Source organism: Paraprevotella xylaniphila YIT 11841 (assembly GCF_900683745.1).
GTDB lineage: Bacteria > Bacteroidota > Bacteroidia > Bacteroidales > Bacteroidaceae > Paraprevotella > Paraprevotella xylaniphila.
The window spans coordinates 228,726-344,068 of sequence record NZ_LR215980.1 but is presented as its reverse complement, the minus strand read 5'-3'; the positions used below and the strand labels follow the sequence as shown (position 1 = coordinate 344,068).

76 protein-coding genes and 7 tRNA genes (2 of these 83 cut by a window edge) are annotated in these 115,343 nt (G+C 47.8%); 45 read left to right on the top strand and 38 right to left on the bottom strand.

Going from position 1 to position 115,343, the window contains the following annotated elements:
* The 19 genes from E0E47_RS01415 to E0E47_RS01325 all read right to left on the bottom strand — a co-directional run.
* Positions 1-1,318: the beginning of an ATP-binding protein gene (locus E0E47_RS01415; protein ID WP_232038288.1), read on the bottom strand. The gene continues 2,723 nt to the left of window position 1, outside the view; only the first 1,318 of its 4,041 coding nucleotides appear in the window; the start codon lies at positions 1,316-1,318; its stop codon lies off the left edge, out of view.
* 967 nt (positions 1,319-2,285) lie between these two features.
* Positions 2,286-4,244: a right-handed parallel beta-helix repeat-containing protein gene (locus tag E0E47_RS01410; protein WP_130892669.1), complete on the bottom strand. Its 1,959-nt coding sequence runs from the start codon at positions 4,242-4,244 to the stop codon at positions 2,286-2,288.
* A gap of 105 nt (positions 4,245-4,349) precedes the next feature.
* Positions 4,350-7,985 (bottom strand): hypothetical protein, encoded by a 3,636-nt coding sequence (locus tag E0E47_RS01405; RefSeq protein WP_130892668.1) that lies wholly within the window; start codon positions 7,983-7,985, stop codon positions 4,350-4,352.
* A gap of 175 nt (positions 7,986-8,160) precedes the next feature.
* Positions 8,161-9,852, bottom strand: a complete 1,692-nt coding sequence (locus tag E0E47_RS01400; RefSeq protein ID WP_130892667.1) for a RagB/SusD family nutrient uptake outer membrane protein — start codon at positions 9,850-9,852, stop codon at positions 8,161-8,163.
* A 19-nt stretch (positions 9,853-9,871) separates the two neighbouring features.
* Positions 9,872-13,108 carry a SusC/RagA family TonB-linked outer membrane protein gene (locus E0E47_RS01395; protein WP_232038287.1) on the bottom strand — a complete coding sequence of 1,079 codons (3,237 nt, stop codon included), beginning with the start codon at positions 13,106-13,108 and terminating at the stop codon, positions 9,872-9,874.
* A 4-nt stretch (positions 13,109-13,112) separates the two neighbouring features.
* On the bottom strand, positions 13,113-14,723 hold the full coding sequence (locus E0E47_RS01390; protein ID WP_130892666.1) for a hypothetical protein: 1,611 nt from the start codon (positions 14,721-14,723) through the stop codon (positions 13,113-13,115).
* Between the two features lie 36 nt (positions 14,724-14,759).
* Positions 14,760-16,688 (bottom strand): fasciclin domain-containing protein, encoded by a 1,929-nt coding sequence (locus E0E47_RS01385; RefSeq protein WP_130892665.1) that lies wholly within the window; start codon positions 16,686-16,688, stop codon positions 14,760-14,762.
* A gap of 5 nt (positions 16,689-16,693) precedes the next feature.
* Entirely contained in the window at positions 16,694-18,409 is a 1,716-nt protein-coding gene (locus E0E47_RS01380; protein WP_130892664.1) for a RagB/SusD family nutrient uptake outer membrane protein, read from the bottom strand.
* Between the two features lie 19 nt (positions 18,410-18,428).
* Entirely contained in the window at positions 18,429-21,728 is a 3,300-nt protein-coding gene (locus tag E0E47_RS01375; RefSeq protein ID WP_130892663.1) for a SusC/RagA family TonB-linked outer membrane protein, read from the bottom strand.
* Between the two features lie 29 nt (positions 21,729-21,757).
* The gene (locus tag E0E47_RS01370) at positions 21,758-24,316 is read right to left on the bottom strand and encodes a fasciclin domain-containing protein (RefSeq protein ID WP_232038286.1); all 2,559 of its coding nucleotides are present in this window, start codon (positions 24,314-24,316) and stop codon (positions 21,758-21,760) included.
* A 248-nt stretch (positions 24,317-24,564) separates the two neighbouring features.
* Positions 24,565-26,619 carry an alpha-glucuronidase gene (locus E0E47_RS01365; protein ID WP_172604625.1) on the bottom strand — a complete coding sequence of 685 codons (2,055 nt, stop codon included), beginning with the start codon at positions 26,617-26,619 and terminating at the stop codon, positions 24,565-24,567.
* A gap of 13 nt (positions 26,620-26,632) precedes the next feature.
* Complete coding sequence (locus E0E47_RS01360) at positions 26,633-27,604, bottom strand: glycoside hydrolase family 43 protein (protein ID WP_008626255.1); 972 nt, start codon at positions 27,602-27,604, stop codon at positions 26,633-26,635.
* Between the two features lie 72 nt (positions 27,605-27,676).
* Positions 27,677-28,795, bottom strand: coding sequence for an endo-1,4-beta-xylanase (locus tag E0E47_RS01355; protein ID WP_130892661.1), 1,119 nt, complete (start codon positions 28,793-28,795; stop codon positions 27,677-27,679).
* 30 nt (positions 28,796-28,825) lie between these two features.
* Complete coding sequence (locus E0E47_RS01350; RefSeq protein ID WP_130892660.1) at positions 28,826-30,349, bottom strand: MFS transporter; 1,524 nt, start codon at positions 30,347-30,349, stop codon at positions 28,826-28,828.
* 207 nt (positions 30,350-30,556) lie between these two features.
* A complete protein-coding gene (locus E0E47_RS01345) occupies positions 30,557-31,900 on the bottom strand; it encodes a sensor histidine kinase (RefSeq protein ID WP_130892659.1) in 1,344 nt (447 codons plus the stop codon).
* Positions 31,901-31,918: 18 nt separating this feature from the next.
* Positions 31,919-32,596 (bottom strand): response regulator transcription factor, encoded by a 678-nt coding sequence (locus tag E0E47_RS01340; protein ID WP_172604624.1) that lies wholly within the window; start codon positions 32,594-32,596, stop codon positions 31,919-31,921.
* 49 nt (positions 32,597-32,645) lie between these two features.
* Positions 32,646-35,771, bottom strand: a complete 3,126-nt coding sequence (locus E0E47_RS01335) for an efflux RND transporter permease subunit (RefSeq protein WP_130892658.1) — start codon at positions 35,769-35,771, stop codon at positions 32,646-32,648.
* Positions 35,772-35,786: 15 nt separating this feature from the next.
* Entirely contained in the window at positions 35,787-36,875 is a 1,089-nt protein-coding gene (locus tag E0E47_RS01330) for an efflux RND transporter periplasmic adaptor subunit (RefSeq protein ID WP_130892657.1), read from the bottom strand.
* A gap of 5 nt (positions 36,876-36,880) precedes the next feature.
* Positions 36,881-38,143, bottom strand: a complete 1,263-nt coding sequence (locus tag E0E47_RS01325) for a TolC family protein (protein WP_130892656.1) — start codon at positions 38,141-38,143, stop codon at positions 36,881-36,883.
* 370 nt (positions 38,144-38,513) lie between these two features.
* On the opposite strand from E0E47_RS01325, the gene E0E47_RS01320 reads away from it, so the two are divergent.
* Together E0E47_RS01320 and E0E47_RS01310 are read left to right on the top strand one after the other, a co-directional pair.
* Positions 38,514-39,485: a FimB/Mfa2 family fimbrial subunit gene (locus E0E47_RS01320; RefSeq protein ID WP_008626241.1), complete on the top strand. Its 972-nt coding sequence runs from the start codon at positions 38,514-38,516 to the stop codon at positions 39,483-39,485.
* Between the two features lie 370 nt (positions 39,486-39,855).
* Positions 39,856-40,260 (top strand): hypothetical protein, encoded by a 405-nt coding sequence (locus E0E47_RS01310; protein ID WP_130892655.1) that lies wholly within the window; start codon positions 39,856-39,858, stop codon positions 40,258-40,260.
* A gap of 351 nt (positions 40,261-40,611) precedes the next feature.
* Here the strand turns inward: E0E47_RS01310 and E0E47_RS01305 are convergent.
* The 5 genes from E0E47_RS01305 to recR all read right to left on the bottom strand — a co-directional run bounded on the left by E0E47_RS01305 (position 40,612) and on the right by recR (position 43,651).
* Positions 40,612-40,685 (bottom strand) — tRNA-Asp (locus tag E0E47_RS01305).
* 137 nt (positions 40,686-40,822) lie between these two features.
* Positions 40,823-41,344, bottom strand: a complete 522-nt coding sequence (locus E0E47_RS01300; RefSeq protein ID WP_130892654.1) for a GNAT family N-acetyltransferase — start codon at positions 41,342-41,344, stop codon at positions 40,823-40,825.
* Positions 41,345-41,357: 13 nt separating this feature from the next.
* Positions 41,358-42,545 carry a glycosyltransferase family 2 protein gene (locus E0E47_RS01295; protein WP_008626233.1) on the bottom strand — a complete coding sequence of 396 codons (1,188 nt, stop codon included), beginning with the start codon at positions 42,543-42,545 and terminating at the stop codon, positions 41,358-41,360.
* Complete coding sequence (locus E0E47_RS01290; protein WP_130892653.1) at positions 42,542-43,021, bottom strand: hypothetical protein; 480 nt, start codon at positions 43,019-43,021, stop codon at positions 42,542-42,544. The genes E0E47_RS01295 and E0E47_RS01290 overlap by 4 nt, the downstream gene beginning before the upstream one ends.
* A gap of 12 nt (positions 43,022-43,033) precedes the next feature.
* On the bottom strand, positions 43,034-43,651 hold the full coding sequence (gene recR / locus E0E47_RS01285; RefSeq protein ID WP_130892652.1) for a recombination mediator RecR: 618 nt from the start codon (positions 43,649-43,651) through the stop codon (positions 43,034-43,036).
* Between the two features lie 87 nt (positions 43,652-43,738).
* On the opposite strand from recR, the gene yihA reads away from it, so the two are divergent.
* From yihA to E0E47_RS17475, 3 genes are all read left to right on the top strand, one after another.
* Positions 43,739-44,335: a ribosome biogenesis GTP-binding protein YihA/YsxC gene (yihA, locus tag E0E47_RS01280; protein ID WP_130892651.1), complete on the top strand. Its 597-nt coding sequence runs from the start codon at positions 43,739-43,741 to the stop codon at positions 44,333-44,335.
* A 36-nt stretch (positions 44,336-44,371) separates the two neighbouring features.
* Positions 44,372-45,055, top strand: coding sequence for a DUF4468 domain-containing protein (locus E0E47_RS01275; protein ID WP_130892650.1), 684 nt, complete (start codon positions 44,372-44,374; stop codon positions 45,053-45,055).
* A gap of 177 nt (positions 45,056-45,232) precedes the next feature.
* The gene (locus tag E0E47_RS17475; protein ID WP_338045584.1) at positions 45,233-45,406 is read left to right on the top strand and encodes a transposase; all 174 of its coding nucleotides are present in this window, start codon (positions 45,233-45,235) and stop codon (positions 45,404-45,406) included.
* Between the two features lie 124 nt (positions 45,407-45,530).
* Here the strand turns inward: E0E47_RS17475 and E0E47_RS01265 are convergent, their stop codons facing one another.
* On the bottom strand, positions 45,531-46,877 hold the full coding sequence (locus tag E0E47_RS01265; protein ID WP_008626223.1) for a DUF3078 domain-containing protein: 1,347 nt from the start codon (positions 46,875-46,877) through the stop codon (positions 45,531-45,533).
* Between the two features lie 133 nt (positions 46,878-47,010).
* On the opposite strand from E0E47_RS01265, the gene E0E47_RS01260 reads away from it, so the two are divergent.
* From E0E47_RS01260 to E0E47_RS01230, 7 genes are all read left to right on the top strand, one after another.
* Positions 47,011-48,642, top strand: a complete 1,632-nt coding sequence (locus E0E47_RS01260; protein ID WP_008626221.1) for a CTP synthase — start codon at positions 47,011-47,013, stop codon at positions 48,640-48,642.
* 8 nt (positions 48,643-48,650) lie between these two features.
* Positions 48,651-50,540, top strand: a complete 1,890-nt coding sequence (gene yidC / locus E0E47_RS01255; RefSeq protein ID WP_130892649.1) for a membrane protein insertase YidC — start codon at positions 48,651-48,653, stop codon at positions 50,538-50,540.
* A 76-nt stretch (positions 50,541-50,616) separates the two neighbouring features.
* Positions 50,617-52,821: a dipeptidyl-peptidase Dpp5 gene (dpp5, locus tag E0E47_RS01250; RefSeq protein ID WP_130892648.1), complete on the top strand. Its 2,205-nt coding sequence runs from the start codon at positions 50,617-50,619 to the stop codon at positions 52,819-52,821.
* Between the two features lie 17 nt (positions 52,822-52,838).
* A complete protein-coding gene (locus tag E0E47_RS01245) occupies positions 52,839-54,209 on the top strand; it encodes an MFS transporter (protein WP_130892647.1) in 1,371 nt (456 codons plus the stop codon).
* Positions 54,210-54,710: 501 nt separating this feature from the next.
* On the top strand, positions 54,711-56,048 hold the full coding sequence (locus E0E47_RS01240; RefSeq protein ID WP_232038285.1) for a hypothetical protein: 1,338 nt from the start codon (positions 54,711-54,713) through the stop codon (positions 56,046-56,048).
* Positions 56,049-56,144: 96 nt separating this feature from the next.
* On the top strand, positions 56,145-58,172 hold the full coding sequence (locus tag E0E47_RS01235; RefSeq protein ID WP_130892646.1) for a TonB-dependent receptor plug domain-containing protein: 2,028 nt from the start codon (positions 56,145-56,147) through the stop codon (positions 58,170-58,172).
* A 3-nt stretch (positions 58,173-58,175) separates the two neighbouring features.
* The gene (locus E0E47_RS01230) at positions 58,176-59,024 is read left to right on the top strand and encodes a DUF4249 domain-containing protein (protein ID WP_172604623.1); all 849 of its coding nucleotides are present in this window, start codon (positions 58,176-58,178) and stop codon (positions 59,022-59,024) included.
* Between the two features lie 6 nt (positions 59,025-59,030).
* Here E0E47_RS01230 and ybaK read toward each other — a convergent pair whose 3' ends face one another.
* The 3 genes from ybaK to E0E47_RS01215 are packed head-to-tail and all read right to left on the bottom strand — an operon-like array spanning position 59,031 to position 63,067.
* Positions 59,031-59,519, bottom strand: a complete 489-nt coding sequence (gene ybaK / locus E0E47_RS01225; protein ID WP_008626211.1) for a Cys-tRNA(Pro) deacylase — start codon at positions 59,517-59,519, stop codon at positions 59,031-59,033.
* Complete coding sequence (gene uvrA / locus E0E47_RS01220; RefSeq protein WP_232038510.1) at positions 59,500-62,340, bottom strand: excinuclease ABC subunit UvrA; 2,841 nt, start codon at positions 62,338-62,340, stop codon at positions 59,500-59,502. The genes ybaK and uvrA overlap by 20 nt, the downstream gene beginning before the upstream one ends.
* A gap of 7 nt (positions 62,341-62,347) precedes the next feature.
* Complete coding sequence (locus tag E0E47_RS01215; RefSeq protein ID WP_008626209.1) at positions 62,348-63,067, bottom strand: T9SS type B sorting domain-containing protein; 720 nt, start codon at positions 63,065-63,067, stop codon at positions 62,348-62,350.
* Between the two features lie 87 nt (positions 63,068-63,154).
* Between E0E47_RS01215 and E0E47_RS01210 the strand changes: the two genes are divergently transcribed.
* Together E0E47_RS01210 and E0E47_RS01205 are read left to right on the top strand one after the other, a co-directional pair.
* A complete protein-coding gene (locus E0E47_RS01210) occupies positions 63,155-64,906 on the top strand; it encodes an amino acid ABC transporter substrate-binding protein (RefSeq protein ID WP_130892644.1) in 1,752 nt (583 codons plus the stop codon).
* Positions 64,903-65,625 carry a porin family protein gene (locus E0E47_RS01205; RefSeq protein WP_008626207.1) on the top strand — a complete coding sequence of 241 codons (723 nt, stop codon included), beginning with the start codon at positions 64,903-64,905 and terminating at the stop codon, positions 65,623-65,625. Before E0E47_RS01210 ends, E0E47_RS01205 begins: the two co-directional genes overlap by 4 nt.
* Positions 65,626-65,696: 71 nt before the next feature.
* On the opposite strand, the gene E0E47_RS01200 is transcribed toward E0E47_RS01205, so the two are convergent.
* The 3 genes from E0E47_RS01200 to E0E47_RS01190 are packed head-to-tail and all read right to left on the bottom strand — an operon-like array spanning position 65,697 to position 67,390.
* Positions 65,697-66,152, bottom strand: coding sequence for a DUF4293 domain-containing protein (locus E0E47_RS01200; protein ID WP_130892643.1), 456 nt, complete (start codon positions 66,150-66,152; stop codon positions 65,697-65,699).
* A 34-nt stretch (positions 66,153-66,186) separates the two neighbouring features.
* Entirely contained in the window at positions 66,187-66,522 is a 336-nt protein-coding gene (locus tag E0E47_RS01195; protein WP_008620281.1) for a DNA-directed RNA polymerase subunit omega, read from the bottom strand.
* 34 nt (positions 66,523-66,556) lie between these two features.
* Positions 66,557-67,390, bottom strand: coding sequence for an outer membrane protein assembly factor BamD (locus tag E0E47_RS01190; protein ID WP_232038284.1), 834 nt, complete (start codon positions 67,388-67,390; stop codon positions 66,557-66,559).
* A gap of 152 nt (positions 67,391-67,542) precedes the next feature.
* Here E0E47_RS01190 and uvrB point away from each other — a divergent pair, with 152 nt between their 5' ends.
* Positions 67,543-69,564, top strand: a complete 2,022-nt coding sequence (gene uvrB, locus E0E47_RS01185) for an excinuclease ABC subunit UvrB (RefSeq protein ID WP_008626203.1) — start codon at positions 67,543-67,545, stop codon at positions 69,562-69,564.
* Positions 69,565-69,675: 111 nt separating this feature from the next.
* Here the strand turns inward: uvrB and E0E47_RS01180 are convergent, their stop codons facing one another.
* Complete coding sequence (locus E0E47_RS01180; protein WP_008626202.1) at positions 69,676-70,413, bottom strand: nucleoside-specific channel-forming Tsx family protein; 738 nt, start codon at positions 70,411-70,413, stop codon at positions 69,676-69,678.
* Positions 70,414-70,712: 299 nt separating this feature from the next.
* On the opposite strand from E0E47_RS01180, the gene E0E47_RS01175 reads away from it, so the two are divergent.
* The 12 genes from E0E47_RS01175 to cysQ all read left to right on the top strand — a co-directional run bounded on the left by E0E47_RS01175 (position 70,713) and on the right by cysQ (position 80,355).
* Positions 70,713-70,790, top strand: a tRNA-Val gene (locus E0E47_RS01175).
* A gap of 8 nt (positions 70,791-70,798) precedes the next feature.
* A tRNA-Arg gene (locus E0E47_RS01170) sits at positions 70,799-70,875 on the top strand.
* Between the two features lie 5 nt (positions 70,876-70,880).
* A tRNA-Tyr gene (locus tag E0E47_RS01165) sits at positions 70,881-70,963 on the top strand.
* Between the two features lie 13 nt (positions 70,964-70,976).
* Positions 70,977-71,049: transfer RNA gene (locus E0E47_RS01160), tRNA-Gly, on the top strand.
* 6 nt (positions 71,050-71,055) lie between these two features.
* A tRNA-Asp gene (locus E0E47_RS01155) sits at positions 71,056-71,129 on the top strand.
* Between the two features lie 364 nt (positions 71,130-71,493).
* Positions 71,494-72,576, top strand: a complete 1,083-nt coding sequence (locus tag E0E47_RS01150) for an efflux RND transporter periplasmic adaptor subunit (protein ID WP_008627332.1) — start codon at positions 71,494-71,496, stop codon at positions 72,574-72,576.
* A 16-nt stretch (positions 72,577-72,592) separates the two neighbouring features.
* Entirely contained in the window at positions 72,593-75,634 is a 3,042-nt protein-coding gene (locus E0E47_RS01145; RefSeq protein WP_008627330.1) for an efflux RND transporter permease subunit, read from the top strand.
* Positions 75,624-76,964 (top strand): TolC family protein, encoded by a 1,341-nt coding sequence (locus E0E47_RS01140; protein WP_130892642.1) that lies wholly within the window; start codon positions 75,624-75,626, stop codon positions 76,962-76,964. Before E0E47_RS01145 ends, E0E47_RS01140 begins: the two co-directional genes overlap by 11 nt.
* Positions 76,965-77,131: 167 nt before the next feature.
* Positions 77,132-77,205, top strand: a tRNA-Asp gene (locus tag E0E47_RS01135).
* Positions 77,206-77,326: 121 nt separating this feature from the next.
* Positions 77,327-77,815 (top strand): GNAT family N-acetyltransferase, encoded by a 489-nt coding sequence (locus tag E0E47_RS01130; RefSeq protein WP_008627324.1) that lies wholly within the window; start codon positions 77,327-77,329, stop codon positions 77,813-77,815.
* A 53-nt stretch (positions 77,816-77,868) separates the two neighbouring features.
* A complete protein-coding gene (locus E0E47_RS01125) occupies positions 77,869-79,383 on the top strand; it encodes a TrkH family potassium uptake protein (protein ID WP_008627322.1) in 1,515 nt (504 codons plus the stop codon).
* 162 nt (positions 79,384-79,545) lie between these two features.
* Positions 79,546-80,355 carry a 3'(2'),5'-bisphosphate nucleotidase CysQ gene (gene cysQ, locus E0E47_RS01120; RefSeq protein ID WP_008627320.1) on the top strand — a complete coding sequence of 270 codons (810 nt, stop codon included), beginning with the start codon at positions 79,546-79,548 and terminating at the stop codon, positions 80,353-80,355.
* A gap of 59 nt (positions 80,356-80,414) precedes the next feature.
* Here the strand turns inward: cysQ and E0E47_RS01115 are convergent, their stop codons facing one another.
* Positions 80,415-81,281 (bottom strand): helix-turn-helix domain-containing protein, encoded by an 867-nt coding sequence (locus E0E47_RS01115; RefSeq protein WP_130892641.1) that lies wholly within the window; start codon positions 81,279-81,281, stop codon positions 80,415-80,417.
* 171 nt (positions 81,282-81,452) lie between these two features.
* Between E0E47_RS01115 and E0E47_RS01105 the strand changes: the two genes are divergently transcribed.
* The 4 genes from E0E47_RS01105 to E0E47_RS01090 are packed head-to-tail and all read left to right on the top strand — an operon-like array spanning position 81,453 to position 87,236.
* A complete protein-coding gene (locus tag E0E47_RS01105; protein WP_130892639.1) occupies positions 81,453-82,520 on the top strand; it encodes an efflux RND transporter periplasmic adaptor subunit in 1,068 nt (355 codons plus the stop codon).
* On the top strand, positions 82,517-85,651 hold the full coding sequence (locus E0E47_RS01100; protein ID WP_008627306.1) for an efflux RND transporter permease subunit: 3,135 nt from the start codon (positions 82,517-82,519) through the stop codon (positions 85,649-85,651). Before E0E47_RS01105 ends, E0E47_RS01100 begins: the two co-directional genes overlap by 4 nt.
* On the top strand, positions 85,648-86,997 hold the full coding sequence (locus tag E0E47_RS01095; protein WP_008627297.1) for a TolC family protein: 1,350 nt from the start codon (positions 85,648-85,650) through the stop codon (positions 86,995-86,997). Before E0E47_RS01100 ends, E0E47_RS01095 begins: the two co-directional genes overlap by 4 nt.
* Positions 86,998-87,008: 11 nt before the next feature.
* A complete protein-coding gene (locus E0E47_RS01090) occupies positions 87,009-87,236 on the top strand; it encodes a winged helix-turn-helix domain-containing protein (RefSeq protein ID WP_130892638.1) in 228 nt (75 codons plus the stop codon).
* A 298-nt stretch (positions 87,237-87,534) separates the two neighbouring features.
* Here the strand turns inward: E0E47_RS01090 and E0E47_RS01080 are convergent, their stop codons facing one another.
* Both E0E47_RS01080 and E0E47_RS01075 read right to left on the bottom strand, forming a co-directional pair.
* Positions 87,535-88,188, bottom strand: a complete 654-nt coding sequence (locus E0E47_RS01080; RefSeq protein ID WP_130892637.1) for a hypothetical protein — start codon at positions 88,186-88,188, stop codon at positions 87,535-87,537.
* Between the two features lie 44 nt (positions 88,189-88,232).
* On the bottom strand, positions 88,233-88,850 hold the full coding sequence (locus E0E47_RS01075; RefSeq protein ID WP_130892636.1) for a hypothetical protein: 618 nt from the start codon (positions 88,848-88,850) through the stop codon (positions 88,233-88,235).
* A gap of 690 nt (positions 88,851-89,540) precedes the next feature.
* Here E0E47_RS01075 and E0E47_RS01065 point away from each other — a divergent pair.
* Positions 89,541-90,884, top strand: coding sequence for a VapE domain-containing protein (locus tag E0E47_RS01065; protein WP_130892635.1), 1,344 nt, complete (start codon positions 89,541-89,543; stop codon positions 90,882-90,884).
* Positions 90,885-90,998: 114 nt separating this feature from the next.
* Entirely contained in the window at positions 90,999-92,051 is a 1,053-nt protein-coding gene (locus E0E47_RS01060; RefSeq protein ID WP_130892634.1) for a YeiH family protein, read from the top strand.
* Positions 92,052-92,122: 71 nt separating this feature from the next.
* Here E0E47_RS01060 and E0E47_RS01055 read toward each other — a convergent pair whose 3' ends face one another.
* Complete coding sequence (locus E0E47_RS01055; RefSeq protein ID WP_130892633.1) at positions 92,123-92,479, bottom strand: winged helix DNA-binding protein; 357 nt, start codon at positions 92,477-92,479, stop codon at positions 92,123-92,125.
* 7 nt (positions 92,480-92,486) lie between these two features.
* On the bottom strand, positions 92,487-94,949 hold the full coding sequence (locus E0E47_RS01050) for a DsrE/DsrF/DrsH-like family protein (protein ID WP_130892632.1): 2,463 nt from the start codon (positions 94,947-94,949) through the stop codon (positions 92,487-92,489).
* Between the two features lie 205 nt (positions 94,950-95,154).
* On the opposite strand from E0E47_RS01050, the gene E0E47_RS01045 reads away from it, so the two are divergent.
* Both E0E47_RS01045 and E0E47_RS01040 read left to right on the top strand, forming a co-directional pair.
* Positions 95,155-96,195 carry an asparaginase gene (locus tag E0E47_RS01045; protein WP_008624892.1) on the top strand — a complete coding sequence of 347 codons (1,041 nt, stop codon included), beginning with the start codon at positions 95,155-95,157 and terminating at the stop codon, positions 96,193-96,195.
* 18 nt (positions 96,196-96,213) lie between these two features.
* A complete protein-coding gene (locus E0E47_RS01040; protein ID WP_008624891.1) occupies positions 96,214-96,993 on the top strand; it encodes a ZIP family metal transporter in 780 nt (259 codons plus the stop codon).
* On the opposite strand, the gene E0E47_RS01035 is transcribed toward E0E47_RS01040, so the two are convergent.
* Positions 96,985-97,863: a helix-turn-helix domain-containing protein gene (locus E0E47_RS01035; RefSeq protein ID WP_130892631.1), complete on the bottom strand. Its 879-nt coding sequence runs from the start codon at positions 97,861-97,863 to the stop codon at positions 96,985-96,987. The two genes, E0E47_RS01040 and E0E47_RS01035, sit on opposite strands and share 9 nt — an antisense overlap.
* 269 nt (positions 97,864-98,132) lie before the next feature.
* Here E0E47_RS01035 and E0E47_RS01030 point away from each other — a divergent pair, with 269 nt between their 5' ends.
* From E0E47_RS01030 to E0E47_RS00985, 10 genes are all read left to right on the top strand, one after another.
* The gene (locus E0E47_RS01030; RefSeq protein WP_130892630.1) at positions 98,133-100,700 is read left to right on the top strand and encodes an endonuclease MutS2; all 2,568 of its coding nucleotides are present in this window, start codon (positions 98,133-98,135) and stop codon (positions 100,698-100,700) included.
* Positions 100,701-100,841: 141 nt separating this feature from the next.
* Positions 100,842-102,503: an AMP-binding protein gene (locus E0E47_RS01025; protein ID WP_130892629.1), complete on the top strand. Its 1,662-nt coding sequence runs from the start codon at positions 100,842-100,844 to the stop codon at positions 102,501-102,503.
* A 41-nt stretch (positions 102,504-102,544) separates the two neighbouring features.
* A complete protein-coding gene (locus E0E47_RS01020; RefSeq protein WP_130892628.1) occupies positions 102,545-105,364 on the top strand; it encodes a M16 family metallopeptidase in 2,820 nt (939 codons plus the stop codon).
* Between the two features lie 906 nt (positions 105,365-106,270).
* Entirely contained in the window at positions 106,271-107,518 is a 1,248-nt protein-coding gene (locus tag E0E47_RS01015) for a DUF3575 domain-containing protein (protein WP_232038283.1), read from the top strand.
* The gene (locus E0E47_RS01010) at positions 107,515-108,717 is read left to right on the top strand and encodes a hypothetical protein (protein ID WP_130892626.1); all 1,203 of its coding nucleotides are present in this window, start codon (positions 107,515-107,517) and stop codon (positions 108,715-108,717) included. The genes E0E47_RS01015 and E0E47_RS01010 overlap by 4 nt, the downstream gene beginning before the upstream one ends.
* Positions 108,718-108,749: 32 nt before the next feature.
* Positions 108,750-110,057 (top strand): hypothetical protein, encoded by a 1,308-nt coding sequence (locus E0E47_RS01005; protein ID WP_232038282.1) that lies wholly within the window; start codon positions 108,750-108,752, stop codon positions 110,055-110,057.
* A gap of 57 nt (positions 110,058-110,114) precedes the next feature.
* Complete coding sequence (locus tag E0E47_RS01000) at positions 110,115-111,518, top strand: fimbrillin family protein (protein WP_130892624.1); 1,404 nt, start codon at positions 110,115-110,117, stop codon at positions 111,516-111,518.
* A gap of 18 nt (positions 111,519-111,536) precedes the next feature.
* Positions 111,537-112,754: a fimbrillin family protein gene (locus E0E47_RS00995; protein ID WP_130892623.1), complete on the top strand. Its 1,218-nt coding sequence runs from the start codon at positions 111,537-111,539 to the stop codon at positions 112,752-112,754.
* Between the two features lie 117 nt (positions 112,755-112,871).
* Positions 112,872-113,405, top strand: a complete 534-nt coding sequence (locus E0E47_RS00990; RefSeq protein WP_130892622.1) for a DUF3575 domain-containing protein — start codon at positions 112,872-112,874, stop codon at positions 113,403-113,405.
* A gap of 21 nt (positions 113,406-113,426) precedes the next feature.
* Positions 113,427-115,343: the 5' portion of a hypothetical protein gene (locus E0E47_RS00985; RefSeq protein WP_130892621.1), read on the top strand. It continues 774 nt past the right edge of the window; only the first 1,917 of its 2,691 coding nucleotides appear in the window; its start codon is at positions 113,427-113,429; the stop codon falls past the right edge of the window.

Sequence of the window (115,343 nt, the reverse complement as noted above, 5' to 3'; positions counted from 1 at the left end):
CGTCACCGTTCGTGCCTATCCAAATGTTACCGGCCCCGTCCTCCACCATGGCATACGCATTGGGGATTTTCTCCCCACCCTTTACCCATGCCCCGATACGGGTACATTCCCCCGTTTCCGGATTCATTTTCGATACACCCGACCACGTGGAACCAAGCCATACACCTCCTTCCGAGTCCACCAGGATGCTCACCACCGTAGAAGGCATGGTCTTCACCACTCCGGGCTTGAAATGCACGCTGCTGCTCCCGTCCGCTTTCAGATGGTACACCCCGCAATGGTCGGCTGCCAACCATAAGTCGCCCCTGCCGTCTCCGACTATGGCGGTCACGCAGTTCGTGCCGATGGTGTTTTTCTGTACCGATCGCCGCCCTACATAGTCGAAGCCCGTAGCCATGTCCGGCATAACCCATACGCCTTTCCAATACACACCTACCCATGTATTCCCGTCACTGTCCACAATGGCTTCTTTCACATTGGAGGTAGCCAGATTGTACTCATACGTACGGATAGGACTTTGGGTGATTCGTCCCGTAGACTCGTCATACACCCGTAAGCCTCCCCCATCGGTGGCAATCAGGACCTGCCCGTCCGTTCCGGGATTGATGGAAGCGATGACTCCACTTTCATGCCCGGAAGAAACCCGGTAGAAACTACGGTCCTTTTCGGAATAACACAGAAGCCCGTCATTCTGCATAGCCAAATAAACACGTCCGGACGAACTTTGGCAAAAATCCACGGCACCCGGTCGCCGGGCTAACCTATGCACCTTCCCTTCCGCACGACAGTATATGCAACCATCCGCCCCCAACATCCACAAACGCCTTTTTTTATCTTCAAACAGTTGCAAAAGAGGAGAGCCACTTTGCATTTCTTTCGTTTCCTTCAAATACATTTTGCCCTTGTCCCCTTTACACAACAGGTATAATCCATATCCTGCCGTACAGACGTATACGTCTCCCCCGGAAAGCTTGGCCATCGAAACGATATGGGCAGAAAGCGTATCGCCTCCTTCTGCCAACAGAGGTACATCGGTAAACTTATCCGTATCGTAAGAATAAACCTGCACCCCGGACTCCATGCCTACCAACACACACCCGGGTTCTACTTCCAAGACGCAAGTGACGATATCATGCCCCAAGGTTCCCGACATCCCGTCCTGATGCCGGTAAACATTCATTTTCACCCCATCGTAACGGTTCAGGCCACTTTGGGTACAAATCCAAACGTTTTTCCGACTGTCCTCCGTTATGGAACGGATACGTGTATTCGACAATCCTTGATCGGACGTAAAAGAAATTGGCGACTGTGCTTTCATTGCGATAACACACACAGTCCAAAATAAACTTAAAAAATACTTTCTACCGTTCATGGTTTTAGATAAAATATCAATTCAATAGATTCTTTCTTCTATATCTCCGTTAAATCCCCCCCTGTCTTTGAACGCCCAAACGGTCTATCTCTTAACAAGAGAGCGACTGGCATACAAAATTAAAGGAAAAAACTGATTTTTAAACGCTATTTAGAGAATATTTTTGGGAAATGCCAATATAAAGTGATTATTCCGTTTTTGTTCTTATTTCCATTCATCTATATATAAATTTGATATTCAACGCGTAACGTATGCCAGTCGCTCTCTTGTTAAGAGATAGACTTTTATTCCACCTGAAAATCAATCTGAAAACAGATATTCGGTTTATAGCTCCAAATAGAAAAATGATATGTTTTGAATAGTCCTGGTAACAGAATGCAATTACCATGCCATTTTTCCGGCAAAGAAAAGTCCGTTTCAAGTGTATTCCACAGATTTTTTCGCCCGAAACATTCACACGATTTCACACTACAAGCTCGTTTTTATACTTTCATAACCAAAAATAAGACCCAATCTCAGCCGAATGATTTTTCATCTGGCTGAAAAAACATTTTTTTTCTCCGCATGGCATACCGGCCTGTTCCGCAAATCCGTCCAAAAACGTCTTGAAGGCCATTCAAAATCGTGCCGTACAGGCTTGTTTTTTCTCTAATTGCCCCCCTCCTGCCATCCAAAAAAGGAAGCAGGCATGTCAGGCAAATCCCACTTCCGGCTTTCACGCTCCATTGCAGCATACGCCCGACACGCCCTCCTTACTTTCTATTTGCGAACAAAAACATTACCATACCGACAAAAAGTCATCCCACCAACGTACGAGATTCGTTTATTTCCGGACACGCCCTGCAACGGGCACAAATAACAGATTCTCATAAGCCGTGAATTGACTTTTTGACAAACTGACAAATCCACAGGCTTACTCTTTCGCGACAATCTTCGATGCCTGCCCATCGGAGCTTTGCACCCTGACTATGTAGAACCCGCGTGGCATCCCACCCATGTCGTAGTTGTAACTGCCGCCTGTGGCACGGGCTTGATGCACCATCTGCCCGTCGTGGCTGTATATGCAAACCGCAGCCTCGCCGTCCTGCCATCCCACGGCCAACGTCCCTCTTCCACTATCGTAAACTATCCTGCAGTCCCCGGCATCCCGAAGGTTTCCGGCCACCGACTCCGGCTCCCCCTCCGTGTTCTTGCGGATTTGCACCACGACATATCCGCAAGACGCACCGGCTTCGCCGACATTCGGCACGAGACGCAAAGCCAACAGCTCGTCATACGGCGAAAGCCCCATGCCTGCCATCGTGAAACGCTTCACGGTCTCGCCGGGCGCAAACACCAATTCGCCCGTCGAAAGAAGGAAATCTTCCCCTTCCCTAGCCTCTCCCGCCACAGGTTGCAAGGCCAAGCCTAATTCTTCCGCGCACGGACGCGAAAGACGTACGGTGAAAGCCACTTCCGCATCGCGGTCCATCCGCACGACATAGCGGTCGAAACCGGCTTGCACGGGCACCGGTACATCCTGTCCGGCAGCCCCGACCGGTCCGGGTCCATAGACGGGATACGCCCCAACGTCCACCCCGCCATATCCCATGCCTTTGGCCCGGCTGTTTTCCCTCAACGTGAAGTCCTCTTCTCCATAGGCCGTCGACACGAATCCGGGTGAGCCTTCCAAGTTGCCCTCGCCGTCCAAACGGGATTGGAACGTGCGCAACATCACTTCCCGGCCACACAACACGACCGATTTCGTATTCCCCGGCGTGTACACGATGTTGTCTACGAACAAATGGGGGCCGGCACCGTATGCGGAATCGGAGAACTCGATGTTGTATCCCGAACAATCGTAAACGATGTTGCCGCGCATGCGGTCGCGCCGCGACTTGTGGACAAAGAAACCGGTCTCGCAACGGTAAGCCACATTGTTTGTCCATTGCGCGTCTTCCGTCCATCCCGTGGCATAACGCGCCGTCTGGTAGCCTATCCCCTCCAAGTTGCCCCCGATGTTTTCAGCCACCACGTTGCCGGCACACCTCGATTCATTGAAAACAAAATCACCGCAATCGTGCGCACGGTTCCTCAATATGACATTACGGCTACCATCGCGGTCGAGCCAAATGCAAGTGCGTACCTCCGAAAAATAGTTGGAAACGACGAGGTTATCCCCGTCTGACATGTCCTGCACGTCGACGCACCGCGTATAAAGGTTCTCTCCGCCCCAGGAACGTTTCTTGCCGCTGAAACGGAAAAACGAATTGTGTGCCACCATGTTGCCGGTACATTCCTGGCCGTTGAGGGAAACCCCGTCGCCTATGATGTCCTCAAAAACATTGTCCACCACCGCATTCCTCCGGGCATTCCCCATCCAAATGACGGAGTTGGCATTCCATGCCGACACCTCGGGATGCCCCAACTGCTCAAACCTGCAACGGGACACCACGCAACCTTCGCTCCCGTTCATCGCCACAGCGCACCGTGCATACTTGAAACCTCGGAACGTGAAGCCTTCCAACCAGACGTATCGCATTCCGGAGAGATCGAACACCGCGCTGTAGCCACCGGGTGACGTGTCGGGATGCTGCAGTACGGCCTCTCCCGTGCCAGGCTGCGCCTGAAACACCACATAACGCCCTTCACTGCCGGAATTGCCGGGTTTCACATCGTCGAGCACGTACAAACCTCCGGACACGAACACCGTGTCGCCCCCTCGGGCAAGGGAGGCAGCAACCTGTATGCTCCGGAACGGGTGTTCCCGTGTCCCGTCACCGTCAGCCGCAGCAGCTGACACATAATAAGACTTGCCCCCGGCATCGGCCGCATGCAACATGAATGCCGAAAAGCACAAAAAGGCAATTAGGATTCTTTTCTGATTTTTCATAATACTCATCTTAACCTACATCGTTCTACCCAAGAAAAAGGGGAGGCTTCCCTTTACCTGAAAACCTCCCCCTGAAATGGAATATTAAAAAATAAAATTATGAGTTCACTTCACTACCACCTTCTTCACGTCGGTCGTTCCGTCGGCACGATGGATCTTCACGATATTCACACCCCTCATCGGACGTTCGAGCTTCATGCCGTCCAACGTGTAGTATTCATAAGACACGGCCTCGGCAGCCTTCACGCCGTCAATATTGTCGGCATACGCCTTGGCATAGTCGTAACCAGCAAGCGGAGCCTTGAAGAAGAGGCGTGCATCATCGGCCATGGTCTGTGTATCCCAGTTACCCTGGTCGCCTGCTTCCGGACCGGCATCATACCACTGATCGTTCTCATCCTTGAGACAGAAGTTCTTACCGGAAACGTATTTCTCAGCTATACCGATGGTCAGCACCGTACCTTCCTTCACCGTAATGTCCGGAATGACAGTTGGGAATCCACCCCATTTGCCATCATACTGGATATCGCCGCCCACAAACATCACGCGGATAGTATCGTTCGGAGCATCGGAAGTCACAGCCCAGATGTACTTGTCGGGCACACCCGTCTCATCGTTCACGGCATTGAAATAAGCGTTGGCGTTCTTGAAAGTACGGGTATCGAAGAGCACATCGTATATACCTACCGGAAGCCCGGTCACAGTCTGGCAAATCTTGTACTCCATCTTCAAACCATGCAGACGGTTGTCGGCCACAGGCTTGTCCTCTGTGGCATTCCAAGAGCCATCCACAGTCACCGTCACTTTACCTTCAACTACATCCCAACCCGGTGTGTTCTCGCTGTCCACGCTATCGGTAGACTCACTGATGTAAGAATAGAAGTTCGGGTTCTTCACGAAACCTGTCAGGTCAACACCGGAAGTCAAAACCTTATAGCCAGTGGCCGTAGTCTCATCCGTTTCCGTCTCGCTGTACAGTGTATCTCTCGCCTCATCGGCAATCTTACCTGTCTCAGCCAACATCTTGTAGAGTGCCTGCCTGTTGTGGTAAACCATGTTTCCAGCCAACGCATCATCATCAAACAAAGCGTTACGTGCATCATTGATAGCACTTTCAGGTTCCACACCCAACTTCTCTGCGGCATCGGCAGCCTTTGTCAAACGATAAGTCAGAGCATCCGTGCATGAGACAATGTTACCCACTTTAGCGGCCACGCCTTCAAGCTTTTCTACGGCACTTGCCAATGCCTCATCGTCCAAGTCCAAAGAAGACGTTTCGCCATATTCTTTCAGTAAAGCTTCGCCTTCAATATATTCATCCGTCATCACATACTTGGAAGCCGGGTCTATCTTGGCCATGTTGTCGCGCAATGTCTGCAATTTCGGATCATAGTTATCCACATTAGCCTGACGGGCCAACATCGTACCGCACAAACCATACAACTTCGCGTTCATGGCCTCCACGGCAGACGGGCTGTTGAACGTGCCCTTGGCTTCTTCCAAAGCCTCGGCCAAGGCTGTCTTTGTCTGGCCATTGTAAATCTCATTGGCCACAGCATTGAGCACGACGGTCGCGCTGTCCACGGCCGCAGCCAACTGCGCCTTGTAATATGCCGCATCGGAAGGCTTGGTAATCAATTCCACGGCCCCCAAAAGGAATTCATGGAAACCACCCTCGCTCTGGCAAGAGAACTTCAACATGTAATAACCCTCTTCTGCCACCGTGAACTCCGTAGTGGAAAGGGTTGTGCCCGTCACCTGAACATTTTGAGCACCCTCCACGCTCGGCTTGGCTTCCACACCATTGAACTGGGCTACCACCTCACCTTCTGCATCCGGATTGTTCAAATCAATCTTTTCGAGCGAGAAGTCATATTTCGGGAACGTGCCATCGGCAAAACCTTTCCATGCCGCCATGCGGAATGAAACCTGATATTTACGTGGAGTCAAATGAAGAGCCACTCCCGGATCCATTTCCGGATCCAAAGTGCCGTCGGGCATCACATAGTCTTTTACCTGTTCGCCATAAGTAGCCGTACCCACCGTACCGCCGGTAGCACGCCAATAAAGTCCCATGCCATTGAAATCACCGGTATAAGGACCTTGCAAACGGCATCCTCCGCCTCCGATGTTACCACCCCAGTTATAATTCCAGACCTCACCGGTTTCCGTCACGCCATACTGGTGGATGGTCCCATTGTCGTTCGACAACCATCCTTTCGGGAAAGTTCCGTTAGCATAGGTGGCAAAGTCTTTTGCGGCAGAATAAACCATTTCGCTCGTTCCCGTGCTCTGGTCCGGTCCCACGGAGAAGTTGATGGTCTGCGACTGCAAAGCCTCAAAACCGCTCATTGCATTAGTCACATTGGACACCACCAACTGGTATTCGCCATTTTCCAATGTCCCGACCGATACGACCAAAGTATTCGGATCGGTCTCAGACACCACTGTGGAACTATACAAATCAGCCACTTGAACCCCATTCTGCATCAATAAGACGGAAGCAATTTCCGTAGAGACGGCACGGTCGTAAGTTACGTGAACCTCATTGAACGTGGCCGGATCCAACTCAAAGCTATGGTCTTCGGGCACGGAAGACAAATAGTTCGGACCATCCATCAGATAAGACATTTCCTCAATAGTCTCATCATAGTAAATGGCTTCGCTCGTGAATGGGAGCACTTTCATCTCGCTCGTCACATCCATGCTCGGACGTTGGTCGGTGGTATAGATGAGAGGGCAATCCGCATCTGGCGTGAAGCTGACTTTGATATTGGCACTCTCATCCTCGGCGATTTCATTCGCCATGAAAATATACATGTAACCATCCTTCTTCAGTTCCACAGAAGCCACTTCCATCTCTTCCTCGCCGTTCGTCACCTTCACATACGAATTGGGCAACAGGCGCACCCCGATCGGGTCCGTGCTGGCGGAAGCCAACTGGGCGGCATTCGTAGGATAACCGAAGTCCACCTTGATGGCATCATAATTATACGTACAGCCTGCCATCGTGGCTTCTTCAATCTTAATGTCATCCAAAAGGTAACGACCAGGATTGTACATGTTGATGGTCAGGAAATACGTGTCAGGGAACGACGTATCATCACCCTTCCACCAAATCGTGTCGTTCTTCGACGGGTCGTCCGGATCATTCACGATGATGTCTTTGATGTTATCGTCGAACTGGTCGAAGAACTTGTCCTGCACGGCCTTTCCGGAGTTGTAAGCCACGAACGACAAACGCCGCCAATCGCCCGTCATGATGCCATCCTTCCAATCGTAATAATACTGCGTACCGCTCTGCGACATCAAGGGAGCCTCAAGGTTTTCCCTTCCGATGGACAGGCTCGATTTGATGGCCGTATTGATAGGATCGCCCCCATCGGCCATTATAAACGTCTGATTGGCCTTCACCCAAAACGACACACGGTAGGATTTGCCTTCCTCAATGGGCAGATAGCGTAACTTCAAACCGCGAAACCATTGGGAACCCTGTACCGTATTGGAGTTGTTCGCCTCCAAGGCATACTTGCCCGAATAGGACTCTTCACACTTCTCATTCCACACATCCCCGGGTTGGAGATTGATGTGGTCACCGTAAAAGTCCGCAAATTGCGTGGAGTCCTTGTGATGGTAGAACTGGTCACCATCCTCGAAACCTAACGTTGCAATGACCTGTGCCTGCGCCGTCAAACCGAATCCGGCAAGGCCGAGCAACATCAAAAAGTTTTTCTTCCTCATAAACTTCAATTTAAGATTAATACTAAAATTACCATATCTCTTCTGTTTCTGTCGGAAATAAGATTCCGGCTGCTAAATTAGCCTTTGCCGGAATCTTCTCCAAAATATTTTGTATCATATACTTTCGTATTTGTAACATCTTTCAATCAGCATTGATTTACAACCAATTACAACATCATTCCAAAGGTAAATACCAATTTTCCCGATCAGAAAGTCGGCCATAAAGTTCCGTATTGAAACCATCTTTCCCGTCACGTCCGGCTATTTTACGGGCTAAAAAGTCCGTGTCGCCGCGCCGAAGCGCGATACGCTGCAAGTCGCCAAACCGCTGCCCCAAGAAACTCTGCTCCAAAGCCATCTCATCGCAAATCAAATCTTCCACAAAGAGGATGGAATCTTCACGAGTGGCCAATCCTTCGGGAATGACATAAAGCGTGTCGGCATAAGACTCGCCACAACCATAAGAATGGATTCCCTCCGTATTCACCGTCGTCGTAGAGGTGGACGACATGTCCTGCGTAATGAAATTATATGGACTCCACGTCAGCAAATCACCTGCACGTCCTTGTTCACCGGCACTGATATACTTGGATACAGTCCCGTTGCTCAGCCCATACTTCAGAATGGCAAAAGCCGATTCGGGCAACCCCGCACGGTTGTAAGCTTCAGCCATACGAAGGTAGACGGACGAAAGCCGGTAAAGGGGGATTTCCGACAAGAAAGGGGAATTGGATGACACAGAGAAACGGCTTATGCTTTGATAATCCTCCGAATAGTCATCGAGACTTGTCGCATAAGAAGTAGTGACATTTGAACACAAACGCAAGTCTCCCCTCGCCCGGCTGTCATTATATATCGTATTCTCCCCCGGTGATATCGTATCCCGTAAATTCGTGGTCGGATCCGTATACACCATCACGTAACGCTGCGCCTGAGACAGCTCCAACAACGCCTGCGAAGAAGTCATCTCAAAATAATAACGGTTATCCTCCGTGGAATTCAGGATATCTCCCAACCGGCTTACCACCCCGTCATATTCACTGGTTTCCATCCGTATCCCAGTCACATCGGTAGTACTTGAATAACTCGCAGAATAGCTTTTGAATTCATAACTCATCCAACGGGATTCCATATTGCCGGCCGGAGCCAAGGGATTGTCGGGATGCGTCAGATAGTCATGATAGTATTGTGCAGCCTCCCGGTAACGCCCTGCCCAAAGGCAAAGGTCGCCCAACAAGGCACGCACGGGGATGAAATAACGGTCGTTCCCGGCTAAGGGAAAATCTGTTTCCACATAAGGTTCCAAATCCGGAATGAAGTATTCGCAAACCTGTTTCACGTCATAAAACGGATAACGTGAAGGATCCGCTTCCACCTCCGTCATCAACGGTCGCGTAAAGAAAGGCACCTTGCCATAATAAATGGCCAACTGCAAATAAGTCCATGCACGGAAAGCTTTCACTGCGGCATACTCCCGGATGAACACTTTCTCACCACGCAAAGCAAGCATCGTATCGGCATGGGCAATATAATAATTACAGTTTTGAATGACGGCATAATAATCCTCCGGCGCATTATAACGGTTCTCCACAGTTGCCGTGAAGTCTGCCAGTTCTTTCAGGTCGGTCGTGGCTGCTTCTGTCGCGGATGAAAGTTCCCCTCTCATTTCACCGAGGATAATCGTACGGTCGGCCACCACTTGCATTTTGTTCATAATGCCCAAAAGGGAAAACACCGTATCGTTAGGTGAATTCAGTTGGGGATTGAAGTCCACCAAACTTGAATCCGTATCCACACAGGAGGTAAAGGCTGCACCGGCACCAAAAGCCAATGCCAATACCATAGAAAATATCTTGTTCTTTTTCATGATTCGTTTCATTTGAATGTTACAAGTTAATCTTTACGCCCAATGAGAAATTACGTCCTTGGGCCAACAAACCGCGATCAATACCTCTGGACAACACGCTGTTGTCTGCACTGAACTCCGGATCTGCTCCCAAATACTTCGTGAACGTAAGCAGGTTATTGGCAGCTCCCCACACCGTAATACCTTGCAAATAAGTTGTATGGATAGGAAAGTAATAGCTCAACGTGACATTCTTCAGACGAAGGTAGGAACCATCCTCAATCCAACGGTCGGAGAAGCGGCTGTTGCCCGGTGTGTCCAAATAATAGGTACGGGGAATATCTGTTTCCTGTCCTTCATGTGTCCAACGGGACAACATGGCGGTAGTCTGGTTGTGGAAACGTGACCCGCTCTCCAATAAACGGCGTTGATAGTTATACACGTCGTTACCCAAAGAATAATTAAAGACAACGTCCAATGAAAGGTTCTTCCAACGCACGTTAGTGAAAATATTCCCGTAAAGGTCGGGATTGGGATCACCGATAACCTGCATGTCTTTTTCATTAATTATATGGTTACCATCCCCGTCAACGAACTTCATGTCTCCTGCCCTGAAATAGGTCTTCGCCCCAGTTTCGTCAATCTGGTATAAAGCTGCGGCATCAGCCTCTTCCGTTGTGGAAAAAACCCCGTCTGTCTTGTAACCATAGAACACGCCGGCAGCCGTACCTACCTGTGAAAGCACATTGCCTCCGTAAAGTTCCGTAATAAACGAACCATTCGGCAAGGAAGTCAGCTCGTTCTTATAATGTCCTGCACTGGCTCCCAAACTCCACTTCCAGTCTTTCAAATCGATGACCCTGGCAGACAGGCTCACGTCGAAACCTTGGTTCTTCATCTCACCGCTGTTCTTCCAATTGGTCTTCAAACCGCTGACATACGACAACGCGCTCAAGCTAAGCAAATTGGATGTCTTTCCATAAAAATAATTGAAGTTCACGCCCAAACGGTTGTCCAAAAGGGACAAATCCAAACCTGCCGTCCAACGTGCCGTAGTCTCCCATTGCAATTGCGTGTTACCGATATTGGCCATAGACAAGCCTGTCGACGTATTCCACATCTTCTGTCCCACAAAATACGTACGCGATGCCTGGCTTTCAAGGTCGTCGTTACCCACAAGGTCGAAACCCACATTCAGCCGCAAATAATTCAGGGCACGTGTACGGGGCATCCACGACTCATTGGTCAACACCCATGCAGCCTGCACTGACGGGAAGAATCCCCAAGCATAATTGCCGATCTTCACCCCGTCGGCAGCATCCACTCCGAACTTGGAGCTACCGGCCATACTGAGCGCTGCCGAAACATAGTAACGCTCACGCCAGTTGTAATCGGCCGAAAGGTAATAAGTCATGTCCACCACTTCTTCTTCCGTACCGTCCGTAGATTTGTAGAGCAAGTTATTCGACATGTTAGGGGTCTTGTCGTTTCCACTATTGTACCCCACTTGGGAATTCAGTTGGTAACTCGTACGCTGATAGCGCAAGCCTCCACGCAAGCCAAGCCAATGTGCCTTGAAACGGCGGGCATAATCGAAATAAGAGTCACTCATGATGACCGTTTCGCGTGCGGCCAAAGCAGAAGCACGGTTCTGCAAGGCTTCACCCACACCTTCCACATCAAAGTCCGGAACACCGTTCATCGGCAAATAGGCATTCTCGTCCGTATTCACCAATTGGAATGCGAAATGCTCTGAAATGCTCCAATAGCGGTTGATATTCCATTTCGGAGTCACGGCTAATGTGATAAGACGGTTACCGAAATAATTTTTGTTGTCACCGTCTCCGTTTTCCAGAATAAACAGAGGGTTGGCCAACGAGTTCAAATAAGGCTTGGTCACCAACACATCTGAAAGGTAATCATCAGCATCGGCCAAATAAGAAGAAATGTTCCCATTCGTGTCAAACGCATACGGACTGAGGAAAGGCGACTTGATCAGGCTCAGGAACCCCGGTGAAGAAATCACGCCGTCATCCAATGTGGCCGGTGCCCCGTCATCACGCATGTCGCGCGTCACATCGCTATAAGCTGCATCGAAACGTACTGTGAGGTTTTTCGCCAACACGATGTCAGAGTTCAGACGCAGATTGAAACGCGAAAAAGAATTGTTCTTCAGCGTGGCATCAGCCGCAGCATACCCTACCGACAGATTATAGTTGGCCACGTCATCCCCACCCTGCACGTTGATGCTATAGTTCTGGGTGAAGGCTTCCTCGTACACATGTTTCTGCCAGTCCGTATTGTTATGGTACACATCATAGTAGTAATAATTCGGATTCGTCTGCAAAAACTTGAAACTGTTATTGGTCGTACCCGTCGTTCCAATCAGTTCGGAAGCGTAGATACGATACTGTTCCCCATCCATCATATCCATCGACTTGGGCAATAATTCATAGCTTCCACCGATAGAAACATCGATTTTCGTGGCCATGCTCTTATTACGCTTAGTTTCGATGAGAATCACCCCATTCGCACCTTTCGCACCATAAATAGCCGTCCCGTTCTTCAAAACACTGATTTTCTCAATATCCTCCACCATGATATTCGCAAGGAGGTTGTTGAAGAAACCGTCATGGACGGAAGGAGCCGAAAGCCTCATATCAGTGATGACCCCGTCAATGACAACCAACGGCTGCGCGTTCGTATTGAGCGAGTTCAAGCCGTTCATGAACATGGCCACGCCCATGCCTGGCACACCACTACGCGTAATGGAATGTATATCAGCTCCCAACTTGTTCTGAATCTGACCGTCAATGCTGATTTCATTCGTGTTATAATCCACAGCCACCGTCCTTTCACTCGTAGCTGCCCCAGAAGCCGTATAGACCGGATTGAAAGTATCGCTGAAAATATAGGCATCCACCGGACCTTTCCCTTTGCCGAGCGGCACTTGAAGGGAGTTGTAACCGTCTCCGCGCATCCACAAGGAAGTAACATATTCCGGAACCCGGATTACATAATCCCCCTTCTCGTCGGTCATAGCCGCATAACGTGCGTCATTGAAAGCAGAGACGCTGATACCGGCTGTCGGCTGCTTTGTGGCATTATCATAGACACGTCCTTTAATTTCGCGCATCGGAACTTCCGGCAACATGGGTTTTACCATCTTTGCAGAATCCCGTACCGTAGCCTGGGCAGATTCCTGATCCACCTCTTGAGCCACCGCCGGAGCTGCCACGGCGGCCATCAGGCAAAATGTTGATAAAATATGTTTCATGGCACTATTCTTCTTCTCTATTGGGTTTGAAATATAAACAATCAAGATACATCTCGCGGTTATACCGTCCGGACTCCATACGGCTGATACTGCATTCCAACGTCAAGTGGACTTTGGCATCGGATTGGCCATAACTGCATACCGGAATAGTGAACGTACCTATTTTCACCGTGTCTACCCGATAAGGGTCGTTCTGCACTTCGTCTTCAAAATCGTAAGTCTGTTCCACGCCGTCTACCGTCTCGTAACCAATGGAAGCCTTAAATTTACATGGACGGAAATTACGGTCACTGGCATTATACACTGTACGAGGCAACACAACCGCACAAACATCATACGTACCGGACAACACAGAGGGTATTTGGAACTCCATAGTCCAATTGGATGAATTCGTACGGGGCGAAATCACCAAATAGCCATCGGAAATACTGTCGGCTACCGAGCTTCGTGACGCATAAGTACAATCTTCGTAATCTGTCATCATGCTCTCATACTCGGCTTCGGTCTTTACCGGGTAGAAATATATGTCTTCTGGCTTGAACGGCCATTCGTACAAATTATAAATAGCTCCATTGCTACAAGCCATCGTGTCTCGCACGAAATCGGAAGAAAAGATTCCACCGGCAGCCAACGGCTTGTAATACACATGGCGACGCTCCTCGTCATATTTGCTATATGCAATCGAATACACGGAATCTGCCATGTGGGAACAACCAATATCCCGGTTGTACACCAAATCACGAATAAGCGCCTGATGGGCATACAAACGCTGCAAAGAATCCGCCTGGTTCACGCTGCCGTAATTGAAATAAGACATTGCCTCATTATAAACCTCATCCCACACCCGAGTTTCAGGAACCAACATAATAAAACTACTGTCTTCCTCATTTATGCGGTCGAACTTGCTAAACAATATGTTAGTCGTAACCATCACTGAATCGGAATAGACGATGTTTCCATCCACAATTCCGCTCTGAATACTGGAGTTCTCATCCAATTCCAATTTTTCATAACCTTTGAAAAAGGAACCGATTCCGGAATACTCCGACAAGGTAGTCAAAGCTTCATATACATTATACAAATAAGGCAATTCCCCGGAAAGCACGTGCAGGACCCCGTTCTTTGCTGCTTCATTAGCCCTCCCGGACTCATACGTCACACCTTGGAAAGAACCGGGAATGGCATCAAGATACTTATTATTGAGCATAAGAACTGATTTCTCATCCGTACTGTTGGTTACGAAATGCGCAATATGATTCTGCACAAAATGCTGCCCGCACATAGAATCACCCGACACAGTCTGACACTCCGCCAACAAAGAGTCCACATTAAATTGCCCGTCTTTGGGAGCCCAAACAGTAAAAGTCTGGTCGCTGGCCAACAAATCTGCGTACGTCACTTTTGTGGGTTTATTATTGCTAAACACATGCGTGGCACGGAGCACCTTGAGGAAGTCACCCAAATCACCCTGTTCCTCCATCACCTGAAGAAGGGACTTGTCAGACACAGGACGGCCTTCATTACCATAATGTTCGTCCCACGTATCGGTACAAGCCACAGCCGACAAGGCCATTGCCACTACCGCAAACATCTTTATTTTATTATTTGTTTTCATATACCTATTTTTATATTTTCCCTATATCACCTCAAATCAATGGGTATCCTCGGCTTCTACCCCGGCATAGATGCTCTTCGGCACAATCTCGAAATAATTGATAGGCAACTCGGCCTGTGGGTTATCCACAACCAATTTAATCCGTACGTAATAATCCTTTTCCGGACTCATATTCTCCGTGGTCAAGATCTTACGCAATTTCATCGGTTGTGCTCGCAGGATATTGGCTCCGCCTTGCGCCCAAGAATCCATATCCTTCATATAACCACGATTGTGCATAGCCTTGTCGATGGCACGGTTTCCTTCTTCGTCACCCGGAGTATCAGCCACCCAACCAATCAAGGGGTCTGTAGGCCAAAGCGTAAAGTCGATAGGCAACCCCATGGGCAACAAACCATCCGGGTCCGTACCGAAATAAACTTGCACCTTTCCGCGCATATCTCCCCAACCATAGCCGAAACGTACCTCGTAAGTCCCTTCTTTAGGTACAGGAAGCAACTTGAACGTCACGTCGAATTGTCCCACCATATCGATACAATCCGCATAAGTCACCATCCAGACATCACGCTTACGTAAAGTCATGGTCGGGGTCTTGCCATGAAAATCCCATCCTTCAACAACTTTAAATCCCGTGGCACGTTCCGTATTTCCACGCGCACCGCAGTTCATGAATTCCGGAGATAGCGTGGCAGCCATGACACGAATACGGTCGTTAAAGACGACATCGCGAGTTTCCTGATTATAGTCCAAGACCTGATCAATGTAATGATAGATGCCATTCAAGGCCTGTTGGTCCACGTCACCGATTTCTGAAGGAGAAAGTACTTTAGTACCCCGAACCGTATAACGTGCCCCCACTCCTTTACGGTTGATGAAAAGTCCATCGGACGGCGTACTCATCTTCATGATAGTTCCCTGCAACATTGTGGTATACCAGTCTGTACAATCAATCAAATCCGTCTTGGCACATGTATTTTTAATGTCACCCGACACGGTCCAATCATTATAAGCCCCGTAATATGGCAACAAATGATAAGAAATGAAACGGTTCAAGGGATTCTTACGGTTCGTCCAATCGTCATCATACAATCCTGCATCCTTAGGAAACATCTGATCATATACCTGCTTGGCGTGTGCTTTCAAATCATCCAAATCGTGTATGCCGTTGGCTGCATAGACTTCATCAGTCTCCACAAAAGCCGTGTAACGTTTCATCCGCGTACCCACATAACGCATAGTGTACGATGACCCTCCCGTAGAAATTATCATATCCTGATTTACGGAATCTTCTCCGCAAGAGTAAGTAGGGTCGATATACTGCCTCAACGAATCACATAAACCTGTCAACCGGAGTGCTTCATTGAAAATGGAAATAGTGGAATCTTCCGCCAACAAATCCGGCAACAGGAACGACTGGGGCACAATCACACGGTCAAGCGTATGTACCACACCGTTTTCCACAGAATCGTCCCGTACAATCAAACGTGCACTCTTGTTGATGTAATAAATCACATTATTGTTGTTCAAGGCATCGGAGTCACAAGAAAACGTCAGATAGCGTTCATTCATGTTTGCCGTGGGGATATTCCCATCTATCAAGTCCGTAGTGAAGTAGGCCTGGTCAATAATATGGTTCCATGACAAGGTATCGCACTGTTCCTTTGTAAGTTGGTCCACACTTTGAATCCCCAATTCATGAAGATATTGCTCCACGGCCTTATTATTCGGAGCCAAACAAGTATAGCTCCCGTAGGCTGCCATCATGCCATACATACCGGAACGTTGGAGAATGGCTATGAAGTCGCTGAATTCACCGGAACGGTTCTGAAGATAGTCAGTCACCATTTCTCCTGTAAACGTATAATAGTTCTCTGCCAAAGGTTCGTCCGAACAAGACACTGTGAAAGCAGGCATGACCAAAACCGCCATCACGAACCGCATTAATATTTTATCTATTTTTTTCATATCTATTATTCAGTTGTGGTTATATTTTCATTCTCATAGGCCGGATTCTGTACCAGATAAGGATTGGCCTTCAACTCATCTTCGTGATAGGGGAAATAAAGGGCATCGGGAGTAGAGAGGCGGATACGGAGCGCAGCCGTATTCTCGCTGAACTTCTGCATAACCTTATCTAACATGCGGGTGTTGGAGCCTTCACGACGGCAAAGGCGTACCAAATCAAACCAACGCTTGCCTTCAAACATCAATTCACGTTGACGCTCCTCCAACACAAGATTTTCCATACTCAAGCGTGAGGTGCCATAATCCTCAAAAACCAACGTATCAGTAGTCGCGATGCGTTTATTATTGGCCCGCTTCCAAACAGCTGACACACAAGAGAAAGCAGACCGGTAACGAGCCTCCTGCTCCGATGTCAGCGAAGAACCATCTCCCACATTTCCGGCAAGTTGCACCTCCGCTTCCGCCTTCATCAGCATCACATCCGTAAGCCTATACACAATCCAATTGCCCACATTGTTCGAACGAAGATATTCACTCACCGTAGGAGCCGAACCCGTAGTCGTATTGGTCCTAAATTCAACGCCTGCAGTGACATACTTGCGGATACTTACCGTAGATTCTCCCGACATGTTCTCATATACCCTGCAATCAGTCCGCTTGAAATAAGAATTTGAACCATCCGCCACTTGAGCATTCAAATACGGGCATGCTGCAAGTTGTCCCACATTCGTACTATTGTATGCCCCATAAAACTCTTTCGTCAAGAGATTCTCGCGCGTCTCCGAATCCACAAAGTTTAATTCAAAGATACTCTCAAAGGAATTTCCCTCCCCGAATATCTCCGTGAATGCCGTACCCGCATAAGACGAACCATAAGGAGCTTCTGAAATCAAAGGAAATTCACCGTATAGCTCTACATTTTCAATGAAAGAAGAAGATTCCTGGAGCATATCGTCATACTGCTCTTTCTTGTAATCAATAATCAAATCACAATAGTCTATGCAACGTTGGTAATCCCCCTGCCACAGATACATGTCTGCCAACATGGCATATATGGCATAACGGGTAATACGGTTCATATTGTCATTACTATATTCGCCATAAGTCCGTATCGCATCATTCTTCACGGCTTCCAAGTCAGCAATAATATGAGCCAAAACCTCATCGAAACCGGAAGCAGGAACCTGATAGTCCTGCGTATCGTCAATGGACGGTTCCGTCACGTAAGGAACGTTACGGAATGTACGAATCAAATAAAAATAACACAAACTGCGTATAGCTGTAGCTTCTGCAATATTCGCTTTCAATTCAGCCTCCGTATAATTAGGATCCTTTGCTTGCACCTGAGGCGCATAATGAATCACCGTATTACAGCGGTTGATACACTGGTAGAAGGATTCCCATTTCGCAAAACCATTCGTTTCCAACAAGTTTTCTTCCGCAATCCGGATAATGTCTTGTGGAGCACCTGCCCCCGTAGTCAAATTATCAGAACGCATCTCACCCCATACCAACATCCGCTTCAAGCAATCGCCCGATTCCAACTGCGCATAACAAGAATTCACCACACTGGCCACATCGGCCTCTTCTGTCCAATAGTTCTCCAATACGACGTCATTGAGCGGGATAATACTTAAAAAATCATCACAAGCCGTCAACGAAGATGCCAATAAAGCCGCAGAGAACAATCTTGTCACTTGTTTGTTTATATAGAATTTCATAACGTAAACATTTTAAATATTAGAAACCTATCTGCACACGTGCCGTAAACTGCCGCGAACGCGGTGTCTTGGCTCCATCCGTGGCCACACTCATCCCACCATATCCGACTTCCGGGTCTGCCCCCGAGTAATTTGTCAGACAGAACAAATTGCTAGCATTCAAATTGATACTCAATGAGTTCACGCCAATCCGCCTCAACAATTTGGGATTCAGAGAATATCCCAAAGAGAGATAATTCAGACGCATGAAGGAAGCATCCTCCACGAAACGATCGCTACCCAAATAATTAAATCCCTTGTTATACAAAGCACGGGGAATTTCCGCAACCTGCCCCTCCGTACGCCAACGCCAATTCACAGAAGCGGCCTGATTGTTGTTATTATACATGGACTCTGCATTCATCCTGGCTTCATTAATCACTTTGTTCCCCGCACGGAAGTTAAATTGCGCATTGAGCGACCAACGACCATAAGAAAGCTTCAGTCCCCAACCACCGGTAATCTTAGGCAAAGAAGAACCCAAGTAAACGATATCCAACTCATTGATATTACCATCATGGTTAATATCCTCGTAAATGGCATCTCCGCCCTGGAACTCATACAATTCTGTATTCGTCGTCTTATCATAACCGAATACCATCGGAATGGTGAACCCAGCCTTGTCACGAATCACATTACCGTTCTCATCCCGAGCTACCGGAGCATTCGGACCACTTACACCCGGAACTTCCACCTCCGAATAATCGGAATACTGATATACACCCTTATAACGGAAACCGTATATGGCTCCAAATGGATTATTGAGCTGGATTCGGGTCAGATAAGAACCATTTTTATTATCGAAGTCTTTATTAAGATTGGACAATGCCGTAGGCTCCATCTCCACGATTTCGTTTTTGTTATTGGCGAACGTCACGTTGAAACCCAATCTGAACTTACCGACCTTGACCACATCCGTCCCATTGACATTGAACTCCCAACCGTTATTACGCATTTTTCCTACATTAGTCCAAGAAAGCGATGAAAATCCGGACGATGACGGAAGCTTCACATCACGCATCAAAAGTTTGGATGTCATTTGGGTATAGATATTAAAATCTGCCGTAATCATATTGTTGAACAAACCGAGGTCGAAGCCCACGTTCCATGTCTCTTTCTCTTCCCACTGCAAATTACTCAACCGTATATTGCTCGGATAAATAGAATTGGCTCCGTTGTAGGAATCCGTACCCGTATACTTCGAGAAAAAAAGATATTCATCCGTAGGTTGGCTACCCACACGCCCCCATCCCGGGCGAAGCGAAAGCATGGACAGCCATTTTTGCGTGCCTTTCATCCACGGCTCATCTACCACATTCCAACGGAAAGACAGAGCCGGGAAAGTTCCCCAACGCTTGTTATCACCGAACTTTGTCGTACCGTCCCGACGAATAGAAAAGTCTGCAATATAACGGCCCTTAAACGCATAATGGGCTGAAAACGTCATATAAATACTTCGCCATTGACCTGCCGACGTAGACATATCGGATATCAAGCCGTCTGCCGTAGGCGACTGGATGCTTCCTGTCGGAAGGTTATACACAGAATTAGACTGCTTCTTGGAATCACCATCCGTCAGTTGGAACTGTGCCATCGCCATGAAAGAATGGTCGGTATTCATAATGTGCGGAATAAACGTCAAGCGATGTGTCGTCGTGATAGCCCGCCCCTTATATGCCTCTGATGAAGCCTTGTTGTTATTCTTGTCCGTCCATCCGGCTGTTACCAAACTGGAAGGATAGAACTTGTCAGTATACCTGTTCTCAATATTGAACAACACTTTGCCTTCATACTTCAACTGTGTTTTGGTCTCATCCAAGCCCAAAAGGTTATAATGCAATTGGAACTCGGGCTGCATCTTATACAATGTCTCATCATTCGTGGCCTCGTATGCCAAAGCCACCGGATTCACCAAACTGTATTGATCTTTATCCTGACGGAATGTGGAAGATGCCGTCGGCAACATGTGATAGTAATTTGAAGTATTGTTACCATAAGCATCCTGCTCATAAATAGACATATTCGGCATTTTACGGTAAGCAATATTCAACAAATCATCATAGTTCTTCTGATTATCCTGATACGTCAGGTTAAAGTTCGTCACAATCTTGATGCGGTCGCTCACAAAATAATCCAAGGCCACACGCGTCGTAAAACGGTCAAGCTTCTGGGCAATGACCGTACCTGTCTGGTGGTCGTAACCGGCAGAGATACGGAATACAGCTTTCTCACCACCTCCAGAGAGTGTCACATAATGTTTCTGCAACCAACCCACTTGAGTCACAGCGTCCACCCAGTCCGTATTGTTGTTGTAATTCTCATATTCCGCAAACGACGGATCATAATTGAATTCCGGTATGTTGGACGAAGCATCACTTAATGCAGGATTATAATACGCTTCTTTCATCAACATAGTATACTGGTCACCATTCAGCATGCGCATGCCTTTGGGTTGGTAAGTCATCGTAGCCGCATAGGAATAAGTCACTTTCGTCTTCCCCCTTGCCCCACGCTTTGTCTTAATTTCAATCACACCATTTGCTCCCTGCGAACCATAAATGGCCGTACCTGCGGCATCTTTCAACACCGTAATACTGGCGATGTCGTCCGGATTGACATTCAACAGCTCAGAATACTGCTCCTCTGTGGCCGAAGCGAAATCAAAACCGGACAAGTAATCGCTTTCAAACACATTACCGTCTACGACCACCAAAGGTTGGGTATTACCGTTGATAGAACTGACTCCACGCAAACGCATGGTCGTACCGGCACCCAAGTCACCGGAATTGAACACGATATCCAAACCAGCCACACGACCTTGCAAAGCCTCGTCGATGCTCGTCAGGCTCAATCCTTCAAATTCTTTAGCATCAATAGTTTGATGAGCCACCGACACTTCGCGTTCCGGTATGGCCAAACCACTGGATTGTATTACACGTTTCTGTTTCACAACCACTTCTTTTAATTGCAGGTTGCTCTTCAACTTTATATTGTAACGTGTCCCTTTAATAGGGATAAGTTGTGTGGCATAGCCTACGTACGAAATCTTCAGACGGTGCTTCGGATCCACAATGCGGAAAGAAAAGTTTCCATTGATGTCCGTTACACCATGAGCCACGATACGGTTTGCCTCGTCTACTTCGACCACATTCACCATCATCAATGGCTCAATATCGTCAGAGACAGTACCACTAATCATCGTCCCGGGTGCTTGCGCAAAACCCATCAAAGGCAAAGCGACAAACGCACCTAACATAATATGTCGATATAGGGTTTTCATTCATTTATAGTATTATTTGGTTTGACATTTTATTCCATATTCCCCGTTTCAGCATCCTTTTCCCACATTAACGGTCCATCTATTTGATGCACCACAGCGTAAGAAGTCGTATAAATCTCCGAAGCTGAGGCCACGTCTGCAGTATTATACTGGTATTCACGTGCCATCAAGTTGTAAAGGCCGCCATTTTTCAACACGTTGCGCTTGTTCCCTGCCGCATCCTTTACTGTCAGATGACTGTCATCACCCTCCACTGTCAAACGACAATAAGAAATGGTGTTATCCGCCCCATTGATTTCATAAGCTGAGGTTTCATAGTCAGCTTCGGCAATCTTTCCCTGACCGATATACAACGAATTGTCCTGAATGTGGTATTTAAGGAATTTTTCAATTCGCTCTGTCATCTTCTCTTTTTCATCCTCGTCCTGTTCAGCTTCCACCTCATCCCAAGTCGGCAACTTTCCTTCATCGTGTAAAGCTTGTATGGACTCGTTAGTCGGTACATATACCGTATAATGGAACGTATTAAATAATGTAATACTCGGACTTGGACAAGCATAAGACGGTGCATCTGCACCACTTCCTGTCGAAATAACATTTGACATGATAGAGGAACCTTCCAACAATTCGTAAAATTTCGAAAACTCATCATGTTCTTTCAGTAAATCGGGAACAGATTTCTGGGCGGTCTGTATAAGCGAGCCCTCCAATATATAAGCCTTACCGTTTTCCTCCTTATAAATTTGTGCAACAGGCAACTTTTCACCATGTTCCACCTGCCATCCTCCGGCAACGGTCATATTAGGCTTTCCTGCATTTTCTACAAAAATCGTACCTCCGTCTTTTGTTCTATAATACTTTTCCCCGCTTTCCACATTACCAACCACAATATGTGTTTCCAAAATATCCGTCAAACGGTCACGTATCTGAGTCGTCGAAGCTTCACCTATCGAATCAAGCCTTGTCCCAGACTCCACGTCATAGTTAAAGATAAAAGCCCGTACTTTCTCTGCTTCCGTCTGGGCCTTCTCATCATAATGAAACTCATAGACCTGAGTCTGATTCTTGCCAAAAGAACATGGATCGACATAAGTCAGCAGTCCTTGATTCGTCGGAATGAAGAAGCTATAAGTAGAATTTTGCGAATTCAGATATACATCATAATCATACTGTTCAATAGCCCAATTGATGATATTCATAGTTTCATTGACTAAGGCCGGAAACGACACGGATATATAGGCTACCGGACTAAACACTTTATTCGTCAAATAAACAGCCCCGTTACAAGCGAAGAACACGCTATCCACATCTTCCTTTTTAATCTTCAGTTCATCATTCGCATCATTCAACACTGTGCTGAATTTACTGGGAACAGAATTGGAAAAAGAATTAAGCATGTTTACGTTCAATAGCTTCGAAAGCACCTTGTCTGGCACATTTTCCCAAGTCCCATACCTATCTTTCAATACTTTTCCGGCACCATTCTCCCAATAATCCGTAAGTGCGGCGTCGGTTGGCACAAGCATGACAGCCATGTCTTGTTGCAAAAGGACATCCGTAGAGACACTGGCATTCAACTCGGAATAATATTCATTCCAACCCGGGTCGAATTTCAGCATCGCCTCCACCGGTTCTTCCTTCTGTGTCAAATTCAAAGGTTGTCCTTTTTGTGAACGCTCTGAAAAATAACGTTTCTGAAAAACGGAATCATAACTGGTGCCATACAAACGGTTATACTCCTGCGTCAACGATTCATCATAATAAGGTGCTGAAAAACGATCCAACATCTTTGAAAATTGTTGTGCGCGTGGCATCCCCGCAATGACATTAGCCAAATTAGGAAGCGGGGTCATCACATCTCCCATCTTATGTACAAAGCCATTAGAACAACGAATGTTTTGCTCTACCATCATCACTCCATTCACATTGGCATCACCCGGCTTACGCTCCGTGGCGTAATTAAAGAGGAAATTACAATCGTCATTGGAAATACGACGGTTCTGCAAATAAGCCTCAATGAAATGGATCATAGGCGCCGTGGTCATATCTGCCAAACAAGGGATAGTCTTACCTGAATTTTTGTAATATGCCCAATACTTTGTATCCGGCATATCAATCGGCCGAAGTACGGGAACAGTGTCGTATGCCGATGCCGAAGTCAAACGGCGCATACAGTCTCCCTCTGTCGGGCCTGTGGAACTGGACAAATAAGCTACCTGGCAAGCATTGTTAATCATTGAGCCATAAAGCAACTGCTTCTTTTGCGCCATGGACAACTCCTCGTAACTTCTCACGCCCCATTTTCCACTATTATAGAAACGTGCGTAGGCATCATCATCAGCCACGAAGAGAGTTTTGCTACCCGTACGGGCAAGAACCTCAGTATAACCAAGGTCGTCAATCATTCTCACTACATTGGTGTAATTCCCATTCGACTTCAAATAGTCGTAAATACTACTGCCTAGCCACGCCGGATCTTCATCTATCAAATCGTAGCCATCATTGCAGGAGTAGACACAACCCAAGGCACAGCATGCCAAGCTAGCCCAAAAAGGAGCGAATCTTCTTCTGTTTTTCCTTGCACTCATATTAGATTATTTTATTAGTGTTATTACTTCATTTAAAAATAAATCGAAACTCTCGTTATCGGGTGCTAAATTACAGCATAAAACTGAAAGTCATTTTCGCTCATGTATCATATTCCTTTTATTTTGTTACATACCTACAAAAAAAGCGAAAAAGCCCGTTGGATAGGTCTTTCCCGCTTTTGTAACTCAAAAAAGCATTAATGCCCTCATGTTACATTCTCTATGTTCTTTGTAACATTTCCTATGAATTATGGTAATTTATCCATATCAGCTGCCGTATAATTGTCCAAATGTAACCTGAATTCCATCAATTCCTCCAAATCATGTACCGGAGGAGGACAATCGGCCGGAATCGACCGACGGGAATACTGTTGGAAATAAAGCAGGCAAGCATCCCGCCACCATTCCGCATCAAGTGCTTGCCGCTCGAATCGCATCTGTATGGCTTCGTAACGCTCCGTGTCGACATACGGTTGAACTTTCTGCCACAAATCCACAAACTCCCGGGCATCTTCGACTCCGCTGTTATAAATGTAACAGAGGTTATCCCACAAAGTCAAACCGTTCCGCATCACATACTCCCAAGGCACGTGATGAAACCATAAAAGATATTCTTCCGGACATGTTTCCAAATCTCCGTAAAGCGTAGCCAACGGTTCATGGTATTGCAAAACGGCCTTCGACCCCCGTACCGTGCGATCGAAACCAACTCCTACCGTATCGGCCCGGTGGTAATACTTCGGCAACCAATCCGGGCGTGTATCAGGAGGAGCACACCATGGCTCAGGTCCGTAATGATGCCCGAAAGCAAATATATGGTGCAACCCCAACGGCATCATATAGCTAACCGCCGTATCCCATGAACGTAAAAGCAACTGGCGCACCGGTTCGATGAAATGTTCATCAGTTGAGAAAGTCTGCTTCAGAAACTCTTCGGCAATCTGTTCCGCCGACAGTTCGGTATTCCAACACAAACGACCGAAAGCATACCAATTAGCCTGTGCCATGTCGTTTCCGGTCCAATTGACCACATCCCCGATGTTGGCCACTCCCGCCACGGCCGACCGGGAATGAATGCCGACCCGATGCTGTGTGACATCTGCTACAGTTCCTCCCCCAACCCGATAAGTTTCGGCATCCAAACAATCTTTCCACATCGTTGCCAAAAATACCGTATGAATGGACTGTCCCAAATACTCCTGGGTTATTTGGAACTCCGGCATAACCTGTGTGTGTTGCATGGCACCGAACAAGGGGCTGAAAGGTTCACGGGGTTGAAAGTCTATCGGCCCGTTTTTCACCTGTACAATCACGTTATCACGGAATTGCCCATCGAAAGGCATAAACTCCTCGTATGCCTGGCATGCCCGGTCGGGACTTTCCGCCTGATAGACAAATGCCCGCCACATCACCAATCCCCCATAGGGAGCGAGCACGTCGGCCAACATATTGGCCCCATCGGCATGCGTCCGCCCGTAATCTTGTGGGCCGGGTTCCCCTTCACTGTTCGCCTTGACCAAAAAACCGCCGAAATCGGGAATCAGACGGTAGATTTCTTTAGCCTTCTTCTTCCACCACCGTTGTACATCCTCGTCCAACGGGTCGGCCGTAGACAGTTCCCCAAGGGCTTTCGGGGAAGCAAAGTTCACCGACAAATAAGTCCTTATGCCATACGGGCGCAGCACTTCGGCAATAACCGCTACTTTACGAAGCATTCCGGTGGAAAGCATCTGAGGTTTGGCGTTCACATTATTGAGCACCACGGCGTTAATGCCGACAGAAGCATTGGCACGAGCATATTCCTCGTACAATGGGGAAACCGTTTCGGGCAGCTCGTCCCACTTCCATACCGAACGTCCTGCGTAACCTCTCTCTACCGTCCCATCGGGATTGTCCCAATGGTTCAGGATGCGAATGTCGTAAGAAGGTCTTTCTGTCACAGCCACACCATCCGACAGTAAATCTCCGGCCTGCTGTCTACGCAACAAATCATAGGCGGCATAAAGCACGCCGTTGTCGGATGCCGAAGAAAGCTCCACGTCCAGACCTTTCCTGCAAATCGTAAAACCATCCCTCATAACCCCATCCTTAGAGACACGAAGAAGCACACGCCCCTCCCCTTTCCAAAAGTCTTTCAATTCACGAGACGCAATATCCAAAGTTGCCGTCCGTTCCGTACTTTCCGACAGACAGACATCAGCCGGTAGCGCATTTCGCTCCATGCGGAGCCATAGCCGATGGCCATCCTCTGCATGGAGCGAAAGCACGAAAAACAAGCCTATAATCCACAACCAGTTTTTCATCCTGCCCAAACCGTTAATCATCCATTCCTTCTATCATCTCGATTTTTCCATCTGCGTCATAACGCAATTCACAGACTTTCAGGCTACGCAACCACGTACGCCCTCCCGACGGCATAGAATCATGATGGAACAAATACCACTTTCCTTTGTACTCCACGATACAGTGATGGGTAGTCCATCCTACAACCGGAGTAAGAATTACCCCCTGGTAAACAAACGGACCGTATGGGTTATCACCGATGGCATAACACAAAAGATGCGTATCTCCTGTGGAATAAGAGAAATAGTACTTCCCGTTGTATTTATGCATCCATGAAGCTTCGAAGAAACGGCGGTCATGGTCGCCTGCTTTCAGAGGTTTTCCGTCCTCATCCAAAATGACCACGGGACGCGGCTCTTCGGCAAACTGTTTCATGTCTTCCGCCAGACGTGCCACACGGGAAGGTATGGCCGGTTCACCATCAGCCGGAAACTCCGCACATTCCAAAGCACTATTATCCTTATAACGCTGAAGCTGACCGCCCATCAGTCCCCCAAAATAAACATACACCTGACCGTCATCATCCTTGAATACGGCCGGATCTATGGAATAACTTCCCCTGATGGGATCCGGCTCCGGTACAAAGGGCCCGTAAGGCGTGTCGCTGACAGCCACTCCCAAACGGAAGATATCCGTATGGTCTTTGGCAGGGAAATAAAGATAATACTTCCCATCCTTTTCGCAACAGTCGCAATCCCACATTTGACGCTTCACCCAAGGTACGTCCGTCTTGTCAAGAACCATACCATAGTCTGTCACATCTCCTTCCATCACATCTTCCAACGAGAATACATGATAGTCGCGCATGTCGAAATGCGCCCCCCAATCGTCCTCGGGTATGCCACTTTCCCAATCGTGGGAGGGGTAAATATACACTTTGCCTTCAAACACATGTACCGACGGGTCTGCCATATAATCGCCCGGTATCAAATATCTTTTCTTCATGATACAAATATTTAATGAATGGTTACACCTTATTATATTATATACAATCTACTTGTTCCTAAAATCACCTCATCAATCATACTTCCCCGACTGTGCCATCTCAATAATGGTACGCACAAAGGGTTTGGGCTTCATGTCACGACCGAAAGCCAAAGGATAATCCGTACGGCCATGCACTGGAAAATTATTCTTCCAAGAATCCCCGTCAGTCACTCCCCAGAACGTTACTCTTCCGATGTCCTTGCTGTGGCGTAAATATATATCGAAAAGCTTTATATAAAAATCATCCAATTCTTTCGCTTTCTCCGCAGGCAACCCATCAGTATAAGGATCCATTTCTCTCTTATAATCAAAATTTGTCTCAATAGCGGCACCATAGTTCCCTTTCGGCCAAGGCAATACACTAAGGTCCAATTCTGTCACCAAGACCTTGACCCCGGCATTGATAAAAGCCTCCATGCTTTTTTCATATTCACCAAGAGAGGTGTTAAATGCCACATGTGACTGCATCCCCACTGCATCTATACGGCAACCATGAGCTTTCAAGTCTTTGACCATACGTACCACAGCCTCTCGTTTACGAGGTGAATCCATCCCATAATCATTGTAATAAAGCTCCACATCAGGATCTGCCTCATGGGCAAACTGGAAAGCCAAACGGATAAAGTCCGGCCCGATAATCTTGTAGAAAGGCGACTTACGTAGTTCACCGTTGCCTTCAACGGCCTCGTTGACCACATCCCAACCTTTGACACGTCCTTTGTAATGCCTCACTACCTTATATATATGGTCTTTCATCCGCTGTACAAGAACCTCACGACTCACAGTCTTACCGTCTTTGTCCTTGAAAAACCACCGAGGGGCTTGAGAATGCCATATCAAGCAGTGGCCAGTAACCACCTGCCCATTTTTTTCCGCCAAATCGCACAAACGATCCCCGTCCTTAAAGTTAAAGACACCTTCTTGCGGCTGCAGCACTTCGGCTTTCATGCAGTTTTCTGCCACCACAGCACTGAAATTATCCTTAATCAAAGCCTGCAAAGCCTTATCACGGCTCACCACCTGCCGCGTATTCAAGACTGTTCCGATAAGAAACTTGTCTGCAAAAGCTTCTCGCATGGTAGTAGCTTTCTGACTAAAAACCCCAATGGTCGCCATTACCGCTGCCAGTAAAAAAACACTTCGTTTCATAATAGACCTATTTAAAAAATTAATAAAACGTCATTTACCATCATTCGTCCTTCTCCGTGCCAATTCAGCCTGCATCTTTTCGTTCAGCGTCTTGGATATAGGGTAGAGGAAAAGAGCCACCACTCCCACACCGAAACACAAACCGGGCACTATACTTGAGGCCATCCGGATACCGAACAACGAGTCTGCCGATTGGGAGGCAGCAGCATCGTTTACATAACCAAATACAGAGAGAATCAAACCGGCCACGGCTCCTCCCACGCCCAACCCGGCTTTTAATGCGAACACCACCCCGGAAAAACAAAGCCCTGTGGCCCTTCGATGGCTCACATATTCCATGTGGTCGGCCACATCGGCAATCATGGCCCAAAGCAATGGTACCGTAGGCGCATACGCCAAACTCTTTAAAATACCCAAGGTAAAAATCAGCCCCACATCATCCTTGTCCGGAAGCATGAAAGCCGCCGTAAACAAGGCCGTCAGTCCTAAACATACAATAAACGTAGACTTCTTGCCGTAACGGTTCGCCAGGAACTCGGAAAGCGTAATCACTCCTATCAACTGCACGAGTGCACCGGCCATATTGAATACGGAAAGCCCGATGGAATAAGACTCTGCTGAGGGAATGCTACCGTCTGCCCCCCGAGTAGCCAACAAGCTGAAAGAATCCAAAATCTGCATCCCTGCTCCCAACGCGGCACCTTCTTCTTTCACCAATCCAAGCCTGTCAAGAAAAGCCCCCAACGCCTGCGGGTCAACATAATGTTGGAAATAATAGCACATGGCAGATCCCCACATGGCCAAAGTGATGAACACGAACAACGTCAGAATAAACATGGAGCGCCATGACACATCGGCAAACAATCCCTTAATGTCATTCTTGACATCCATTTTCTGGGATGCAGGTGGAGCAATACGTTCCTTAGCCGAAAAACCGGCCACGACCAGAAAGATAAATCCCACCACCGCAAAAATCGTAATGGTAGAAAGCCATCCTTGTGCATCGTCCGCCCCCGAGCCACGACCGAATTTATGTACCAAAGGAAGCGTAAGCCCTTGCACCACAAACTGTGCTACGGTGGCAGCTACGAAACGAATAGAAGTAATGCTCGTACGCTCCTTCATATCCCCCGTCATCACACCACCCAACGAACTATAAGGCGTATTATTAAAAGAATAGAGAGACATGAGCAACACATACGAAATACCGGCATACACGGCGACCAAGGTCTTATTTTCAATCCCCGGATTGTAGAAAGCCAACACATAAAAGACCATGAACGGGAGAGCGGTCCAAATGACCCAAGGCCGGAACTTCCCCCACTTCGTTTGTGTCTTGTCCGACAAGATGCCGGCAGCCGGATCGACAAAGGCATCCACTATCCGCGCAATCAGAAGCACGGTACCAGCTATCGCCCCTTCAAGTCCGAACACGTCGGTGTAGAACTTCAACTGATAAATCATCATCATCTGAAAAACAAGATTGGCTGCGGCATCTCCCAACGAATAACCAATCTTCTCGCCTATCGGCACTTTCCCTAAAATTTTATCCATAATGTTCCTTTATTATATTTTAAATAGTTTTTCATCACTTCACCACGCTGCAAAGTAACAAATTTTACCCGAGATTCATTTTCGGTTATGTAATCTATACTTTTTAAAATGAAACATTATCGGGAAAAAACTGCAAAAAACAGGCTTTTTTTGCGTTTTTGGAAGAAACATTCAAGAAAACAGTGACGGCCCCTCCGGATACGAGGCCTACTTCGTTTTTGTCGAAACCTTAAAAATTACCGTCACCTTCGTATACTGTCCTTGGCACGAATCAACGGAAATCCGGCCACCGTATACCTTCAGAATCCGCATCGACAAGCTCAGTCCGATACCCTGTCCATGGTATTCACGAACATTACCGGCACGATAAAACGAATTAAAAATATATCTGATGTCATCTTCCGGTATACCGATACCATGGTCCAGAACTTCCACCTTCACCTCGTCCTCCATACGTGCCATCCGAACCTCCACATCCTCCTGGGAATATTTGCAAGCATTATCTATAATGTTCCGGAAAGCCACTCGAAGGAGATGAGAATCGGCCCGCAGTTCGCTCCCAGCACCTATTCCCGTAACATCAAACCGAACCCGTCCATACTGCCGGCACAAGTCCTGCAACAAAACAGCCAATTCAACCCTCTCTGCCCCCCGGCACAGAATATCCTCGTCATGCCGCGAAAGAAACAGCAAATGTTTTATCAGCATACTGATACGTCGGCTTTCATCCGCGATGCGCTGCAAAGCCTCTTCGTATTCCTTAGTCGAACGTCGTTTCAGCAAACAGATTTCACATTCGCCCTGAATTGCCGTCAACGGATTGTTCAATTCATGCGAAGCATTGCTGATAAAAGCCTTCTCGGCCTGAAAAGCCGCGTCCAGGTGATCCAACATCTCATTCAACGCACGAATGAGTTCATCCCATTCATCTTTATTCCCGAAGGTCTCTAACCGGACATCCAGATTGTTGATACGTATGCGCTTCAAATCCTTCAGTAAATGCTGCAAAGGAAGGAGAATCCGGTTGGCATACAGCTTCCCGATGAGGAAGACCAAGCCGCAACTCACCGCCAACAAGAGAAACGCCAACATCAATATATGTTTCTGTATGTCCTGCCCATAATGGTTGGAAGCCATCACCAGAACGACAAAGTTTCCTTCATTGTCCGGATAATAAAGAGCCGCGCCCCGCAAATGCCCATAAACGAACGTAACCGGTTCATTTTTGAAAAGCCGAGCCTGTTGGTGGCGGTCGAGGTACTTCGCCAAGGTGTCTGCCACGGCCGTCACACTGTCGGCATTCAGCAAGATTTCATAAGCCTGGGGCAAGAGTTCGTCATACTTCTGCTGTATTTCCCGGTAACGGGATTCGTCCACCTCATCCTTTTCCCAATACTTTTGAGCCGTCAGATAAGCCTTTTCCGAAAGATACGAATCATACACCTTATTTATATATCTCAATGTAAAGAAATAGAACACCAATACAATCAGCGCAATGGCACCGACGGTTATTACGGTATAAAACAAAGCTATCTTCGACCCGATCTTCATCCTTCTTCCTTCCCGGCTTTACTGTACCCCCATGATATATCCCATTCCGACAATCGTGCGGATAAGCTTGACCTCAAATTCACGGTCTATCTTGTTCCGGAGATAGTTCACATAAACGTCCACCACATTGGTATTCGTATCGAAATTCTTGTCCCACACGTCTTTCAAGAGTGTCAGGCGAGAAAGCGCCACCCCTTGATGGGTCATGAAGTATTCCAACAGGCGGTATTCCTTGACAGTCAGTTCTATCACCGTATCCCCGCGCCGTGCACGACGGGTGTCGCAATCCAACACGAGGTCGTGGCACCAAAGTTGCCTGTCCGGACGTTCTTTTCCCCGCCTCAACAAAGCCTTGATACGTGCTTCCAGTTCTTGGAAACTGAACGGTTTCACCAGATAGTCGTCCGCCCCGGCATCCAACCCCTTTACGATATCCTCGGTCGTGCCCAACGCCGTCAGCATGATGACCGGTGTATGGTATCCTTCCTTCAAACGGAACTGCCGACAAACCTCAAGCCCGTCCATCTTCGGCATAATGACATCCAACACAAGCAAATCGAAAACTCCTTCCTGTAACATAGCCCATGCCGTGCCTCCGTCGTGTGCCACTTGTACTTCATGCCCGAACTCCTGCAAGCCCCGCCTGATGAACGAAGCGATGTTCTGTTCGTCTTCCGCCAATAGTATTTTTGCCATAATCTTCGCATCCATGGGATTTCATCTGCAAATATACGGATTTTGCATGTCACAAACTCCTTTGCTTCAGATTTCCGTTCTTATCATACAACATTTTACCATAGACAAACTCTACAATCAAAGGAAATACGAACAGGGCAAAGAAAGTAGCTCCCACCAGACCTCCAATGATGACTATGGCCAACGGGCGTTGCGACTCCGAACCGATGCCATGGCTTACGGCTGCCGGCATCAGACCGATGGCGGCCATCGCAGCCGTCATGACCACCGGACGGACACGGGAACGCACACTTTCTTTCACGGCACACGATAATGCCAACCGTTCTTTCAGGTTATGCTTGATATCCGAAATCATAATCACGCCGTTCTGGATACAGATACCGAACAAGGCGATGAAACCGATACCGGCCGAAATCGAAAAGTTAAACCCAGTAGCCCACAATGCCACAATACCTCCTGCAGCTGCAAAAGGTACATTCAACAGTACCAGACCGGCATCCCGAGCATTGGAGAACAAAATGAACAAGATGACGAAAATGATGGCGATACTTACCGGGACCACTTGCGACAAACGTTTCGTGGCTCGCTGTTGGTTCTCGAAATCCCCGGTCCATTTCAAACTGTACCCCTCTGGCAAACGGACGGAGGCATTCACCTTCTCCTGTGCTTCGGCCACAGCCGTTCCCATATCCCGGCCACGCACCGAGAACTTCACGGCACAAAAGCGTGCATGATTGTCGCGGAAAATCAACAACGGGCCGGTAATGGTCCTTATTTCCGCCAATTCCTTGATGGGTATCATCGTCCCATCCATTGTCGGCACGAGTATTTTCCCGATTTCTTCCTCGTCCTGCCTGAATTCCGGTTTATAACGTACCATGATGTTAAACTTGCGTTCATCTTCGTACAACAACGAAGCCGACTTTCCGCCGATGGCCATTTCGATAATGGCCTGCACATCCTCTTTGGATACCCCGTAACGTGCCAAACGTCCCTCGTCCAATTCTATACGCAACTCCGGTTGCCCGATATTCCGAATCACTCCCAAGTCCTCAATCCCTTCGACCGTACCGAGAATCTTGTCGATTTCCATGGCAATCTTTTCCGAACGGTACAAATCCTTCCCGAATACCTTCACGGCAATGGAACCTTTCACCCCCGAAGCCGCCTCTTCCACATTATCCGTAATGGGTTGGGAGAAATTGAAGTCTATGCCCGGATACATCGAAAGGTCTTCCTGCATCTTCTCGATTAGTTGCATCTTGTCCAATCCGCTCTCCCACTCTTTTTCGGGATAAATGTCCACGTGGAATTCGATATTATAGAATCCCGTCGCATCCGTACCGTCGTTCGGCCGCCCGGTTTGGGAAAGCACCTGTTTCACTTCGGGATAAGCGGCCAGTCTGGCCCGCATCTTGTTGGCCAGTTGTACCGACTCGTTCAGCGAAATGCTCTGTGGCAGAGTGGCACGGATATAAATGGATCCTTCATTCAACTGGGGCAGGAATTCCGTCCCCAACAAAGTAAACATCCACAGACCGCCCACGGCCACGATACCAGCAATGCCGACGGACATTTTACGACTGGCATGGCATTTATCGAAGAAGGCCACGGATTTCCCGTTGATGAAACGCACAAAGAAGTTGTTCTTCTCGCGCACGTTCCGTTTCAGCAACATGGACGACATGACCGGAACCAAGGTCAACGTGAACAACAAAGCTCCCAACAAAGCGAATCCCAAGGTGTATGCCAACGGGGAGAACATCTTCCCTTCCACTTTCTGGAAGGAGAAGATGGGTATCAGCGCAGTGATAATAATGAGTTTGGAGAAAAACACGGCGCGGGCTTTCTCTTTGGCCGTCTGCCGGATAAGCCCCATTTTCGACATCAAGTTGAAAGCAGGCATCCCCACTTCTTTGGCTTTCCGGTCGAGTGCCACGAATATCCCTTCCACCATGACGACCGCCCCATCGATAATAATACCGAAGTCTATGGCTCCCATGGAGAGCAAGTTGGCCGACATGCCCATGAGCCGCAAACAAATAAAAGCAAACAGCAGGGCTAAAGGTATCACCACGGCCACTACCACCGTCGTACGCCAATCGGCCATGAATATCAACACGATGAATGTCACCAACAAGATGCCTTCCACCAGATTGCGCGACACGGTATGGACGGCAAGATTCACCAAGTTTTCCCGGTCGTAGAACGTCACGATCTGCACGTCTTCCGGCAAGACCTCCTTGTTAATATGATCTATCTTGGCTTTCAGTGCGTCGATTACTTCGGCCGGATTTTCGCCTTTACGCATGATGACGATTCCCTGCACGACATCGTCTTCGGCCATACGCCCCACTTGCCCCAAACGGGGCAGGCATGCCTCGTGTACCTCGGCCAGATGCCTGACCAACACGGGGATGCCGTGGATATTTTTCACCACGATGTTACGCAGTTCTTCCATGTCGTTAATCAACCCGATACCCCGCACGACATACGCTTGCGAACTTTTCGTAATGACATCGCCACCCACATTGATATTGCTATTGGCTATCGCCTGAAACAGCTCCAAAGACGTAATCCCGTAGTTTTTCAGTTGATGGGGATTGACGCTTACTTCGAATGTTTTCACCTCGCCACCGAAACTCACGATGTCCGCCACACCGGAGACGGCCCGCAAGTTACGCTCTATCACCCAATCCTGCAAAGTCTTCAATTCGCGCACGTCCCGCTTCTCGCTGCGCAACGTATAGCGGAATATCTCCCCCGTCGGACCGTAAAGCGGTTGTACCTCCGGTGTCACCCCGTCCGGCAAGTCTGCATCATTTAACAGGTTATACACTTGTTGGCGCGCCACGAAATCATCTACGTCATCTTCAAACATCACATGGAGAACCGAAAGTCCGAAAAGCGTGGTGGAACGTATATCCGTTTTATTTTGTACCGAATTCATGGCGATTTCGATAGGTATCGTGATGAACTTCTCCACTTCTTCGGCACTTCGCCCCGGCCATTGGGTAATCACCGTCACCTTGGTATTGGTCACGTCCGGGAACGCATCGATAGGGGTATGCTTGAATGACACAATCCCCGCTATCACAGCCACGGCGGTACAGAAAAATATGAAGAACTTGTTCTTCAGCGAAAAAGCCACGATGTTATCTATGAACTTGTACATACTCCTTCCTCCCGACTAGCCAGCATTCAATGCATTATAAACCAACAACACGTTACGGTTCAGGACGCGCTCGCCCGCCGTCAACCCAGAGAATAGGTAGCAGACCTCATCCGAGTGCAGGTACACCTCCACTTCTTTCACCGCCAAACGGTCGTCCGATGCCACCGTAACCACATAATAGCGGCCATTCTCGAAGACCAAGGCTTGCGAAGGGACACACAGCCGTTCCTTGCCCGTCCCCCGTCCGCAGACTCGGACTTGGGTAAACATGCCCGGCTTCAGCTTATAATCGCGATTGTCCAACCTCACCCTCACGCTCATGGTCTTACTCTCCTCGTCCAACATATTATATACCTTGTCTATCCTCCCGGCAATGACATCCTCCGGATAGGCCAACGTGGTGATACGCACCGAATCGCCTTCGCCTACCTTACTGATGTCGCTTTCATATACGTCTGCCATCACCCATACGTTTTCCAATCCGGAAATCGTGAACATGTCTTCACCGTCGTCCGAGCGTAACTGTTCTTCGGGATTGACATGCTTCTCCACCACGAACCCGGAAAGCGGAGCCTTGACCTGATAATTGGCCCCACTCGACACATGGTAAATCGAAAAGACTTCAGCCAACCTCTCAGCCTCGGCTTCGGCCTCGCCCACTTCCTTGCGGGCTTGCATGACATCCTTTTCAGAAGCCATTCCGGATGCTGCCATATCCTGCACGGAATGCAGGTTGCGGCGAGCAAGAGCCAACCGGTGTTGCGCTTCTTTGCGTTGTTTCTCATACTCGGCCACTTCGCCGCTACGGATGACGGCCAACACGTCTCCCCGGCGCACGTAATCCCCGATTTCGGCCCGTACTTCCACGACCGTCCCTCCGAATATAGGATAAACCTGCGCCACCTTTTCCGGATTGAAAGCCACCCGGCCGGTCAACGTCAATTCATCCGCCACCGGCCGGCAACGGACCGTATCGACAGACACCACGCGTTTCAAACTGCCTGTAAGGAACATTCCCGGCTCCTCCGTACCGGCCACCTGTGCAGAACGGGAACAAGCCCCTGCCAACACTCCTAAACTTATAAGAAAAAATATACTGTTCATGCTTTTCAAAGTTTAAATATCGTACGTCCTACAACCGTGTTCAGGTTCTCCATTGCCCCGAACACATCCCGCCGCAACGCATAGCATTGCAGGCAAGCTTCTTTATAACTCTGATAATAATCGATAAATTCCAACATATTGATGTTGCGCTCGTAAAAGTTTTCGTTGACGCCCTCCATGAGTTGCTCGAAATCCTGTTCCATGCGGCCGTCGAATGCCCGGTAAAGCTCTACGGCCTTCCGTAATTGATGGCAGGCCGAATAAAGTTCCATTTCCGCCTTATCCACAGCATACTCCTCCTCTTTGCCTTGTTGAAGTAATTCCAGTTTGGCCGATTTGATTTCTCCTTGGTTACGGTTGAAAATCGGCACGGAGCATGTGACACCAATGGCAAAATAGTCGTTGATGAAATTTCCGGCACGGTCGTACATCCCTCTCACCGAAAACTCGGGAGCTGCCATCGCCCGTTGCAATTTCACATTCGCTTCTGCCGCACGCACTCCGGCACGGGCCGCACGCACATCCGGACGCGAATCCAACATCGTGCCCAAATCGGTAAACGAAACAGCGGACAGGTCTACCTTTTCCAATATGCTCTCGTCCAATACCAGTTCCCGGTCTTGTCCGACCGGAGCACCCAACAACAAATTCAACCGCCCTCTCATCTCCACCAATTTCTGTTCTGCGTCCTGCCGTTCTTTCCGCAAAGACAAAAGAAACAGTTCCAGGCGCGACACTTCCATCCGGGACATGTTTCCTTTTCCCTCCTGCTCCCTTACCGCTTGCAAGAGCTTGCCTACCGAAGTTATTTCACGATCGTACACCCTGATGGAACGTGACTGGTAATACGTATCCACAAAACTCCGGTACAATTCGCTCCGCAAGGTACGCAACACTTCTTCAAAACGGTATTCGGCCGCTTCACGGTTGATTTCCCCCAACTTGATACGTTTACTACGCTGCCTCGCTATCGGAATCTCCTGCTCTATCTCTATCGCAGCTTCTCCCTCCTTGCCCACATCAAAATATTTCCCGTTCAAGCGGTTATATACATTCTGCTCCAACGAAATGACCGGATTGTCGAACAAACGGGCTTGCACCACCTGTGCATGTGCCCGGTCTACATTATATCTCTGAGCCGTCAACTGCACATTATGTTCCAGAAAGCACTTTTCCGCTTCCCGCAACGAAAGCCCCGGCATGCCTTCCTCGGCATACAAAGCATCACAGACAGTAAAAGCCAAGCCGATAATCAGTAATCCCTTCATGCTACTTTTCAATTTTTGTGCAAAAATAGAATCTTCCAACCAGAATAACAGGTGAAAGGCATTATAAAGGACTTAGACGAAATTAGAATATAATTAGAATGCAAGTTTTTCTGTTTGCTCAAGGTATAAAATAGCTTCATTACGTTTTAGAAATATAGATTGGCTGTTTTTAACTTGGATTATACCTCTTAAATACCTATCTTTACAACTTAAGATTAAAGAAATAAGTTTTTTACAACCGATTATTTTTCCATAAGGCCATAATTCACTTTACCGCCCTATTGGTATACTCCTCTTTTATGAAGTGTATTTAAATCTAATCCCCAAATTTCCTCTGTTTCCAATCTTTATTTATTCACTCTAAAAAAACATGGTTATGAAAAATTATGTTATGATGGGAGCATTAAGCCTCCTTGTTCTGGCTGCATCATGTTCATCCGATGACCACAACAAAATTCTCAATGAAACCAGGATGATAACCCCAAGAATCAGTGCCACGGTCGCTGATGAATCCCTTAATCAAAGCCCACTGACTGGCGTCATCGAAATTTACCCCTGTATTTCAGGAACTTCTACCTATTTCGGAAACTATGTCAATGGCAATCTTACACCATTCTATGGCTACTACCATATCATAGACGGGCATATCCTTGAAGGTGAACATAATCGGGAACTCCACTTGCCTATGAATACATATAACATGGTATACTGGGGTACTCCTAAATATGAGGAACCTATTTATGACACTCCGGCTATCCATACACCAGGCTTCAGCATTGGCGTAGACTTATCCTCTCTTTACTTCAGTTTATGGAGCAACAATGACGGGACTTACCGCCCTGTATATGACCTCGTATATGCTGTGAAAGAGGCTAAAGTAGGAGAAGAAGACTTAAAAGCATCGCTTAAACGTGTCATCGCCGGTATGAAAGTCATTGTCAAGAAGAAAAACAATGGTATCTTCAGTTCGAACATTACAAACATGCAGGTGCGTATCGGAAATATCGCAAACCAAATCAACTTCTATACAGCAGAAGCATCCGACATGACAAAGACGATTAAATTTGACCTGAAACGTTCGGAAGACGGAACGGAAATGAGTAATGCCACTGTAATGGTATTCCCATCCTCAGAAACTCCTCCGTTGGAATTACTCATCACGTTGAAAGATGGCAGCGTACACAAGCTGTCACGTAACCTGAATTCAACTTTATCAGCAAACACGCGTCTAACCCTTAACATCGTGATAGGAGATATTTTATCTGGGGGTAGTACCGGGGACTTCACAATCGAAAACTGGAACGAAGTTAGTGAAACCATTGAATTTCCAATGGTGGATTGAGGAGTCCCTGACTTCATTCAATGTTCCTGAATGATGTTGGAGGAAGAGACCGGCTCAAAATATACTTTTGAGTCCGGTCTCTTTTATTTTAAGACGGGCTTCCCTGTATTATTCTTCTCTTTCGCGTATTCCTTCCCCCTGAGTTTTTCAAAAAATATCATTCATCCTTCAAAACACACATTAACATACTATTATATAGCACTTCACAGAATAAAGGATGAATACCCTTTTGCAAACTTCCTGGGGGAAGAACGCACTTCATGCTTGACTTTGCCTCTGAATTTTGGCTCTATAAGAAATAGTTTGTATCTTTATAAATTTAACCGCATACGTATTTTTAAAACGAATCATAACATTAAGTAGTACATATATGCAGACAAAGATTTATTTATTGAACGAAGCCTCCAATATAGCCATCTGCCTGTTACTGATATTGAAAGTCCAGTTTACAGAAACAATTACAGGCACATGGTTCAGCGGAACAATCATTGCGCTAATGTGCATTGTACTCTTATCCGGTTCATATTTGCAGAAAAAAAGTCACAGACTATTGTTGTATAAATGGCATGACAAACTTTGTCTGACACCTTTCTTATGGTTTTATTATTACTTTGAAAAAGCACTTGTTATCCTCTCAGTCATTTATGCGTTGTTTGGTTATCCGGTAGGTAACCCTTTCATTACATTTACCGTACCTCTTGCCTGCGGTATCTATTTGGGGATGAAAATTGCCATATATCTGATAGAATACAATGTGCGCAAGTTTGTAAAATAATGGAAGCAGCCCGCCGTCTTTAACAACCAACATTATCCGGATTATCCTCTGCCCGGTTCTTCCGGCTTTCATCTTTATCCTGTTTCTTAGCTTTGGCTTTCGGTTCCTTATATTTAAGGATTTGCTTTAACCACCCATCAGGACGTCCCCTGAAAGTAGTTTATGGTATTCATCCATGAACCACACCGACAAATCCCCTTGCAGTAAGTTCCGGGTGTTCTTGGATTAAAATCCAATAGATATCCTTGAACTCGTCCTGGATTTTGTTATCAGATTGGTCTCCCGATTGAGCCCCCAAAAAAGAAAATCCCTTGAAAGTGATTGACTTTCAAGGGATTTGAAATATTATTGCGGTGCGTACGGGACTCGAACCCGTGACCCCATGCGTGACAGGCATGTATTCTAACCAACTGAACTAACGCACCTTTAAAAGAGGAATCAGGCGATTTCCTGATTGCGAGTGCAAAGGTAAAGACTTTATCTCAATTTGCCAAATAGCTTCCGAACTTTTTTCAAATACTAAACCTACTTTTTGAAACTAAAGCTCTTGCCGAAACGAAAACTACAACCGGAAACTATAGACATAGGCTGATACGTAATCTTCTTCTTTGTCCCTTAGCCAATCCTCTAACAGAGATACACGTTTGAAACCGAACCTCTCAAACAAATGTTGCGCTTTCATATTCTTTTGGGAAACTATAGCATAAAGTTGGTGCATATACAAATGTTCGCGAGCATAAGAAACAAGCATCCCCAATACCTTGGTTGCAACTCCCCGCCCCCTATACTCCGGAAATAACAAGATTCCTATCTCCGCACGTAAATGCCGAGGAGAAAAGTCCATCAAATCCACACAGCCTAAAACCAAATGCTCATCCTCCGTCTCTATAACCAAACGCAATTGTCCATCGGCATAAATGTCGTGGCGTGACTCTGCTATATATGTTTTTAAGGAATAACGGGAATAGGGAACATTCGAACTCCCCCATTGCCACAACTCTTCATCATTTTCAATACTATATAACCACTCCAAATCTTCCGGTTCAAGTGCACGCAACCGTATATTATCTGCTGCAAACATCATCGTATTTCGTTTTTTAATATACGTTATTCATCGTTATCAACTTAGATGTATCCATAGAGTAAGTCGCTATCCGTATCCGGGTATGTCCTGCCCCGAGAGACAACAGGTATAGCATTTTCTCATAACTATATGCCCCGGTATCATATATGACATAATCATAGGCCTTCACCGAAAGAGACGGATCAAGATGGCCGTCTGGCTTGTTCGATTCATCCGCTACCACAAAATCTATTTTCAAGTTGTTTTCAAGCCCCAATCTGCATAGCGACTCTACAGCTTCCGGACGTCCCAAAAACAAATATGATTTGTCAGCCTCGCGGTCTCGTCCTGTTCCTGCCCATCCGAACAAACGCTCTTTCTGGTGCATACACAAATCCAAGATTCCCCGGACAATAACAGCCAATTGGATAAAAGGTGTCAACCAACGATTCGAACGACGATAATGTTTATCAAAAAAGATAAGCATAGCCTTATAAAAAACATGCACGTAACGGAAAGAGCTTTTATGCGTACTTTCTCCCTTATAGTGCAGGATCCTCAACGGTTGATAATAATTCTTATAGCCACATTGCAACAAACGATAAGAAAGGTCGATATCTTCTCCATACATGAAAAAGTCCTCATCCAAAAGTCCGGTTTTATCAAGTGCAGAACGGCGCACCATGCAAAAAGCACCTGAGATGACATCAATCTGATTGGTCTTGTTCTTATCCAAATACCTCATGTAATAACGTCCCAAACGCCGCGAATGAGGAAACAACGCACACAAACCGGTCATTTTGCAAAAAGACGTAAAAGGAGTAGGTAGCCCCCGACGAGATTCCCAAGCAAAACCACCGTCATCCTTCAACATAGCGACCCCCGTAGCACCGGCCTCCGGATGAGCATCCATAAACTGCAAACATCCGGACAATGTGTTTTCTCCTACCACTGTATCCGGATTAAGCAATAAAATATAATCGCCCGTCGCTTGCCTTATAGCCATGTTATTCGCACGGGAAAAACCTACATTTTCCTGATTCTCTATAAAATGGACATCCGGAAAACGAGAACGTATATATTCCACCGACCCGTCGGAAGAAGCATTATCTACCACCCAGATTTCAGCATCCAGTCCATAGCATGCCCGTGCCACAGAGCACAAGCACTGCTCCAAGTAATACTTCACATTGTAGCTGACGATTACGATTGAAAGTTTCATGCCTTTCTTTGGTTTTCTGTCTTTACACCGTCATGATTCAATTCCAACCCCGTTTCATTCTCAAACTTTTCACGGGAAGGCCAACAAAAACATAAAGCCAAAGCTGCAATAAGCGCACAAATAGAACCGGTCGAGTCCAATGTCAAATAATAAAATACGATGTTCGTCCATCCCGTGACAGCTAACATAGCCATACGAACTTCACTCCATCTTTTATATTTCAAACCGGACCGTTGCGGAGAGCCTACGGAATAAGAAGATTTCACCACTCTAAACGACATCATTTTCAGAGCCATAGGCACCAATACGATAACCATGATGATTCCCGTCAGATTGATATAGTAATCTGCCAGTTCATTTCCTACAGCCCATCCGGCAGTCCAAACGTCCCACTCAAACAGCCCTATAAGTACGGCCGCCCATATAAAAATAAAACAAAACTCCAACCGGAGTTTCTTTATAATAATATTCTCCATCTCTCTGTTCTCCTACATTTGTCCCGTAAAGACTACGCGGTTCACAATAGAACGTCCCAACGTTACTTCATCCGTATATTGCAGTTCATCATTTTGCGCAACCCCACGTGCAATCACGCTGATACGTGCAGCTACATTCTCCAATTTTCTGTAAATATAAAAATTGGTCGTATCTCCCTCCATTGTCGGACTAAGAGCCAATATCACCTCTCGTACCCCCCCGTCTTCCACGCGTTCCACTAGAGTTTGCATCTGAAGGTCAGAAGGTCCCACCCCGTCCATCGGGGATATCACTCCGCCAAGCACATGATAAACACCCTTGTACTGATGTGTATTCTCTATAGCCATCACGTCCTGAATATTTTCCACCACGCATATCGTGGAATGGTCGCGTTGCATATCCGAACAGATTTCACAAACGTCCGTATCCGAGATATTATGACATATAGAACAATATTTCACATCACGCTTCAACGTAATCAACGACTGTCCGAAACTCTCAACTGCCTGTACATCTTGCCTCAACAGGTGTAGAACCAACCGCATGGCAGTCTTCGAACCTATCCCCGGCAACTTCGCAAATTCATTTACGGCCTTTTCTAATAATACTGAAGGATATTGTTGATTCATCTACAATCAAAATACATAAATTTGTGCAAAGATAACCAAAAGCCAAATAAAAAGCGTATATTTGCCAACAAAAAAATACAAACTGACATGGAAATCAAATCAGCAGAATTCGTCATCAGCAACTCTTCGGTCGGGAAATGTCCTTCTACCCATGCTCCCGAATACGCTTTCATTGGCCGTTCGAATGTGGGCAAATCCAGTTTGATTAACATGCTGACCAATAATAAAAAGTTGGCAAAGACCTCTTCCACACCGGGTAAGACATTGCTTATCAATCATTTTTTAATCAACAAAGAATGGTATCTGGTAGACCTTCCAGGATACGGTTATGCCAAAATAAGCAAAAAAGAACAAGAAAAGTTGCAGCAAATCATCTCTTCTTATATACTGCGCAGAGAACAGATGACCAATTTATTCGTACTCGTTGATTCACGGCACGAGCCTCAAAAAATAGACATGGAATTCATTGAATGGCTTGGAGAAAACGGAATCCCATTCAGTATTGTTTTTACGAAAGCCGACAAGTCCAAGCCGACTAAACTCAAAGCCAATATTGACATTTATCTTAAAACCTTAAAGGAACAATGGGAAGAACTGCCCCCTTATTTCATAACCTCATCCGAAAACAAAACGGGACGTACGGAACTCCTGAACTATATTGAAAGCATTAACAAGTCGTTATAAGCAGAACCTTTATTAAGTATATAATCAAAACAACGTATGAAAAAAATAATTTCAACTTTAGTTCTGGTATTTTGCGCCTTATCTATCAATGCACAAATTCTGCGTACAGAAGAATTGGAAGACTATGCCAAGGAAAAGTTTGGTGAAAAATGGGTGAATGCCGCAGAAAATTTGGGTAGCCAACTTAAATTGGACAAGAATAACGCTTTGACCTTTACTCAGGTGATTGAAGCCCCGGGAAAGACAAAAAACCAACTTTACGTACTGTTGAACTATTGGTTTTCTGCAACTTTCAATGATGCAAATTCTGTTATTCAGTTGAACGACAAAGAACTTGGAAGCATTATTGCCCAAGGTTTCATGGCAGGCATCGCCCAACATGCAGGTGGCATGAACGCCTATAGCGTAAATATCAAGCCGATTATCAAATGCGACATCAAAGACAACAAGATACGAGTGACCTATACCGTACCTTTCTATTCTGTTACCTGCCAAGTTGGCGGAGGATGGGTAGGAGCCATAGCGGGTAGTGTACCCTCACGCTCCGATGAGAATTGGGTACTTGATGAATGTTTTCCATTTTCGACAAAAAAGGATTCTCACAAAAAGACATCCAGCAAAGCGCTTATCATGTCTTATGCTTACTCAAATGTAGTGATGGATAAGATAGAGGAATGTATTAAGAATGGCTTGGTTGGCAATGAAGATGACAACTGGTAAGGTTCAACACCCTTTGAATAGTACCTTGATAGTAGTTTCAAGAAGTATCTGAATCATTAAGGGAACAAGCTAAAGTGGCTTTGCTCCCTTTATGTGAGACCTCTGCAAAAGTCCGTTTTTCGCCGCGTATCCTCTTGATAAACAAGAGAGTGGTTTGAGTTTTGCAGAGGTGTCTATTTGGAATGGACACTTTTGTCGTTCTTGACAACGCTTCCGTCCCATCGAAACAAGAAGATAAAAGAACTTCACCCAATATGGGAGAAAAGAGGACTTTTTCTCTTTTACCTGCCTCCATATTCTCCACAATTGAATATTTCGGAAACACTCTGGCGCATCCTCAAAGGCAAGTAGATAAGACCACAAGATTACACAACTTCCGACATGCTTTTCTATACTACCAGAGCTTTGGCAGATATCGGAAAAGGGTTGCGTACAAACTCTTCTCTAAACATGTCGCTTAATTTGGATTAGCTACTTAAAACGAGTAGTTGACCCCCAAGCTGAACCATTCTTTGAACATGAGATAAGAAAACTTTTTATCCTCATTTCGATAATTCTCCGAACTGTCATCTATACGAGGATAGAGAAACAGTTTGGAGTTCAAGAACCTGTTTATCGTGAAAGTAAACGTGTTTTCCCATTCAATATCAGTCTGCTCCAAGTTGCTGAACCAATATATACGGGCATCCCACTTGACGTTTTTCCATATTTCCCAACTATAATTCACCGTAATATTCGGACCGAAATTATTGTACATGCTTCGTCCCGACTCCAATCCAAAATTACCGAATAACGACCTGCGCTCTACCGAACGAAAGTTATAAGCTACGGGAGACAAGTTGGCAGAACCCTTAAAGCGTTTCAATTCCAATTTATAATCCATACCTAAAGAAACGACCAAGTTGAACGGAGAAAGGAAATCGGAAGAGACCTCATCGCTATTTGCCTTGAAACTCGGATAAAACTGAGTATATGCCTGGACCTGCAAGGTATAAAACCAATGTTTGGTAGCCTTGTATCCTATTTTAGTGGTCAAGCGCAACAAGTCATCATTAGTCTTGAGTTTATGCTTCTCGTCCGTTTTTGAAGTCTGGAATCCCAAACGCATCTCAAGCTTGTTGTCCCATTGTATTTTTTGTTTGTTATTGAAGTTTGCCTCCATGGTTGCCAAAGCCAACATCGTATAATTGTTATCGCCACCTTGATACCAATTCTCGGAATAATAATTTTGGGTGAACTGAAACGAATAATCTCCTTTGAATTTCCAAAAGTTCGGACGACGTACTGCCAAACGCACGGTGTCCACATCTTGTGTGAAGTCCACATTGATTTCATTTTCCACCAAATGGGACACTGGAGGAAGTTCCGGCAAGACTTCTTTCTGCAAACCACCGGCTTTAACCAAATCGCTTTCCGTGATTCGTATCAGCCAAGGAGAATTTACATATGTATACATCAACATCCGGTTCTCCTCCTCCAATATCAACTGGCCCGCATCTTTATCGTCCAATAAAGCAGGCACGTCTTTCTCACGCCCCGGAAGAGAGGGTTCCCATGTTATGCCGAACTCCTGCTTTAAGGGTGCATTATAAAGTGTCCCCGGTGCAAACAAACGGAAATAATATGGAGTATATCTTACGTTTGAATCCGGTTGCAGACTATCCGTCACCATGACAAGAGTGTTCAACATGGCTGTATATTTATCCACAATGGCATTCATGGCCAACGTGTCCACCATGTTCCCACGTTTTATCCGCGCCCCGACCATCGTACTCCATATACATCCTCCAACTATAAAGATAAAAAAGAACCTTATTCGCATCCACGTTTCCTTTTGTCGACACAAAGATATATCTTTTTTAAAGGAAAAGTCCCACGGAACTCAAAGTTTTTTTGTAATTTTGCAACTTAATAGTTGTATTATAATTGAATTCTAATCCAAAAATTATAACATTGTGGGAGAAACAAAGTATATCTTCGTTACTGGCGGAGTAGCCTCATCATTAGGCAAAGGCATTATATCCTCATCTGTGGGTAAATTGTTGCAAGCTCGTGGATACAACATTACCATTCAAAAATTCGACCCCTATATCAACATCGACCCGGGTACGCTCAATCCCTACGAACACGGCGAATGTTATGTTACCGTAGACGGTCAGGAAACGGATTTGGATTTAGGACATTACGAACGTTTCACCGGAATCCAGACGACCCGTGCCAATAATATAACTACCGGCCGGATATACCAAAGCGTTATCGAAAAAGAACGCAGAGGGGACTATTTGGGTAAAACCATCCAGGTCGTACCTCATATCACGGACGAAATCAAACGGAACATCAAATTGATGGGTAAAAAATACAAGTTTGATTTCGTAATTACCGAAATCGGGGGAACAGTAGGTGACATCGAATCCCTGCCTTTCCTGGAGGCCATCCGCCAATTACGTTGGGAATTGGGCAAAGATGCCATCAACCTGCATCTGACCTACGTCCCTTATCTGGCGGCTGCAAAAGAGTTGAAGACCAAGCCGACCCAAACATCGGTCAAGCAGTTGCAAAGTTTAGGTATACAACCGGACATTTTGGTACTTCGTACGGAACATGAACTGAATGCGGACATCCGCAAGAAAGTGGCTCATTTCTGCAATGTGGACGAAGAAGCCGTCATTCAAAGCCTGGACATGCCGTCCATCTACGAAGTTCCTCTGAGCATGCAAGCCCAGAAGCTCGATGCCATTATTTTGCGCAAGATGAATATGCCGGTAGGTGAAACTCCTCAACTCGGCCCATGGCGCTCTTTCCTTGACCGCCGCAACAAGGCTACGGAAATTGTCCACATCGCCCTGGTTGGCAAATATGATTTGCAAGACGCATATAAGAGCATTTTAGAATCACTCGCACATGCCGGAACCTACAATGACTATAAAGTCAAGACGCATTTCGTCAATAGCGAAAAACTGACCCGTGAAAACGTGGCAGAACAACTGAAAGGTATGGCGGGAGTAGTTATCTGTCCCGGGTTCGGACAACGAGGCACCGAAGGCAAAATCGTTGCCGCCGAATACACCCGCACCCACGATATTCCGACATTCGGCATCTGTCTCGGCATGCAAATGATGGTTATTGAATTTGCACGTAACGTATTAGGATATGTGGATGCCAATAGCCGCGAAATGGACGAAAAGACTCCGCACAATGTCATCGACATCATGGAAGAACAGAAAAATATCACCCAAATGGGAGGTACGATGCGTCTGGGAGCCTACGAATGTGATGTACGTGAGGGCAGTAAGACTTTTGAAGCATACGGACAAAAGCAGATTTCCGAACGCCACCGTCACCGCTACGAATTCAACAACCAATATATTAAGGAGTATGAAAAAGCCGGCATGCAATGCGTAGGCACCAACCCCGACAGCAATTTGGTGGAGATTGTGGAAATCCCGGCATTGAAATGGTACATCGGTACACAATTCCATCCGGAATACAGCAGTACGGTACTCAAACCGCATCCCTTGTTCCTTTCATTCGTAAAGGCAGCCATTGAGAATTCATTGAGCACCCAAAAGCAATCTAAAGACAAATAAATAAGAATATGGACAAAAACACGCTTACAGGATTTATCCTCATTGCGGCAGTACTTATCGGATTCAGTTATTTCAGTCGCCCGAGCGAAGCGGAAATGGAAGCCCAACGCCGACAGGACTCTATCGCTACCGTGGCTCAACAAAAAGCGCAGATGGCGCAAGAAGCCAAAGAAAAGGCAGAAATCGCGCATCAAGCACAAGTAGCTTTAGACACGACGTCATTGTTTTACGCTCACAGGAGGGGGGAAGCACAGGATGTCGTATTGGAAAACGAACTGATTAAGTTAACGTTCAATACACGCGGGGGCACCGTCCAAAAAGTTGAACTCAAAGAATATAAGAACCAACAGGGCGGTCCGGTGACACTGTTCGACGAGAAAGACGCACGCATGCAATTCATGTTGGGCGGTAAGATGGAGAACATCAACTCCGGCGACTTCTTCTTCACCCCCATCAACGTCAGCGACACGACCCTCACCATGCGTCTACAGGCTTCCACTGGAGGTACGTTGGATTTCGATTACACGTTGCTGCCCCATTCCTACATGGTCGACTTTACCATCCGGGCCAACGGCTTGGGCAATTTCTTCGCACCGTCCATGAAAACGTTGGACATCGCATGGAATGAAATGGCACGCCAACAAGAAAAAGGCTTCGATTTCGAAAGCCGTTATTCTTCCCTGACGTATAAAATAAAGAACGAGGGAACAGATTATCTGAGTGAAACCAGTGCCGAATCCGAAAAGATTGCAGAGCCCTTGGACTGGGTCGCTTTCAAGAACCAGTTTTTCAGTTGTGTACTGATAGCACATCAGGATTTCACGGAAGCTCACCTCAGCAGCACGCCGCAGCAAAAAGCCAGCGGTTACCTGAAAGATTACGAGGCCGACATGAAAACGTTCTTCGATCCCAACGGAAAGACCCCCACTCAAATGCAGATGCTGTTCGCTCCGAACAATTACCATCTGTTGCAACACACAAACAAGCTCAGTGCCAGTGACAAAGACTTGGAATTGGAAGACCTTGTTTATCTGGGTTGGCCGCTCTTCAAGTGGATCAACCGTTTCTTCATCATCTACATTTTCGATTGGTTGAGCAGTCTGGGGCTTTCGATGGGGATTGTCCTCCTGTTGCTCACAATATTGGTGAAAGTATTGGTCTACCCCACCACACGCAAGTCTTACTTGTCTTCTGCCAAGATGCGTGTGCTGAAACCGAAGATTGACGAGCTTAACGCCAAATATCCGAAACCGGAAGACGCCATGAAGAAGCAGCAGGAAACCATGCAGCTTTATAGCCAGTACGGGGTCAGCCCGATGGGCGGATGCTTGCCGATGCTGTTACAGATGCCTATCTGGATTGCCCTGTTCAACTTCGTTCCGAATGCCATCGAATTGCGTGGGGAAAGTTTCCTTTGGGCTTCCGACCTTTCTGCATACGATGACGTGATACGTTGGGACAAGCCCATCTGGCTCATCGGAGACCATCTCAGCATTTTCTGCTTGTTGTTCTGCCTGACCAATATCGTCAACACGTGGATTAGCATGCGCCAACAGCAGAACAGCATGACCGGTGAACAAGCACAGCAAATGAAGTTCATGCAGTACATGATGTACATCATGCCTGTAGCCTTCTTCTTCATGTTCAACAACTACTCGTCCGGATTGAACTATTACTATTTCCTTTCCGGTCTGACTAGCATCCTTATCATGTGGTTCTTGCGCAAAACCACCGATGACAAGAAGCTTTTGGCCAAGCTCGAAGCTAACTACCAGGCCAATAAAGCAAACCCTAACAAAAAGATGTCGGGAATGGCCGCACGGTTGGAAGCACTGCAAAAACAGCAGCAAGCCATCTTGGAAGAACAGAAAAAGAAACAAGCTCAAAACAAGAAATAATAATACATCCTTAAGAATCATTCCGGACTATCCACAACTGTCCGGAATGATTCATTTTTTTTAGCTCACATCTATTATGAATCTCATTCATGTCATGACCGCAGCCCTTACCTTGGCTTCCGCCAGTCCGGTATCCGGAGCCAACGACGGACAAATCATCGGAAAAAACCAGATTACACTTACCGGAGACCGCCTCACTCCCGAGGCATTATGGGCCATGGGACGGATTGGCACTTTTGCTGTCTCGCCGGATGCCCAAAAGATTGTGTATACCGTCAGCTATTACAGCGTACAGCAGAACAAGAGCCATACCGTTCTTTACCTGATGGATGCCGACGGCGCGAACCCGACCCTGCTTACCACTACGGCCGACAACGAAAGCGAACCGGCCTTCACTCCGGACGGACAAAAAATCACCTTCCTGAGCAGTAACAGCGGCAGTAGCCAGATATGGGAAATGGCCTTGGACGGCACGTCACGCCGTCAAGTCAGTTTCTGCCATAAGGACGTGGAAGGATACAAGTTTTCCCCTGACGGGAAAAAAGTCATCATCGTCCATTCTGTAGACACTTATACTTCTATCGAGAAAAAATACGACGACCTGCCATTATCCAGCGGTATGGTCATCACCGACCTCAACTACAAACATTGGGATCGTTATGTCACCACTATACCCCATATCTTCGTGGCGGATGTCCAAGACGGACGGGCGGGTGACGGCATCGACCTCCTGAACGGCGAACCGTTTGAATGCCCGATGTTACCGTTCGGAGGCAGTGAACAGTTCAACTGGAGTCCCGACAGCCGTTATATCGTGTACACCAGTCGCAAAAAGACAGGCCGGGACTACGCTATCAGTACGGACAGCGACATCTACCGCTACGATACGGCGACCGGACAAACCGAGAACCTATGCAAACCGGCCGACTACAAAGAGCCTGAAATCGACCCGTCGCGTTCCATGGAACACCAAGCCATAAACCATTTGGACCGGGATTGTAACGTGGGCTACGACACGAACCCGGCCTATTCTCCCGACGGGAAATATGTGGCGTGGCTCAGCATGGCACGAAACGGTTACGAAAGCGACCGTACCCGACTGTGCGTCTTGGATCTGAAGACGGGGGCAAAAACTTACGTTACGGAAGCTTTCCAATCCGGAGTAGACGGATTCTGTTGGGCAGCCGACAGCCGCTCGTTCTATTTCACCGGCGTATGGCAGGCACGCAGCATGGTACACTCCACCAACCTCAAAGGCGAAGTGAGACCGCTGACCACCGGTAACTTCGACTATGGAGCCGGACTGGCCTTATGTGGCAAAAGCCTCATCGTCACCCGTCACAGCATCAGTGCGCCGGATGACATTTACAGCCTTTCCTTTAAAAAGAAAAAAAACGCGGAAATCAGGCAGCTCACCCGGGAAAACCGATATTTCCAGGAACGCCTGGAAATGGGTGAAGTCAAAGAACGTTGGGTCGCTACCACGGATGGCAAGAAGGAACTCTGTTGGGTGGTCTACCCGCCTCATTTCGACCCGGCCAAAAAATATCCGGTACTCCTGTTCTGCGAAGGAGGGCCGCAAAGTCCCGTCAGCCAGTTCTGGAGCTACCGTTGGAACCTGCAAATCATGGCGGCCAACGACTATATCATCATCGCTCCCAACCGCCGCGGCCTGCCGGGCTTCGGCATGGAGTGGTTGGAGGAAATCAGCGGCGATTACAGCGGACAGTGCATGCAAGACTACCTGAGCGCCATCGATGACATCTGCAAGGAGCCGTATGTGGACAAAGAACGATTGGGATGCGTGGGTGCCAGCTTCGGAGGATACAGTGTGTACTATTTGGCCGGGCACCACGACAAACGCTTCAAATGCTTCATCGCGCATGACGGCATTTTCAACACGCAACAGCAATATTATGAAACGGAAGAGATGTGGTTTCCCAACTGGGACCTCGGTGCAGGCCCTTGGCGCAAGGGCATCAGTGCCGACCCAGACAACGCGGAAAAGGTGAACGACCAGCAAAAGGTGAATCCCTTCACCACCAGTCCCCACCTCTACGTAGACCGTTGGGACACACCCATCCTTTGCATCCACGGCGAGAAAGACTACCGTATCCTCAGCTCGCAGGGACAGTCGGCTTTCAGTGCCGCCGTCATGCGCGGTATCCCCGCCGAACTCCTGTTGTATCCCGACGAGAACCACTGGGTATTGAAACCCCAAAACGGCATATTGTGGCAGCGCACTTTCTTCCGTTGGCTGGACCGTTGGTTGAAAAAATAAATTAAACGATAAACGTCATGAACCAAACTTCGAATCAAAAATTAAATGACAAGGCATGGGCACGTTGGTCTGCCCTCTTCGTAGTGGCTTTCACCATGATGGCCGCTTACTACGTAAACGACATCATGGCTCCGCTCAAGAGCATGCTCGAAGGCGAACTGCATTGGACAAGCGGTGAGTTCGGCTTCTTCACGGGAGCTTACAGTTTCCTGAACGTCTTCCTGCTCATGCTCATCTGGGGCGGACTGATTTTGGACAAATTCGGCATCCGCTTCACTGGTATGTTGTCCACCATCCTGATGGTAGGCGGCACGATATGCGAATACGCTGCCATTACCCGCTTCGGCGGAACCGAAGAGATGCTGTTCGGTTACAAACTGGATGTTTTCATGGCTTCGGCCGGATATTCCGTATTCGGTGTCGGTGCCGAAGTGGCCGGCATAACGGTGACAAAAATCATCGCCAAATGGTTTCACGGCAAAGAAATGGCTTTGGCCATGGGCGTACAGGTCGCTTTGGCCCGCGTCGGCTCGCAAGTGGCATACGCAGTAGCCATCCCCGTAGCCAAGAACTGGCATCTTGACACTCCATTGCTCATCGGTGCCATCCTGCTCGTCGGCGGGCTGGTTTCTTTCCTGTGCTTCACTTTCATGGACCGCAAGCTCGACCGCCAGGTGACAATCGACACCTCTTGCGGTGACGATGAAAAATTCTCTTTCAAGGATGTGGTGGCCGTGGTCAGCAATCCGGGATTCTGGCTCATCGCCCTCTTGTGTGTCCTGTTCTATTCTTGTGTATTCCCCTTCCAGAAATTCGCTACCGAATTGATGGTGACGAAATACAACGTATCCGAAGACATCGCCGGTACTTTTGCGGGCCTTCCCGCTTTGGGCGCTCTGTTCCTGACTCCCGTGTTCGGTGGAATGATAGACCGGAGAGGAAAGGCAGCTTCCATTATGATGTTGGGAGCTTTCATGCTCATCTGCGTGCATGCCATCTATGCCATTCCTTTCATTCACGCCTCTTGGGTAGCCATCATCCTGATGATTATTCTGGGCATCGCCTTCTCCCTCGTCCCGTCCGCCATGTGGCCTTCCGTGGCCAAGATATTCCCGGTCAAACAATTAGGTACGGCATACGCCCTGATATTCTTCATCCAGAACATCGGTTTATGGGGCATCCCGGCCCTCATCGGCAGCGTACTCGAAAACTATTGCATCACGGGGCAGGAAATAGTGAACGGCAAAACGACCAATCTTTACGACTATACCCTCCCGATGTGTATCTTCACCGGTATAGCCATTCTCTCTTTGTTGGTGGCATTCTTTCTCAAATCCGCAGACAAGAAATACGGATACGGACTGGAAAAGGCCAATCTTAAGAAATAAATCTTTTTCGGAACAGGAAAAAGCCGGTATTTGGAGGTTCGCCGAAAAATACCGGCTTTTGTTTTTTTACTTCTGTTTGTCCGGTTTTATTCTTCTCAAGAATAGGATATAAAAGTCTCAGAAATTCGACAAACCGCACATCATAAACAGTTGTATTCCAATTACTTGCAAAATAAAAATCAATCTCCGCAGAATGAAAATTCGATTGGCTGTGATTGAAAAATCAATCGGCTGAGACTGAAAAACCGTTTGGCGCAGAACCGTGCACCAATGTCCTAACCCTCTTACCACGTTGTAAAAGAAAAGAAATTCAAAGAGTGTATTTCAGAGCCGCACCAATATGTTAATATAATATAAATTCAAGTAAATACATTTCTCCTTTTATTAAAACCACTATATTTGTAAATGAAATTAACACATCCATGCACAAGGAAATGAAGGGAAGCATTCCCGTACGCATGCGAGAAAAACCGTTAACTTCCCACTTAAACCAACTAAACAATGAGAAAAAGACTATTCTATTCTTTATTTTTAGGCGCGGTGTTGTGTATGACAACAGCTTGCAGCGACGATGACAACGGTGGCCCGGGCGACGGCGGTGGTGGAAATGGAAACGTCCCCGTCACGACCGTAGAGCAGGCACAAGAAGAGATAGACCGTGTGGGCAAGGCATTGGCGGCAAAGATTGACGTGGAACGCCTCAAACCGACCATCTCGCTGTTGGAATATTGCGAGAACACTTTCTTCAACGAGGATGACGAGGTCATACTACCCGACTACCCGAACCATCCGGATTACGGTTGGAGAAGCCTCATGCGCACCATGCGCCTTAGCGCACAAGGCGATATTGCCGCATTAGCCTCCAAGCGAGCTATCGGCGACGTGTACGAAATCAGCCAGCTCCATGGCAAATGGCAATGGAACGAGACCACGGAAGAATGGGATCAGATTTCGGACGCTTCGATGAACAATTCGGCCATCTATATGTTCAAATACGAAGGCAAGGACTGTGTGGCTGAACTGAAAGGTAGCGGCCAAGAGTTCGAGTTCGCACGTAAGGATTCTACCGGATATGTATATTCTGAAACCATTAAGATTCCGGCTACTATAACCGGAACCATAAAACTCAATGGAGAGCTTATGATCCAGCTTACCGTCAACACGGAAGCCTGCGACTATGCCGGCAAACAATATTCCGCAAATGCAACGTTCGAGGCCACCAATGCCGGTTATAAAGTCACCCATTCTTTGCTCGACAATAACAGCGAGGCGGCCGTGAAATCGGAACTTTACAGCGGAAACGAACGCCTGATTACCATGTCGTGCAGCGTGAACGGGCGTAATTTGGCTGACATCGATTTGATCGAATCCGGATATTTCGACGGAAACGCCAACTTGAAAAACGGAATCTTGGGTTGCAACATCATGGACGACATAAGCTTGAACATCACTGCCGACAACAACAACGGACTGGTAGACGCCTTCGACTACGATGGGTATTATTATTACTACCAAGGTGACACGGTAGGCTCATTGGAAAGCTTGAAAGAGGCTGCCCGCGTAAAGGCACAAAGGGCTGTCGATGCCGCCAACCAATACGTACAAGCTGCGATGTTCTTCAAGAACAGTACCTATTCCGTACCTCTGACATGGCAAACCGTCCATTACGATTATTCATATCCCGGAGGCTACTATTATTCCGGTGAATGGTCGGCCGAACCGGTATTGAACTTCGAGAATGGCACGACTTACACGTTTGGAGAGTACTTCACGGTTGCACGTTTCCAATCCCTGATTGCCGTGTATGAAGAATTGTTCGGACGCTTCGAGAATTTATAATATACTTTTTTAGTTTGACCATGGCAGGCTGGCTCGCGTTTCCACTTCGTCGGAATCCGTTGTCGGCCTGCTTTCACGTGTGTCCGGCATACCAACATGTACAAAACCATAAGCATTTTGTTCCTGCTCGTTTGGTTCCACCAAAATCTACGTGCCTCGCTCGCAGACAGCCTGCAAAGCGAACGGATGGAAGAAGTGGAGGTGAAAGCTTACAGCCCCCGCACGTTGTCGGATGACCGGAACGGCCGCCTGTATTGGAACATGGAATCGCTAGCAGACATGCCTCATGTATTGGGCAGTGCAGACCCCTTACGCAGCTTGCAACTTCTTCCGGGAGTAGCCACCAATAACGACTATACCTCCGGCATCCACATACAGGGATGTGCGGCTTCCCAAAGCATATTGAACATGGACGGGACACCGATATTCAACGCTTCCCACCTGTTAGGCCTGTTTTCCGTATTCAACGCCTCTCACTTCCGCGGCATGTCATTGGTCAAAAACCGTCACGATGCCGCTTTCTCCAACCGTTTGGGCGGAGAAGTTTCTTTCTATCCTACCGATTCCATAGCCCATAAAGTCCACCTTGACGCCACCGTCAGTTTCATGGAGAGCGAAGGTACGCTGACGCTCCCTGTTGGTGAGCATTCCACGCTCTACTTATCCGGACGCGGAAGCTACCTGAACCTGCTCTATGGCAACCTGTTGGAAATAGACGAAATGAAACTCCGCTATGGCCTGCAAGACTATAACCTGACTTTTGTGCAACAAGCCGGAGCACATGATAAAATACGCCTTAGCTTATATCATGGTCAGGACCGCATGAACCTGTTGCAGGAAGACTTTGCAGACGAAAACAAGCTGAATTGGCAGAACACAGCTGCCGCATTGCACTGGCAACACCATTCATCCCGGTTCATCCTCCAACAAAACGCCACCTTCAGCCGCTACCGCAACACGTTGGATATGGGCATCAGTTCCGTATCCCTCAACCTGTCCTCCGGCATCACGCAAGCCGGTTACGCCGCCCGTTTGGAATGGACACGGGGCAACCTTCAATGGAACGGAGGTGTGGAATACAACTATTACCATTTCCGTCCCATGCAGTTCGAAGTCTCCGGTTCGTTCATCGAAAACGAAACACCCAAATTCCTCGAAGATGCCCACGAAGCCAATGCCTACCTTCAGGCCGACATTTCCATCCACCCCTCCTGGTCGGTACTCGGAGGATTGAGATTGTCATCCTACCACAGCCATGGCCGCAGCTTCATTTCGCCAGACCCGCGCATCACCCTGAACTACCATCCCTCGTCCTCCCATACTTTGTCTGTACATTACGGCCTGTACCATCAATACCTTCATCAGATGTCCGTCTCCAACGGTGGGTTGCCCGTAGACTATTGGACCTCTTCGTCTCCTTCCGTATGCCCCCAACAGGCTCATTCCATCGCCTTAGGTTATTATTTCCTGTCACAAAAAGGAATGATGGAAATCAGTGCGGAAGTTTACTATAAGAAGCTGAGCCATCAGCACGAATATTCAGGTTCCATATTGGATTTCTTCACGCAGGTCTACCACATAGAAAACAATATGATACATGGGAAAGGCTATAACTACGGTCTGAATCTCATGCTGAAAAAGAACAGAGGCAAACTCTCCGGTTGGGTCAGTTATGCCATAGGGAGCAGCCGGCGCCGTTTTCCCGAACTTAGTCCGACAGAATGGTTCAACTCGACTTTCGACCGCCTCCACGACTTGTCCGTAGTAGCCAACTACCGGTTCAACCGGCACTGGAGCTTAGGAGGAGATTTCGTATACGCCAGTGGCACGCCCTACACCAAAGCCAAAAGCGTGTACGTCATCAACAACAACATAGTGAGCGAATACGGAAAGTACAACGGCGCCAACCTGCCGTCCACCCACCGCATGGACATCGCCCTGACCTATCGCTTCTCTCCTCGTGGACACAGGGAGCAAAGCCTGAACCTCTCCATTTACAACTTATATGCCCGGCGCAATGTACTGTTCAGTTACCTGGGCTTTCAGGAAGAGAACTTCGGCTACAAACATGTGTATTCCCTTTGCCGCATGTTGCCTTCCATCGGTTATACTTTAAAATTCTGAGCCATGAAACCATATTGCATATACACACTCGGCCTGATACTTATAGCATGTGCCACACTTACGGCCTGCATAGAGGAAGAAGACGCGGAACTCCAAACGCAATTAGTCGTAGAGGGATGGATTGAGGACGGTGGATACCCCGTGGTCTTGTTGGGCGAAACCCATGCCATAGATGCCGGTATGCAGAATATCGAGAACTACATCGTACGTTGGGGGAAAGTAACCATCTCTGACGGGACCGACAGCGTGGTGCTGACCGGAGGATATGACAATGACTTCTTTCCACCCTATAAGTACACGACATTCAAAATGACCGGACAGGCCGGAAAGACTTACACGCTGACCGCCGAGTACCGGGGGCAAAAAGCCACGGCCGTCACGACCATCCCCCACCCCGTCGAACTGGACTCCCTGCGTGCCATCCGCAGCGAAAGCGACACCTTATTCTATATAAAAGCTTTTTTTGAAGACAATCCCGACGAAAGGAACTACTACGGACTGTTCAGCAAAAGGCACGAAAAAGACAAGGCTTTCCTCTTGTCTTTCATGGGAGTATTCTCGAATGAAGTCATCCCCACGCACGTGGCAGCCGACGTGTACTGCGGGACCTCCGTCTATACGGAAGCCGACAGGAACGCATCCGCCTATTTCAAAAAGGGTGACTTGGTGCAAGTCAAACTCTGCCATATAGACCAAGCCTCTTACGAATTCTGGAAAAGTTACTCCAACCTGAACCACCTGTCTTCCAACATGTTCTTCCCTTACACGAACGACTTGGAATCCAATATCCGAGGTGGAAAAGGCTATTGGTGCGGATACGGAGCCAGCACCCTTTCCGTGAGCATCCGCTGACTACAATCACAACGCAACCAAATCGGCATATTCCGCCCTTGCCTCATGCAACAAATCCCGGGGCGATAACTTGACCTGCAAACCGCGCTGCCCGGCACTGACGTAAATATAACCGTACTGTGCCGCCGTCCCGTGTACGTAGGTAGGAAAATGTTTCTTCATCCCTATCGGGGAACATCCGCCACGGATATAACCGGTCGTAGGCAAAAGTTCTTTCATCGGCAGCAGTTCGCACTTCTTATTGCCGCTCACACGGGCCGCTTTTTTCAGGTCTATCTCATGTTCTCCGGGTACTACGCAAACAAAATAACCGGTCTTGTCGCCATGCAGCACGATGGTCTTGAACACCCGTTCCACATCTTCGCCCAACTGGGCGGCCACGTGCACGGCACTCAAATCCGATTCGTCCACCTCGTATGGAATCAATTCGTATGCGACCTTGGCCTTGTCCAACAAGCGTGCCACATTGGTCTTGTTAACCTTTTGCTTTGCCATAAAGTACCTCCTTCAAATATGCGGCTGTATAACCTTTCCCATAACGCACCAAATCCTCGGGCGTACCCTCGAACAAAAGCTCGCCGCCACCACGGCCGCCGTCCGGTCCCATATCGATGAGGAAGTCTGCCGACTTGATGACATCCAAATTGTGCTCGATGACCATCACGGTGTTGCCTTTGTCCACCAGACGGTTCAATACGCCGAGCAACACGCGTATGTCTTCAAAATGCAATCCGGTGGTCGGCTCGTCCAATATATATATGGTTTGCCCCGTGTCGCGCTTGGACAGTTCCGTGGCCAACTTGATGCGTTGGCTTTCGCCACCCGATAACGTGGTAGAGGGCTGCCCCAGTTTGATGTATCCTAAGCCCACATCCTGCAAAACTTTGATTTTATTCAGAATCACCGGCTGGTTCTCGAAGAACTCCACTGCACGGTTGATTGTCATGTCCAAAACATCGGCTATGGATTTGCCTTTAAAACGAACCTCCAACGTCTCACGGTTGTAACGCTTTCCGTGGCATACCTCGCACGGAACGTACACGTCTGGAAGGAAATTCATCTCAATGGTCTTATATCCGTTTCCACCGCATGCTTCGCAACGTCCTCCCTTCACGTTGAAAGAGAAACGTCCCGGTTTATAACCTCGTATCTTCGCCTCGGGAAGGCTGACGAAAAGCGCACGGATATCGTTGAACACCCCGGTATAGGTAGCCGGATTGGAACGCGGCAAACGCCCGATGGGCGACTGGTCCACACTGACCACCTTGTCCACGAATTCCAAACCTTCAACTTTGTCGTAAGGCAAAGGGTCACGCAATGAACGGTAGAAATGTTGCGAAAGGATGGGCTGCAAAGTATCGTTAATCAACGTGGACTTTCCGCTTCCGGACACTCCCGTAATGCAAACCAACTTACCCAAAGGAAACTCTACATCCACACCTTTCAGGTTGTTTCCCCGTGCGCCTCTCAACCACAAAGAGTGTCCGTTGCCTTTCCTACGTTGCCCAGGAATTTGAATGGAACAGGTATGGTTCAGATAACGTGAAGTCAACGTATCTCGCTTCAACATCTCTTCCGGCGTGCCTTGGAAGACCACCTCGCCACCCAACCTGCCGGCTTTCGGTCCCATATCAATGATATAATCTGCACTCTCCATCATTTCTTCGTCATGTTCCACCACAACCACCGTGTTTCCCGTGTCACGCAAAGCCTTCAGCGAGTTTATCAAGCGGCGGTTGTCCCGTTGGTGCAGACCGATACTGGGTTCGTCCAAGATATACAAGACATTGACCAGTTGAGAGCCAATCTGCGTAGCCAGACGGATACGTTGGCTCTCGCCGCCCGACAATGACACCGACGAACGGTTCAAGGACAGATAATCCAAGCCTACATCCATAAGGAACTTCAGGCGCGAACGGATTTCTTTCAAAATTTCCGGGGCTATCTTTCTCTGCCGGTCGGTCAGCCTTTCCTCCACGTGCAACATCCAATCATACAATTCACCGATATCCATCGCCGACAACTCCGCAATGTTCTTGTCTGCCATACGGAAATGCAAAGCTTCCTTATTCAAACGGCGTCCTCCACATTCCGGACAAGTCACCGTCTTGGAGAACTGTTCTGCCCATTTCTGTGCTGAAGCTGAAGTCTCGTTCTCTTGCATCATTTGGATGTATTTCACCAATCCCTCGTAGGTCACATAATAATCCGATGAGGTGTGCACCAGTTGAGACTTGATGCGTACGCGGTCCATGCTGCCGTTCAATATTTCGTTCAACGCTTCCTCCGGCAAATCCTTGACCGGTGTCTTCACATCAGCGTCGTATTTTTCCAATAAAGCATCTATCTGCCAGAATATCATGCTGTTTTTATACTTCCCCAAAGGCAGGATAGCCCCCTCGTACACCGAAAGGTTACGGTCCGGAATCACTTTATCCATGTCTATCAGGCTGACATAGCCCAATCCTTTGCACCGCGGACAAGCCCCCTGCGGAGAGTTGAAAGAAAAGTTATGAGGAGCCGGGTCACGGTAGGACAACCCCGTTTCGGGGCACATCAAACGTTTACTGTAATGACGTACGGCCTCCGTTTCGGCATCATAAACCATAAGCTGCCCTTCGCCCTGTTGCATGGCCGTAGCCACACTAGCGTGCAACCGTTTGTCATCCTTCTGCTGTACGCAAAGCTTATCCACAACGATTTCTATGCTGTGGTTCTTATAACGGTCGAGCTTCATCCCATGGGATATTTCGCGAATCTCGCCGTCCACGCACACATATAAAAACCCCTTGCGGCGTATCGTCTCGAACAGTTCTTTGTAATGTCCTTTACGGTTACGCACCACGGGAGCCAACAGATAGATGCGCCGTCTCTCGTAATCCCTGATAATCAAATCTATCACCTGCTCTTCGGTGTAACGCACCATCTTCTTGCCCGACAAATAGGAATAAGCCTCTCCGGCACGGGCATACAGCAAACGCAGGAAATCATAGATTTCGGTAGTGGTCCCTACGGTAGAACGGGGATTTTTATTGGTCGTCTTCTGTTCGATGGAAATCACAGGGCTCAAGCCCGTAATCTTGTCCACATCCGGACGCTCCAAGTTACCCAAAAAGTTACGTGCGTATGCCGAAAATGTCTCTATGTAGCGACGCTGCCCTTCGGCGAATATCGTATCGAAAGCCAATGAAGACTTCCCGCTCCCGCTCAACCCGGTAATCACCGTCAGACTGTTGCGCGGCAGCTCCACATCCACATTCTTCAGATTATGCACTCGCGCACCGAACACTTCTATTTTTTCTGCTTCGTTATCCATCATCCTATTAATCATTTCCATTGGTGCCCGTCCCCGAATAACCGGTCAACACATTCACATCTTTTCTTATCTTATATTCCTTTCCGTCGGCTCCACGTGCATTGACTACCACGAAATACACACCGTCTTTGACGGTCTTGCCATGAAACTTCCCATCCCATCCGCCATCCAAAGTATCCCAAGCGTACAATTTTTGTCCCCACCGGTTGAAAATGACCGCTTTGAAGCTGACGATGGACTGATAGCCTTCCTTTACCTTATATATATCATTGTAACCGTCCCCGTTGGGAGAGAAAGCGTTCGGCATTTCCAAAACGGACTCGCTGATGGAGACCACAAACGGTTCTGCCGCTCCCTCTTCGGGGAACACGATAGTGTCGTTGCCATGCACGAAAGTGGCATAAAATTGCACGTAAAACGTACCGCTTTCGGTGAAAGTGTACTCCAGATTCTCATCGAAACGATCTATTATCGGGGCATTCTCCTGCCCTTCGCGATACACACGCCACTCATACCGTACCATATAATCCCCTAAATCTTCCACATTGGAAGTAAAATGCCCCGCTAACGGAGCCGACTGGGGTTCGGACGCATCTTCCAACTCTTCACCCGTAGCGGTCGTATAACGCGCAGCCGGATTGGCCGTAGGATAAACCGTTTGTGCCGAAAGCGAAAAAGGAACAGCACAGAATAAACCTAAAAACAAATACTTCAAAATAGTTTTCATGCCTGAATATTTGTGCAAAAATAATGTTTCCCGTTGACATAACCACTTTTTTTATGTAATTTTGTCCGCAATATCAGAAAAAAAGAAATGGCACACTGGAAAAGATTTATATATGTCGTAATCGCCCTGTTTTCCTTACAACTGACGGCTCGTGCGCAGGAAACAGAAACATTTGTACATACCATCAAACAAGGAGAAACGGTATATTCCATAGCCCGCACTTATCAGGTATCTCCCGAATCTATCCTCAAGCTGAACCCGACAGCCTCGACAGGCATCAAAGCCGGAGGAACACTGACAATCCCGCAACAGCAAAACGGCACGCAAGAAAAACGTTTCCATACGATTCAAGCCGGAGAAACACTTTACAAACTGACTAAAACTTACCAAGTAAGTGCCGACGATATTTGCAAAGCCAATCCGGGACTTACGGCCGAAAACTTCAAGGCGGGAATGGTCATCCGTATCCCGGCTTCCACCATGCCCGTGAATATAGCCCCGGCAAAGGAAACCGCCCAACCACAAGGAGTAGCACAATCCGGATGCCGGGAAATGCACAAGGTAAAACGCAAGGAAACTTTGTACAGCATCGCCCAGAATTTCAATCTGACGGAAGCCGAATTGAAAGCGGCAAATCCGGAAATGAACGAGCCTGGTTATAAACTCCGCAAAGGAGACTTCGTCTGTATCCCTTTTCCTAAACCGGAAAAGCCGAAAGAAGTTATCCCAACCAATGAAGAATTGATGGGGAAGAAAACAGTGTCTGCCCCACAGAAAAAAATCAGTTTAGGGGTGATATTGCCTTTCAAAGGAGGCACGCCGGAAAACGAAAAGATGATTGAATTCTACAGGGGGGTATTGATGGCGGTAGAAAACATGAAGAGATCCGGAACGTCAGTAGATATCTTCGCCTACGATTCAGGTAAAAGCCCGGGTGACATCCAAGCCATCGTAAACAACCACCCTCTCAACCATCTTGACTTTATCATCGGTCCCTTGTACCCGGAACAGATTGCACCTCTCAGCAAATTCTGCCAACACCATCACATCAAGTTGGTAGTACCTTTTTCTTCCCTTGGCGACAATGTATATGAAAATCCATATTATTACGCCATCAACCCTCCCAAATCATACCAGTTTGCGGAAGCTGCGCGGCTGACCACGGAACTCTTCGGAAAAGAGAACGTCATTTTCTTGGAAGGCACTGAAAACGACAAAGACGCAGCTGCATTCGTCGATGCAACACGGAAACGGTTACAACAAAACGGCAGCAAGGCAAACCACCTGAGACTTAACGACGATGAAATAAAGTGGATGGAGGCAATGACCCAATACAAAGACAATGTCATCATTCCCAACTCATCCAGTATCAAACTGTTAAACCAACTGTTTCCCAAGCTGAAAGAGTTCACTAAAAAGAACCCCGAATACAGAATCAAACTGGTAGGGTATCCAGAATGGCAGACGTACGCCAACAATCATTTGGAGAACTTCTACCAATTCAACACATACGCCTATTCTTCCTTTTTCAGGAATCCGCTGAACGGCAACGCCGACGAATTTGAGAATGCCTACCAAAAGGCATTCCACACGCCGACCCTCGTGTCGTGGCCACGTTTCGGTATGTTGGGTTTCGACACGGCGATTTATTTCCTGAAAGGCATATCTACGTATGGAGAAGCTTTCGACCAACATCTTTCGCAAATCGTCACGACTACTTATCAACATCGTTTCGACTTCCAACGCATCAGTAATTGGAGCGGCTTTATTAACCGTGAAATCGAATTTATCCACTACAGTCCATCCCACAGCATTGAACTAATCCGACTGAAAAAATGAGAAAAGCATTCCTCATCGCGATAGCGACCTGCTGCATCGGGACTTCTAAAGTGTACGGTCAAATCGGTGAACCGCGTAACGACCTGGCCGTCGGTTTCAATGCAGGATACACGCTGAACCAAGTCATGTTCAACCCTACCATCCAACAAAAATTCAAAGGGGCACCGACTTTTGGTTTCACGGCCAGATATACCTGCGAAAAGTATTTCAAAAGTTTGTGTTCCATCCAACTGGAGGTTAATTATACCAATTTGGGATGGGAAGAATTGATAGAAACGTCCAACGATACCTACAAGCGGGATATCAGCTACATACAAATTCCATTGTTAGCCCGCATGGGTTGGGGATACGAACAAAAAGGTGCTTTGTTTTATGTCGTAGCCGGTCCACAAGTCGGCTTTTATTTAGGCGACAAGGGACACAAAGGCGGGCTTTTCAACGACTCGACTCTGAACCTCCGTCCGGGACAAGTGAACCAACAATACGACATGCCGGTAAAAAACAAATTTGAATATGGCATCACAGCCGGTGCTGGTCTTGAGGTCAATACCAAAATCGGACATTTCCTTTTGGAAGGCCGTTACTACTACGGATTGAGCGATATATTCGGCAATGGCAAGAAAGACGTGTTCGGCCGGTCGGCCAATGGCACTATCGTGGTAAAAGCCAGTTACCTATTCGATATTGTACGTACGCGACGGTCTTCAGACAAAAAGTAAAAAAAAGAAAGTGCGTTAAAATGAAGCCATCCATTCCAACGCACTTTCTTTTTATTTTATCCCTCTTTTCCCTATCTCAAACGGTCAAGCGAACGGACAATCAATTCGTCCTTCATAATGTTCCGGAAAGCCAGATAGTCTAATATCAATCCTACCGCCGGAAAGGCCGCAGTCCAAGAAAGGGTGAAATCAGCATCATAACGGGATTTAAACACGTAAACGAAAACCCCGAACACGATATAGTAGCCCACCAAGATAAGGCTGCTGAACACGGACAAGCGCACCTGAAACATACGGCGCTTAAACAAAAATATGGCTGCAAACGAAGTGAACGCTGCCAAAACCAACAGTACAAACATGGCCCACGGAGCAAATACTCGCGCCCCGTCGGCCATCGTAAGCCATAAATTATAGAAATCTGCTATCCCGATACCGCCTTGGTGAAAATGTCCTACGGGCATGCACAAGCATACCACCGCACATACCGCAACCAAGAAAAGATAGACAGACTGGATTCTTTGAATCATACCGTTCGACAATATTATAAAAATAAATATCCGCTTATTCTATCGTATCTTTCTCCTTCAACGGATTACGGAAATATATTTTCCCTTCTACAAATTCTTGCGTGGCAATCAACGACGGCTTCGGCAATTTCTCATAAAAACGGGAAATCTCAATCTGTTCGCGGTTCTCGAAAACTTCATCCAAATTGTCACTTACAGAGGCGAACTCCTGCAATTTCTTGGACAACTCATTCTTAATGTCCAAAGAAATCTGATTCGCACGCTTGCCAATGATAGCTACGCTTTCATAGATATTACCGGTTTCGTCACACAGATCCATAATGTCACGGGTCACTGTGTTTGTAGGCGCATTTGTTTTTTTATAATCCATAATTATATAATTGATTTACTTGTTTCTTTTACCCTTAAGATTTCTTATTCACATATTTCTCCGACTGCGCAAAAATCCGCTGCGCATCTTTTAAGTATTTAGATTCGGGATATTCGTTCATGAAGCCGTAATATTCGTCTATGGTATCACGATAACGGTCCAACCGCTTCTCTTCCACGCTTTGCAAAGCCAACTGATACTTGGCACGCAATATCATAATGGAAAACTCCTCGCGACGTTCCGGACTGGCATACGGATAATCCAGTAAGGCGTTACGAGCCGTCACAATACACGCCTCATAGTTACTGCCTCCATACGAACAGTTATACATATATGAACCTAAATCGTAATATAGCTTAGCGGCCTGAAATTCTTTCTCCACCATCTTGTCTTGCAAAGCAAAAATCATCTCCTGTGTCCGATCTTTCAGACTCGTATAGGGATAGTAATCTAAAAAATCCTGAAACTCTTTCACCGCAGCCATCGTACTACTCTGGTCCAAACGCGTGTCCGGCACGCTTTCATAAAGGGCACGCCCCGCATAAAAACGGGCATACTCTACATAAACTCCCTTAGGATAAGACTGATAGTATTTCTTAAAATAGGAATGCGCCACATCGAAATTACCGTCACAGAACTCCGACATCGCCAACATATAAAGGCATTCTTCCCCACGCGAAGTCCCTTTCATCAAAGTGACAAGCTCCCCCAACAATACGGACGAACGGGAATATTGCCCCTTGACAAAGTATTCCTTTGCAGCCTCGTACTTATAATCGTAATCTGCAGTCTTCATCACGTTGTTATACTGGTTACACGAAGCCAACAACAACATCGCTCCCGACAGCCATAAAAAAATCCGTTTCATATTGTACAATTGAACTGCAAAATTATGGAAAAGCATCGAATTTTGCAAAGAAAGGAAGTTTTTAAATGCAAAAAAAGCACATGAAACGGCTTTTTAGAGATAAAATACCTATTTTTGTAGCTTGAAGAAACTTAAAATATCCAAGCCATAATATGCCTAAATTCGAGCTGACCGCCGATTATTCTCCTACCGGAGACCAACCGGAAGCCATTGCCCAACTCACGGAAGGAGTCTTGCAGGGCGTGCCGGCCCAAACGCTGTTGGGCGTGACCGGGTCGGGTAAAACCTTCACGATAGCCAACGTGATCCAGAACATCAACAAGCCTACGCTGATTCTCAGCCACAATAAAACACTTGCCGCACAATTATACGGTGAATTCAAAAGCTTTTTCCCGCACAATGCCGTGGAGTATTATGTGTCGTATTATGACTACTACCAACCGGAGGCTTACATCCCGTCTACCGACACTTATATAGAAAAGGATTTGGCCATCAACGACGAGATAGACAAGTTGCGGTTGGCGGCAACTTCCGCCCTCCTGTCCGGACGGAAAGACGTAGTGGTCGTCTCATCCGTCAGTTGTATCTACGGCATGGGGAACCCGGCGGCTTTTTATGACAATGTGATAGAACTAAAACGAGGCAAATTGTTAGACCGCAACGTATTCCTCCGACGTTTGGTCGACAGCCTGTACACCCGGAACGACTTGAATCTGGAACGTGGGTGCTTCCGGGTCAAAGGTGATACAGTAGACATTTACTTGGCTTATTCCGACAATCTCTTGCGCGTGACATTCTGGGACGATGAAATCGATGCCATAGAAGAGGTAGACCCCGTAAGCTGCCTCCGCTTGGGGAGTTTCGACGAATACCGCATCTATCCGGCCAACTTGTTCATGACCACAAAAGAAAGTACGGCGAAAGCCATACACCAGATAGAAGACGACTTGCACAAACAAGTAAGTTACTTCGAAGAGACAGGAAAGCCGTATGAAGCCAAACGATTATACGAACGAGTCACGTATGATATGGAAATGATACGCGAATTGGGGCATTGCAGCGGCATCGAGAACTATTCGCGCTATTTCGACGGGCGTGAGGCCGGTACACGCCCCTATTGCCTGTTGGACTTCTTCCCCGAGGATTTCCTGATTGTTATCGACGAGAGCCACGTGTCCGTACCGCAAATCAATGCCATGTACGGCGGAGACCGCGCCCGCAAAAAGAACTTGGTTGAATACGGTTTCCGGCTTCCGGCTGCCATGGACAACCGCCCTTTGAAATTCGAAGAGTTCCAACAACTGGCCAAACAGGTCATTTATGTATCTGCCACTCCGGCCGACTATGAACTGCAACAGAGCGAAGGTATCGTAGTGGAGCAGGTTATCCGCCCTACCGGACTACTCGACCCCGTCATCGAGGTGCGTCCAAGCCTGAACCAAGTGGACGACCTGATGGAAGAAATACAGCAACGCATCGAGAAAGACGAGAGAATCTTGGTCACCACGCTGACCAAACGAATGGCGGAAGAACTCACCGATTACTTCATGAAGCACGACATACGCACCAATTTTATCCATAGCGACGTAGACACGCTTGAACGTGTGCAAATTATGGATGACCTCCGTGCCGGACGCTTCGATGTGCTAGTCGGTGTGAATTTACTCCGTGAAGGGTTGGATCTTCCGGAAGTTTCCTTAGTAGCTATCCTGGATGCAGACAAAGAGGGCTTCTTGCGTTCGCATCGCTCGCTCACACAAACCGTAGGACGGGCAGCCCGTAACGTACATGGCAAGGCCATCATGTATGCCGACCGAATCACGGACAGCATGCGGAAAACCATCGACGAAACCAACCGACGGCGCGAAAAGCAGCTTAAATACAATGAAGAACATGGCATCACTCCGCAACAAATCAAGAAAGGCCGGAAAATGACCGACCTTATCAGTGCCAATGCGGAAGCTCACGCGGAACCCCGTGCTTATATCGAACCGGAAGAAAAAATGGCAGTGGCCGACCCTATCATGGAATATATGACGCGCGACCAATTGGAAAAGAGCATAGAACGCAGCCGAAAACTCATGCAGGAAGCGGCGAAGAAGTTAGACTTCATCGAAGCCGCCCAATATCGGGACGAAATGCTGCGTATGGAAGAGATGCTGAAAGGAAAATAAAGCACCCGGAGAAAAGGAAAGGAGGAAGGGCTTTTGGGTTATGCCTTCCTCCTTTTCCTATTTTATATAAACTTCCTCAACATACGGAAACGTCTGTTCAGCCCCAAAAGTCTAAAACTCCCACTTACATGCAATCGTAGGTATGGCATAAAAACGGTTGTTTTGTCCGGTTTCCGTATACACGAAATTATTACTGATTTCAACCTCCGTACCAATACTCAACTTGAAATCGTCACTTACCCTTCTCAACGCAGCCAGATTAAACCAAAATTGCGGTTCCGACATCAGGATGAGATTCCCGTTCACGGTATTATTGTACCACAAATCGACAAAACCGCTGAACGTACACAAGCCTCCGGCAAAACGGTTTCGCCAAACGCCTGTCAACTGCCAGCTATGACAATAAGGGCCATTCTTAGCCAAGTATTTGTACATGGCCTGTACGGAAAATCCCTTGGCAAAGTCTTTGCTATTCCAGTTGTAAGCCGCGCCGGCCAGATAGGCATCACCGAAAGCATAACCATCTCCCTTTCCGGTTCCATAACTCAAACCACCGTTGTACTCCACATGGAATGCCACCGGCATTTTCTTAGTTTGGATTTCCCGGGAAAACTCGCCATAGGCTCCACGCAAAACATTGTCACCGAAATCGGCATCCATAAAGAAATAGGTACTTCCCCACTTGTCGGCAGAGAAATTCTCAACGGTTGCTGTCAGATGCTGGCGCGAAGAAATCTCGTTGCCATACATCCCATGACCCAGGTCGTAATGTAACTGGACGTTGAGTTGGGCGAGGCTTTTTGTACCCCACAGGCACAATGCCCCGACGTAAATAAACTTTTTTTTCATTACTTTTGATTTTAAAAAAACGCCGGCAAAGTTATATAAAATACTCCAAAAACGAATGTCCCCCTAAAAGAAAGTAGAAGACCGTCCTTTCTACACTTCTGTATACAAAAAAGACAATCCTCATAACCCTATAAGAATTAGATTCTTAAAAAACATCACAGCATACACACAAAAAAACATCGAAAAAAAAAATCCCTCAAATGTTTGCTAGATAAAAAAAAGTGCGTACCTTTGCAACCGCAAACGAGAAACAACACAGGCAAAACTTAAAAACCTGAACGTTTTTCAATGCGAGAGAGGGGCGTTTAGCTCAGTTGGTTCAGAGCATCTGCCTTACAAGCAGAGGGTCGGCGGTTCGAATCCGTCAACGCCCACCACCTCTTACGGCTCCGTAGCTCAACTGAATAGAGCATCTGACTACGGATCAGAAGGTTACAGGTTTGAATCCTGTCGGAGTCACCAAGAGCGGGTGGATACCAGAGTGGCCAAATGGGGCAGACTGTAAATCTGTTGGCTTACGCCTTCGGTGGTTCGAATCCATCTCCACCCACAACCATAAAATTGCGGAAATAGCTCAGTTGGTAGAGCACGACCTTGCCAAGGTCGGGGTCGCGAGTTCGAGTCTCGTTTTCCGCTCTTAAAGGTGCGTTAGTTCAGTTGGTTAGAATACATGCCTGTCACGCATGGGGTCACGGGTTCGAGTCCCGTACGCACCGCTGATAATCTCCGGCTATCGAAAATAGTCGGAGATTTCTTATACGTTCAGATTGAATAATCCCTTGCGTCTTCATTAGCGATAGTTTTTCCTGAAACTGTTTATTTTATTTAAAAAAAAGTATGAATAAGTTTTCCTTACCGAAATTATTTGTACTTTTATCCCATCTTATTAAAAAGACAAATGCGATACTTTATATATACAACCCAACAAATTGCACATAGAAACCGGCAATACTGTTATTATATGCAGGGATATATATGAAAAGATAAGATTTGTGCATTTACCACTACTATCTTTGGCAAATGCGCCTACTTACTGTTTCGCTCAAAATAACCCAACAGCAACATATAAGAAAAACATAAATGAATAAAAAAGTAAAATGGGGGCTTGTAGCCTTTATTGCCTGCGGCTTAGCCGTCTGGGGCATCTATTCGCAATTACCCAAAATGAATCCTGAATTAGCCCAAGCCGACAAAACAGACAAAGGAGGCAAGACTAAAAAAAGTATCTTAAATGTCAATGCCATAAAAATCCGTACAGGCAAACTCACTGATGAATTCACAGTCAGCGGCAATCTATTACCAGACGAAGAAGTAGACCTTTCATTCGAGACATCCGGACAAGTCGTTGAGATTGGATTTAAAGAAGGCAGCCATGTGAAAAAAGGACAGTTATTAGCCAAAGTCAACGACAGGCAATTACAAGCCGAATTAAAACGCTTGCAAGCCCAACTCAAACTGGCCAATGACAGAGTATACCGCCAACGTACCCTATTGCAGCACGATGCAGTAAGCCAGGAAGCATACGAACAAGTACGTACGGAACTCGAAACCTTAAAAGCAGAAATCGACATCGTAAAAGCCCAAATAGAATTGACGGAATTACGGGCACCTTTCGACGGAGTGATCGGTTTACGCCAAATCAGTGTGGGAGCATACGCTTCTCCTACCACCATCGTGAGCAAACTCACCCGTATCATCCCACTGAAAGTAGAGTTTTCCGTCCCGGAACGTTACGTTAATGAAGTCAATCCGGGTACGGCTCTGACATTCACCATAGACGGTTCCTTACAAAACTTCCCGGCAAAAGTGTATGCCAAGGAGTCTGCCATTGATGAAAACACGCACACGCTGAAAGTCCGTGCCCTATATGAAAATCCCAACGGACGCCTTACACCGGGACGCTACGCCAGCATCAATCTCAAGAAACAGGAAATTCAAGACGCCATTGCCATCCCGGCCGAAGCTATCGTACCGGAAATGGGTAAAGACAAAGTATTCTTATATAAATCAGGCAAAGCACAACCGGTTGAAGTGACCGTAGGTTTACGCACAGAAGACCGCGTGCAGGTATTAAAAGGATTGCAGGTGGGAGACACGTTAATCACATCCGGTACGTTGCAGTTACGCACCGACTTACCCATTGTACTCGACCGTGTAGATTAAGAGAAGGAGGACGTATATGAACATATCAGAGTTAAGTATCCGCCGCCCCGTATTGGCTACCGTGATGACCGTAATCATCCTGTTATTCGGAATGATTGGTTATTTTTACATCGGTGTACGTGAATATCCTTCGGTGGACAACCCGATCATATCGGTGTCCTGCTCGTACGCAGGGGCGAATGCCGATGTCATTGAGAACCAAATTACAGAGCCGTTGGAACAGAATATCAACGGCATTCCAGGCATCCGCTCTCTGACGAGTGTCAGCCAACAAGGGCAAAGCCGCATCACGGTAGAATTTGAACTTTCGGTCGACCTGGAAACTGCGGCCAACGATGTCCGCGACAAAGTCTCCCGCGCCCAACGCTACTTGCCACGGGACTGCGATCCTCCTACCGTATCTAAGGCCGACGCCGATGCCTCTCCTATCCTTATGGTTGCCCTGCAAAGCGAAAAACGTTCCTTGCTCGAATTGAGCGAAATTGCCGACTTGACCGTCAAGGAACAGTTACAAACGATTTCCGACGTAAGTAGTGTTTCCATTTGGGGAGAGAAAAAATATTCCATGCGTTTGTGGCTTGACCCCATCAAAATGGCCGGTTACGGTATCACGCCTATGGACGTGAAAAATGCAGTGGACAATGAAAATGTCGAATTGCCGTCGGGCAGCATAGAAGGAAATACCATAGAACTGAACATCCGTACCATGGGGTTAATGAACACGGCCAAGATGTTCGATGATTTGATTGTGAAACACGAGGGAAACCAAATTATCCGTTTCAGCGACATCGGCCGGGCAGAACTTGGAGCTGCCGACATCAAAAGTTATATGAAAATGAATGGCGTGCCAATGGTCGGCGTAGTCGTCGTGCCTCAACCGGGTGCCAACCACATCAACATCGCCGACGCCGTGTATGAACGCATGGAGCAAATGAAAAAGGACCTGCCGGACGATGTGCATTACAGCTACGGATTCGACAATACCAAATTCATTCGCGCCTCCATCAATGAGGTAAAACAGACGGTGTATGAAGCTTTCGTCCTGGTAATTATCATCATTTTCCTGTTTTTGCGCGACTGGCGCGTCACATTGGTACCATGTATTGTGATTCCGGTCTCTCTTGTCGGTTCGTTTTTCATCATGTATTTGTTTGGCTTCTCCATCAACGTACTGACCATGTTGGCCGTCGTACTGGCTGTCGGCCTTGTGGTGGACGATGCCATTGTGATGACTGAGAACATCTATATCCGCATAGAGCAGGGCATGAATCCTAAGAAAGCCGGAATAGAAGGTGCCAAAGAAATCTTTTTTGCCGTCATCTCCACGACGGTCACGTTGGTAGCCGTGTTCTTCCCCATCGTATTTATGGAGGGAACGACCGGACGGCTTTTCCGGGAGTTCAGTATGGTCATATCGGGAGCGGTAGTCATATCATCGTTCGCGGCACTGACATTCACCCCCATGTTGGCTACCAAGCTCCTTAAACAACAGAAAAAGAAAAATGCCTTTTACCGTATTACGGAACCCTTCTTCGTCGGAATGAACAATATGTACAGCCGCTCCTTGCAAGTTGTCCTGCGCCATCGTATATGGACACTTCCCGTCATTGTCCTCATGTTGGGAGCTATCGTATATCTGTGGGGAGCCATACCTTCGGAAATGGCTCCATTGGAAGACCGCTCCATGATTACCATCAACACACGTGGAGCAGAAGGCGTGACGTATGAATACATCCGGGATTATACGGAAGACATCAACAGCATCGTAGACTCCGTAATCCCCGACGCAGATGCTGTGACCGCCCGTGTATCCAGCGGAAGCGGAAATGTACAAATCCGCCTGAAAGACATGGGAGACCGGGATTACACTCAGATGGAAGCTGCCGAAAAATTGTCGCAAGCCGTCAAAAAGAAAACCAAAGCACGTGCCTTCGTGCAACAACAATCCTCATTCGGCGGGCGTCGTTCAAGCATGCCTATACAATATGTTTTGCAAGCGACCAACATCGAGAAGTTGGAAAAAGTCCTTCCGGTATTTATGGAAAAAGTCTACGAGAACCCTGTTTTCCAAATGGCAGATGTCGACCTGAAATTCAGTAAACCGGAAATTCGCATCCACATCAACCGCGACAAAGCCAACATCATGGGAGTCAACACCCGTGATTTGTCTGAAACCCTGCAATACGGACTGAGCGGACAGCGCATGGGATATTTCTATATGAATGGAAAGCAATACGAAATTCTGGGCGAGATAAACCGGCAGCAACGTAACAAACCGGCCGATTTACGAGCCATTTATTTGAGAAGCAGCGACGGAAAGATGATTCAAATGGATAATCTTATCGAATTGGAAAGCAGCATTGCCCCTCCGAAACTTTACCGTTACAACCGTTTCGTTTCCGCTACGATTTCAGCTGGCTTGGCCGACGGAAAAACTATCGGACAAGGATTGGACGAAATGGACAAGATTGCCAAAGAGGTATTGGACGACACGTTCCGCACCTCATTGTCCGGTGACTCGAAGGAATTCCGCGAAAGTTCCTCTAGCCTGATGTTCGCTTTTATTTTAGCGTTAGTACTCATTTATTTGATTCTGGCAGCACAGTTCGAAAGCTTCAAAGACCCCTTCATCATCATGCTTACCGTACCGCTTGCGATTGCCGGAGCACTGATATTCATGTACTTCAACGATATCACCATGAATGTATTCAGCCAAATCGGTATCATCATGTTAATCGGACTGGTGGCTAAAAACGGTATCCTGATTGTAGAGTTCGCGAATTTAAAACAAGAAAACGGTGAAGACAAGGTAACGGCTGTACACGATGCTGCCCTGCAACGCTTGCGACCAATCTTAATGACCAGCGCTTCTACCGTTTTAGGATTGATCCCCCTGGCCTTTGCCACAGGAGAAGGCTGCAACCAACGTATTGCCATGGGTATTGCCGTAGTAGGCGGTATGGTGGTATCCACTTTCCTTACCATGTATATCGTTCCGGCTGTGTATAGTTACATATCAACCAATCGAATCAATAAAAAGGAGAAAAATGAAAAATAAGATACTGTGGCCTGTTTTATTTTTGTGCACATTGCCTATACAGGCCCAACAAGACATGATGGAAGCGGAAGGTTCAGTCACTTTGCAAGAATGTTTATCACGCGGACTGGAGAGCAACTTCTCCATCCGAATGGTAAAAAACCAACAAGAGACGGCTGCAAACAACGCCACGCGGGCCAATGCGGGAATGTTGCCCACTGTAGACCTCAGTGCATCCTACAGTGGTGATTTGGGGTCAACCCGTACTACTCCCCGCTCCACAAACGTTACCACCACCGAGCGCAGAGCGTATGACGGGACTGTAGATGCCGGCATCGACCTGAACTGGACTGTTTTCGACGGTTTCAGCGTGTGGACCAATTACAAGCAACTGCAGCTCCTGAAAGAACAGGGGGAACTGCAAACCCGCATTACGATAGAAGACTATGTGGCATCGCTTACGGCCGAATATTACAATTACATACAAGAAAAAATCCGTTTGAAGAACTTCCGCCATGCCATGTCTTTATCGCAGGAACGCATGCGTATCGTGGAAGTCAGGTACCACATCGGTAATTTCTCGCGTCTGGATTATTTGCAAGCCAAGGTCGACTTCAACGCAGACAGTGCCCAATACATGAAACAACGGGAAGTACTGAACTCATCCCGGATAAAATTGAACGAACTGATGGCCAACCATGACGTAACGGCACTTATCGGCATACGAGATACGGCGATAGATGTCAATCCGGATTTGCAATACGATGAATTATGGCAAGCCACATTGGCCACCAACGCCTCCTTGCTAATGGCGGACAATAATACGGAAGTCGTACGAGCCGACTATAAGAAAATCATGTCCCGCGACTATCCTTACGTACGTCTGAATGCAGGATATGGATACACTTTAAACCGCTACGAGCTTTCCTCCACAAAGAAGCGGGACAACTGGGGACTGAACGCCGGCATCACCATCGGTTTCAACTTATTCGACGGCAAACGGAAAATGCAAAAAAGAAATGCACAACTGGCCATTGAATACGCCGAACTGGAACGGGAAGATCTGAAACTGTCTTTGAAATCGGATTTGAGCGACTTGTGGCAAGCCTATCGCAACAACTGGCAGGTGATGCTGATGGAACGCCAAAACCTTGTGGCCGCCCAGGAAAATTACGAATATGCCAATCTGCGTTACATGAAAGGAGACCTCTCCGGATTTGAAATGCGAGAAGCCCAACAAAGCCTTTTGGATGCGGAAGAACGACTTCTGGTTTCGGAATACGATACCAAAATGTGCGAAATCTCTTTGCTCCAACTCAGCGGAAAGGTTCTGACTTATTTAAATGAATAAAGACAGCAAAAACGAAAAGAGGAAAGCGTAAAACCAGAGTCTGCGGGGGAAAAACGACAGAAAAGACAAACGAAGCAGAGAAAAAAACGCCAAAAAGTTTGGTTCATCCATTCGTTTTATCTACCTTTGCACTCGCAATCAGGAAATCGCCTGATTCCTCTTTTAAAGGTGCGTTAGTTCAGTTGGTTAGAATACATGCCTGTCACGCATGGGGTCACGGGTTCGAGTCCCGTACGCACCGCTTAAAACTCTGAAGTACAGTTACTTCAGAGTTTTTTGTATCCTCTTGGCGAATAAATCCTCCCGAAAGGCTGTAATGACAGGCGTTTTTCGTATTTTTGCATATCAAATAAAAATCAGTCATGATCAGATATGCAAAGCTTAGCGACGCTAAAGCCATCGCAGACATCTATAATGAATATATCCTACATAGCGTAGCTACCTTTGAGACTGAAGCCGTTTCTGAAGACGAGATGTACCGACGTATTGCCGACATCTCTTCCCGGTTTCCTTATTTGGTGTTCGAAGAGGGCGGACAGGTCATCGGATATGCCTATGCCCATTTGTGGCAGGAAAGGGCTGCTTATTGCCATACTTGGGAAACAACCGTCTACGTCTCTTCTTCGTCTGCCCGCCAGGGCATAGGACGACAACTGATGTCACGGCTGATTGAGGAATGCCGGAAATCAGGCTGTTATGTACTCATTGCTTGTATCACCCACGGAAATGAAGCTAGCTATGCCCTGCACCGCAAACTCGGATTTGAACAAGTAGCCTTTTTTGAAAAAGTAGGTACCAAATTCGGAAAACGTTTGGATGTCACAGACTGGGAGTTGATATTACGCCCGTGAACCCGTTACCCAATAATTCAATATTATATTCCATATCCATTCATCTTATTAATATGAGCCAAACGACTTACGACTTTCAATCCAAAGAAAACAACGGACATGCACCGCTCAACAATATCATCAACGCCAAACTCATTGCCTACGTAATCGGCATCCTGCTTTGGGTAGAGGGCGGCATGCTCCTCATTTGTATGGGCGTCTCCTTACTATACCACGAAGACAGCTATAAATATTTTTTATACGCTGCGGGCATCAACTTGATTACCGGAGGAGGACTGACGGCTTATGGTAAAGGTGCCAAAACCTGGATGACACGCCGGGACGGCTATTGTATCGTAACCCTCACTTGGTTGATGTTTACCATTTTAGGTATGCTTCCGTTCCTGATGAGCGGTGAAATCCCGTCCGTATCAGGTGCATTCTTCGAAACCATGTCTGGTTTTACAACCACCGGCTTCACCGTGCTCGACCATATCGACTCCATGCCCAAAGGCATGCTTTTCTGGCGCGCCCTGACTCAATGGGTGGGCGGTTTGGGCATCGTATGCTTCACCATAGCCTTACTGCCCATATTCGGTGGAGGTAATCTACAGCTTTTCAGCGCAGAAGCTACGGGCGTGACGCACGACAAACTGCACCCGAAAATCAGCATGACCACCAAACTCATCTGGACCGTGTACATCATCCTGACCGGCTTATGTATCGGTTTACTTTGTCTCGGAGGCATGAACCTGTTCGACGGGGTGTGCCATTCATTCAGCATTATGGGAACCGGAGGCTACTCCACCAAACAAGACAGCATAGCCTATTGGGACTCTCCTTTCATTGAATACGTCACCTCAGCCTTTATGGTCATCGCCAGTTTGAATTTCTCCCTGTTGGTTTTATGCCTGCAAGGCAAATTCAGCAAATTCTTCAAAGATGGTGAAACACGATGGTTCCTGGGTTCCGTATGTGTCATCACACTCCTCATCACGGCTAGCCTGTTCTTCCAACGACAATATCCACTCGAAGAAGCTTTCCGCAAGGCACTCTTCCAAGTCTCTACCATCCATACCTCTTGCGGCCTCGTGACCGACGACTATACTTTATGGCCCCAATTCACCTGGGTGCTCCTGATTTTTGCCATACTGGCCGGAGGATGTACAGGTTCCACAGCCGGCGGTATCAAGAACATGCGTATCATGATTCTGTTTCACGCCATCAAGAACCAATTCAAAAGGCTTATTCACCCCAATGCCATTCTGCCGGTGCGAATCAACAAACACGTTGTCCCTCTCCCCTTATTGAATACCGTCACGACTTTCACGCTTTTTTATTTGTTATGTGGCTTTGCAGGGTGTTTCCTGCTCACGTTTTTCGGAATAGACTTCCTGGAAGCCCTGACCTCTTCCCTCTCTGCCATGGGCAATACCGGTTTGGGCTTCGGCTACTACGGTCCGGCATACACCATGAGCAGCATGCCCGACGTGTGTCAATGGGTCATGTCTTTCCTTATGCTTATCGGTCGTCTGGAATTGTTCAGTGTGCTAATCCTGTTCAGTCCGGTTTTCTGGAAAGAGTGGTAGAATTTTCATTCCGAGCCCATTCAAAAGGCATTCATAAACGTTTTTCATACAGATTTTGTATTGCAAGCCCAAGTTTTACACCGATTTTTGTTATCTTTGTAAGGTGGAGATTGTGCACTCATCTTTTGCCATCTTTACTAAAGCATCTACAACAGGAACATCATGCAAAACGAATTATTATCTTGTGCCATCAGGGCAGCCCTGCTTGCCGGAAAGGACATTCTGAACATTTACGATGACCCCAAGGCAGATTTCGCCATCGAACGCAAAGCGGACAATTCCCCGCTGACCATAGCTGACAAACGTTCTCATGCCCGTATCATGGACGAATTGGATGCCACGTCCATTCCCGTATTGAGCGAGGAAGGCCGGTTGACCGACTATGACAAACGAAAAGGATGGAAAACCTTATGGGTGGTAGACCCATTGGACGGCACAAAAGAATTTATCAAACGAAACGGAGAATTCACGGTCAATATTGCACTGGTAGAAAACGGCATCCCCGTATTGGGGGTAATTTACGTACCGGTCAGCCGTACGCTCTATTTCTCGGAAGACAGCATCGGGGCTTACAGGATAGAAGATATTGATACCCGTTCCGCCGGCCTTTCTCCCGACGATTTGATGGAACAGGCAGACCGGTTGCCTTTGGAACAGGCCGACACGAAAGGCTTTGTGGTCGTAGCCTCCCGTTCCCATCTTTCCCCTGAGACGGAGGAATACATCCGTAAGCTGGAAAGCGAATATGGACATGTAAACCTTATCTCTTGCGGAAGTTCACTCAAAATATGCAGGGTGGCAGAAGGCTCGGCAGACATCTATCCGCGTTTTGCCCCCACAATGGAATGGGATACGGCAGCCGGACATGCCATTGTAAGGGCTTCCGGAAAAAATATATACCTAACGGATGAAAGGACACCGTTACATTACAACAAGGAAAACTTATTAAACCCATGGTTCATCGTGAAATAACGGAAAAGAGGCGTTAAATCCGCCTCTTTTAGCCGTTTTACAATAAGTATACCAAAATCTCACAAAGCCAAGGAACGTTCACGATATTCCTTCGGAGACACGCCTACGTATTGCTTGAAATACTTTCCGAAAAACGATTGCGTACAAAAATTCAACCTGACAGCAATTTCCTTAATGCTCAACTCCGAACACTCCAATAGCTGTTTGGCTTCTGAAATCACCATCTGTATGATCCATTGCAAAACACTACGCCCGGACTTTTCTTTCACAACCGAAGAAAAGTAACGTGCCGAAAGGTTCTGTCTTTCCGCATAGAAAAGGACTTCGCGCTCTGCCCGGTAATGATTGAACAAATCCACAATGAAACGTTGAAAAATAATATCTTTCTGTGTCCGTTGTACAGGATGCATCGGCCGGTTGGTATAGTATATCATCAGCAATTCATAAAATAATGCTTGACCACCGGCCTTAATCAACTCGACTTTCAAGGAACGGCATTTGGAACTGCCCACTTGCCCGTCTCCTTCTTTTATCCTACGCATATAAAGTTCCAAAAGTTTATCCACATACCGACACTGCGCATCTGTCAGCGTAATACAAGGATGGTCGCGCATGAACAAAATGTCCTGCACATTCAACACTTTGTTACTGATAGGCAAAATATAATCCACGTCCACCTCTACCACTACACCGTCTATTTCTCCACCGACCCGCAATACGCGTACCAAAGCCGAAGCCACATAAAAACAAATATCTCCCGGCTTTATTATATAAGGTGTATTGTCTATTTCCAATTCCACTTCTCCCGCACGACAAAAGAACACACCACATCGATCAAGCGTGGAACGCAAACGCCCCCACTGAGAACCATATATTTTCCAATCGGACAAACGGCTTACCCGTATAGGAATCATAGCTTGCTCCATCCTTAATTATTAATAAAACTGTTCATTGGAACAAAATAAATATAATTCTGAAAAACTTTAGTCACATCGGTAGTTAAAAACATACAAATCAGACAAAAAATAAGCCCTTTAGAACTTTCAAATATCCGACAAACCAGATATATTTGCATATAGAACCAAAGAATTATTTTTATGAAGAAGTTTAATGTTATCATAGGAGGATTTATCCTTTTTTTATTCACAGCCTGCTCACAAACGCGACAGGAAAGCAGCCGTCGGCAAACTGTCAAAACAGACACCGTGATTTCCGCTGCCGAACAGAGCATCCTTCAATACCCGGGTAAAGTAAAGGCTGCGGAAGATGCCAACCTGTCATTCAGGGTCAGCGGAACCATTCGTAAAATATATGTAAAGGACGGAACACGGGTACGAAAAGGGCAACTTCTGGCAGACCTCGACCCCACGGATTACCAAATACAACTGGATGCCACGGAAGCTGAATACCTACAAGTGAAGAGTGAGGCTGAACGGGTCATGGCCTTATATAAAGACGGAGGCACCACACCGGCAGCCAACGACAAAGCAGAATATGGATTGAAACAAATCACAGCCAAATACAACCATCATAAGGACCAACTATCCTATACCCGGTTGTATGCCCCCTTTGACGGTTACATCGACAAGCACCTGTTTGAACCTCATGAAACAGTGGGAGCCGGTATGCCCGTACTCACCATGATGAGCAGCGAACGTCCGGAAGTGGAAATCAATCTGCCTGCAGCCGAATACATACGACGCGGGCAATTCAAAGAATACTATTGCACTTTCGACATTTATCCAGGCAAGCACCATACCCTACGACCGCTCTATGTCATCCCGAGAGCCAATGCCAACCAATTATACACCATGCGTTTGAAATGGGAAAACACTTCTCTCCCCCAACCCTCTCCTGGCATGAACACAATGGTGACCATCCTATGCGACACCACGGAAAAAGCTCCAATGACAATCCCTGCAAATGCCATATTGCACGAAAATGGAAAAACAAGCGTTTTCCTTTATGAGACGGCACAAAAGAAAGTACGTAAATGTAATATCATCCTCATCGGACTGCATACCGACGGAAAAGCCACAGTCACTTCAGCGCAAATCAAACCTGGAGACCTCATCGTCTCTTCCGGTATCCATCATATTCAAGACGGGGAAACTGTAACTCCACTGTCGGCCACAAGTAAAACCAATATCGGAGGATTGTTATGACAGACATCAGCAAATGGGCTTTCAAAAACCGTAACCTGGTTTATTTCTTCATTGCGGTACTCATAGCAGGCGGCGCATGGTCGTGTTACGAGATGAGCAAACTGGAGGATCCTGAAATTAAAGTCAAAACGGCCATGATTGTCACCACCTACCCCGGAGCCTCTGCTCATCAGGTCGAGCTAGAAGTGACAGACGTATTGGAAAAAAGCATCCGCAACATGGGCGGCATCGACTATATCGAAAGCTACTCTTACAACGACCTTTCACTTATTCAAGTGGAATTGCTGACCACCGTCAAGGATGACGATGTGGAACAGTATTGGGACCTTCTCAGACGCAAAGTAGAAGACGTACGGAATACGTTGCCCGCCGGAGCCTCCGCACCGATAGTAAAAGATGATTTCGGGAATGTATACGGCATGTTTTATGCCCTCACCGGAGACGGTCTGAGCGATCGCGAGCTGTCCGACTATGCAGAACTCATCAAACGGGAACTCGCTGTACTGAAAGGGATTGAACGTGTGGAACTATATGGCAAACGGCCGGAATGTATCAACATATCCCTGCTGCAAGACCGCATGGCCAACCTCGGTGTAAAACCGGCTGAAGTACTGGCAACCTTGAACGGACAGAACCAAACCACTTATACTGGATATTACGAAAATGGAGACAACCGTATCCGTGTTACGGTAAACAACAAGTTCCAAACCGTGGAAGACATCGGCAACATGCTCATACAAGGACATGACGACGACCAACTTCGCCTACGCGACATTGCCCGAATCGAAAAAGATTACGAATCACCCACGCGGAATGAGATGTTCTACGACGGCGAACGCGCCATCGGCATCCTGATAGCTGCATCCACGGGATCGGATATCGTCAAAGTGGGAAGTGCCGTCGAAAAGAAACTGTCCCAACTAAAGGACAAACGCTTGCCTGTTGGAGTTGACTACCATAAAGTATTCTATCAACCGGAACGTGTCGGAGATTCTTTAGGAACCTTCGTCATCAACCTGATTGAATCTGTCATTATCGTGGTGTTCATCCTCATGCTGACCATGGGATTCAAAAGCGGATTGATTATCGGAATCAGCTTAGTCGTCACTGTGTTTGGTTCCTTCTTATTTCTGGAAACCATGGACGGCACCATGCAACGTGTGTCATTAGCAGCATTCGTATTGGCGATGGGAATGCTTGTAGACAATGCCATCGTCATCGTAGACGGCATCCTGGTGGACCTGAAGGCCGGGAAAAACAGGATGGAAGCCATGACAGCCATCGGACGGCAAACAGCAATGCCTCTATTAGGAGCTACACTGATAGCCATTATCGCTTTCCTTCCCATCTTCATGTCTCCTGACACGGCAGGTGTCTACACGCGGGACTTATTTATCGTTTTGGCCGTATCCTTATTATTAAGTTGGGTATTGGCCCTGACGCATGTGCCCTTAATGGCCGAACGCCGTCTTCATCCGGAAGCAGATCAAAACGTTTCCGGCAAACGGGTTTACAAGGGTTGGCCGTATGCCCTTCTGCGTAAGTCACTCTCTTTCGGCCTGCGCCACCGTTGGAGTTTTGTGCTGTCCATGGTTGCCTTATTAGGATTGTCAGCCTGGGGCTACGGTTACATGCGGCAAGGTTTCTTCCCCGACATGGTGTACAATCAAATGTATATGGAATACAAATTACCGGAAGGTACCAACTCATCCCGCGTGGCACATGACCTGGAAGAGATAGAAGCCTACCTGAAAAGCCGTAAGGAAATCACGCACGTAACCCGTTCAGTAGGAGGAACTCCCGGCCGTTATAATTTGGTGCGCAGCATTGCCAACCCCTCATTGTCGTACGGAGAACTGATTATCGATTTCACCTCACCGGAAGAGTTGGAAAATCACATGGACGAGATTCAAGACTACTTGACGGCCCATTATCCTGACGCTTACGTCAAGATGAAACGCTACAATCTGATGTTCAAGAAGTACCCCATCGAAGCACAATTCCTGGGGCCGGATCCAGCCGTGCTCCACAGGCTGGCCGACAGTGCACGGGTCATCATGGAAAAAAGTCCGGAGATAAGACTTATCACCACCAACTGGGATCCGCAAATACCAGTACTCACGGTTGAATACGACCAACCGGCTGCACGTACATTGGGGTTAAGCCGGAATGATGTCAGCATGTCGTTGCTTACAGCGACCAGCGGCATTCCCATCGGTTCGTTCTATCAAGGTATTCATCGGGACAACATTTACCTACGTTGCCTAAACGAAAAAGGCACCCCCATAGAAGACCTGAACAACGCCCAGGTGTTTTCTTCCTTACCTTCGTTGAACGGACTTCTCAACGAGGAAACCATGGTGAAACTGAAATCCGGAACCTTGTCAAAAGAAGAACTTGTGGAAAGTCTGATGGGCAGTACGCCATTAAAGCAAATCAGCAAAAAAGTAGACATACGTTGGGAAGACCCGGTCATACCACGTTACAACGGACAACGCAGCCAAAGCGTGCAATGTTCACCGGCTCCGGGAATAGAAACGGAAAAGGCCTGGCAAAGCATCGCCCCCTTAATAGAACAGATTGACCTTCCTGAAGGTTATAGTTTGGAATGGCAAGGAGAAAAAGCGGCCAACAACCAGTCCATGGAATACTTGTTCCGTAACTTCCCTTTCGCCATCATCCTCATGATCACCATCCTGATTATGTTATTCAAAGACTACCGGAAACCGCTTATCATCTTCTGCTGCCTGCCATTCATATTAGTCGGTGTCGTAGCGGTCATGCTCATGACCGGAAAGACTTTCAACTTTGTAGCCATCGTAGGAACCTTGGGACTTATCGGCATGCTTATTAAAAACGGCATCGTACTGATGGACGAAATCACATTGCAGCTCAACCGGGGGGTAGAACCCATCACAGCCCTCATCGACAGTGCACAAAGCCGGTTGCGACCGGTCATGATGGCTTCGCTTACCACGATTCTGGGTATGATTCCCCTGTTGACGGATTCCATGTTCGGCTCATTGGCAGCTTCCATTATGGGCGGCCTGCTGTTCGGCACACTCATTACCCTCTTATTTATTCCGGTACTTTATGCCTTATTCTTCCACATCAAACAGACCGAAGCATGAAAAAGATTATCATTTCTATCCTATATATAACATGTCTCATCCCCCAACCGCGTGCACAAGAGACATTAAGCCTGAAACAATGCAGGGAAATGGCTTTGACCCATAACAAAGAAATGGCAGCTTCTTTCCGGCAGACGGAGAGTGCACGCTACACGATGAAAAGTTATAAAGGAAATTTCTTTCCCAATTTGACAGCCAACGCTACCGGGCTGTATAGCACCGCCGACGGCGGATACAGTTCCGGAAGTGGCCAACTCCCCATCTTCTCTGCCACGGGACAACTCCAACAATTCGCCTTCTTCCCGGGTATAAGCCTCGACTATGAAATCGGACCGATGTTCCTGGGCGGCATACAATTGGAACAACCGCTCTACATGGGTGGGAAAATCCAAGCAGCCTACCGGATGGCCGTTTTGGGCAACGAAATGGCACAAATCAACGAAACACTGACGGCCACCCAAGTCATCGTGAAGACAGATGATGCTTACGCCTTGATGGTAAAAGCACAAGAGATGAAAAAAGTGGCAGAAAAATACCAAACTGTCCTCACAGAACTTTTAAACAATGTAGAAAGCGCACACCGTCACGGCCTGAAACCACGTAACGACGTACTCAAAGTCCAAGTCAAACTCAACGAAAGCGAACTCGCCGTCCGCAAAGCCGATAACGCCCTCCGGTTGGCTGCCATGAACCTCTGCCATCTGATAGGCAAACCGTTGGATTCCCCAATCCGTATCTCAGAAGATTTCCCTGAGATTGAGCAACAGATGGACATACAAATCTCCGACATCTCTGCACGCCCGGAATATGCACTGCTCGACAAACAGGAAGACATGGCACGTCAACAAATCAAGCTGAACCGCAGCGAGTTGATGCCGAAAGTCGGATTGCAAGGCGCATTCAACTACATGCACGGCTTTGAACTGAACGATGAAACTTTTTTCAAAGACGGCAGTTTTTCCGTCTTGCTGAACGTGAGCCTGCCCTTGTATCATTTTGGTGAACGTTCCAACAAAGTCCGGGCTGCCAAAGCCAAACTGGAACAGACACTGTTGGAAAAAGAAAACCTGAACGAACAAATGCTTCTCGAACTGACGCAGGCGGCACACAACTTAGACGAGGCCAAAATGGAATGCCAGATTGCGGACCGCTCTTTGGAGCAGGCAGAAGAAAACCGGAAAGTAAGCCATAGCCAATATACTGTCGGCTTGGAATCCTTGTCCGACCATTTGGAGGCACAAGCCCTCTGGCAGCAAGCATACGAAACCCAAGTAAACGCCCACTACCAACTGTACCTGAGTTACGTCAAGTACAAGAAAGCAGCGGGTACATTATACCCACACTAATTCAATAAATTATGTACAAATCAGAAATTGGGACCAATGCCGGAAAAATCTGGCGCATCCTGAAAGAAACGCGTGAAATCACCCTGCAAGACCTGGCAGGGAAGTTAGGACTTAGTGTAGAAGACACGGCACTGGCCGTCGGTTGGTTGGCCCGTGAAAACAACATCTTCATTCAGAAAAAGGACTCTACATTCTGGGTATCGGACGAAGAAGAAGACATCATGTTCAAATTCGGATAAATACCCGACCCGCCTTTAAACTAAAAACGCCGATGCCATAAATACAAGCATCGGCGTTTTTTCCACCGTGCAAAACATTCCCCATCTTCCATCCCCAACCATAGAATTTTTCATTTTCCAAACCGCTTCGGATATAAGATTCCCGATTGGGCAGAAAAGCTCCTCCTACGGGGTTGGGAGGATACAATGGTGGGCCACATGCACGGCATTTTCCAATCTGACAATAGTGTCAAACCTGACTATCAGCAGGAATGCGACATCATGAAGAGGTATTTTATCTTGCCTTTCCATGCTTGGTTTACTTTAAGCGCATGACATTATAGTGTTTCAGGTTCTCTCTGGTTTTCGTAAAAATCCGGATAATATAGAACAACGGGGCATGTTTGAACTCCTCGAAATCCGTCGACTTCAACAGTTCCACTTTCAAGATAAAATCCTTGTCGAACTTGTAAGAAGACAAATCATTCATCAGGAAAAACTTGTTGGCCATATACATGCAAGGCGTGTCCTCCATCTGAGGGAAATAAGTCTTTCGTATGTCATCCAAAGAAAGGAGTTCCACTTTCTTTCCAAATGACGTGCAAGCAAAACGGGTATAATCCATACCATTAATCCGTACCGGATTCTTATGGAAATCCTTTTGCGTCACTACGATCGAATCATTTTCCGTCTTTATTCCCTTTATGGTCAAAGGGCCGCCACTCACAATGTTGAACGTACGTAAAGAATCCATATTCACCCCTATCAGACTCTTTACAAACACTCCGTCCACTAAAGCACCGATAGCACTCTTGTTAAAATCCTCGGTGGACAATTCGTTCAAGAAACCATTTTGGTCCGTTTTTGAATCTACACATGCCGGAGGAAGTTGAGTCCTGGCGACAGAATAAGACGGAAACCAACAAAAGAAAACACCAACAATGATGCCACAAGGGAAAAAACTATTTTTCATAACCCATCTTTTTATACATCCTACTCCTATTTTAATCCGCAAAATCACCCGATGCGCCCCGGATTGTGATTAGATATCACGTCCGTAAAAACCCTAATAATGGTAAAGGGAGATTGGCCTTCAAAAATTTCACATTCCGAAGAGGGCAATGCCTCCACTTTCAATATGAAATCCTTATCCAATCTATAAGACTCCCAATCCTTTGTGATAAAGTATTTATTAACCATATACAGGCACTTTCCTCGAACCTTCGGGAAATACTGTTTCTTTATTTCCTCCAAAGTTACCCATTCAGACTTCTTTTCTTGTACATAATTTACAATATCAGAATATGGAACCCCATTTATAACGACCGGATTCTTTTCACTCGGAGCCGCCTCTACCACAATAGAGTCCAATCCGTTTTCCCCCACTCCTTTTATGGTAAAGGGTACGGGTGGCCTTTGGCAAAGATGTCCCACGGAACGGAAATCGATGCCGATGTCACTTTTCACAAAGAAACCGTTTACCATGACTCCACACGTATTCCCATTAAATTCCAAGTCCGTGCGGTTATCACTATAATAACCGGGCTTCTCGTCATGCGTTATATTGGCTACGGCGTGATTGGCCAAAGCTCCCAACCCAAGGGTCATATTGACTAACAGTAAAATCCTTTTCATATTTTCAGTTCAATTTATCACATTAAGTTAATATAAGGAACCAACTTCTCACTTCAACTTCACAAAGTCAACAAAGAATAAAACATATTCTACCACTTACCTGCAAAATATGGAAAAAATTTCGATTTTTACAATACCAATAACGAAAGCCCACAATATTTAACTTCTGTTTAGTTCATTGCAATTTTTTGACATAAAATATAAATGATAAAAAACAAGATGAAAAGAAATTTGCATTGACAGATGTAGACCCAATAGCATACAAAACCGCCCATACATTTTGCGCCAAACGATTTCTCGTTCTAAGCCAAACGATTCTTCAATCTGCTGAGAACGGTTTCCGGACATGCCGACATCCGTTTTACAAGCCTTGTCGTGGTGAATATCGGGTAAAAAGGAGGTGTGAATGTTTTCCGGAGGGTATTCTCAGCTCCCACTCCTCCTACAAACGGATTTTCACCCGGAAAGGTTCGCATCCTTCATACACCCTCTGTACCAATGCTTTAAGGTGAACTTTCTGACTTTACATCCTTCACCGGGATTTCACCGGAAAATGAGGAAACAGCATACTGGCTCCGATTTACAAATGTAAATCACCTGGTAATCAATAGGGTTACGGTGAAGGACTTGACAAGGGCTTTTCCATTTCGTATATTTGCAAACGAGAAAACACCGAAAACACAAAGCATAATGGACTTCAAGAAAATCGCGCATGCCGCCGTCTGCCGGTGGAATGAAAAACGGCATGCGGACAAAACGGCGGACACCCGTCGTACCAACTTACCGGAAACCGGAAACTCCACTGCCCCACAAGACAATACCCTTCCCGAAACAACGGGGGCCATCCTCCGGGTAGCGGAAACCGCACCCGCTGTCCGTGAGACGGCATCCCTAAAAGCCGCCAACCTCGAATCCGCCCTCGGCAGCTTCCTCGCCGGACGATACGGGTTCCGCTTCAACGTGCTCACCGGAGCCACGGAATTCCGCTGCCTGCCTGATAAGGAAAACGGCACCTTCCGGCCCGTCACGGAACGGGACCTGAACGCCGTCTGCCTCGAAGCGCACCGACACGGCATCGACTGTTGGGACCGCGACGTGGCACGCATGGTGCACTCCGCAGACGTACCGGAATACCATCCCTTCCGGCAGTATTTCCAACGGCTACCGGCATGGGACGGGCGCGACCGGCTGCACGACCTGGCCGCCCGCGTGTCGGACAACCCCTTGTGGATACAAGCCTTCCACCGGTGGATGCTCGGGTTGGCCGCGCAATGGGCAGGTCTCTCCGACGGGCTGCACGCACACAGCACCGCGCCCCTGCTCGTCAGCGACGAACAGGGACTCGGGAAGTCCACCTTCTGCCGCGCCCTGCTGCCACCGCAGTTGCAGGCCTACTACAACGACAGCGTCGACCTCGCACGCCCCGACAAGGTGGAACGGCAGCTCACCGAGATGGGGCTGCTGAACCTCGACGAGTTCGACCGCATACCCGAGAAGAAGCACCCGCTCCTGAAAAACCTCATGCAGCTCTCCGCACTCAACCTGCGCAAGGCGTACCAAAGGCATGGCCAAGCCCTGCCGCGCATCGCCTCCTTCATCGGCACCTCCAACTCGCGCGAACTGCTTTCCGATCCTTCGGGAAGCCGCAGGTTCATCTGCGTGCTCGTGGAGCATCCCATCGACTGCACGGGCATCGACCATGCGCAAATCTACGCCCAACTGAAAGCGGAATTGGAAAACGGGGAACGGTACTGGTTCAGCCACGGGGAAGAGAACGCCCTGCGGTTGCACAATGCGGCTTTCTACCGCATCTGCCCGGCCGGGGAGGTGTTGCGCCGTTACTATCGTGCGGCTCAGCCGGGCGAGAAGGTACGCCCGCTTTCGCTGCCCGAAATATTCGCACGGTTGCGACGGTTGGAACCCGGGGCGATGGCAGGCGTGACGCTGCCGAAACTTGCCCAGGCCCTCGTGGCCGAAGGGGTGCAGAAAGTGCATACGCATTATGGGAACCGGTACCGCGTGGCGGAAATATGAACTTATATCCCCACAACCTAAAAAACATGCCTTTTCGTACATTCATAACAATTATTTGTCGTACCTTTGCGCGAAAGACCTACAAAATGTTTATAACCAAACCCATATAAATTTATGTTCAAGGAAAACAAAGGAGAAGTCCTGCACGGAATTTTGCTTATCGTATTATTTTCGTTTTCTGCCTTTTACATCGCAGAATTCGAGTTCGTCAAACAGCTTTCCTTCAGCCCGCTGATTGTCGGTATCATCTTAGGCATGCTATACGCCAACAGCTTACGCAACAAACTGCCCGAAACATGGGTTCCGGGAATCAAGTTCTGTTCCAAACAAATCTTGCGCACAGGTGTAGTACTCTATGGCTTCAAGCTGACTTTCCAACAGGTACTGGCCATAGGACTTCCGGCCATTACGGCCGACTTGATTATCGTCGCCGGTACATTGGCTTTAGGTATATTAATGGGAAAATTACTCAAAGTAGACAGCCAGACAGCCTTAATGACCTCTACAGGCAGTGCCATCTGCGGGGCTGCAGCCGTGTTGGGAGCCGAACCGGTCGTGCGCTGCGAAGCCCACAAGACAGCGGTTGCCGTATCCACCGTGGTGATATTCGGGACGCTTTCCATGTTCCTCTACCCCATCATGTACCGTGCCGGATGGTTGGACGGCTTGAGCGACCAAGCCATAGCCGTATACATAGGTTCGACCCTGCACGAAGTCGCCCATGTAGTCGGAGCAGGTAACGCCATCGATGCTGCGGGAGGCAACGTGGCAGATGCCGCCACCATCACCAAAATGATACGCGTCATGCTGTTGGCACCCGTTTTGGTTATCATGAGTGTATGCCTCTCCGGAAAACAAAAAAATAAAGGCATAACCGGAAAGAGTAAAATCACAATACCTTGGTTCGCTTTTTATTTTTTGGTCGTCATCGGTATTAATTCCCTGTTACAATCCGCCACTTTCATTCCTCAGGAAACTTTGCAGGCAGGTATAGGGTTCATCAATAACGTGGACACGTTCTTACTTACCATGGCCATGACGGCGCTCGGTGCAGAAACCAGCATAGACAAATTCAAACAAGCCGGAGCCAAACCTTTCTATCTGGCCGGCATCCTCTATGTCTGGCTGGTATTCGGTGGATATGCCATTGTAAAATTGTTGTTCTGAAAAGAATTCGGACATCTGAAAATCCCCATGGTCCTAACCGGCCATGGGGATTTTCAGATATGTTCCGTCTCTTATTGGAAGAAAGGAAACAGTAAATCGGGGATCTCTATCCCATGCTTTCTGATGTCTTCCAACCTTTCCTTGGCTTTATCAGTCAGGGTAAAAAACATCTGGCGTTTGTCTTTCTCTCCCAAGGATCGAACTAACAAGCCCTTTTCTTCTACCGAACGTATCACTTTGGAAGCATGCGAGGCCGTCAGCCCCGTACGTTCCACGACCGCCCCTGCCATCACGGTTTCTTCCCCAACGCTACACAGGACCATCGCTTCATTCAATGATAAACCGTATGTTTCCGACAAACGGGTTTCCAACAAAGCAAGAGAACGGTAAAGGTCCCTCATGACACAAATACATTTGATTTTTTCCATCGCGCCGTTAGATAAACAAGTTTACATTAGCCTCTTCGGCACGCCCCATATACGTAGCCACTCCGCCAATCGTCACATGGTCCAACAACTCTTCCTTTTTCACCCCCATCACATCCATGGACATTTGGCAGACTATAAACTCCACTCCGTTTTCAATGGCCTGGCGGCGTAATGATTCTAACGAGTCAATGCCTTTACGTTTCATGATATGGCGCATCATCCGTGCTCCCATGCCTCCCATATTCATTTTTGAAAGTTTCAGTTTCATGGAATCGGACGGCAACATCATGCCGAACATCTTTCCCAACCAGTCTTTCTCCACTTTTGGCTTTTCTGTCTTCTTAATGGCATTCAATCCCCAAAAAGTGAAGAAAATGGTCACTTTCTCTCCAGTAGCCGCAGCACCATTAGCCAAAACAAAAGTGGCTAACGCCTTATCCAAATCATCGCTGAACAAGATAAAGGTCTTGCCTTTTGCCGTCGAGTCCGGAAGTGAAACCTCCATCGCACAAGGTGTCGCTTTCTCTACTCTGACTATGTATGTACCATTTTCGGTTTGGGCAGAAACAAAACGGTTTCCTGTCACCCGGCACCAGGCTTCGGCATCACGGGGAAAACCGGCATCCGTGGCACGTATCTCCAAACATTCTCCTGGTCGTAGTTGTTCCATGCTCTTCTTCAATTTCAGAATAGGACCGGGACATTGAATACCACAAGCATCTACCCGGACAATGCGGGCAACCGGCACCTTTTCCTCCTGACTTGCACAACATGTGCCACTTGACTTCTGAACGCAAACGCCTTCAGACGCATCGGGAAGAAGAACCGGATTCACAGCCGCTTTATAGGTCTTAAGCCCTCCTATCAGATTCCTCACGTCATAGCCGTTTTCTCTCAGGATATTAGAAGCCAGATAACCTCGCAACCCCACACCACAATACACCCACACAGGTTTATCGAGAGGTAACTCTGCCAAACGTTCCCGCATCTCATCCAACGGCACATTCACCGCACCGTCTATCCCTCCCAGTGCATATTCGTCGGGCGTACGCACGTCCACCAATGTCACGCGGTTCAAATCAGCCGTTTTTAAATCCCTCCAATAAAGCGGATTCATTTTCCCGTTCAATATGTTCCCGGCCACATAGCCTGATACCGCCACCGGATCCTTGGCTGATGAAAAAGGTGGAGCGTAAGCGTGCTCCAACTCCATCAAATCGTACACTGTACCTCCGCGCTTAATGACCACAGCGTATTCATCTATCCGTTTATCCACACCGTCATACCCCACGATTTGTGCTCCGTAAAGTTTGCCTCCATCGGGAGAAAACGTAATCTTTATGGCCATCTGCAAGGCTCCGGGATAATATCCGGCATGAGAACCGGAATGTATCGTAGCCGAAAGATAAGGTATCCCCAACTGCAATAAACGTTTGGCCGGAAGACCTGTTGAAGCCACGGTCTGGTCGAACACCTTGGCAATGGCAGTCCCGATGGCTCCCTCGTATCTTGTTTTATTGCCGAACACCATGTTGTCGGCCACGATACGTGCCTGCCGGTTGGCAGGCCCCGCCAAGAAATTCAGCCAAGGCTTACCGGTCAAAGGGTGAGGAAATTCTATCGCATCACCGACCGCATACACCGACTCGTCCGATGTCTGCAGATAGTCATTCACACGGATTCCTTTCATCTCTCCCAGTTCCAAACCTGCAGCGGAGGCTAACGAGGTCTCAGCACGTACCCCAATGGAAAGAATCACCAAATCCGTCTCTATCGTGATACCGGACTTGAACTTTACCGTCACTCCGGAAACGGTTTCCTCAAAAGATTCCACCGCCTGTTCCAAATAAAGCTTCACCCCTTTCTGCAACAGCTGTTCATGTACTAAAGCCGCCATAGAAAAATCTATAGGTCCCATGACCTGGGCCGCCATTTCCACCACGGCCACTTCAGCCACAACATGTTGCAAATTTTCAGCCATTTCCAAACCGATAAAACCGCCACCTACGACAAGTGCACGCCTGACCTGATGTTGCCGCACGTAGTCCTTGATACGGTCGGTGTCTTGTACATTACGCAATGTAAAGATTCCACGGCTGTCGATACCAGGTAAAGGAGGACGTACCGGAGACGCTCCAGGAGAAAGCAAGAGTTTGTCGTAAGCTTCCACATATTCCCGACCGGCCGATGTCCTTACCGTAACTTCTTTCCGGGACACGTCTATTGCCGTCACCTCGGACGCTGTATGGACATCCACACGGAAACGACGGGCAAAAGCCTCCGGAGTTTGTACGAAAAGCCGCTCCCTGTCACTAATCACCCCACCTATGTAATAAGGTAAACCGCAATTGGCATACGATATATATTCTCCTTTTTCAAACAAAATGATTTCCGCTTTCTCCGTATTCCTACGAATCCGGGCAGCCGCAGTCGCACCACCAGCCACTCCTCCTATAATTACATACTTCATATTCTTTCTTATTATTTTGTATTATCATTATTTTCCAATAGAAACTTTTGCAAAGAACGCCTTTAATTTACAATGAAACAAATTTCCAACGGAAAACTTTCCAAGTTTAAGCATTTTTAGAAAACACAAACAAAAGCGATTCACTCCACCTCAAAATCCAGAAATTATCACTATATTTGCAAATGAACCGCAAAACCATGGATATATGACAGACTTTGCCCCCTCCGTATTGCTGATTTATACAGGTGGAACTATCGGAATGATAGAAAACCCGGAAACAGGAGCATTGGAAAGCTTCAACTTCGACCACTTGCTGAACTTTGTTCCGGAGTTGAAACGTTTTAATTATCATATCAACACCTATTCTTTCGATCCCCCCATTGACTCTTCCGACATGGAACCTTACCATTGGGCTAGATTGGCACGAATTGTAGAACGGAATTACGGACAATACGATGGTTTTGTCATCCTGCATGGAACCGACACTATGGCTTATACAGCTTCTGCATTGAGTTTCATGTTGGAAAACCTGTCTAAACCGGTTGTCTTGACCGGTTCACAACTTCCGATGGGCATGTTGCGGACAGACGGCAAAGAAAACCTGATTACCGCCATCGAGATTGCTGCAGCCAAACATCCGGACGGTACGGCCATGGTGCCGGAAGTCTGTATCTATTTCGAAAGAGACCTGATGAGGGGCAACCGTACCACGAAAATCAATGCAGAAAAATTCAATGCTTTCAAGTCGTATAATTATCCGTGCCTGGGGCATAGTGCCATCGACATCAAAATCAAACCGGAACGCATACGCCGGCCTGACCCGTCCCGTCCCCTGAAAGCACACTACTTGTTCGATACCAATGTAGTGGTTCTCACACTTTTTCCCGGAATACAAGAAAGCATTATTACTTCAGTCTTCAACATCAAAGGATTGAAAGCCGTAGTCATGAAGACCTTCGGTTCGGGCAACGCCCCACAGAAGCCGTGGTTTATCAAACTCATCAAGGAAGCCGCAGCACGTAACATCATCATTATCAACATAACCCAATGCCAGTCGGGAAGTGTGGAGATGGAACGTTATGAAACAGGACGCCAGTTACTGGAAGCCGGGGTTATCAGCGGATATGACAGCACCCCGGAATGTGCATTGACCAAATTGATGTTCCTTTTGGGACATGACCTGCCCTCCGAAAAAGTCAGGCACCTCATGAATACCAGTCTGGCCGGTGAAATTACATTGGAATAATATGACAAATATACAATCATGGAAGGACTAATCATAGGATTATTATTACCTTTTGCCGGTACAACCTTAGGTGCCGCCTGTGTTTTTCTGATGAAGAAGCAAATGCCGGATTTAGTACAGAAAACCTTATTGGGATTCGCTTCCGGTGTCATGGTGGCGGCTTCCGTATGGTCGCTGCTGATACCTTCCATAGAAATGAGCGGCACGGAAGATGCTACCCGGGTCGTCCCGGCCGTAAGCGGTTTCATAGCAGGTATTGCATTTCTCTTGCTGATGGACCGGATCACCCCGCACCTCCATTTAGGCAGCCCCTCACCCGAAGGACCGCACAGCAAATTGTCACGGACAAGCATGTTGGTATTGGCCGTCACATTACACAATATTCCGGAGGGAATGGCCGTAGGAGTAGCATTGGCCGCCGCCATGGAACACAGCACTTATCTTCCCATGGCCGGTGCATTGGCTTTATCTTTGGGAATCGCCATACAGAATTTTCCGGAAGGTGCCATCGTCTCCATGCCCCTGCGTAGTGAGGGAAACAGCAGATTGCGCGCTTTCGGCATCGGCACATTAAGCGGCGTCGTAGAACCAATCGGAGCTATCCTGACGATTCTGTTGGCGGCCTACATTACCCCCATATTGCCCTATTTGCTGTCGTTTGCCGCTGGCGCAATGATTTACGTGGTCGTAGAGGAGTTGATTCCGGAAGCTTCCCAAGGCAAACATTCCAATGTAGGGACAATCGGCTTTGCCATGGGTTTCGTACTAATGATGATTCTGGATGTCGTATTAGGATAAATGTCTGGAACGATACTCTTTAGGCCCGACACCAAAATGCTTTTTCACATATTTGCCAAAAAAAGAAAGGGAAGGGAAATCCAATTCCACCATAATTTCCTTAATGCTTTTGTTTGAATAAGACAACAAATCCGCGATGTCTTTCGTCACCGCCTTATGAATCAATACAGAAGCCGTGTCGCCACATGTCGCCTTACAAACAGAAGACAAATATTTAGAAGTCACGTTTAACTTCTCTGCATAAAAGGATACGGAACGAGGTTTGGGATACACCGATGTAAGTATATCCAAAAATCCTTTGAACAAGTTATTCCCCTGTGAATAATCAACCGAACCAACAGATATATAACGTCCTATCACACCGTACAACTCACACATAAACGACTTTAACAAACAACGCATGGATTCCTTATACCCCATTTTGTCTTTATCTCCAATTTTAACTGATACTAAAGAGTAATACAAAGATAAACATGTATACTCCATATCCGTAAGCGACAACACCGGATGAGCCATCAAAAATGAGACTACATCCCAATTATAAGAAGAGAATGAAATGCTCTTTTGAAATAAAGAACGAGAAATGCACAGGCTATTTACAGACAAATTCTTCGTTTCCCCCCGTCGCTCCAAGACGTAATTAGGTAAAGACATAATTATATCGCGTGCCTGTACCCTGTAATTTTTTCCATTGATGGTACATTCCGCTTCCCCTGAAATAATAATAGTAATAATCACCCATTCCACTTTTATTTTATCAGAGACCGAATGGGAAAAACTCTTCACTGCTGTTAGACCATCATACGAGAATACATCCTTTTTTCGCAATATCACAAAATCATCATTCACCAACAATAATCCTTCTTCCATTTTCTTTTTTTTTCAAATTGCAAAATAAATATCTTCATGTTTATAAACTGACCTGATTCTTCGCAAAGAGTGTTCTGAATAACATTAAAACTATCCTAAAACAGACTTATATTCCTCTATGTAGAGGGGGATGGCTAACCTCCACGCCAGTATTCCTCCGTACTAAAAACATCCTATCCTTATACGGACAGCCAGGCCAGAAAAGAACCGAGTAAAGAATATCTTATGCCGCTTTTTCTTAACTTTGCACCCGCTAACCCAAATGAAATATGATTTATCCACAGAATTTTGAACAGAAAATAGGATTTGACGAGATACGTACTTTATTGACGGGACACTGCCTGAGTACGCTTGGCATAGAGCGCGTCGTACAGATGAAATTCCTGACGGATTTGCATCTATTGCGCGAATTGCAAGAGCAGACACGGGAATTCCTGCGCATTCAGGAAGGAGAAGAGGACTTTCCGGAGCAGGACTTCTATGATGTACGCCCGGCCATCAAACGCATCAGAATAGAAGGTACTTATCTCGACGAAACGGAATTGTTCGACCTGAAACGCTCGCTTTGCACGATTATCAACATCGTACGGTTTCTTAATAAGGAAACCGAAGAAGATAACGACACAGAAGAAAGACGCCCCGCCGACGATGCCTCCGTCCCCTATCCGGCTTTACGCCGCCTGACGCAAGGGGTCTCCGTCTACCCTCAATTGGTACACCGCATTAAAAACATACTCGACAAATACGGCAAAATCAAAGACTCGGCATCCGCCGAACTGTTGCGCATCCGCCGCGAACTTGTCGCTGCCGAAAGCGGAATCTCGCGCACACTGCACGCCATCTTGCGGAACGCGCAACAAGACGGCGTGGTGGACAAGGATGTCACTCCCACCATGCGCGACGGACGTCTGGTCATTCCTGTGGCACCGGCTTTAAAGCGTAAAATAAAAGGAATCGTCCACGATGAATCCTCCACAGGACGTACGGTCTTCATCGAACCGGCTGAAGTGGTGGAGGCAAACAACCGTATCCGCGAACTGGAAGGAGAAGAACGGCGTGAAATCATACGCATATTGCAAGAATTCACGGCTGAGGTCCGGCCTCATTATCAGGAAATACTGCAATCCTACGAGTTTTTGGCCGAAATAGACTTCATCCATGCCAAGGCCGGATTGGCCCACCAGTTCGATGCCACGACACCGGACATCAAAGGGGCGCCGCTGATAGACTGGACCATGGCCCGCCATCCCTTGCTATACCTGTCCCTGACCCGTCACGGGAAAAAAATCGTACCGCTCGACATCGAACTGAACGGACATCAGCGTATTCTCATCATCTCCGGTCCCAACGCGGGCGGAAAATCCGTATGCCTGAAGACCGTAGGCCTCATCCAATACATGTTGCAATGCGGACTTCCCGTTCCTATCGGGGAAAACTCACGCACCGGCATTTTCGGCAGTATCTTTATCGATATCGGGGACGAGCAGAGCATAGAGGACGACTTGAGCACCTATTCCAGCCATTTGCTCAACATGAAAAACATGATGAAAGCTTGCTGTGGCACCAGTCTTCTGCTCATCGACGAATTCGGAGGCGGCACGGAACCGCAAATCGGCGGCGCCATAGCCGAAGCCGTCCTGAAACGGTTCAACCAAAAAAAGACCTTCGGCATCATCACGACACACTACCAAAACCTGAAACACTTCGCCGAGGACCATGAGGGGGTAGTGAACGGGGCCATGCTCTACGACCGCCAACACATGCAGGCCCTGTTCCAACTGCAAATCGGCAATCCTGGCAGTTCTTTTGCCGTGGAAATCGCCCGCAAGATAGGCATTCCTGAGGAAGTAATAGCCGATGCGTCCGAGTTGGTGGGCAAAGAATACATCAACGCGGACAAGTACCTGCAAGACATCGTAAGAGACAAGCGGTATTGGGAAAACAAACGGCAGAACATCCATCTCCGGGAAAAGGAAATGGAGAAGACCATAGCCCGTTACGAAACGGAAATCGCAGAGTTGCAACGCAGCCGGAAAGAAATCTTGCGCAAAGCCAAAGAAGATGCCGAACAACTGCTCCGGGAATCGAATGCCAAGATAGAGAACACCATTAAAGCCATCAGGGAGGCTCAGGCTGAAAAAGAAAAGACCCGCAACGTACGCCAGGAATTGGATGATTTTAAAAAGACCTTGGACGACATCGAAAAACGACATGAAGCGGACAAGATAGCCCGCAAAATGCAACAACTGCAGGAACGGAAAAAAAGACAGGCCGAACGGAAAGAGAAAAAAGCATCCGAAGCCGCCATGCGGAAAGCACAGCCCGATGCCTTGCTGCAAACCGCACGGGAAGCGGAAGAACGCAACCGTCCCCTGCAACCCGGCGAAACCGTACGCATCAAAGGGCAAACCACCGTAGGCACGATAGAGGAGATAGACGGAAAGAACGCCATCGTCACTTTCGGCATGATGCGCACCAACGTGAAACCGGAACGGTTGGAACGGGCCACAGCCCCCGATGCCCCGGCACGGACACAGGCTGCCACCTTCGTCAGCAAACAGACGCAAGACAGCATATACGAAAAGAAACTGAATTTCAAACAGGACATCGACGTACGGGGCATGAGGGGAGACGAAGCCATCCAAGCTGTTACCTATTTTATAGACGATGCCATAATATTAGGTATATCCAGAGTACGCATCCTGCACGGGACGGGATCCGGCATCTTGCGAACCCTGATTCGCCAATACCTGCACACGGTGCCCGGCGTAAAAGATTTCAAAGACGAACATGTACAGTTTGGAGGATCCGGCATCACCGTAGTAGACTTGGCCTGACTTCAGGGCGGCAAATATGCACTGCAAAGCGGATTCGCATATTATTTTTCCAACGGGACAAGGACTAAATAGGCCATTATTTATTACCTTTGTACCCAATTAAGTACATATTGCGACTTTTTAGACTTTAAGAAAAAGATTATGCTGGAGAGATTTTTAAGTCAAACGACGTTCACGTCGCAAGACGACTTCATCCAAAATTTCCATGTAAAGGTACCGGAGAACTTCAATTTCGGATACGATGTAGTAGATGCATGGGCCGCAGAAGCCCCGGACAAGATAGCCTTATGTTGGACGAACGACCATGGTGTACACCATGACTTCACTTTCTCCGAACTGAAAGACTACACAGACCGTACGGCTTCTTATTTCCAATCGTTAGGCATCGGGCACGGAGACATGGTCATGCTTATATTGAAACGCCGGTATGAATTTTGGTTCTCCATCATCGCCTTGCACAAGATCGGAGCCGTAGCCATTCCGGCCACCCATCTGCTGACCGGAAAAGACATTATCTACCGTAACAATGCCGCCGACATCAAAATGATTGTCTGTGCCGGCGAAGAGGTCATCTTGAACCACGTCAAAGACGCTCTCCCCTATTCACCTTCCGTCAAACATCTCGTTTCAGCCGGACCAATCGTGCCCCATGGTTTTGAAGACTTTCAAAAAGGCGTTTTAGGAGCCGCACCGTTTGTCAAACCGGAACATCCCAACCGGAACGATGACATATCCCTGATGTATTTCACTTCGGGAACTACCGGCGAACCGAAGATGGTGGCTCATGATTTCACTTATCCGCTCGGGCATATCGCAACCGGATGTTATTGGCATAACCTGCACGAAAACAGCCTGCATCTGACCGTGGCCGACACGGGATGGGGAAAAGCCGTATGGGGAAAACTGTACGGCCAATGGATTGCCGGAGCCACGGTTTTTGTATACGACCATGAAAAGTTCCATCCGGCCGACATCCTGCAAATGATACAAGATTACCATATCACATCGCTCTGTGCCCCCCCCACGGTCTTCCGCTTCCTGATTCGGGAGGACCTGACGCATTACGACCTTTCTTCCCTGCAATACTGCACGATTGCAGGCGAGGCGCTGAACCCGGCCGTGTACGAAACATTCCGCAAACTGACCGGTATCAAACTGATGGAAGGCTTCGGACAGACAGAGACGACTTTGACTATCGCCACATTCCCATGGATGGCTCCCAAACCCGGTTCCATGGGAGTACCTAATCCGGAATATGTAGTAGATTTACTCAAAACAGACGGAACATCGGCTGCACCGGGCGAACAGGGACAAATAGTCATCCGCACCACCCATGGCAAACCATTGGGATTGTTCAAGGAATACTACCGTAACCCAGGCCTCACCCGTGAAGTCTGGCATGACGGCATATATTATACAGGCGATGTGGCCTGGAAAGATGAAGACGGTTATTTCTGGTTTGTAGGACGGGTAGACGACGTCATCAAAAGTTCCGGCTACCGCATCGGTCCCTTCGAAGTGGAGAGCGCATTGATGACACATCCTGCCGTAGTGGAATGCGCCATCACAGGCGTACCCGACGAGATTCGCGGACAAATCGTAAAAGCTACCATCGTACTGGCAAAAGACTACAAAGATGTAGATAAAGAGCATTTGGTCAAGACTCTGCAAAACCATGTCAAACAAGTCACTGCACCTTATAAATACCCGAGAGTCATCGAGTTTGTAGACGAACTGCCCAAAACCATCAGCGGAAAAATCCGAAGAGTGGAAATCCGCAACAAAGACAATCAGAAATCTTAATCACAGGCTGCTCATACAGTCTGATTTTATACTTTTAAATTATGAAACAAAAAATTCTATTGCTGTCATTCCTGTTTCTCAGCCTGATAGGGTATGCACAACCCATCGACTGGAACAAGAAACTTCCGGCAGACCCGAATGTCCTGATCGGCAAGCTACCGAACGGTATCACTTATTATCTCCGGCATAACGAAGAACCTAAAGACAGGGCCAGTTTCTTCATCATCCGCAATGCAGGCGCCTTACTGGAGAATGACGATCAAGACGGCTTAGCCCACTTCTTGGAACACATGGCCTTTAACGGCAGTAAGAACTTCCCGGGCAACAGCATGATTTCCACACTCGAACGCCACGGTATCTCTTTCGGTGGAAACCTGAATGCCTACACCACGCAGAACGAAACGGTGTACAACATCAGTGATGTGCCGATGGCAGACGAAAGCCTGACGGACACGTGCCTGCTCATCCTTCACGATTGGTCTTATTACCTGACCCTCGACCCGAAAGACATCGACGAGGAACGCGGGGTCATCACAGAGGAGTGGCGTACACGCAATACCAGCGCAACCCGCATCTATAACCAGAAAAGACCTATACTCTACAAAGGCTCGAAATATGCCGAGCGTGATGTCATCGGCAATTTGGATGTCATCCGGACATTCAAGCCCGAAACCCTGCGCGACTTTTACCACAAATGGTACCGCACGGACTTGGAAGCCATTGCCATTGTAGGAGATTTCGACATCAAGAATATGGAGGGAAAGATAAAGAAAGTCTTTTCGTCCATTCCCGTTATCCCTAATCCGGAACCGCGCCCATTTTTTGAAATCCCGTCCCATGACGAAACTTATTTCTGCCTGGCCACCGACAAGGAAGCTACTTCATCCAACGTACAAGTTATCCGCATCTTCCGCGACAAAGAATACGACGGCAAGGGATATGCCACGTATCAGGACGTGAAAAACGGTTTGATGATCGGCTTTTACAACAGTATGGTGGGTGAACGTATCGGAGAGATTATTCAACGCGGACAAGCCCCTTACGTAAAAGCTTCGGTCGGCTTTTTCGGCATGGCAAGGGGATATTATGGTTACTCCGTGAGTGCGACAGCTAAACCGAACCAGGAAAAAGAAGCCCTCATCGGGGCCTTAGAGGAACACGAACGGATATTCCAACATGGCTTTACCGAAGACGAACTGAACCGCGCAAAAGCCAATATGCTGACAAGCCTTGAATCTATGGTGAAAGACAAGGACAAAACTTCCAACGATGCTTATGCTGAGGAAATGCAATCCCACTTCTTGACCAACGAAGCCATTATTGATATTGGGGACTACGCCGAAGCTGTCAAGGAAATCCTTCCGACCATCACGGCTGAGGAGGTATCCCAACAAGCCCGCAGATGGTGGAAAGCGAATAACCGTACCATCGTCATCAGCGGCCCGAGCGAAGGCGTCACACACCTGACGGAACAAGAGGCCCGGGACATCCTTGCCGAAATGGAAGGAAAGGAAGTAACTGCATACGAAGACAATAGCGTAAAAGGCAACCTCATCGAAAAAGAGCCCACAGCCGGAACAATCACAAAAGTGAAGGAACTGCCACAATTCCAAGCCGAAGAATGGACTTTAAGCAACGGGGCAAAAGTAATCTACCGCAAGGCCGATTATGAAAAAGACGAAGTGGCCTTAGCCGCTTACAGTCCCGGTGGTTCTTCTTTATATACGGATATCAATTTCCTCCCTGCGGCATCCAATGCCGGACAATTCGCTTCGAACTACGGCTTGGGAACCTACGACGAAATCGCATTGGGCAAGCTGCTGACTGGTAAAAAGGCCGGGTGTGAGGTCTCTATCAGCGGATTGTATGAGAACGTCAACGGAAGCTCTACGCCCAAAGACTTCGAAACGATGATGCAACTGATGTACCTCCGTTTCATGGAACCTCGCTTCGATACTCTGGCACATAAAGTCATCATCGAACGCAACCATATCTATGCCAAGCAGATTGCCGGGCAACCGCAGACCATCATGCGTGATTCTCTCTCATTGATTTCTGCCAACTACAATCCGCGCGTACAATTGTTCAACGACGCATACGTAGACCGGTTGACGCTCGACCGTATTGAAAAGGCTTACCGTGACCGTATCTGCGACGCCAGCGATTTTACTTTCTTCATCGTCGGGAACGTGGACAAAGACACGGCGCGGGGCATGGCCCAGAAATACATAGGTTCCCTCCCTTCCCTCTACCGGAATGAGAAGTGGGTGGACCGTCAGGTCAGGGCACCGAAAGGCAAAGTGGAAAAGAACATAGAAATTCCGTTGGAGGTTCCGAAGTCCACAGTCATAGTCCTGTTCAACAGGGAAATGAAATATACCTTGAAAGAGGCTTACACCATCAACATACTGGGTAATATCCTCACCAACCGCTATACCAAGACTATCCGCGAAGAACAAGGCGGAACCTACGGCGTAGGAGTAAGCGGATCAGCCTCACGCGAACCCTATAACAATTATAATATGTATATGACCTTCGAATGTGACCCTGAAAAGGCGAATGAGCTAAAACCCTTGCTTTATAAGGAAGTGGACAATATCATACGTGAGGGTGTTACGGAAGAAGAACTCAGCAAAGTGGTCAAGAACACGCTGAAAGAGGCTGAACAAAGCAAACAGCACAATGCTTATTGGCTGACCACCTTGGTTACATATTATAAGACAGGAGTGAACCTGAACGACCCGAAAAACATGGAAACCCTCGTGACTTCCATCCAACCGAAGGACGTGCAGAAGTTTGCCAAGAAGTTCTTCAAGGAAGCAGATATCATTGACCTGATATTCTCACCGCAGCAGAAATAAACAAGAATGGGAGGAAAACGGAACACGTTTCCTCCCATTTTACTGATTACATGTTTCCCCTTCCAAGAGTTTTTCAGAAAAACCCCTTCATCCTTCAGGCCGTACACCAACTACTTGTCACGAAATGTATTATGAAATGAAGGAGAGATAGGCCATCTTTCAGTTCCATTTCATGGCAGAGAGCAATAAAAAGTTCTGCGCCGAACGATTTTTCAGTATCAGCCGAACGATTTTTCAGTCTGCGCCAAACGGTTCATCAATCTGAGCCGGTTGAAATGAATCATGGCTGAAAGATATCTGAAACATTCCTCAGATTGTAACATCAATATTATGAAAGAATTACCATACAACCTGAAAGATGAAGGATATTTTTGTGAAATCCCTGTGTAGGGGATGTTCCCACAAAGTTTTTACGCCCATATCAAAACACCGCAAAAAACGTTTGATTTAAATTAACGTAATTCCGATACAACTTTGCTGACAACAGAAGTCTGATATTCCCCTTCCACAAGTTGTCATGACAACACCGGTTAAAAATATATGTATCCGGTTTATCTCTTACTAAGAGAGCGACTAATCGACCGCTAAAGTAGGTAAAAGAAAGCAAATGAAGAAATTTATTTTGTTAAAATTTACCCCCCCCTAAAACAAATAACAAAATACGCAAACCTTTTGCGAAATATTTTCCATAATAATAGCTGTAACATAATGAGTTACGCGGCCTGTACGCTCTCTTAGTAAGAGATAGACTTGTAAAATGCTAAAAAAGTGTTGATAACCGAATTGTACGATATTGTTTGAATGCAAAAGTTGATCATTAGGACACTCTTGATGTGGGTTTGCTTGACACCCGCTATTCTTTACGGGCAATCCTTATCCGGAACAAAGGACGTAAAACACGATACCGTGCCCTTCCTTAAACGTTGGTCCATCATGACCAACGCCGTGGATTGGGTAGTAGCCACTCCGAACCTCGGGGTGGAGTTTGACTTGGCAGGCAATGAAAAGACCCGTTTCTCCATACTTATGAACGGCAAATATAATTGGAATACCCACCATTCCATACAGCCGCGCATCGTGTACAACGTAGCAGCAGGAAATGTGGAATTCCGGAAGTATTGGCGTACGGGTGGCTCGATCAGAGGGGCTATGGAACGCTACACGAAAGAAAACCGAGACACCACCATTTCCTTACCTCTCTGGGGCTTCAGACGCTTCAGACGCAATGTGCTCTCCGGACGTACATTCACAAATCCCCGAAATTGGCGCGCCTATTATGTAGGTCTATACGTCGGGTATGAAAAATACACTTTCAGCTTAGGAAGGAAGGGAAAACAGGGCGACAGTTATAACTTCGGCTTCACCGGAGGGTGGAGCGTTCCCCTTTATCCTTTCAAGGATGGTCGAAGCGTAGACTTGGATCTGGGTTTGGCCGTCGGTGCCAAGATGACGGCATACGACAAGTTCGGCTATGACGAAGAATACGGATGCTACACTTACCAAGGCTCGAAAGGACGGCATATCGTACCTTTTCCGGTGGTACAGGACGTACATCTTTCATTCGTCTTTCGCTTCCGCTCTATCGGAAAGAAAGTACAGGGGGGAGCCGAACGTTACGACGAATGGGATACCCGGCAAAAAGAAAAATTCAACGAACGTGTACGCGTACGGCAACGCAACTGGGAAATCCGTGACTCCATGTACAAGGTGCGCCGCAAGGAAGCAGAAGCTGAGAAACTCTCACGCGACTCGCTCCGCCGCACACTGGAGCTGAACGACTCACTAAAAGATGTGACTAAGGAGAAGGCCAAAGCAGAGGCCGGGGAGAAGGGCAAGTCCCGCCGTAAGAGGAAAGGAAAGAAAACGGAAGGGGAAGAGCAAGTGACGGCTGCCCCCCAAGCCACAACGGGCAACGGCACCTCCGAAACACCATCCGGAAGCGCCAAAGCCGACACGCCCGAAGACACTGGCGACAAGAAGAAAGCAAGCCGGAAAGAAAAAAGACGTAAGAAGAAAAATAAAGAATCCAAAGAAGAAGATCCCGTGGAAACCTATTTTCACATAAAAGGCAAACTATCCGACGGATATTGGGCCGACAGAGGAAGGCTACGACACAGCATCCCCGAGAAAACAAGAAAGGAGGGACGCGTATGAAACCGTATAGCAGCCTGATTGCCGCACTCCCGCTCCTCTGCGCCATGGCTTCATGTACAGAAGTGGACTTATGCCAGGCAGAACACCCTCACCGTTCTTTCATGGATTTCCGTTTTCATTGGAAAGAGGAATACCAAGGAAACCGCCCCGACAGCATGGGAGTAATAGCCGTGCGTCCGGTCAACATCTTGCGGTATGAATTCCGGATAACCGCCGAAGAAAACGGCAACAACGGCATCCTCATGCAGCCCGAGACGGAAAGGCAGCCTTCGGCCGACACGTTGGATCCAATCGGAACGCACAACCTATGGGTTCGCAGCGGTGAATATAACTTCGCCACATTCGGATGGGACGAAGGTGAACTGGTAGATGCCACCGACATCGTGGACGCGCAAGGCGACGCAGCCACATTGGGAAGCGGCCTGACCCCACTCTACCTTACCTACCGCCACTACCCTGTAGACGATCCGAAAGTGGCGGGGGCGTATGGTGAATGGAAGGATTACAACGCTTACTCCGACTTCATCTCCAGTGAGGGTGCCCCCGTGTTCTATGCCCGGGTGGACCATGTGTCCGTCCCTTTGGACAAAGAAGGGACAGGCCAGGTGGTAGTGGACTTCACGCCCGAACCACTCACGCAGGACGTGTCGTTCGCATTCCACATCGAAAAGACGGCAGGCGTGGTAGTGGACAGCCTTACGGCCGAAATCTCCGGCGTACCTTCCACCATGGAACTGACCACGGGGCTGATTCTGGCCCAAAAGACCTACAAGCTGTTGTTCAGGCCGGCATACGCCGCCCTGCCTTCAGCGGCCGATAGCACCTCGACGGAAGCGTTGCGTTGTGAAGCCGCCGTCAACATTCCCGGCATCGTGCGAAGCCATACTGAAGACATGGTCACCGGACCGGGCATCCTGCAGATTGCCATCTACACCCACTATGACTACGAAGAGGAAGGAACACAAAGGAAAGCTGCCAAAGTGTTCCATGCAGGCATCAACCTCTACCATACCTTGAAAGAGTGCAAGTCACTGCAATGGGACGAAGAGGCAGGCGGTTACCGGCAAGCTAGCCGAAGCATCACAGTGGAAATTGGCACACCACTGGAAATCGACAAAGACGGTATCCTGAACAGTGGCAGCACCTCGACCGGACTGGACCAGTGGATACCCGGCGAAACGTTTGAAATTGAAGTGTGAAACGTATGAAGAGGAAAAGCAAACATACTGAAATGAAAAGATACATCGCAGGAATAGGTTTGTGCTGCGCACTCGCAGCCTGCAACGAGTCCTACCCCGGACTGTATGCGCCCGTCTACGACGCAGACAACCCGAACCCGGAAATGACAGCGGACAGCATCCCCGTCACCCTGTCGCTCACCGACCCGGCCTACGCTTTAGTGACGGGAAAACGGGGCCAAGGGTCTTTCGGCTTTTGGGACGACGAAGAGGAACGTGCCAAATGGATGGCAGCGGAGTTCGGCGTCTACGCATTCCTGACGCGCAACCATGTGTACGACGGCCCCTCAGACCTCACAGCCGACGAAACTTCCACTGGGGGCGGTGCGCCCCTTTGCCTGATAAACGACCGCAAAGCACGGATTTCAGCCGCCTGCGAACTGATATGGGCCGATGGCGAGCCGCCGTATTACAGCGCGGTTTACCCGGAGCATAAATACAATTTCTTCCTTTATTATAAAGGAGATGCAGAAGAATATGCCCCGGAACAACGGACACAAGGCAGCATCACCAAGTTCTTCCGGATTGACGGCACACAAGACCTGATGTCGGCATACGCCCGTCCCGGTACAGAAGATGCCGAAAGGCTGCCGGACAATGATGAAACCAAATATCTCATGAATCATGCCGGGGATTTGGTATACAGCACGAAAAGTGCCCGCCTGCATGTCGAACCTCATCTTCGCGTGAAGCACGAACTGGCACGGCTCAACTTCCTGGTACAAGCTTACGATACCCTGAAGCAACAAGGACGGGAAATACGCATACAGTCCGTCGCCTTGGTCATCCCCACGAGGGCGCAATTCACGGTAGCCGCCGACTGGGCCGGCGTTTCACACGACTGGACGGACGAGACCAATGCGCCCCGGACGGGCATTTCATGGGAAGCGGAGTGCGACACGGTCTACGTACCCAACGAAAACACACCGACCGAATTCGGGGCGACACTGAAAAGGGAAAATGCCACGTTCGACCCGGAACCCGGCGTGAGCGACCCGGAAGAAGAGCCTGTCAAAATCGGCAAGCCACTGTTGGTTCCTCCCATAGACCGATTAGGGGTAATCATCTACTACCGCTTCCTCACGGCTAATCCGGAGGATAAGATTCCTTCGGGGTCCATTTTCATTGCCAATTACAGCAACTTGCGGCTTGAAAGCGGATTCCAGGCCGGTAAAGAGCATGATGTACTGTTGAAAGTCTACGGCCCGCGCAAAATAGAACTGGCCGTGGACGGCAAGGGACTGGGATGGATTTCGGGAGGCGACATCACCGTCGGAGAAGAAGAGGAAGATACAAACTGACGCAATGCTGACACAATGCGTGTAATTAACATATTGTTTTACTAAAATTTTTATTTTATGAAAAAATTATTTTTTGCATCTGCTTTAGTAGCAGGCATGGGTATGTTGGGAAGTTGTTCCAACGACGACGTTGCCGTAACCAACGGCACGTCCGGTATAGGGATTGGCAACGGACTGGTGCCGGTAGAACTGGCCCTGAACGGCCCCTCTGTGTCGGTTGAAAAGCGTGGGATTGGTACCGTCGGCGACATTGAAGGACAAGAAGCCAATAAATGGATGGGAGAAGAGTTATACCTTCTGATGATGCAACGCTCCAAGTCTGACAAAAACCAGACTAATCCGTGGGGATTCACCACTTGGACTTATTTGAGTGCTGCCGAATCAGGTACTGACGACCCAAACATCGACGACCCTGACTATGACGGGGTAACAGAAGAGCATAAGGATCCGACAGCCACAATCGTCAATTTCCCCAACGTAAAAGTCACGGCTCCTACTGGTGCAACATCCGGGGCACTGTCATGGGCAGACGAGATGTCTCCCAAGTATTATCCCGACGGAGGCATACATGATTTCTTCGCTTATAACATCGACGATGCCGCAACGATTTACACTAATCCTGTTTGGAAAGCGAATAAAACGGACGTAAGCGTGAATACAGATTTCATGGTACGTGACTCATTAGTGGATGGCGAAGCTAAGATGAAATATGTATGGTTCAAGATTGACGGTTCACAAGATTTGATGACAGGTGTAGCCACAAATGCAGGGGATGATGATGACGAGGGCAAGAACTTAGGCTTCTCCGCCCAAACGGCTCGTGCCGGTATCAAGCCTGCTATCAACATGCAACACTTGCTCACCCGTTTCACTTTCACCGTACAAGCCGCAGCAGAATCAGCCGTAGGCCTCAAAGTTACGAACATTGCGGTAAAATCCAAGACCACGGGTAAAATGATTGTGGCTTACGACTTGACCGACGGAACATTCAAACCGGAGAACATGTTGGAATGGACGCTTCCTACCGGTAGCGAACCTGCCATAGAAGAACCTGTAAAACTATATTTGAAGAGCCGTACTACAGCCAACTCAGCTGTAACAGACCTCGAACCAGTCACAATCAATGAAGGTTCCGGTGAAGCCCCTGACAAGACGTATGAAAAACAACCGATAGGCCATGCGTTGATGGTAGCTCCGGGAGAATCAGAATATACGATGTATATTACCATAGAACAGACATTCGAGGAAAATGATTCTGAACACGAAGCCGTAGGTGAAGTCACCTTGGAAAAGTCCATCGATTTGACCAAAGGTGGAACAGCATCAGGCGCAAAAGCCGACGCTGGTTCTTCTTATGCAGTCAATGTGAAGGTCTATGGCATGGCCAAGGTTGAAGTCGACGCCACGCTTACCGGTTGGAAGAACGGTGGTGACCTCGAAGTGGATACAAACGTCAACTAATAAACCCTACAGAGACAGATGAAGTTACATCATTATCTTTGGGCCGTGGCAGCAGCTTGCACGCTGCTGCCCGGCTGTTCCAACGAAAACCTGTCGGATTATGCGGCCGCCCCCGTATTCATACCCGGCAACAGCGAAGTGGAAATCCGCTTCGCCGCCCATTCGGATGACGTGTCCACTTCTGTGGACAAGCGGGCCACAGTGGACGATGACGGCAATCTGGACAAAATGGGAGTGTTCTGTCTCGCACGTGGAAAACAGGAGAAAAACGACGGCGCACCCGATATCTCGTGGTTCGCCCCTGAAGACAACTACGCTTCCTGCCTGATGAAAAACGTGAAAGCGAAGAAGGAAGGCAGCAACGTGTCGTGGGACGGGCACTACTTCTACCCCATCAGCCAATTCTACATGTATGAATTCTACGGCTACTATCCGTATGCAGAGGATACCCATATCACGTATGAAGCGTCGGCAGACGGAGACGGTTCCGGCGGCCCGCGCCATCGCGCCACAGTGCATTATACGATAGACGGCACGCAGGACATTATCTGGGGGAGAGCCACGCTCCAAGACAAGTATGCTTACAGCGCACGCTACTTCCGGGAGAACGCGGACGCAGCCATGCCCTTAATCGGCTTGCAGCACATGCTGACACGTTTACAGTTTCAGGTGAAACCCGGAGCGGATCCGCTAAAAGAAGAATCCGTGTTTGAGGATGCCGACAAGATTTCCGTGAAGTCCATCAGAATCCTCGATACGCATTCCAAAGTAGACCTCATCGTGGCCGACTTGGAAAAACGTGAACCATGGGGAGAAGATCCGGACAAGAGGCTCACGCTAGCTGAAAGGATCAAGCCATCGGACGACAGCGCAAGGACAGATTTCACGCTCAAGGATGCACAAGACGGAGACTTGCAGCCTGTAGCCATCGGCACTACCTTGGGACAGGCCACGAGAGTGGGCGGCAGCCTGATGCTCTACCCGGAAAAGAAATACCGTCTTGAAATCACGCTGCACAAAGAGGGGGAAGCCCCAGAAGAAGGCTTCGACATCACTACGGAAGAATGGCTTACCGTAGGGCCTCCTTACGGTGCTTCCGACAGCGAGACCAACCTGTTCCGACAAGGAATCTCTTACATGGTGACCATCACGGTGAATGACATAGAAGAAGTGAAAGCGAATGCCAGCCTCACCGATTGGCAGGATTCCGTCAACGGCCCCTCCGTCGAGTTATGACATGCCCTCCCTTCTGGCATAAAAGCCCGACGGCACATCTTCCGGCCGCATGCCTTGCAACCGTGTGCGCCGGAAGATGTTTTGAATAAAAAAGAACAAACCAATCGAAAAGAACGAATGAAACGCCTTTTATCAACAATCATAACAGTAGCTGTAACAGCCGGACTGAAAGCGCAGCTATTGGCCCTGAAGACCGACGCACTATGGGATGGACTGATGACCCCCAACTTAAGCATGGAAATCGTTACGGGCAACAAGACCACTTTCGGCCTGTCCGTATTCGGCAACTACAAACCGTGGGGCATGGACATGAAAATGGCGGGTGCCATCCCCGAGTTCCGCTATTGGTTCGGCGGACGCCCCATGATGCGCGAATTCATCGGAGTGGCAGCCCTTGGCACGTCTTACGACATCACGTGGGGCAGCGAGACCTATAAGGGCGACGCCTGGGGTGGCGGACTGACTTTCGGCTACGCTTTCTTCCTCTCGCCCCATTGGAACATAGAATGTTACGGGAGTGTGGGTGCCGTCTACTACGACCACAAGCATTACTACCGCGACGACCATTATTCCGAAAACCGCCGCACAGCGCACGGCTATGCCTTCATCCCGTTTAAACTCGGCGTTTCCTTCGCCTATATCATCAAGTAAACCCGCAACTTGCATATCACCATGTATAAAACGAATTTCTATATGATTACACGCTACCTGCTGTTCCTGCTGTTCATCGTAGCGGTCCATATCCCCGCAGAAGCCCAGGTGAAGAACATCAATATCACGGTCCACCGCACGGAAGACCTGAACAGCAAGGAAACCACCCCTTGGCGGAATGCCATCGTATATGGCTTCTTCAATGCGAGCAAGGCCAGTGCTTTCGAAAAGAAATGCCAAGAGGAGGAAGCCAAGGGCAGGACCTATGTCCCACAATCAGAGTCAGAGTACGACGCCTTGGGCGAGACCGACCAGGATGGCTACTGCCTGATGCAGCTTCCACTGACAGGCTATATCATAGTGAAACCGGAAGGAGCCACCCTCGTGAAGCAGCCATTGCGCGGCAGAATGGACATTACAGTGACCTGCTTGGCCGCCAAGCAAATGGGCACAATCACCAAAACCGCCAAACGCAAGCGGAAGAATGAACCGCAAATCCCCAACATGTGCGGTAACCGCATGGTGGTCGGCCCTTTCTACTATTACCTGTCGGCCGATGACACGGATGACAAATCACGCATCATCGTCAGCCCCGTGGTCAAGGCGATTCCCATCAGCGAAGAAGTGAACCTGGACGAGAATGAGGAAGAAAGCAACGGCGAGGTAGTGGGCCATCTGGTTCCTTTCGTGAAAGACGGCGAACAGTTTCAAAAAGGCAACTTGCGCCGTATGGGCTTTGACGAAACCCGCGACCCCTTATTCAAATACCGTGAAGGAACGTTCATGCATTCCCATGTGGAAGATTCCATGCTCATCCACTTCGTATTGGAACCCGTAGACCGCAATACGCGTTACCGGGTGGATGCTCTTCAGGCATACGGCATGAACTCCAACATCCCCTATCGGCAAGACAGTGTCTGCCTGAGCGAAGGCTATGTAAAAGATCCCATGCGCTTCTTGGATTACAGCCTCATCGAGCTTCCCATCAACCGCGAGCGCTATGCACGAAGAGGACGGGCAGAATTCAGCAAAGACCACGAAAAGCTCGATTTGAAATTCGTGGTAGGAGAAGCACGCCTCGACCCGACAGACACGTTGAACTTCAAACAAATGAACCAACTCAAAGACAACATGTCGCGCTATATGGGTGCCGATGCGGGCATCACCAGTGCGGTCATCCACGGGTCGGCCTCGCCCGAAGGCGGCAACGCCATCAATGCCCGCCTCTGCCGCGAACGTGCGGAATACCTGCGCGGCGAATTGAGCCGTTTCCCGGCCTTGCAGGATGCCCGCCGCACGGGCGAAATCAAAACCACCCACAAGGTGGCCACATGGACTGATGTGGCGAACCTTTTGGAAGCCGACTCGCTAAAAGAAGAGGCTGCCAGCGTGCGAGCTGTACTCTCCACGACGAAAGACATGGGGCGGCAGGAGGCCGCCATCCGCAAACTGCCGTGCTGGGGCATCATCGAACAGCAGATCCTGCCCCAACTGCGCATCGTGGACATCGAATACCAATACTACACCAACCGCGTGAAGACACGTGAAGAGATATGGGAACTCTACCAGACCGACCCCGGATACCGCGCCGGGCAAAAACAAGTACCTTACGAGTTCTACGAACTACTCGGCATGATTAAAGACCCGAAGGAAAAGGAAACTATAGCCCGGGCCGCCTACACGTCGGTCAAAGACGAGGACGGCCTGCGCCAATGGCCATTGGCAGCCTACGAACTGGCCCGGTGTTACGCCCAACGCGGCGTGGCAGACACCAATCTGCTCAAACCTTACATCGACGTGCAACTAAATCTGGAATACCACAAACAAAAAATGGACGACTTCGGCAACGCAAGTTGGCAGGGATGGTACAACGACGAAGCCATCGTCACATCTCACATTAAGATGTTGGCCAATGCCGGTGCCTTCGCTTCGGCCTAC

What these genes read in the sequence shown, in the direction of transcription:
- E0E47_RS01410 (WP_130892669.1), bottom strand. Translation starts at nt 4,244, where the DNA reads ATGAAAAATCAGAAAAGAATCCTAATTGCCTTTTTGTGCTTTTCGGCA.
- E0E47_RS01405 (WP_130892668.1), bottom strand. Translation starts at nt 7,985, where the DNA reads ATGAGGAAGAAAAACTTTTTGATGTTGCTCGGCCTTGCCGGATTCGGT.
- E0E47_RS01400 (WP_130892667.1), bottom strand. Translation starts at nt 9,852, where the DNA reads ATGAAAAAGAACAAGATATTTTCTATGGTATTGGCATTGGCTTTTGGT.
- E0E47_RS01395 (WP_232038287.1), bottom strand. Translation starts at nt 13,108, where the DNA reads ATGAAACATATTTTATCAACATTTTGCCTGATGGCCGCCGTGGCAGCT.
- E0E47_RS01390 (WP_130892666.1), bottom strand. Translation starts at nt 14,723, where the DNA reads ATGAAAACAAATAATAAAATAAAGATGTTTGCGGTAGTGGCAATGGCC.
- E0E47_RS01385 (WP_130892665.1), bottom strand. Translation starts at nt 16,688, where the DNA reads ATGAAAAAAATAGATAAAATATTAATGCGGTTCGTGATGGCGGTTTTG.
- E0E47_RS01380 (WP_130892664.1), bottom strand. Translation starts at nt 18,409, where the DNA reads ATGAAATTCTATATAAACAAACAAGTGACAAGATTGTTCTCTGCGGCT.
- E0E47_RS01375 (WP_130892663.1), bottom strand. Translation starts at nt 21,728, where the DNA reads ATGAAAACCCTATATCGACATATTATGTTAGGTGCGTTTGTCGCTTTG.
- E0E47_RS01370 (WP_232038286.1), bottom strand. Translation starts at nt 24,316, where the DNA reads ATGAGTGCAAGGAAAAACAGAAGAAGATTCGCTCCTTTTTGGGCTAGC.
- E0E47_RS01365 (WP_172604625.1), bottom strand. Translation starts at nt 26,619, where the DNA reads ATGAAAAACTGGTTGTGGATTATAGGCTTGTTTTTCGTGCTTTCGCTC.
- E0E47_RS01360 (WP_008626255.1), bottom strand. Translation starts at nt 27,604, where the DNA reads ATGAAGAAAAGATATTTGATACCGGGCGATTATATGGCAGACCCGTCG.
- E0E47_RS01355 (WP_130892661.1), bottom strand. Translation starts at nt 28,795, where the DNA reads ATGAAACGAAGTGTTTTTTTACTGGCAGCGGTAATGGCGACCATTGGG.
- E0E47_RS01350 (WP_130892660.1), bottom strand. Translation starts at nt 30,349, where the DNA reads ATGGATAAAATTTTAGGGAAAGTGCCGATAGGCGAGAAGATTGGTTAT.
- E0E47_RS01345 (WP_130892659.1), bottom strand. Translation starts at nt 31,900, where the DNA reads ATGAAGATCGGGTCGAAGATAGCTTTGTTTTATACCGTAATAACCGTC.
- E0E47_RS01340 (WP_172604624.1), bottom strand. Translation starts at nt 32,596, where the DNA reads ATGGCAAAAATACTATTGGCGGAAGACGAACAGAACATCGCTTCGTTC.
- E0E47_RS01335 (WP_130892658.1), bottom strand. Translation starts at nt 35,771, where the DNA reads ATGTACAAGTTCATAGATAACATCGTGGCTTTTTCGCTGAAGAACAAG.
- E0E47_RS01330 (WP_130892657.1), bottom strand. Translation starts at nt 36,875, where the DNA reads ATGAACAGTATATTTTTTCTTATAAGTTTAGGAGTGTTGGCAGGGGCT.
- E0E47_RS01325 (WP_130892656.1), bottom strand. Translation starts at nt 38,143, where the DNA reads ATGAAGGGATTACTGATTATCGGCTTGGCTTTTACTGTCTGTGATGCT.
- E0E47_RS01320 (WP_008626241.1), top strand. Translation starts at nt 38,514, where the DNA reads ATGGTTATGAAAAATTATGTTATGATGGGAGCATTAAGCCTCCTTGTT.
- E0E47_RS01310 (WP_130892655.1), top strand. Translation starts at nt 39,856, where the DNA reads ATGCAGACAAAGATTTATTTATTGAACGAAGCCTCCAATATAGCCATC.
- E0E47_RS01300 (WP_130892654.1), bottom strand. Translation starts at nt 41,344, where the DNA reads ATGATGTTTGCAGCAGATAATATACGGTTGCGTGCACTTGAACCGGAA.
- E0E47_RS01295 (WP_008626233.1), bottom strand. Translation starts at nt 42,545, where the DNA reads ATGAAACTTTCAATCGTAATCGTCAGCTACAATGTGAAGTATTACTTG.
- E0E47_RS01290 (WP_130892653.1), bottom strand. Translation starts at nt 43,021, where the DNA reads ATGGAGAATATTATTATAAAGAAACTCCGGTTGGAGTTTTGTTTTATT.
- recR (WP_130892652.1), bottom strand. Translation starts at nt 43,651, where the DNA reads ATGAATCAACAATATCCTTCAGTATTATTAGAAAAGGCCGTAAATGAA.
- yihA (WP_130892651.1), top strand. Translation starts at nt 43,739, where the DNA reads ATGGAAATCAAATCAGCAGAATTCGTCATCAGCAACTCTTCGGTCGGG.
- E0E47_RS01275 (WP_130892650.1), top strand. Translation starts at nt 44,372, where the DNA reads ATGAAAAAAATAATTTCAACTTTAGTTCTGGTATTTTGCGCCTTATCT.
- E0E47_RS01265 (WP_008626223.1), bottom strand. Translation starts at nt 46,877, where the DNA reads ATGCGAATAAGGTTCTTTTTTATCTTTATAGTTGGAGGATGTATATGG.
- yidC (WP_130892649.1), top strand. Translation starts at nt 48,651, where the DNA reads ATGGACAAAAACACGCTTACAGGATTTATCCTCATTGCGGCAGTACTT.
- dpp5 (WP_130892648.1), top strand. Translation starts at nt 50,617, where the DNA reads ATGAATCTCATTCATGTCATGACCGCAGCCCTTACCTTGGCTTCCGCC.
- E0E47_RS01245 (WP_130892647.1), top strand. Translation starts at nt 52,839, where the DNA reads ATGAACCAAACTTCGAATCAAAAATTAAATGACAAGGCATGGGCACGT.
- E0E47_RS01240 (WP_232038285.1), top strand. Translation starts at nt 54,711, where the DNA reads ATGAGAAAAAGACTATTCTATTCTTTATTTTTAGGCGCGGTGTTGTGT.
- E0E47_RS01235 (WP_130892646.1), top strand. Translation starts at nt 56,145, where the DNA reads ATGTACAAAACCATAAGCATTTTGTTCCTGCTCGTTTGGTTCCACCAA.
- E0E47_RS01230 (WP_172604623.1), top strand. Translation starts at nt 58,176, where the DNA reads ATGAAACCATATTGCATATACACACTCGGCCTGATACTTATAGCATGT.
- ybaK (WP_008626211.1), bottom strand. Translation starts at nt 59,519, where the DNA reads ATGGCAAAGCAAAAGGTTAACAAGACCAATGTGGCACGCTTGTTGGAC.
- uvrA (WP_232038510.1), bottom strand. Translation starts at nt 62,340, where the DNA reads ATGGATAACGAAGCAGAAAAAATAGAAGTGTTCGGTGCGCGAGTGCAT.
- E0E47_RS01215 (WP_008626209.1), bottom strand. Translation starts at nt 63,067, where the DNA reads ATGAAAACTATTTTGAAGTATTTGTTTTTAGGTTTATTCTGTGCTGTT.
- E0E47_RS01210 (WP_130892644.1), top strand. Translation starts at nt 63,155, where the DNA reads ATGGCACACTGGAAAAGATTTATATATGTCGTAATCGCCCTGTTTTCC.
- E0E47_RS01205 (WP_008626207.1), top strand. Translation starts at nt 64,903, where the DNA reads ATGAGAAAAGCATTCCTCATCGCGATAGCGACCTGCTGCATCGGGACT.
- E0E47_RS01200 (WP_130892643.1), bottom strand. Translation starts at nt 66,152, where the DNA reads ATGATTCAAAGAATCCAGTCTGTCTATCTTTTCTTGGTTGCGGTATGT.
- E0E47_RS01195 (WP_008620281.1), bottom strand. Translation starts at nt 66,522, where the DNA reads ATGGATTATAAAAAAACAAATGCGCCTACAAACACAGTGACCCGTGAC.
- E0E47_RS01190 (WP_232038284.1), bottom strand. Translation starts at nt 67,390, where the DNA reads ATGAAACGGATTTTTTTATGGCTGTCGGGAGCGATGTTGTTGTTGGCT.
- uvrB (WP_008626203.1), top strand. Translation starts at nt 67,543, where the DNA reads ATGCCTAAATTCGAGCTGACCGCCGATTATTCTCCTACCGGAGACCAA.
- E0E47_RS01180 (WP_008626202.1), bottom strand. Translation starts at nt 70,413, where the DNA reads ATGAAAAAAAAGTTTATTTACGTCGGGGCATTGTGCCTGTGGGGTACA.
- E0E47_RS01150 (WP_008627332.1), top strand. Translation starts at nt 71,494, where the DNA reads ATGAATAAAAAAGTAAAATGGGGGCTTGTAGCCTTTATTGCCTGCGGC.
- E0E47_RS01145 (WP_008627330.1), top strand. Translation starts at nt 72,593, where the DNA reads ATGAACATATCAGAGTTAAGTATCCGCCGCCCCGTATTGGCTACCGTG.
- E0E47_RS01140 (WP_130892642.1), top strand. Translation starts at nt 75,624, where the DNA reads ATGAAAAATAAGATACTGTGGCCTGTTTTATTTTTGTGCACATTGCCT.
- E0E47_RS01130 (WP_008627324.1), top strand. Translation starts at nt 77,327, where the DNA reads ATGATCAGATATGCAAAGCTTAGCGACGCTAAAGCCATCGCAGACATC.
- E0E47_RS01125 (WP_008627322.1), top strand. Translation starts at nt 77,869, where the DNA reads ATGAGCCAAACGACTTACGACTTTCAATCCAAAGAAAACAACGGACAT.
- cysQ (WP_008627320.1), top strand. Translation starts at nt 79,546, where the DNA reads ATGCAAAACGAATTATTATCTTGTGCCATCAGGGCAGCCCTGCTTGCC.
- E0E47_RS01115 (WP_130892641.1), bottom strand. Translation starts at nt 81,281, where the DNA reads ATGGAGCAAGCTATGATTCCTATACGGGTAAGCCGTTTGTCCGATTGG.
- E0E47_RS01105 (WP_130892639.1), top strand. Translation starts at nt 81,453, where the DNA reads ATGAAGAAGTTTAATGTTATCATAGGAGGATTTATCCTTTTTTTATTC.
- E0E47_RS01100 (WP_008627306.1), top strand. Translation starts at nt 82,517, where the DNA reads ATGACAGACATCAGCAAATGGGCTTTCAAAAACCGTAACCTGGTTTAT.
- E0E47_RS01095 (WP_008627297.1), top strand. Translation starts at nt 85,648, where the DNA reads ATGAAAAAGATTATCATTTCTATCCTATATATAACATGTCTCATCCCC.
- E0E47_RS01090 (WP_130892638.1), top strand. Translation starts at nt 87,009, where the DNA reads ATGTACAAATCAGAAATTGGGACCAATGCCGGAAAAATCTGGCGCATC.
- E0E47_RS01080 (WP_130892637.1), bottom strand. Translation starts at nt 88,188, where the DNA reads ATGAAAAATAGTTTTTTCCCTTGTGGCATCATTGTTGGTGTTTTCTTT.
- E0E47_RS01075 (WP_130892636.1), bottom strand. Translation starts at nt 88,850, where the DNA reads ATGAAAAGGATTTTACTGTTAGTCAATATGACCCTTGGGTTGGGAGCT.
- E0E47_RS01065 (WP_130892635.1), top strand. Translation starts at nt 89,541, where the DNA reads ATGGACTTCAAGAAAATCGCGCATGCCGCCGTCTGCCGGTGGAATGAA.
- E0E47_RS01060 (WP_130892634.1), top strand. Translation starts at nt 90,999, where the DNA reads ATGTTCAAGGAAAACAAAGGAGAAGTCCTGCACGGAATTTTGCTTATC.
- E0E47_RS01055 (WP_130892633.1), bottom strand. Translation starts at nt 92,479, where the DNA reads ATGGAAAAAATCAAATGTATTTGTGTCATGAGGGACCTTTACCGTTCT.
- E0E47_RS01050 (WP_130892632.1), bottom strand. Translation starts at nt 94,949, where the DNA reads ATGAAGTATGTAATTATAGGAGGAGTGGCTGGTGGTGCGACTGCGGCT.
- E0E47_RS01045 (WP_008624892.1), top strand. Translation starts at nt 95,155, where the DNA reads ATGACAGACTTTGCCCCCTCCGTATTGCTGATTTATACAGGTGGAACT.
- E0E47_RS01040 (WP_008624891.1), top strand. Translation starts at nt 96,214, where the DNA reads ATGGAAGGACTAATCATAGGATTATTATTACCTTTTGCCGGTACAACC.
- E0E47_RS01035 (WP_130892631.1), bottom strand. Translation starts at nt 97,863, where the DNA reads ATGGAAGAAGGATTATTGTTGGTGAATGATGATTTTGTGATATTGCGA.
- E0E47_RS01030 (WP_130892630.1), top strand. Translation starts at nt 98,133, where the DNA reads ATGATTTATCCACAGAATTTTGAACAGAAAATAGGATTTGACGAGATA.
- E0E47_RS01025 (WP_130892629.1), top strand. Translation starts at nt 100,842, where the DNA reads ATGCTGGAGAGATTTTTAAGTCAAACGACGTTCACGTCGCAAGACGAC.
- E0E47_RS01020 (WP_130892628.1), top strand. Translation starts at nt 102,545, where the DNA reads ATGAAACAAAAAATTCTATTGCTGTCATTCCTGTTTCTCAGCCTGATA.
- E0E47_RS01010 (WP_130892626.1), top strand. Translation starts at nt 107,515, where the DNA reads ATGAAACCGTATAGCAGCCTGATTGCCGCACTCCCGCTCCTCTGCGCC.
- E0E47_RS01005 (WP_232038282.1), top strand. Translation starts at nt 108,750, where the DNA reads ATGAAAAGATACATCGCAGGAATAGGTTTGTGCTGCGCACTCGCAGCC.
- E0E47_RS01000 (WP_130892624.1), top strand. Translation starts at nt 110,115, where the DNA reads ATGAAAAAATTATTTTTTGCATCTGCTTTAGTAGCAGGCATGGGTATG.
- E0E47_RS00995 (WP_130892623.1), top strand. Translation starts at nt 111,537, where the DNA reads ATGAAGTTACATCATTATCTTTGGGCCGTGGCAGCAGCTTGCACGCTG.
- E0E47_RS00990 (WP_130892622.1), top strand. Translation starts at nt 112,872, where the DNA reads ATGAAACGCCTTTTATCAACAATCATAACAGTAGCTGTAACAGCCGGA.